This window comes from Mesorhizobium sp. WSM4815, assembly GCF_055811575.1.
The window spans coordinates 225982-338379 of the sequence record NZ_JBVVQS010000098.1 but is presented as its reverse complement, the minus strand read 5'-3'; the positions used below and the strand labels follow the sequence as shown (position 1 = coordinate 338379).

111 protein-coding genes, 1 tRNA gene and 2 pseudogenes (1 of these 114 only partly in view) are annotated in these 112398 nt (G+C 62.6%); 49 read left to right on the top strand and 65 right to left on the bottom strand.

All coding sequences use genetic code 11. The features are described from left to right. Positions 1 to 1030: the 3' portion of an alpha/beta hydrolase gene (locus AC0L2B_RS22780; RefSeq protein ID WP_473746881.1), read on the top strand. 131 nt of this gene lie to the left of the window's left edge; only the last 1030 of its 1161 coding nucleotides appear in the window; its start codon lies beyond the left edge, outside the window; the stop codon is at positions 1028 to 1030. 41 nt (positions 1031 to 1071) lie between these two features. Here AC0L2B_RS22780 and AC0L2B_RS22775 read toward each other — a convergent pair whose 3' ends face one another. From AC0L2B_RS22775 to AC0L2B_RS22755, 5 genes are read right to left on the bottom strand one after another with little or no spacing between them, the layout of a single operon-like run. Continuing rightward, positions 1072 to 2025 (bottom strand): alpha/beta hydrolase, encoded by a 954-nt coding sequence (locus AC0L2B_RS22775; protein WP_473746880.1) that lies wholly within the window; start codon positions 2023 to 2025, stop codon positions 1072 to 1074. Continuing rightward, positions 1977 to 2321 (bottom strand): hypothetical protein, encoded by a 345-nt coding sequence (locus tag AC0L2B_RS22770; protein ID WP_473746879.1) that lies wholly within the window; start codon positions 2319 to 2321, stop codon positions 1977 to 1979. Before AC0L2B_RS22770 ends, AC0L2B_RS22775 begins: the two co-directional genes overlap by 49 nt. Beyond that, positions 2305 to 5355, bottom strand: coding sequence for an efflux RND transporter permease subunit (locus tag AC0L2B_RS22765; RefSeq protein WP_473746878.1), 3051 nt, complete (start codon positions 5353 to 5355; stop codon positions 2305 to 2307). Before AC0L2B_RS22765 ends, AC0L2B_RS22770 begins: the two co-directional genes overlap by 17 nt. Next, positions 5352 to 6482 (bottom strand): efflux RND transporter periplasmic adaptor subunit, encoded by a 1131-nt coding sequence (locus tag AC0L2B_RS22760; protein ID WP_473746877.1) that lies wholly within the window; start codon positions 6480 to 6482, stop codon positions 5352 to 5354. Before AC0L2B_RS22760 ends, AC0L2B_RS22765 begins: the two co-directional genes overlap by 4 nt. A gap of 1 nt (position 6483) precedes the next feature. Next, positions 6484 to 7548 (bottom strand): efflux RND transporter periplasmic adaptor subunit, encoded by a 1065-nt coding sequence (locus AC0L2B_RS22755; protein ID WP_473746876.1) that lies wholly within the window; start codon positions 7546 to 7548, stop codon positions 6484 to 6486. Between the two features lie 107 nt (positions 7549 to 7655). Between AC0L2B_RS22755 and AC0L2B_RS22750 the strand changes: the two genes are divergently transcribed. Continuing rightward, the gene (locus AC0L2B_RS22750; protein WP_473746875.1) at positions 7656 to 8300 is read left to right on the top strand and encodes a TetR/AcrR family transcriptional regulator; all 645 of its coding nucleotides are present in this window, start codon (positions 7656 to 7658) and stop codon (positions 8298 to 8300) included. 30 nt (positions 8301 to 8330) lie between these two features. Here the strand turns inward: AC0L2B_RS22750 and ade are convergent, their stop codons facing one another. Both ade and AC0L2B_RS22740 read right to left on the bottom strand, forming a co-directional pair. Further along, a complete protein-coding gene (gene ade, locus AC0L2B_RS22745) occupies positions 8331 to 10142 on the bottom strand; it encodes an adenine deaminase (protein WP_473746874.1) in 1812 nt (603 codons plus the stop codon). Between the two features lie 521 nt (positions 10143 to 10663). Beyond that, positions 10664 to 10843 (bottom strand): hypothetical protein, encoded by a 180-nt coding sequence (locus AC0L2B_RS22740; protein ID WP_128173227.1) that lies wholly within the window; start codon positions 10841 to 10843, stop codon positions 10664 to 10666. A gap of 22 nt (positions 10844 to 10865) precedes the next feature. Between AC0L2B_RS22740 and AC0L2B_RS22735 the strand changes: the two genes are divergently transcribed. Then, positions 10866 to 11165: a hypothetical protein gene (locus tag AC0L2B_RS22735; RefSeq protein ID WP_473746873.1), complete on the top strand. Its 300-nt coding sequence runs from the start codon at positions 10866 to 10868 to the stop codon at positions 11163 to 11165. Positions 11166 to 11533: 368 nt separating this feature from the next. Then, positions 11534 to 11622: transfer RNA gene (locus AC0L2B_RS22730), tRNA-Leu, on the top strand. A gap of 112 nt (positions 11623 to 11734) precedes the next feature. On the opposite strand, the gene AC0L2B_RS22725 is transcribed toward AC0L2B_RS22730, so the two are convergent. Continuing rightward, on the bottom strand, positions 11735 to 12313 hold the full coding sequence (locus AC0L2B_RS22725; protein WP_287057529.1) for an NUDIX domain-containing protein: 579 nt from the start codon (positions 12311 to 12313) through the stop codon (positions 11735 to 11737). 198 nt (positions 12314 to 12511) lie between these two features. Between AC0L2B_RS22725 and AC0L2B_RS22720 the strand changes: the two genes are divergently transcribed. The 12 genes from AC0L2B_RS22720 (at position 12512) to AC0L2B_RS22665 (ending at position 27129) form a co-directional block, all read left to right on the top strand. Next, a complete protein-coding gene (locus AC0L2B_RS22720) occupies positions 12512 to 13615 on the top strand; it encodes an NADH:flavin oxidoreductase/NADH oxidase (protein WP_473519597.1) in 1104 nt (367 codons plus the stop codon). A gap of 101 nt (positions 13616 to 13716) precedes the next feature. After that, complete coding sequence (locus tag AC0L2B_RS22715) at positions 13717 to 14010, top strand: DUF982 domain-containing protein (RefSeq protein WP_473746954.1); 294 nt, start codon at positions 13717 to 13719, stop codon at positions 14008 to 14010. A 31-nt stretch (positions 14011 to 14041) separates the two neighbouring features. Next, entirely contained in the window at positions 14042 to 14281 is a 240-nt protein-coding gene (locus AC0L2B_RS22710) for a DUF2188 domain-containing protein (protein ID WP_023798198.1), read from the top strand. A gap of 292 nt (positions 14282 to 14573) precedes the next feature. Next, positions 14574 to 15662 (top strand): ABC transporter ATP-binding protein, encoded by a 1089-nt coding sequence (locus AC0L2B_RS22705; protein WP_473746872.1) that lies wholly within the window; start codon positions 14574 to 14576, stop codon positions 15660 to 15662. Between the two features lie 38 nt (positions 15663 to 15700). Beyond that, positions 15701 to 17026: an ABC transporter substrate-binding protein gene (locus AC0L2B_RS22700; RefSeq protein ID WP_128246597.1), complete on the top strand. Its 1326-nt coding sequence runs from the start codon at positions 15701 to 15703 to the stop codon at positions 17024 to 17026. Between the two features lie 206 nt (positions 17027 to 17232). Further along, on the top strand, positions 17233 to 18084 hold the full coding sequence (locus AC0L2B_RS22695) for a carbohydrate ABC transporter permease (RefSeq protein WP_413468443.1): 852 nt from the start codon (positions 17233 to 17235) through the stop codon (positions 18082 to 18084). Between the two features lies 1 nt (position 18085). Further along, the gene (locus AC0L2B_RS22690; RefSeq protein ID WP_091591324.1) at positions 18086 to 18979 is read left to right on the top strand and encodes a carbohydrate ABC transporter permease; all 894 of its coding nucleotides are present in this window, start codon (positions 18086 to 18088) and stop codon (positions 18977 to 18979) included. A gap of 273 nt (positions 18980 to 19252) precedes the next feature. Then, positions 19253 to 19996 carry a competence/damage-inducible protein A gene (locus tag AC0L2B_RS22685; protein ID WP_128182232.1) on the top strand — a complete coding sequence of 248 codons (744 nt, stop codon included), beginning with the start codon at positions 19253 to 19255 and terminating at the stop codon, positions 19994 to 19996. A 217-nt stretch (positions 19997 to 20213) separates the two neighbouring features. After that, the gene (locus tag AC0L2B_RS22680; RefSeq protein WP_473746871.1) at positions 20214 to 21047 is read left to right on the top strand and encodes a universal stress protein; all 834 of its coding nucleotides are present in this window, start codon (positions 20214 to 20216) and stop codon (positions 21045 to 21047) included. Positions 21048 to 21436: 389 nt separating this feature from the next. Next, complete coding sequence (gene gpt / locus AC0L2B_RS22675; protein WP_023798205.1) at positions 21437 to 21937, top strand: xanthine phosphoribosyltransferase; 501 nt, start codon at positions 21437 to 21439, stop codon at positions 21935 to 21937. A 216-nt stretch (positions 21938 to 22153) separates the two neighbouring features. After that, entirely contained in the window at positions 22154 to 22642 is a 489-nt protein-coding gene (locus AC0L2B_RS22670) for an NUDIX hydrolase (RefSeq protein ID WP_473746870.1), read from the top strand. A gap of 704 nt (positions 22643 to 23346) precedes the next feature. Next, positions 23347 to 27129, top strand: a complete 3783-nt coding sequence (locus AC0L2B_RS22665) for a vitamin B12-dependent ribonucleotide reductase (protein WP_473746869.1) — start codon at positions 23347 to 23349, stop codon at positions 27127 to 27129. A gap of 250 nt (positions 27130 to 27379) precedes the next feature. Here AC0L2B_RS22665 and AC0L2B_RS22660 read toward each other — a convergent pair whose 3' ends face one another. Further along, positions 27380 to 27703 carry an endonuclease domain-containing protein gene (locus AC0L2B_RS22660; RefSeq protein ID WP_473746952.1) on the bottom strand — a complete coding sequence of 108 codons (324 nt, stop codon included), beginning with the start codon at positions 27701 to 27703 and terminating at the stop codon, positions 27380 to 27382. Then, the gene (locus AC0L2B_RS22655) at positions 27595 to 28998 is read right to left on the bottom strand and encodes a hypothetical protein (RefSeq protein ID WP_473746957.1); all 1404 of its coding nucleotides are present in this window, start codon (positions 28996 to 28998) and stop codon (positions 27595 to 27597) included. The genes AC0L2B_RS22660 and AC0L2B_RS22655 overlap by 109 nt, the downstream gene beginning before the upstream one ends. Positions 28999 to 29054: 56 nt before the next feature. On the opposite strand from AC0L2B_RS22655, the gene AC0L2B_RS22650 reads away from it, so the two are divergent. Then, positions 29055 to 29777, top strand: coding sequence for an endonuclease/exonuclease/phosphatase family protein (locus AC0L2B_RS22650; RefSeq protein ID WP_473746868.1), 723 nt, complete (start codon positions 29055 to 29057; stop codon positions 29775 to 29777). Between the two features lie 204 nt (positions 29778 to 29981). Beyond that, positions 29982 to 30184: pseudogene (locus AC0L2B_RS22645) on the top strand (type II toxin-antitoxin system HicB family antitoxin). Between the two features lie 106 nt (positions 30185 to 30290). Here the strand turns inward: AC0L2B_RS22645 and AC0L2B_RS22640 are convergent. The 7 genes from AC0L2B_RS22640 to AC0L2B_RS22610 form a co-directional block, all read right to left on the bottom strand. After that, positions 30291 to 32489: an esterase-like activity of phytase family protein gene (locus tag AC0L2B_RS22640; protein WP_473746867.1), complete on the bottom strand. Its 2199-nt coding sequence runs from the start codon at positions 32487 to 32489 to the stop codon at positions 30291 to 30293. Positions 32490 to 32639: 150 nt separating this feature from the next. Continuing rightward, positions 32640 to 33656, bottom strand: a complete 1017-nt coding sequence (locus AC0L2B_RS22635; protein ID WP_473746866.1) for a glycoside hydrolase family 25 protein — start codon at positions 33654 to 33656, stop codon at positions 32640 to 32642. Between the two features lie 218 nt (positions 33657 to 33874). Beyond that, positions 33875 to 34123 (bottom strand): hypothetical protein, encoded by a 249-nt coding sequence (locus tag AC0L2B_RS22630; RefSeq protein ID WP_091591341.1) that lies wholly within the window; start codon positions 34121 to 34123, stop codon positions 33875 to 33877. A gap of 184 nt (positions 34124 to 34307) precedes the next feature. Next, positions 34308 to 34706 (bottom strand): GFA family protein, encoded by a 399-nt coding sequence (locus AC0L2B_RS22625; protein WP_473507533.1) that lies wholly within the window; start codon positions 34704 to 34706, stop codon positions 34308 to 34310. A 184-nt stretch (positions 34707 to 34890) separates the two neighbouring features. Next, the gene (locus AC0L2B_RS22620) at positions 34891 to 35847 is read right to left on the bottom strand and encodes an alpha/beta fold hydrolase (protein WP_473746864.1); all 957 of its coding nucleotides are present in this window, start codon (positions 35845 to 35847) and stop codon (positions 34891 to 34893) included. Positions 35848 to 35873: 26 nt separating this feature from the next. After that, positions 35874 to 36359 (bottom strand): SRPBCC family protein, encoded by a 486-nt coding sequence (locus tag AC0L2B_RS22615; protein WP_128168485.1) that lies wholly within the window; start codon positions 36357 to 36359, stop codon positions 35874 to 35876. Positions 36360 to 36841: 482 nt separating this feature from the next. Then, positions 36842 to 37090 carry a ParB N-terminal domain-containing protein gene (locus AC0L2B_RS22610; RefSeq protein ID WP_023798216.1) on the bottom strand — a complete coding sequence of 83 codons (249 nt, stop codon included), beginning with the start codon at positions 37088 to 37090 and terminating at the stop codon, positions 36842 to 36844. A gap of 156 nt (positions 37091 to 37246) precedes the next feature. On the opposite strand from AC0L2B_RS22610, the gene AC0L2B_RS22605 reads away from it, so the two are divergent. From AC0L2B_RS22605 to AC0L2B_RS22585, 5 genes are all read left to right on the top strand, one after another. After that, the gene (locus tag AC0L2B_RS22605; protein ID WP_473746863.1) at positions 37247 to 38881 is read left to right on the top strand and encodes a N,N-dimethylformamidase beta subunit family domain-containing protein; all 1635 of its coding nucleotides are present in this window, start codon (positions 37247 to 37249) and stop codon (positions 38879 to 38881) included. A 1-nt stretch (position 38882) separates the two neighbouring features. Beyond that, positions 38883 to 40262, top strand: a complete 1380-nt coding sequence (locus AC0L2B_RS22600) for an aminotransferase family protein (RefSeq protein ID WP_473746862.1) — start codon at positions 38883 to 38885, stop codon at positions 40260 to 40262. A gap of 3 nt (positions 40263 to 40265) precedes the next feature. Next, positions 40266 to 41195, top strand: a complete 930-nt coding sequence (gene kce / locus AC0L2B_RS22595) for a 3,5-dioxohexanoate:acetyl-CoA acetone transferase (protein WP_091591347.1) — start codon at positions 40266 to 40268, stop codon at positions 41193 to 41195. A gap of 211 nt (positions 41196 to 41406) precedes the next feature. Further along, positions 41407 to 41910: a GNAT family N-acetyltransferase gene (locus tag AC0L2B_RS22590; RefSeq protein ID WP_473746861.1), complete on the top strand. Its 504-nt coding sequence runs from the start codon at positions 41407 to 41409 to the stop codon at positions 41908 to 41910. Positions 41911 to 41918: 8 nt separating this feature from the next. Then, complete coding sequence (locus tag AC0L2B_RS22585; RefSeq protein WP_473746860.1) at positions 41919 to 42950, top strand: histone deacetylase family protein; 1032 nt, start codon at positions 41919 to 41921, stop codon at positions 42948 to 42950. An 18-nt stretch (positions 42951 to 42968) separates the two neighbouring features. Here the strand turns inward: AC0L2B_RS22585 and AC0L2B_RS22580 are convergent, their stop codons facing one another. Next, positions 42969 to 44234 carry a cysteine desulfurase-like protein gene (locus AC0L2B_RS22580; protein WP_473746859.1) on the bottom strand — a complete coding sequence of 422 codons (1266 nt, stop codon included), beginning with the start codon at positions 44232 to 44234 and terminating at the stop codon, positions 42969 to 42971. Positions 44235 to 44294: 60 nt separating this feature from the next. Then, positions 44295 to 45362: an aldo/keto reductase gene (locus AC0L2B_RS22575; RefSeq protein ID WP_473746858.1), complete on the bottom strand. Its 1068-nt coding sequence runs from the start codon at positions 45360 to 45362 to the stop codon at positions 44295 to 44297. 245 nt (positions 45363 to 45607) lie between these two features. Here AC0L2B_RS22575 and AC0L2B_RS22570 point away from each other — a divergent pair, with 245 nt between their 5' ends. After that, a complete protein-coding gene (locus AC0L2B_RS22570) occupies positions 45608 to 45772 on the top strand; it encodes a hypothetical protein (RefSeq protein WP_023798224.1) in 165 nt (54 codons plus the stop codon). A gap of 43 nt (positions 45773 to 45815) precedes the next feature. Here AC0L2B_RS22570 and AC0L2B_RS22565 read toward each other — a convergent pair whose 3' ends face one another. Next, on the bottom strand, positions 45816 to 46322 hold the full coding sequence (locus AC0L2B_RS22565) for a DUF1993 domain-containing protein (protein ID WP_473746857.1): 507 nt from the start codon (positions 46320 to 46322) through the stop codon (positions 45816 to 45818). Positions 46323 to 46446: 124 nt separating this feature from the next. Between AC0L2B_RS22565 and AC0L2B_RS22560 the strand changes: the two genes are divergently transcribed. Then, positions 46447 to 47496, top strand: coding sequence for a DUF1176 domain-containing protein (locus AC0L2B_RS22560; protein ID WP_473746856.1), 1050 nt, complete (start codon positions 46447 to 46449; stop codon positions 47494 to 47496). Here the strand turns inward: AC0L2B_RS22560 and AC0L2B_RS22555 are convergent. The 7 genes from AC0L2B_RS22555 to AC0L2B_RS22525 form a co-directional block, all read right to left on the bottom strand. Continuing rightward, on the bottom strand, positions 47493 to 48383 hold the full coding sequence (locus AC0L2B_RS22555) for an alpha/beta hydrolase family protein (protein ID WP_473746855.1): 891 nt from the start codon (positions 48381 to 48383) through the stop codon (positions 47493 to 47495). The genes AC0L2B_RS22560 and AC0L2B_RS22555 overlap by 4 nt on opposite strands. A 31-nt stretch (positions 48384 to 48414) precedes the next feature. Beyond that, positions 48415 to 50037 (bottom strand): NTP transferase domain-containing protein, encoded by a 1623-nt coding sequence (locus AC0L2B_RS22550; protein WP_473746854.1) that lies wholly within the window; start codon positions 50035 to 50037, stop codon positions 48415 to 48417. Next, positions 50034 to 50738, bottom strand: coding sequence for an XdhC family protein (locus AC0L2B_RS22545; RefSeq protein WP_027154202.1), 705 nt, complete (start codon positions 50736 to 50738; stop codon positions 50034 to 50036). The genes AC0L2B_RS22550 and AC0L2B_RS22545 overlap by 4 nt, the downstream gene beginning before the upstream one ends. A 125-nt stretch (positions 50739 to 50863) precedes the next feature. Next, positions 50864 to 51202, bottom strand: a complete 339-nt coding sequence (locus AC0L2B_RS22540) for an XdhC family protein (protein ID WP_027154201.1) — start codon at positions 51200 to 51202, stop codon at positions 50864 to 50866. A gap of 28 nt (positions 51203 to 51230) precedes the next feature. Beyond that, on the bottom strand, positions 51231 to 52481 hold the full coding sequence (locus AC0L2B_RS22535) for a vWA domain-containing protein (protein ID WP_287237543.1): 1251 nt from the start codon (positions 52479 to 52481) through the stop codon (positions 51231 to 51233). A 3-nt stretch (positions 52482 to 52484) separates the two neighbouring features. Continuing rightward, positions 52485 to 53414 (bottom strand): AAA family ATPase, encoded by a 930-nt coding sequence (locus AC0L2B_RS22530; RefSeq protein ID WP_287228940.1) that lies wholly within the window; start codon positions 53412 to 53414, stop codon positions 52485 to 52487. Between the two features lie 32 nt (positions 53415 to 53446). Next, positions 53447 to 53941, bottom strand: a complete 495-nt coding sequence (locus tag AC0L2B_RS22525; RefSeq protein WP_473534539.1) for a flavin reductase — start codon at positions 53939 to 53941, stop codon at positions 53447 to 53449. A gap of 191 nt (positions 53942 to 54132) precedes the next feature. Between AC0L2B_RS22525 and AC0L2B_RS22520 the strand changes: the two genes are divergently transcribed. Continuing rightward, positions 54133 to 55218 (top strand): branched-chain amino acid ABC transporter substrate-binding protein, encoded by a 1086-nt coding sequence (locus tag AC0L2B_RS22520; RefSeq protein WP_473534540.1) that lies wholly within the window; start codon positions 54133 to 54135, stop codon positions 55216 to 55218. Beyond that, positions 55218 to 56219 carry a P1 family peptidase gene (locus AC0L2B_RS22515; RefSeq protein WP_473534656.1) on the top strand — a complete coding sequence of 334 codons (1002 nt, stop codon included), beginning with the start codon at positions 55218 to 55220 and terminating at the stop codon, positions 56217 to 56219. The genes AC0L2B_RS22520 and AC0L2B_RS22515 overlap by 1 nt, the downstream gene beginning before the upstream one ends. Positions 56220 to 56242: 23 nt before the next feature. Here AC0L2B_RS22515 and AC0L2B_RS22510 read toward each other — a convergent pair whose 3' ends face one another. Continuing rightward, positions 56243 to 56497 carry a DUF2171 domain-containing protein gene (locus tag AC0L2B_RS22510; protein ID WP_023798236.1) on the bottom strand — a complete coding sequence of 85 codons (255 nt, stop codon included), beginning with the start codon at positions 56495 to 56497 and terminating at the stop codon, positions 56243 to 56245. Positions 56498 to 56740: 243 nt separating this feature from the next. Here AC0L2B_RS22510 and AC0L2B_RS22505 point away from each other — a divergent pair, with 243 nt between their 5' ends. The 3 genes from AC0L2B_RS22505 to purB are packed head-to-tail and all read left to right on the top strand — an operon-like array spanning position 56741 to position 59348. Beyond that, on the top strand, positions 56741 to 57466 hold the full coding sequence (locus AC0L2B_RS22505; protein WP_473746853.1) for a DUF2259 domain-containing protein: 726 nt from the start codon (positions 56741 to 56743) through the stop codon (positions 57464 to 57466). Then, entirely contained in the window at positions 57463 to 57981 is a 519-nt protein-coding gene (locus tag AC0L2B_RS22500) for a hypothetical protein (RefSeq protein WP_027154193.1), read from the top strand. The genes AC0L2B_RS22505 and AC0L2B_RS22500 overlap by 4 nt, the downstream gene beginning before the upstream one ends. A gap of 59 nt (positions 57982 to 58040) precedes the next feature. After that, positions 58041 to 59348, top strand: coding sequence for an adenylosuccinate lyase (gene purB, locus AC0L2B_RS22495; protein ID WP_473746852.1), 1308 nt, complete (start codon positions 58041 to 58043; stop codon positions 59346 to 59348). A 177-nt stretch (positions 59349 to 59525) separates the two neighbouring features. Here the strand turns inward: purB and AC0L2B_RS22490 are convergent, their stop codons facing one another. After that, positions 59526 to 60338 carry a VOC family protein gene (locus AC0L2B_RS22490; RefSeq protein WP_473746851.1) on the bottom strand — a complete coding sequence of 271 codons (813 nt, stop codon included), beginning with the start codon at positions 60336 to 60338 and terminating at the stop codon, positions 59526 to 59528. Positions 60339 to 60591: 253 nt separating this feature from the next. Between AC0L2B_RS22490 and AC0L2B_RS22485 the strand changes: the two genes are divergently transcribed. Next, a complete protein-coding gene (locus tag AC0L2B_RS22485) occupies positions 60592 to 61140 on the top strand; it encodes an RBBP9/YdeN family alpha/beta hydrolase (protein WP_473507733.1) in 549 nt (182 codons plus the stop codon). On the opposite strand, the gene AC0L2B_RS22480 is transcribed toward AC0L2B_RS22485, so the two are convergent. Further along, a complete protein-coding gene (locus tag AC0L2B_RS22480; RefSeq protein ID WP_473746850.1) occupies positions 61137 to 61910 on the bottom strand; it encodes an HpcH/HpaI aldolase family protein in 774 nt (257 codons plus the stop codon). The two genes, AC0L2B_RS22485 and AC0L2B_RS22480, sit on opposite strands and share 4 nt — an antisense overlap. A gap of 211 nt (positions 61911 to 62121) precedes the next feature. Continuing rightward, complete coding sequence (locus tag AC0L2B_RS22475) at positions 62122 to 62442, bottom strand: DUF1476 domain-containing protein (protein WP_027154189.1); 321 nt, start codon at positions 62440 to 62442, stop codon at positions 62122 to 62124. 277 nt (positions 62443 to 62719) lie between these two features. On the opposite strand from AC0L2B_RS22475, the gene purC reads away from it, so the two are divergent. Genes purC through AC0L2B_RS22445 form a run of 6 tightly spaced genes read left to right on the top strand, consistent with a single transcriptional unit; the run spans position 62720 to position 65413 of the window. Beyond that, a complete protein-coding gene (gene purC, locus AC0L2B_RS22470; RefSeq protein WP_023798245.1) occupies positions 62720 to 63514 on the top strand; it encodes a phosphoribosylaminoimidazolesuccinocarboxamide synthase in 795 nt (264 codons plus the stop codon). 42 nt (positions 63515 to 63556) lie between these two features. Next, entirely contained in the window at positions 63557 to 63799 is a 243-nt protein-coding gene (purS, locus tag AC0L2B_RS22465) for a phosphoribosylformylglycinamidine synthase subunit PurS (RefSeq protein WP_023798246.1), read from the top strand. An 18-nt stretch (positions 63800 to 63817) separates the two neighbouring features. Beyond that, positions 63818 to 64072 carry a hypothetical protein gene (locus AC0L2B_RS22460; RefSeq protein ID WP_473746849.1) on the top strand — a complete coding sequence of 85 codons (255 nt, stop codon included), beginning with the start codon at positions 63818 to 63820 and terminating at the stop codon, positions 64070 to 64072. Next, a complete protein-coding gene (purQ, locus tag AC0L2B_RS22455) occupies positions 64069 to 64737 on the top strand; it encodes a phosphoribosylformylglycinamidine synthase subunit PurQ (RefSeq protein WP_023798248.1) in 669 nt (222 codons plus the stop codon). The genes AC0L2B_RS22460 and purQ overlap by 4 nt, the downstream gene beginning before the upstream one ends. 45 nt (positions 64738 to 64782) lie before the next feature. Next, positions 64783 to 65199, top strand: coding sequence for a hypothetical protein (locus AC0L2B_RS22450; protein WP_027154186.1), 417 nt, complete (start codon positions 64783 to 64785; stop codon positions 65197 to 65199). Between the two features lie 4 nt (positions 65200 to 65203). Beyond that, on the top strand, positions 65204 to 65413 hold the full coding sequence (locus AC0L2B_RS22445; protein WP_287259743.1) for a hypothetical protein: 210 nt from the start codon (positions 65204 to 65206) through the stop codon (positions 65411 to 65413). On the opposite strand, the gene AC0L2B_RS22440 is transcribed toward AC0L2B_RS22445, so the two are convergent. Continuing rightward, entirely contained in the window at positions 65344 to 65562 is a 219-nt protein-coding gene (locus AC0L2B_RS22440) for a DUF1127 domain-containing protein (RefSeq protein WP_419697047.1), read from the bottom strand. The genes AC0L2B_RS22445 and AC0L2B_RS22440 overlap by 70 nt on opposite strands. A gap of 120 nt (positions 65563 to 65682) precedes the next feature. On the opposite strand from AC0L2B_RS22440, the gene AC0L2B_RS22435 reads away from it, so the two are divergent. The 5 genes from AC0L2B_RS22435 to AC0L2B_RS22415 all read left to right on the top strand — a co-directional run bounded on the left by AC0L2B_RS22435 (position 65683) and on the right by AC0L2B_RS22415 (position 71658). Continuing rightward, entirely contained in the window at positions 65683 to 67095 is a 1413-nt protein-coding gene (locus AC0L2B_RS22435; protein ID WP_473746848.1) for an aminotransferase-like domain-containing protein, read from the top strand. Between the two features lie 143 nt (positions 67096 to 67238). After that, positions 67239 to 69479, top strand: a complete 2241-nt coding sequence (purL, locus tag AC0L2B_RS22430; protein WP_473746847.1) for a phosphoribosylformylglycinamidine synthase subunit PurL — start codon at positions 67239 to 67241, stop codon at positions 69477 to 69479. 80 nt (positions 69480 to 69559) lie between these two features. Beyond that, positions 69560 to 69793 carry a BolA/IbaG family iron-sulfur metabolism protein gene (locus AC0L2B_RS22425; protein ID WP_023798252.1) on the top strand — a complete coding sequence of 78 codons (234 nt, stop codon included), beginning with the start codon at positions 69560 to 69562 and terminating at the stop codon, positions 69791 to 69793. A 174-nt stretch (positions 69794 to 69967) separates the two neighbouring features. Further along, a complete protein-coding gene (gene grxD / locus AC0L2B_RS22420; protein ID WP_023798253.1) occupies positions 69968 to 70303 on the top strand; it encodes a Grx4 family monothiol glutaredoxin in 336 nt (111 codons plus the stop codon). Between the two features lie 110 nt (positions 70304 to 70413). After that, entirely contained in the window at positions 70414 to 71658 is a 1245-nt protein-coding gene (locus tag AC0L2B_RS22415) for a multidrug effflux MFS transporter (RefSeq protein ID WP_473746846.1), read from the top strand. Positions 71659 to 71671: 13 nt separating this feature from the next. Here the strand turns inward: AC0L2B_RS22415 and AC0L2B_RS22410 are convergent, their stop codons facing one another. The 16 genes from AC0L2B_RS22410 to AC0L2B_RS22335 all read right to left on the bottom strand — a co-directional run bounded on the left by AC0L2B_RS22410 (position 71672) and on the right by AC0L2B_RS22335 (position 86999). Further along, the gene (locus AC0L2B_RS22410) at positions 71672 to 72073 is read right to left on the bottom strand and encodes a hypothetical protein (protein WP_473746845.1); all 402 of its coding nucleotides are present in this window, start codon (positions 72071 to 72073) and stop codon (positions 71672 to 71674) included. A gap of 101 nt (positions 72074 to 72174) precedes the next feature. Then, positions 72175 to 72921 carry a pyridoxal 4-dehydrogenase, SDR-type gene (pldH, locus tag AC0L2B_RS22405; RefSeq protein WP_023798256.1) on the bottom strand — a complete coding sequence of 249 codons (747 nt, stop codon included), beginning with the start codon at positions 72919 to 72921 and terminating at the stop codon, positions 72175 to 72177. A 32-nt stretch (positions 72922 to 72953) separates the two neighbouring features. Next, entirely contained in the window at positions 72954 to 74132 is a 1179-nt protein-coding gene (gene ppaT, locus AC0L2B_RS22400; RefSeq protein ID WP_473746844.1) for a pyridoxamine--pyruvate transaminase, read from the bottom strand. 26 nt (positions 74133 to 74158) lie between these two features. Next, complete coding sequence (gene pldA, locus AC0L2B_RS22395; RefSeq protein ID WP_287259658.1) at positions 74159 to 74965, bottom strand: 4-pyridoxolactonase; 807 nt, start codon at positions 74963 to 74965, stop codon at positions 74159 to 74161. Between the two features lie 48 nt (positions 74966 to 75013). Then, a complete protein-coding gene (locus tag AC0L2B_RS22390) occupies positions 75014 to 75949 on the bottom strand; it encodes a putative B6 ABC transporter permease subunit 1 (RefSeq protein ID WP_473519571.1) in 936 nt (311 codons plus the stop codon). Between the two features lie 4 nt (positions 75950 to 75953). After that, the gene (locus AC0L2B_RS22385; RefSeq protein ID WP_287259655.1) at positions 75954 to 77051 is read right to left on the bottom strand and encodes a putative B6 ABC transporter permease subunit 2; all 1098 of its coding nucleotides are present in this window, start codon (positions 77049 to 77051) and stop codon (positions 75954 to 75956) included. After that, complete coding sequence (locus tag AC0L2B_RS22380) at positions 77048 to 78487, bottom strand: putative B6 ABC transporter ATP-binding protein (protein ID WP_473746843.1); 1440 nt, start codon at positions 78485 to 78487, stop codon at positions 77048 to 77050. The genes AC0L2B_RS22385 and AC0L2B_RS22380 overlap by 4 nt, the downstream gene beginning before the upstream one ends. Continuing rightward, positions 78448 to 79407 carry a putative B6 ABC transporter substrate-binding protein gene (locus AC0L2B_RS22375; protein ID WP_473746842.1) on the bottom strand — a complete coding sequence of 320 codons (960 nt, stop codon included), beginning with the start codon at positions 79405 to 79407 and terminating at the stop codon, positions 78448 to 78450. Before AC0L2B_RS22375 ends, AC0L2B_RS22380 begins: the two co-directional genes overlap by 40 nt. A gap of 88 nt (positions 79408 to 79495) precedes the next feature. Continuing rightward, entirely contained in the window at positions 79496 to 80842 is a 1347-nt protein-coding gene (locus AC0L2B_RS22370) for an ABC transporter substrate-binding protein (protein ID WP_473746840.1), read from the bottom strand. Positions 80843 to 80875: 33 nt separating this feature from the next. After that, positions 80876 to 81691 (bottom strand): ABC transporter permease, encoded by an 816-nt coding sequence (locus tag AC0L2B_RS22365; RefSeq protein ID WP_473746839.1) that lies wholly within the window; start codon positions 81689 to 81691, stop codon positions 80876 to 80878. Next, on the bottom strand, positions 81688 to 82530 hold the full coding sequence (locus AC0L2B_RS22360; RefSeq protein WP_473746838.1) for an ABC transporter ATP-binding protein: 843 nt from the start codon (positions 82528 to 82530) through the stop codon (positions 81688 to 81690). Before AC0L2B_RS22360 ends, AC0L2B_RS22365 begins: the two co-directional genes overlap by 4 nt. 124 nt (positions 82531 to 82654) lie before the next feature. Then, the gene (gene fhmpcd1, locus AC0L2B_RS22355) at positions 82655 to 83584 is read right to left on the bottom strand and encodes a 5-formyl-3-hydroxy-2-methylpyridine 4-carboxylate 5-dehydrogenase (RefSeq protein ID WP_353682783.1); all 930 of its coding nucleotides are present in this window, start codon (positions 83582 to 83584) and stop codon (positions 82655 to 82657) included. Then, a complete protein-coding gene (locus tag AC0L2B_RS22350; protein WP_287259646.1) occupies positions 83584 to 84204 on the bottom strand; it encodes a glutathione S-transferase family protein in 621 nt (206 codons plus the stop codon). Before AC0L2B_RS22350 ends, fhmpcd1 begins: the two co-directional genes overlap by 1 nt. Positions 84205 to 84224: 20 nt before the next feature. After that, entirely contained in the window at positions 84225 to 84632 is a 408-nt protein-coding gene (locus AC0L2B_RS22345) for a RidA family protein (RefSeq protein WP_027154168.1), read from the bottom strand. 9 nt (positions 84633 to 84641) lie between these two features. Beyond that, complete coding sequence (locus AC0L2B_RS22340) at positions 84642 to 85775, bottom strand: LVIVD repeat-containing protein (RefSeq protein WP_287259645.1); 1134 nt, start codon at positions 85773 to 85775, stop codon at positions 84642 to 84644. 72 nt (positions 85776 to 85847) lie between these two features. Next, positions 85848 to 86999 (bottom strand): cupin domain-containing protein, encoded by a 1152-nt coding sequence (locus AC0L2B_RS22335; RefSeq protein ID WP_473746836.1) that lies wholly within the window; start codon positions 86997 to 86999, stop codon positions 85848 to 85850. Positions 87000 to 87025: 26 nt separating this feature from the next. Here AC0L2B_RS22335 and AC0L2B_RS22330 point away from each other — a divergent pair, with 26 nt between their 5' ends. Further along, positions 87026 to 87259: a hypothetical protein gene (locus tag AC0L2B_RS22330; RefSeq protein WP_287259644.1), complete on the top strand. Its 234-nt coding sequence runs from the start codon at positions 87026 to 87028 to the stop codon at positions 87257 to 87259. 16 nt (positions 87260 to 87275) lie between these two features. On the opposite strand, the gene AC0L2B_RS22325 is transcribed toward AC0L2B_RS22330, so the two are convergent. Further along, the gene (locus AC0L2B_RS22325; protein ID WP_473746835.1) at positions 87276 to 88904 is read right to left on the bottom strand and encodes a GMC family oxidoreductase; all 1629 of its coding nucleotides are present in this window, start codon (positions 88902 to 88904) and stop codon (positions 87276 to 87278) included. Between AC0L2B_RS22325 and AC0L2B_RS22320 the strand changes: the two genes are divergently transcribed. Together AC0L2B_RS22320 and AC0L2B_RS22315 are read left to right on the top strand one after the other, a co-directional pair. After that, positions 88886 to 89794 (top strand): FadR/GntR family transcriptional regulator, encoded by a 909-nt coding sequence (locus AC0L2B_RS22320; RefSeq protein ID WP_473746834.1) that lies wholly within the window; start codon positions 88886 to 88888, stop codon positions 89792 to 89794. The two genes, AC0L2B_RS22325 and AC0L2B_RS22320, sit on opposite strands and share 19 nt — an antisense overlap. A 46-nt stretch (positions 89795 to 89840) precedes the next feature. Beyond that, positions 89841 to 91385 carry a GMC family oxidoreductase gene (locus AC0L2B_RS22315; protein ID WP_473746951.1) on the top strand — a complete coding sequence of 515 codons (1545 nt, stop codon included), beginning with the start codon at positions 89841 to 89843 and terminating at the stop codon, positions 91383 to 91385. Between the two features lie 73 nt (positions 91386 to 91458). Here the strand turns inward: AC0L2B_RS22315 and AC0L2B_RS22310 are convergent, their stop codons facing one another. The 6 genes from AC0L2B_RS22310 to AC0L2B_RS22285 form a co-directional block, all read right to left on the bottom strand. Next, the gene (locus AC0L2B_RS22310; RefSeq protein ID WP_287138000.1) at positions 91459 to 92286 is read right to left on the bottom strand and encodes an inositol monophosphatase family protein; all 828 of its coding nucleotides are present in this window, start codon (positions 92284 to 92286) and stop codon (positions 91459 to 91461) included. After that, entirely contained in the window at positions 92276 to 93163 is an 888-nt protein-coding gene (ttcA, locus tag AC0L2B_RS22305; protein WP_287057627.1) for a tRNA 2-thiocytidine(32) synthetase TtcA, read from the bottom strand. The genes AC0L2B_RS22310 and ttcA overlap by 11 nt, the downstream gene beginning before the upstream one ends. Before the next feature lie 137 nt (positions 93164 to 93300). Next, complete coding sequence (gene rpsD / locus AC0L2B_RS22300) at positions 93301 to 93918, bottom strand: 30S ribosomal protein S4 (protein WP_023798277.1); 618 nt, start codon at positions 93916 to 93918, stop codon at positions 93301 to 93303. A 322-nt stretch (positions 93919 to 94240) separates the two neighbouring features. Beyond that, positions 94241 to 94429 (bottom strand): DUF3008 family protein, encoded by a 189-nt coding sequence (locus AC0L2B_RS22295; RefSeq protein ID WP_023717374.1) that lies wholly within the window; start codon positions 94427 to 94429, stop codon positions 94241 to 94243. A gap of 62 nt (positions 94430 to 94491) precedes the next feature. Beyond that, the gene (gene murI / locus AC0L2B_RS22290; protein ID WP_473746833.1) at positions 94492 to 95304 is read right to left on the bottom strand and encodes a glutamate racemase; all 813 of its coding nucleotides are present in this window, start codon (positions 95302 to 95304) and stop codon (positions 94492 to 94494) included. A 134-nt stretch (positions 95305 to 95438) separates the two neighbouring features. Then, on the bottom strand, positions 95439 to 96287 hold the full coding sequence (locus tag AC0L2B_RS22285; protein WP_287061876.1) for an RNA methyltransferase: 849 nt from the start codon (positions 96285 to 96287) through the stop codon (positions 95439 to 95441). A 217-nt stretch (positions 96288 to 96504) separates the two neighbouring features. Here AC0L2B_RS22285 and AC0L2B_RS22280 point away from each other — a divergent pair, with 217 nt between their 5' ends. Both AC0L2B_RS22280 and AC0L2B_RS22275 read left to right on the top strand, forming a co-directional pair. Further along, positions 96505 to 97716 (top strand): NADP-dependent isocitrate dehydrogenase, encoded by a 1212-nt coding sequence (locus AC0L2B_RS22280; protein WP_473746832.1) that lies wholly within the window; start codon positions 96505 to 96507, stop codon positions 97714 to 97716. Between the two features lie 8 nt (positions 97717 to 97724). Further along, positions 97725 to 98351 carry a glutathione S-transferase family protein gene (locus AC0L2B_RS22275; RefSeq protein WP_473746831.1) on the top strand — a complete coding sequence of 209 codons (627 nt, stop codon included), beginning with the start codon at positions 97725 to 97727 and terminating at the stop codon, positions 98349 to 98351. 194 nt (positions 98352 to 98545) lie between these two features. Here the strand turns inward: AC0L2B_RS22275 and alaS are convergent, their stop codons facing one another. Further along, positions 98546 to 101212 carry an alanine--tRNA ligase gene (gene alaS / locus AC0L2B_RS22270; protein ID WP_473746830.1) on the bottom strand — a complete coding sequence of 889 codons (2667 nt, stop codon included), beginning with the start codon at positions 101210 to 101212 and terminating at the stop codon, positions 98546 to 98548. A 286-nt stretch (positions 101213 to 101498) separates the two neighbouring features. Continuing rightward, positions 101499 to 102596, bottom strand: coding sequence for a recombinase RecA (gene recA / locus AC0L2B_RS22265; protein ID WP_023798282.1), 1098 nt, complete (start codon positions 102594 to 102596; stop codon positions 101499 to 101501). Positions 102597 to 102872: 276 nt separating this feature from the next. Between recA and AC0L2B_RS22260 the strand changes: the two are divergent. Next, a pseudogene (locus tag AC0L2B_RS22260) lies at positions 102873 to 103792 on the top strand (PfkB family carbohydrate kinase). A 171-nt stretch (positions 103793 to 103963) separates the two neighbouring features. Here the strand turns inward: AC0L2B_RS22260 and AC0L2B_RS22255 are convergent. After that, positions 103964 to 104287 (bottom strand): TfoX/Sxy family protein, encoded by a 324-nt coding sequence (locus AC0L2B_RS22255; protein ID WP_473746829.1) that lies wholly within the window; start codon positions 104285 to 104287, stop codon positions 103964 to 103966. A gap of 90 nt (positions 104288 to 104377) precedes the next feature. Here AC0L2B_RS22255 and AC0L2B_RS22250 point away from each other — a divergent pair, with 90 nt between their 5' ends. Further along, positions 104378 to 104875 (top strand): GFA family protein, encoded by a 498-nt coding sequence (locus AC0L2B_RS22250; protein WP_473746828.1) that lies wholly within the window; start codon positions 104378 to 104380, stop codon positions 104873 to 104875. Between the two features lie 195 nt (positions 104876 to 105070). Here the strand turns inward: AC0L2B_RS22250 and sufA are convergent, their stop codons facing one another. From sufA to AC0L2B_RS22215, 7 genes are all read right to left on the bottom strand, one after another. Beyond that, positions 105071 to 105451, bottom strand: a complete 381-nt coding sequence (gene sufA / locus AC0L2B_RS22245) for a Fe-S cluster assembly scaffold SufA (RefSeq protein ID WP_473746827.1) — start codon at positions 105449 to 105451, stop codon at positions 105071 to 105073. A gap of 89 nt (positions 105452 to 105540) precedes the next feature. Next, positions 105541 to 105933 carry an SUF system Fe-S cluster assembly protein gene (locus AC0L2B_RS22240; protein ID WP_473746824.1) on the bottom strand — a complete coding sequence of 131 codons (393 nt, stop codon included), beginning with the start codon at positions 105931 to 105933 and terminating at the stop codon, positions 105541 to 105543. A 5-nt stretch (positions 105934 to 105938) separates the two neighbouring features. Continuing rightward, entirely contained in the window at positions 105939 to 107180 is a 1242-nt protein-coding gene (locus AC0L2B_RS22235) for a cysteine desulfurase (RefSeq protein ID WP_473746823.1), read from the bottom strand. 189 nt (positions 107181 to 107369) lie between these two features. Then, a complete protein-coding gene (sufD, locus tag AC0L2B_RS22230) occupies positions 107370 to 108638 on the bottom strand; it encodes a Fe-S cluster assembly protein SufD (RefSeq protein ID WP_473519556.1) in 1269 nt (422 codons plus the stop codon). Positions 108639 to 108681: 43 nt separating this feature from the next. After that, on the bottom strand, positions 108682 to 109437 hold the full coding sequence (gene sufC / locus AC0L2B_RS22225) for a Fe-S cluster assembly ATPase SufC (protein ID WP_023798289.1): 756 nt from the start codon (positions 109435 to 109437) through the stop codon (positions 108682 to 108684). A 30-nt stretch (positions 109438 to 109467) separates the two neighbouring features. Further along, entirely contained in the window at positions 109468 to 110985 is a 1518-nt protein-coding gene (gene sufB / locus AC0L2B_RS22220) for a Fe-S cluster assembly protein SufB (protein ID WP_023798290.1), read from the bottom strand. 187 nt (positions 110986 to 111172) lie between these two features. Beyond that, a complete protein-coding gene (locus tag AC0L2B_RS22215; RefSeq protein WP_473746822.1) occupies positions 111173 to 112267 on the bottom strand; it encodes a cysteine desulfurase family protein in 1095 nt (364 codons plus the stop codon). Positions 112268 to 112398 lie beyond the last annotated feature (131 nt).

Here is a 112398-nt window from a genome sequence, read left to right as displayed (position 1 = left end):
GATCTTCGTCGCCACCACCCGAAAAAAGGCGACGAAGGACCCCCGCCAGGTGTTCGACGGTGACCGTTCACCGACCACCAGTTTTGCCAGTGTCGAAGTCACCGTCCCGAAAACCCATGAGGTCGGCGCCATCGAGCGGGTCAGGGGCTCCGCCAACAGCAACCCGGCGAAGAACTTCACGGCAACCGAGGTCGAATTCTACGAAGGCGCCCCGCAATTCGCCAAGGCGGTCGGCGCCGACATCGCCATGCGCGGCGACCGCGCTCTGGTTTTCGTGCACGGCTTCAACAACGGTTTCGACGACGGCATCTACCGGCTGACGCAGATTGCGCACGACACCAAATACTCCGGCACGCCGGTGCTGTTCTCGTGGGCGTCGAGTGGCAAGACCACGGGCTATATCTACGACAAGGAAAGCGCCAACGCGGCGCGCGACGATCTCGAAGAGACGTTGCGGATGCTGGCCAAGACGAAGGCCAAGAGCATCGACATCATCGCTCATTCGATGGGCACCTGGGTGACGATGGAGGCGCTGCGCCAGCTTGCCATCACCGGCGACCGTGATCTCGGCGACAAGCTCGGCTATGTCATCCTGGCCTCGCCCGACATCGATGTCGATGTATTCAAGAAGCAGATGATCCGTTACGGCAAGCCCGACAAGCCTTTCGCCATCCTGCTTTCGGGCGACGATCGCGCCCTGAGGCTGTCCTCGCTGATCTCCGGCGACAAGCCGCGCGTCGGCGACTATGGCGACGCGGCCGACCTCGCCAGCTATGGCGTGTCGGTGGTCGACCTGAGCAAGACCAAAGGCGGCGACCGCCTGAACCACGCCAAATTCGCCGACAACCCGTTCCTGGTGCAACTGCTCGGCGACCGGCTGCGCGCCCCGGCCGGCCTGGCATCAGACGAGGTCGATCCGGCGCGGCCGATCGACAATCTCGGCCAGGGCATCGGCAAGGCCGTCGGCTCCGTCGCCGAGATCGTCATCACCACGCCGTTCAAGGTGCTGACCATCGCCACCGGCGGATGAGGAGTGAACAACGGGACCCAAGCTGCGGCGGGCTTGCCGGCTCAGTAGGATATCGCGCCATCCACAATCTCTGCTTCACGGTAAGGGTCGCGTTTGAAAACCCGTTCGCCGCTCATTACCGACATTTGAGCCACAACTGCCGCTCGCGCCGCGGAACCGGCGAGACTGGCCGTCCTGGTCGCCGCCATCCTCACTTGACCTGCGAAGGTGGCCTGCCCTGCTTCCAAAGACTGGCCGGCCAAGCCGCGCCCGAGAAGACGAATCATTTCGGGGCTGTCCGCAAACGCATTATGACCGAGCGGATCGCGTGGATCGACAGCGCTCGTGTTGATCACGGTGATGCCGAGCCGCTTGAGATCGGCCGAGTGAGGAGCGAGATCGGCGTCGCCGAGAGCTCCGACGCGATTGACGCCGCCCGAGATCAATCGTGAAATCCCCAGCGCCTTGTCCTCAGTCGAGGTGAAGATCGTGAAATGCGGCAGCTTTGGCCCCATCTCGATGACCTGGCGACGAAACACGTCCACATCGATGTCCGGTGACGCCAGGATGACATTGTTGATTTTGGCTGGAATTGTCCCGTTGCGCATGCCGACGCCACGCAGCGCCTCCGCCGTAAGCCAGGCTCCCATAGAATGGGCGAGTATCGTGACTTCGCCGACGTCGGGGCTTTCGGCGGCCTGAAGGATCATGTCTTCCAAAGCCCGACGCGAATAGTTTGTGCTGTCCTTGTCGTAGAGATAGCCGGACACGCTGGCGCGCGAAGGCCAGGTGAACAGTATAGGCGCTGCATCCGTTCCGGAATCATGAACGATCTGAGCAAAGCGGAAGACCGCATCAGAATAGCTGCTGTTGAAACCGTGGACGAAGATGACGGCCTGCCGTTTGGCGTTGCGGTTCCTGCGAAACCACCGCAGGACATTCTGTTCCGATGCGACTTTGCCGACCTTCACGACCGCAAAATCCTTCTCGGATTCGCCGGCACGTGCGAGGGCCACTGGACCTCGCCGACTTTGCGATTTCGATCTGGAGGAATGGAGACAACGATGCTGTTCAATGAGATCGCCGTTCCTCTGTCGCCGGAATAGAGCCGCCCGGGATCCTCGACCGGCTTGCGGGTCGTCGCGACCAGCATGTCGACCTGAGCGGCATCGCCGCCGGGGGCGAGCGCAAGCGGCCTGAGCACGCTCTGTGGCCGCGTCGCGCAGCCAGCCAGGACGTACAGGACAAGTGCCGGCAAAAGCAATGCACGGCACCAGCAGCGAAATGCCGTTACGTCATGCCTCCTCGGCATCGGGGCGAATCCGGAACCAGACGACGTAGAGCGAAGGCAGAAAGAGCAGGGTCAGCACTGTCCCGACGATGATGCCGCCCATCATTGAATAGGCCATCGGACCCCAGAAAATCTGCCGCGATATCGGGATCAGGGCAAGCGTGGCGGCTGCGGCCGTCAGCATGATCGGCCTCATGCGGTGCTCCGTTGCCTCCACGACTGCTTTCCATGGAGACAGTCCCGATCCACGCAATTCCTCGATTTGCACGACAAGGATAACCGAATTGCGGATGAGAATGCCGATGAGGGCCAGCACACCCAAAAGGGCGACGAAGCCGAGCGGCGCGTTGCTGAGCAGCAGTGCCGCGACAACGCCGACCAGGGCAAGCGGCGCGACGGAGAAGACGAGGAACAGCCGATGGAAGCTCTGGAGCTGGATCATCAGGAGCGTTGCCATGGCAAACAGCATGACCGGCGCCACCGCCAGGATAGGACCCTGGGACTTGGCGCTTTCCTCCACAGACCCGCCGACCTCGACAGAGTAGCCGGCGGGCAATGTCGTCTTGAACGCCTCGACCTTTTCGGCAAGCGCCGCCACAATGGTTGCTGGCTGCGTCGCATCCTTGATGCCGGCCTTGATCGTGATGGTCGGGATCCGGTCGCGCCGCCAGATCGTCGGCTGTTCGAGTTCGTAGCGGAACGTCGCCACGGATGACAGCGGGATGACCTTGCCACTGCTGCTCGATAGTTGAAGATCGAGCAACGTGTCGACGGATCCGCGCTCCTCGGCTTCGGCACGGCCGATCACGTTCACGAGATAGATGTCATCCCTGACCTGCGTCGCGGTTGCTCCCTCGACGATGCTGTTCAGCGCCGTGGCGATATCCTCCGAGGAAACGCCCAATTGTCGCGCCTTGTCCTGCAAGACATCGATCTTCACCACGCGCGCCGGTTCGTTCCAGTCGAAGGCAAGATTGGTCAGCGATGATTGGGTACCGACGATCGAGCCCAGCTTGCCAGCGAGATCGCGAACCGTCTGGATATCGGGGCCCGATACCCGATATTGAACCGGCTTGCCGACCGGCGGACCGATATCGAGCAGTTTCACGAAGGCGTCGGTGCCTGGAAACGTCTGATGCAGGTAATCCTGCAGGTCCTTCCTAAGCTTGTCGCGGACGTCCAGCCCCTTGGTCACAATGATGGTCTGCCCGAAGGTGATGTCGTTCGGCTGCGGATCGAAGGAGAGGATGAAGCGCGGTGCGCCGCTTCCGACATAGGTCGACCAATGATCGATATCGGGATTGCCGGCGAGCTTCTCTTGTTCGAACCGTGCCATCTGCCGGCTGGTTTCGCTGATCGAGCTGTTGTGCGGAAGGTTCCAGTCGACGATCAGTTCCGGCCGATCGGAACTGGGGAAAAACTGTTGCTGGACCAGCGACATGCCGGCAATGGACAAGGCGAAGACAGCGACCGTCACGGCGATCGTCACCCATCGCCAGCGCAGGCAAAGATGCAGAATGCGAGCAAAGCCGGCTGCAAACCAGCCCTTGTGATCCGCATGCTTTTTCATGGTTTTCGGCAGTATCGTCACGCCGAGCAACGGTGTGAACAGAACCGCGACCACCCAGGAAACGATGAGCGACACGGCAATGACGACGAAAAGCGAGAAGACGAACTCGCCCGCGCTGCTGCTGTTGAAGCCGACCGGAATGAAGCTCGCGACAGTGACAAGCGTACCGGTCAGCATCGGGAAGGCGGTCGAGGTGTAGACGTGGGTGGCGGCCTTTTCGAGACTGTCGCCGACCTCGAGCCGGGCTACCATCATCTCCACGGCGATCATGGCGTCGTCGACGAGAAGACCAAGGGCGATGATCAGCGCCCCAAGCGAGATTCGTTGCAGCGAAATGCCTGTGTACTGCATCACCAGGAACGTAATGGCGAGAACCAGCGGAATTGAAATCGCCACCACCAGTCCAGCCCTCATCCCGAGACTGACGAAGCTGATCGCAAGCACGATGGCGATCGCTTCGAACAAGGCATGCGTGAAGCTCGATATCGCCTCATCGACGACTGCCGGCTGGTCGGACACACGCTCTACCGCCGCGCCGACCGGAAGATCCTGGGTAATTTCAGCGATCATCTTTTCCAGCGCCTTGCCGAAGTCGACGAGATTGCCGCCGGCCTTCATGCCGACAGTCAGGGCGATCGCCGGCTTGCCGTTAAAACGAAACAGGGAGGTCGGCGGATCGACGTAGCCGCGGGTTATGGTTGCGACGTCGGTCAGCGGAAAGAACCTGTCATTGACCCGCAGATTGATCGCTCGCAGGCTCTCCTCGGAGATGAAGCGGCCGCCGACACGCAGCGCGATACGTTCCGGTCCCGCCTCGATGAATCCTGATTGGGTGACGGCGTTCTGCGCCTGAAGCGTGGAAATGATCGAAGACCGGTCGATGCCGAGGGCAGCGATCTTGCGGGTCGAGAATTCGAGAAAGATCGCTTCATCCTGCGCCCCGGCGATCTCGACCTTGCCGACATCCGGAACCGTCAGTACCTTCGTGCGGGCGCCCTCGACGAGATCGCGCAACTGCCTCTGGCTCAGCCCATCACCCGTGAAGGCGAAGATGTTGCCATAGACATCGCCGAAGCGGTCGTTGAAGAAAGGTCCGACGACACCCGAGGGAAAATCCGCCTGGATATCGGCGATCATGTTGCGGACGCGCAGCCAGGTTGGCTCGACATCCCGGGCCCTCGTCGATGGCAGGAGATCGACGAAGACAATCGTCTGGCCGGCCGTGGTCAGGCTGCGGGTATGCTCGACAGATTCGAGTTCCTGCAGCTTCTTTTCGATACGGTCGCTAACCTGCTGCGTAACTTCCTGTGCCGATGCACCCGGCCATTGCGCCTGGATCACCATGGTCTTGATGGTGAAGGATGGATCTTCCTCGCGGCCGAGCCCGACATAGGCAAAGATGCCTGCCAAGGCAAAGGCAATCATGAAATACCAGACAAGGGAGCGATGCTCGAGCGCCCAGTCAGAAAGGTTGAATTTGTTCACTGGGGCAGCTCCTGTGCAGGTCTTATACTTTGGCCGTCCGCGAGTTCATTGGCGCCGGCGACGGCAACTTCTTCCCCGTTCTGCAGCCCCGACAGGACCCGGACACGAGCAGCCCCGGCGGGCCGGGCTTCGAGCCCGACCGGTCTCAGCGAGATTGTGAGTTTGGCCCGATCGATCACCCAGACATGGTCGGCGCCATCCCGCTCAAGGATTGCGGAGGCCGGCAGCACGATCGCGCTGGTCGTCGCTTCGCTTGCCGCCGTCGCCGTGACGACGGAGCCGAGACGGAAAACCTCGGGTGCCTCGTTCAAGGCGATCTTCAACCTGTGGGTGCGGGTATTGGCGTCGGCTTCCGGGCCGATCTCTCGCAGAACGCCCGCCGTCCGAACCGTGTCGTCTAGCTGAAGAGCGATGTCGAAGCGCGTCCCAGGGGGTAGTGAACCAATCTGGGCTTCGGGCACATCGACCACAACATCACGCCGATCCAGGCCGGCTAACCTCAGGACCATCTGACCGGCCGTGACCGTCTGCCCGACCTGGACCGAAGTGGCGGTCACCACGCCGTCGAATTCGGCTTTCAACCGCGAATATCCAAGCTGCTCGCGTGCCTTGTCGAGACGAGCCTGCGCCTGTCCCACATCCGCCTCGGCCGACTTGAGGCCCTGCTCCGCAACTTCGGAATCGGCAACGCTGCCGGTATTTGCAGACGCGAGATTGCGCTTGCGCTTTTCGGTGGCTGTGGCGTTCTCGAGCTGCGCCTCGGCATTGCGCAGATCAGCCTCGGCGCTCGTCACAGCAAGCTGCAGCGCCAGAGGATCGAGCTCGGCCACAACATCGCCCCTGTGCACCAGATCGCCGACCTCGACGCTGCGCGATATGACGCGGCCCAATGCCCGGAATGCCAGATCTGTTTCAACCCGCGCCTGCACGACGCCGGCGAAACCCAAAACAGCGGGCTGCTCCGGTTTCGCCGTGACGATGTTGACCGGTCGTGGCGGGGCCGCTTTCGCGGCTGGGCTTTGGTCGCAGCCCGAAAGAAGCAACAGCACCAGAACGGCCTGAAGCAAGACAAGGATCGTTATCACCTGAACAAACCGGCTTGAGATGCGTGAACGGAAGCTGGTCATGTCACTTCTCCTGCCAGGCCACAGCCTGGCCTTGCCTCAGAAATTTTCCGCCGTCGGTGACGATCAGATCTTTTGGCGCAATCCCATCGGTCACGATGAAATCGGCTGTTCGATAGCGGTCGACCGCGACCTTGCGAAGCGAGACCGATTTGCTTGCCGCGTCGATGACCCATACGGCCGGCTCACCCCCGGCGGAGGCCATGGCGCTCCACGGCAGGATCACACCTTCACGAGACGGTGAATGGAATTCACCCACCACCGACGTTCCGAGCGACCATTGCGCCTCTTGCGGCAGCGCCACCTTGACGCGGATGGTCCCGGTGCTCGTATCGATGACTGGAGAGACTTCCCGGATTTTGCCCCGTGCCGTGCGCGCCCGATCACCCACCGGAGCAACCTCGACTTCACTCGTCGGTCGGCCTGGGAGGAAGAAGGCTTCGAACACCTCGAAAGAAGCGTCCCGCGGGCCATCGCGCGCAAGCGCCAGCGCCGGCTGCGCCGCAGAGACCACCTGGCCTGCTTCGACGCTGCGCGAGGTGATGACGCCATCTGCGTCGGCTTTGAGCTCCGTATGGGAAAGCGCATCCAGCGCCGTCGCTAAACTCGCCTGGGCGACTTCCAGGGAGCCCTGCGCTGTCGTCAGCGCCTCTCGCGCCGCATCATAGGTCGACTGAGCGATCGCTCGCGATTTCAGCAATGTCTTGTAGCGTTCGAAGGCAAGCGCCTTCTGCTTGACGGTTGCTTGTGCCGACCGCAGGCCCGCCCGGGCGGAATCGACATCGGCGCGTTGCTCGGTGTCGTCGATGCGCATCAGGACGTCGCCCGCACGCACCCGTGATCCGACATCGACGCGGCGTTCTCTCACCCGGCCGCCGGTCCGGAAAGACAACTCGGATTGAACCCGAGCCTTCACTTCCCCGGTGACCGCGGCGCCCGGCTGGTATTGAGCCAGCGAGGCGGCAATTGCTTGCACCGGCTGCGGTGCCGTTTGGCTTGAGGTATGGTCTTCGCAGCCGACCAGGGCGGCACAGGCGAGACCCAGAATGAGTGCGCGAAATGTGTTCATTGCTCCAGGCACCGTTGCATCAGAGGAAACGGTGGGCTAGATATCGCTGACTGACTAGTTAGTCAATGGATGTTTTGGCCAAAATCGTGTGAGCAGTTCAACGAAGGATGTCAGCTATGGAAAAGAAACTCTCTCGAGCAGAACAGAAAGCGAGGCGCCCGCACGAGATCCTCGATGCGGCGTTCGAGGAGTTTGTCGAAAAGGGATACGCAGCCACGCGCGTCGAAGACGTCGCCGCGCGCCTGGGCGTCACAAAAGGCACGGTCTATCTGTATTTTCCGACGAAGGACGCTTTGTTCGAGGCAACGATGGGACATGTCTCGGCGCCGTTCGAAGACGTCAGAGCTTCTATCGATGCGCTGCGAGGCTCTCAATCCGACCGTTTGCGCCAATTGCTTGTCCTGGGATACGACAAGCTCGCCGGCGACAGGAAGACGAGGGAGTTGTTGCGCCTCCAACTGGCTGAGGGATCACGCTTCCCCAACATCATCGACCGGCATTATGGCGCGTTTATCGCACCCCTGCTCGACGCAGTTCGCGCGTTTATCGAGCAAGGCGTGGCTTCGGGCGAGTTTCACCAGAGCGCCGCTGCAAATACGCCGGAAGTGGTGATCAGCTCGGCTGTTCACCTCACGATCTGGAAACTGATCTTCGCCGACAGAAATCCTATCGATGAGGCCGCCTTTATCGAGGCGCATATCGATCTCGTCCTCAACGGCTTGTTGGCACGCCCCCGAATGAGGCGACGGTAAGCTGGCGCTAACGCCTGGGCCGTTCGTGGACTAAACGAACAGGTCGACTTTCTGGAACGTCGTCACATCGATCAGGCCGACATCGGAAATCCTCAGTTCCGGGATGACGACCAGCGCCAGCAGAGAGTGCTGCATATAGGCGTTGTTCAGCGAACAGCCCATCTGGCGCATTGCCTCGGTCAGCTTGTCGGCCTTGGCGGCGACGATTTCGGCGCGCTCGTCCGACATCAGGCCGGCGATCGGCATTTCGACCAGCGCCAGTTCCTTGCCCCTGGAGAACAGCACGACGCCGCCGCCGACCTCGCCCAGCCGGTTGACCGCCAATGCCATGTCCTGCTTGGAGGTGCCGACGACGATGATGTGGTGCGCATCATGCGCCACGCTGGAGGCCATGGCGCAGTCGCTCATATAGCCGAAGCCGGAGACAAAGGCATTGGTGACGCCGCCCGTGCCGCGGTGGCGCTCGACCAGCGCGATCTGGCAGACGTCGTTGCGACGGTCCATGGCGACCAGCCCGTCCTCCACCGGAAGGTCGGCCTCGAGCGCCCGCGTCGGCGCCTGGTTCTCGATCACGCCGATGACCCGCACCCGAATTTCGTTGGCGCCGACAGGCGCCACGATGTCGAAATCCCCCGATTTGAGCTTCTTGCCGAGCTTGACGGTGTTCTTTGCCGTCTTCGGATAGTCATAGGCCGGAATGTCGATGTCGAGCTTGCCGCCCTTGGCCAGCCTGACGCCGCGGCCATAGACCTCGTCGATGGTCATTGCGGCCAGATCGGAGACGATCAGCAGATCGGCGAGCCGACCCGGCGCGATCGACCCCAGCTCGCGCTCCAGCCTGAAATGCTGGGCGGTGTTGAGCGTCGCCATCTGGATCGCGGTCACCGGCTTCACCCCCTGGCCGATGGCGTGGCGGACCACCCGGTCCATATGGCCTTCATGGACGAGCGTCCCGGAATGGCTGTCGTCGGTGCACAGGATGAAGTTGCGCGGATCGAGCCCGCTCTCCGTCACCGCCTTGATCTGCGAGGCGACGTCGTACCATGCCGAGCCCAGCCTCAGCATTGCCTTCATGCCCTGGCGGACGCGAGCGATAGCGTCCTCGGCGCGCGTGCCTTCGTGGTCGTCCTCGGGGCCGCCGGCGACATAGCCGTGGAACGGCAGGCCGAGATCGCGCGAGGCATAATGGCCGCCGACGGTCTTGCCCGCCCTCACCGTCGCGGCGATCTCGCCGGCCATCACCGGATCGTTGGCAGCGACACCGGGAAAGTTCATCACCTCGCCAAGTCCGATGATGTTTTCCCAGCCCATCGCCTCGGTCACATCGGCAACCGTCAGCTCGGCGCCGGCATGCTCCAGCCCAGGTGCGGAAGGCACGCAGGACGGCATCTGCACAAGCACGTTGATCGGCATGGCGACGGCCTCGTCATGCATCAGCCGCACACCCGGCAGGCCGAGCACATTGGCGATCTCGTGCGGGTCGATGAACATCGAGGTGGTGCCATGCGGGATGACCGCGCGGCAAAACTCCGTCACCGTCACCATGCCGCTCTCGACATGCATGTGCGCGTCGCAAAGGCCCGGCACCAGATAGCGCCCGCCGGCGTCGACCACCTTGGTGCCCTGGCCGATGGCGTGACCGGCATTCGGCCCGCAATAGGCGAAACGGCCGCCGGCAATGGCAATGTCGGTGCCGGCGATGATCTCGCCGGAATGCACGTTGATCCAGCGCCCGTTGCGGATGACGAGATCGGCCGGCCTCCTGCCCATCGCGACGTCGACCAGATGCGTCGCCGCCTCGGCCCAGGGTTTTGGTTTCGTCGCACGCGCGGTCTTCGCCATGAGGAGACTCCTGTTTTCCCGACTGTGCCAAGCCGCGCGGATTTTGACCAGCGGGGAACTTGTGGGTCGTGTGCGGCTACGCCTGAAATAAAACCCGCCTCGAATGCGGGTCGTTTGGGCCGCGCCTTATCGTTCCTGCGCTGGTGATTGGCGAAATCCGAAGCGACATCCGATCTCCCCCCTTGCGGGGGAGATGTCCGGCAGGACAGAGGGGGGTGGGGGGATCGTGGCCTATACCAGCTTGGGTTCCTCTCCCCACGAAGCGGTGGGCGAGGCAGCTTAGGCTTAGGTCTTGAGAAGTCGGAGGGACAGCACCCCCCTCTGCCTTGCCAGGCATCTCCCCCGCAAGGGGGGAGATCGACAGCTTCGCCGACGGCGCCTACTCCGGGGCAACGAGAGGTGAAGACCGAGCAGCAGCACACGATGCCATCCACAACAAAATGCCTCAACGGAAGGCGATTCCGTTAGCGGATCTTTCTTTGAATTGACGTTCGGGAGTTTCGATCAGACAAGTCGGGCGCTCAAGTATCGCCCCGCTGTTCCCTGTCGCGGCAGTTGAGAAGCTCGACCAGATCGTCGGCCTCTTCGATCGGCATGTCGATCAACGGGACGCCGACCTCGACAACCGGCAGTCCCGTGAACACATCGATGATGTCCCATGTGCCTTCAGGTGTCTTCTCAGTGTCGTAGCGTTGAGTCATGGGGTGCAGGAGAGATTAGCGGGTGCAGGAGAAGATCAGCGCGTTTTCTCGGTTATCGCTCGTTTGGGCTCCGGGAATGCGAAAACGGTTCCCGCCCGGCCTGATCAAGCGCCTCAAGCAATGGGACAAAGGTGCTGGGCAGTCGTGGGTCGACGGCAAGATTCAGCACGCCGTGCAAGTGCCGGCGATAGTCTTCGGAACGCAGCAATTGCCGTACCGCGTTGGCAACAGACTTCCCTTGTCCTGTGTCAAACTCTGCCATGTCAGGGGTTCCAGTAGCTTTAGCCCGAAACTCAGCCGCTCCGAAATGGTTCCGGGATGATTTTGATCAAGTTTGAATCAGTGGATGGCCCGTCGCTGCTGACCGGCCTGCAGCCGCCAATTCTCCAACGTCTGCGATTGGCCGAAAGCCGCCGCGCCTTCGTCATTCTAGCGACGCGGCGCAGACCCTGGGATCCATTCCGAGACATCCGCCGAAGAATGCAACGGCTCAGAATAAACGCGCTCCGTAGCGATCCTTCGCGCCCCCCTCTGTCCTGCCGGACATCCGGCAGGACAGAGGGGGGCGCCTCGCTCCGCCATCAAAAGGTTCTGCACCGCAGCAGCGCACCAAGTTTGCCCGTGCCAATCCTGCTGAGAAACCTTCGTGACACAGTGCCACGGCTGTGCCAAACAGGGCCAACTGTGCCAGCGAGCGTGGAGAAACTGGTAAACTCAGCAGACTTAAAATCTGCCGCCACTACAATGGCTTACGGGTTCGATCCCCGTCGCTCGCACCACCTCATCTCGGACTTAAAATCCCTCGATCTCTGATCGTACGGGTTCGATTCCCGTCGTCCGCACCAGCAACGCCGGCGCCACTGCGCTGGCGCATCCAGGTTCCGGCTTGGATCACACCCGGATCGGGTTCAGCTTCAGATGCTGGATCAGGATGATAGTCTTGGCGTCGATGATGCTGCCGTCGTGGATGCCGGCCAGCGCCTCGTCGAGCGGCATTTCCAAAACCTCGATGTCTTCGCCTTCGTCCGGCGCGCCGCCGCCGTCGGAGATGCGGTCGGTCGGCGAATAGCGGGCGACGAAAAACCAGAGCCGCTCGGTCACGCTGCCGGGGCTCATGAAGGGCGAAAACAGCCGTTCGACGTCCTTCAGCCTATAGCCGAGTTCCTCTTCCGCCTCCTTGCGGATGCAGGTTTCGGGATCGTGTTCATCGAGCAGGCCGGCGCAGGCCTCGATCAGCGGCTCGCGGTGGCCTGTGGCGTAGGCCGCGTAGCGGAACTGCCGCACCAGCAGAACCGTCGAGCGCTCCGGGTCGTAAGGCAGGATCACCGCACCGTCGCCGCGATCGTAAGTCTGGCGGATCTGCGTCTCCCACTGCCCGTCGCGCCGGCGATAATCGAGGACGGTCTTTTTCAGGACGGCCCAGTCGTCGGAAAGGACTTCCTCCGAACGGATGCGAATGCGGTCTTCCATGGTGAACTCCGTGTTGCCGGCGAGGCGTAGCGGTGATCGGGCCTTCGCGCAATCCCGACAGCAGCTTGGCCGACGGTGCCTGCTGCGGAACGTTTGAGGTGCCCGGCAGGGGCAGACGGGCAGCGCTTCACCGCCTCGTGTATGGCGCAGGCGCAAACCATTGCCTAAATAGCGACAGCCCCTCCCCGGAGTTTCCTGATGACCCCTTCCCTTTTCCAGCCGATCACGCTTGACGGCCTCACCTTTCCCAACCGGATCGCGGTGGCGCCGATGTGCCAGTATTCCGCCGAAGACGGCTCGGCCAGCGACTGGCACCTGTACCACTGGATGAACCTGGCGATGTCCGGCGCCGGCATGGTCACCGTCGAGATGACCGACGTCGAGCGGCGCGGCCGCATCTCGCATGGTTGCCTCGGCCTTTATTCCGACGACAACGAGGCGGCCGCCCGGCGCGCGCTCGATGCGGCCAGGCGCGTCGCCGCTCCCGGCACCAGGTTCGGCACGCAGCTTGCCCATGCCGGCCGCAAGGCCTCCAACCAGAAACCTTGGGAAGGCGGCGGGCCGCTGAACGCCGATCAGGACCCGTGGCCGATCGTGTCGGCCTCGGCCATCGCCTACGACACGGGCTGGCAGGTGCCGCGGGCGCTGGAGGATGAGGAGATCCTGCAGATCATCGAACGCTTCGCCGAGGCGGCAAGGCGGGCCGAACGTGCCGGCTTCGATTTCATCGAATTGCACGCGGCGCACGGCTATCTGATCTTCCAGTTCCTGTCGCCGCTTTCCAACCAGCGCACCGACCGCTGGGGCGGCTCGCTGGAAAACCGCATGCGTTTTGTCGTCGAGATCGCCAAGGCGGTGAGAAAGGCAGTGCCCGGGCTGATGCTCGGGGCGCGTCTGTCGGTCAAGGAATGGGTCGATGGCGGCTTCGACGTCGCCGACGCAATCGAAGTGGCCAAGGCGCTGAAATCAGCTGATGTCGCCTATCTCTGCTGCTCGAGCGGCGGCAATTCGCCCCTGCAGAAGCTGCCGGCAGGTCGCGGCTACCAGGTGCACCTGGCGGAAGCCGTTCGCAACGGCGCCGGCATCCCGACACGGGCCGTCGGCCTGATCGACGATCCGAAGCAGGCCGAGGCGATCGTCGCCGAGGGCCGTGCCGACATGGTGGCCTTGGCCCGCGCCTTCCTCGCCGATCCGCGCTGGGCGTGGCGCGCCGCGGCCACCTTCGGCGAAAAAATCCAGCCGGCGCCGCAGCTTGCCCGCTCGGTGACGACGATGCAGCACTGGATGAAGGCGGCCGGCTGACCGGCCCGATTGCAGGGCCGCCGCCGCAACGACCGTCACCCCGAGACATTTGCGCACGCCAAGGGGCGTGCAACCAAATCAGCGGCTCCGCGTTGGCGGCGATGATGGACAGCAAGCCTTTTGAAAAGCCGGTCGTGCTCGAACTTGGCCGTGTCGGCAAATACCGTGAGATCCGCAGCACCCAGGAAGCTGCGGAGTGCCTGATGACCGTCTGGCCGCTCAATCGTGGCCCTCGGCATCGCGATGCTCTCGACACTTGCCTAAAAGTGCTGGAAGGTTATCGTTCGACAGCGGATGCGCGCCGGGCATTGGTAGAGGCCGCCATGGAATCGGATGTGCTGGTTCCCGAAGAGAGATTGCCCGAAGGCAAACTGCCCGACCGCAAACTGCATTGAGCAACCTGAGCTTTTTCCACTGGAGGATTTCATGGCCAAGCTGACCTACAAGATCGTCGAGCATGACGGGGGCTGGGCCTATAAGGTCGGCGAGACATTTTCGGAGACGTTCCCTACGCACGAGGACGCGTTGCGCGCCGCCGAGATCGCTTCGGCCGAACAGCAGGTCGCCGGCACCACCGACGGCATCCAGTACGAGGACGCCGAAGGCAAATGGCACGACGAGCTCGCCGACGGTCGGGACCGGCCGCAAACCGAAGTTTCCGATTAAGGCTGGTGTCGTTGCTGATGGCTTCTCGCACCTCCGGTTTTAAGAGCTGGGGCTGGGCAAATCATGCTCCTGCTACGACCCTGGATATGGCGAACTCCAATCCCATTGGGGACAAGTACGATCAGGCGCGGCGAAGAAGCGTGCTTGCCACGCAGCCGCTTTACAGGGCAGTCTGGTAGCGCTACCGTTTCATCATCGCGCGTGACCAGGGAGGAGCTTTGGGAACTGCCGCGGCCAGTCAGGAAAGCGGTTTCCTTCGAAGACGTCGCAGGAAGCATTCGGGAGGAAATCGATGGCGTCTGTCGCGATTGGCGATGTCTACAAATCATTCGGAACCGTCGAGATTCTCCACGGTGTCAGCGTCGATATAGAGGATGGCGAGTTCGTCACGCTGGTCGGGCCGTCGGGCTGCGGAAAATCGACCCTTCTCAGGATGATCGCCGGCCTGGAAAAGATTTCGCGCGGCCAGATCGCGATTGGCGAGCGCGTCGTCAACAACGTTGCGCCAAAAGAACGCGACGTCGCCATGGTGTTCCAGAACTACGCGCTCTACCCGCACATGACCGTCGCCGAGAACATGGCGTTCTCGTTGATGCTCAAGGGTGTTGCGAAAGCCGAAAGCGCTGCCAGCGTCAAGCGCGCCGCCGAAATCCTGGGGCTGGTGCCATTGCTGGAGCGCTATCCCAGGCAGCTTTCCGGCGGCCAGCGCCAGCGCGTCGCCATGGGCCGGGCTATCGTGCGCGATCCGGCGGTCTTCCTGTTCGACGAGCCGCTTTCCAATCTCGACGCCAAGCTCAGGGTGCAGATGCGCGCCGAGATCAAGGAACTGCACCAGCGCCTGAAGACCACGACGGTCTATGTCACCCACGACCAGGTCGAGGCCATGACCATGGCCGACAAGATCGTCGTCATGCATGACGGCATCGTCGAGCAGATCGGGCCGCCATTGGAACTCTACGACCGGCCCAACAATCTTTTCGTCGCCAGCTTTATCGGCTCGCCCGCCATGAACATGCTGAGGGGCGAAATCGCGACGGACGGCGGCTCACCGTCTTTTCGCGGCTCCGGCGGGATTTCCCTGCCGCTGGCCGCAGTGCCGTCGACCGGCAGTGGCGAGCAGGTGGTGCTGGGGATACGCCCCGAGCATCTGCGGCTATCCCAGGACGACGGCATTCCAGTCACCGTCGTGGTGGTCGAGCCGACCGGGTCGGAAGTGCAGCTTATCGGCCGGACGGCCGGCGGTGACGAGATCGTCGCCAATTTCCGCGAGCGCCATTCCTTCACGCCGGGCGAGACCGTACGGCTCACGGCCGAGCCGGGCCTCATCCATCTCTTTCATGGCGAAACCGGGCAGCGCTTCGAACTGCGCGCCCGGCAGTAGGAACCATAAGGCAAGACAATAAACAGGAGGAAACGAGCATGAAATTCACCAGACGTGACGTGATCCGCACGACTGCCGGCGTGGCGGCGGGAGCCTTGGGAAGCCGCTTCGTCGGCTCTTCCGCCTTTGCCCAGGAGGGGTTGACTTACAAGCCCGAAGACGGCGCAAAGCTGCGCATGCTGCGCTGGTCGCCGTTCGTTCAGGGCGATGAAGACCAATGGCTGGCCAACACCAAGCGGTTCACCGAGGCGACCGGCGTCGAGGTCCGCGTCGACAAGGAAAGCTGGGAGGACATTCGCCCCAAGGCGGCGGTTGCCGCCAATGTCGGCTCCGGTCCAGATCTGATGCTGGTCTGGTTCGACGACCCGCACCAGTACCCCGACAAGCTGCACGACGTGTCGGAACTGGGTGAGTATCTCGGCACGAAATATGGCGGCTGGCACGACGGACCAAAGCAGTATGCGACGCGGGAGGGAAAATTCCTCGGCCTGCCCCTGGCCACCATCGGCAATGCCATCGTCTATCGGGAAAGCTGGGTGAAGGAGGCCGGCTTCTCGGAGTTTCCGAAGGACACGGCGGGCTTCCTCGAGCTTTGCAAGGCCTTGCAGGCGAAGGGGCATCCGGCCGGCTTCACGCACGGCCATGGCGTCGGCGACGGCAACAACTATGCTCACTGGCTGCTGTGGAGCCATGGCGGCCAGATGGTCGACGAGAGCGGAAAGGTGACGATCAACAGCCCCGAGACGCTCAAGGCGATCGAATACGCGCAGGAACTCTACAAGACCTTCATTCCCGGCACCGAAAGCTGGCTCGACGTGAACAACAACCGCGCCTTCCTGGCCGGCGAACTGGGCGTCATCGCCAACGGCATTTCCGTGTACAACACGGCAAAAACCAACAAGGACAATGATCCGAAACTGGCTGAAATCGCCAAGGACATGCGCACGACCAGCCTGCCGATCGGTCCCGTCGGGAAATCCGTCGAGCTGTTCCAGGTGACCACGGCCGTGATCTTCGACTACACGCCCTACCCCAACGCGGCAAAAGCCTATCTGCAGTTCATGTTCGAGGAACAGCAAATGGCAGAGTGGATCACCTCCTCCGCCGGCTATTGCTGCCAGACACTCAAAGCCTTCGAGAACAATCCTGTGTGGACGGCCGACCCGAACAACGCAGCTTACGCCAAAGCCTCGGCGACGCTGCGACCCAACGGTTATGCCGGGCCGCTCGGCTACGCCTCGGCGGCGACCATGGCCGACTATGTCCTGGTCGACATGTTCGCCAAGGCGGTGACCGGCCAGGCGACGCCGCAGGAGGCGATGGAAGAGGCGGAGAAACGCGCCAACCGCTACTATCGCGTTTGATCACTGCCGATCCGGGCAGCCGCGACCGCGCTGCCCGGTCTGTTTCCCAGAATCGTGTGGCGGCCACTCAGGCCACCATGCCAGCAGAGCTTATGAGGAGCCGTCCCATGGCCGTGTCGTCCGCTGCCGTTCAGCCGCGTCCGTCGATCCTGTCGCGGAGCCTGTCGCTCCTGGCCGACAGCAGGAACGCGCTTGGCTTCGGCTTCATGCTGCCGGCGGCAGCGCTGCTGCTGGTCTTCCTGACCTATCCGCTCGGGCTCGGCATCTGGCTCGGCTTCACAGATGCCCGCATCGGCCGCCCCGGTATCTTCATAGGCATCGAAAACTACCAATATCTGTCGGATGACGCCGTCTTCTGGCTCTCCGTCTTCAACACCTTGCTCTACACGATTAGCGCGTCGATCCTGAAATTCGCGCTCGGCCTCTGGCTTGCGCTTATCCTCAATCAGAACCTTCCCTTCAAATCGTTCTTCCGCGCGATCGTGCTGCTGCCGTGGGTGGTGCCGACGGTGCTGTCGGCAATCGCCTTCTGGTGGATCTATGATTCGCAGTTCTCGATCCTGTCCTGGGCACTTATGGAAATGGGCCTGATCGACCATCGCATCAATTTCCTCGGCGATCCTGTGAACGCGCGCGCTTCGGTCATCGCCGCCAATGTCTGGCGCGGCATTCCGTTCGTGGCGATCACGCTGCTGGCCGGCTTGCAGACGATTCCGCAGTCGCTCTACGAGGCCGCCACGCTCGACGGCGCCAGTCGCTGGCAATTGTTCCGTTTTGTGACGCTGCCGCTGCTGACGCCGATCATCGCCATCACCATGACGTTCTCGGTGCTGTTCACCTTCACCGATTTCCAGCTGATCTATGTGCTGACCCGCGGCGGACCGGTCAATGCCACCCATCTGATGGCGACATTGTCGTTCCAGCGCGGCATTTCGGGAGGCCAGCTTGGCGAGGGCGCCGCCATCGCGGTCGCCATGATACCGTTCCTGCTTGCGGCGATCCTGTTCAGCTATTTCGGCCTGCAACGCCGCAAATGGCAGCAAGGCGGCGGAGACTGACATGGCCACGATCAAAAAAACGAAACGTCCGGAACTCGACGAAGGCGGCATGGGCTACCTTCAGAGCCTGCCGCGGCGCGTGGTGACGGTCTATCTGCCGTTGCTGGTGTTCGTCATCGTGCTGTTGTTCCCGTTCTACTGGATGACGATCACGGCGATCAAACCCAACCTCGAGATGACCGACTACGCCAATTTCAATCCATTATGGGTCGTGCATCCGACCTTCGAGCACATCCGCTATCTCTTGTTCGATACGTCCTATCCGGGCTGGCTGCTCAACACGATCATCATCTCCACCGCCGCCACGTTCCTGTCGCTGCTGGCTGCGGTGTTCGCGGCCTATGCGATCGAACGGCTGCGGTTTTCCGGGGCGCGGCAGGTCGGGCTGGCGATCTTCCTCGCCTATCTCGTGCCGCCGTCGATCCTGTTCATCCCGCTGTCGGTGATGGTGTTCAACCTTGGGCTTTACGACACCCCGTTCGCGCTCATCCTCACCTACCCGACCTTCCTGGTGCCTTTCTGCACCTGGCTGCTGATGGGTTACTTCCGTTCGATCCCGTTCGAACTGGAGGAATGCGCGCTCATCGACGGGGCGAGCCGCTGGCAGATCCTCATGAAGATCGTGCTGCCGCTGTCGGTGCCCGGCCTGATTTCGGCCGGCATCTTCGCATTCACCCTGTCATGGAACGAATTCATCTATGCGCTGACGTTCATCCAGTCGTCCGAAAACAAGACTGTGCCGGTCGGGGTGCTGACGGAGCTTGTCCGCTCCGACGTCTATGAATGGGGAGCGCTGATGGCCGGAGCCCTGATCGGCTCGCTGCCGGTGGTGGTGCTCTATTCGTTCTTCGTCGAGCACTACGTTTCCTCGATGACCGGAGCGGTGAAGGAATAGCGCCCTGCGGGGCGCCTTCTTCCTTCTCCCCCTTGTGGGAGAAGGTGGCCTCGCGAAGCGAGGTCGGATGAGGGGTGTTCCAGCTTGGCACCAACAGCACTTCGTCCAACACCCCTCAACCGTCTTGGCGCTGCGCGCCAATCCACCTTCTCCCACAAGGGGAGAAGGAAGAAGAGGCCCATTGCCGCCAACCATCCACCGCGTTATCTCAGGCGACCCTGTCTGCCTCGGGCGACCTGCCTGCCTAACGCGACCTTCTGCCGGAGCCTCCCTATGCCCGAAATCGTCACCGCTGCCATGCTCGTCATCGGCGACGAGATTCTGTCCGGTCGCACCAAGGACAAGAATATCGGCCACCTCGCCGATATCATGACGGCGATCGGCATCGACCTGAAGGAGGTGCGCATCGTGGCCGACGAGGAAGACGAGATCGTCGCCGCAGTGAACGCCCTGCGTGCTCGCTATACCTATGTCTTCACCACCGGCGGCATCGGCCCGACGCATGACGACATCACCGCGGATGCCATTGCCAAGGCCTTCGGCGTGCCCTGCGACTACGACGCCAAAGCCTATGCCATGCTGGAAGCGAGCTACGCGGCGCGCGGCATCGAATACACCGAGGCGCGCAAGCGCATGGCGCGGATGCCGCGCGGTGCCGACCATATCGACAATCCGGTGTCGATCGCGCCGGGCTTTCGCATCGGCAACGTCCATGTCATGGCCGGCGTGCCGGCGATATTTCAGGCGATGCTCGACAATGTCGTGCCGACGCTAAAGGCCGGCACCAAAATGCTGTCGGCCACGGTGCACTGTCCGTTCGGCGAAGGCCTGGTCGGCGGACCGCTGGGCGACATCCAGAAGGCGCACCCGGACACGATCATCGGCTCCTATCCAAAATATGGCGACGGCAAGTTCTGGACCGAGCTGGTCGTCCGTGCCCGCAGCCAGCAAGCGCTGGACGCCGCCCGCGCCGATGTCGAAGCGATGGTCGCAGGCCTCACCAGCGCAGCCAGCTGATCTAAAGCGCGTCGCGTCTGAGACGATCCATGCGACGCGCTTTAGGTTTCTTGTCTTTATGCACGGCGCGATCCCAAATCCGCTGCGCACCCTCGTGCCCAAAAGTATGCTTTTGGGCGACATGCATTAGCCCGTATCCGGGTTAGCAGGAACCAAGCATAGTGCTGTAACGTTTCATGCGGGCGAGTTTCGCTCGCCCGCAAATTGAGGGGTTACCATGCAATTCAAGACCATCGTCGCCATACTGCAGAACGAACAGGACGCGGAGCGCGTGCTCGAATGCGCCATTCCGCTTGCCGACAAGTTCGAGAGCCATCTCATCGGCATTCATGCCGAAGCGCTTCCCGTCCCCTACACCTCGGCCACAGGCTTTCCCGACACCGAGTTCCTGCAGGTTTCGGCCGACATGAACAAGGAGCGCGCTGAGAAATTGCGGGCGGTTTTCCTCCGGCATGTCGAGGAGTCCGGCCTGTCCTTCGAGTGGCGCAGCCTTGAGAGCTTTTCCGGAGACAGCGCGCTGACCGGCATCCCAACCGTTCGCACCGCGGACCTGATCATCGCCGCGCAGCGCGAGACGGGCGGCGATCCGAGTGCCGACGTCGACACGCTGGTCTATGACGCCGGCCGGCCGGTGCTGGTCGTGCCGCATTCGGGACCGCTCGTCACCAGCTTCAAGCATGTGCTGCTCGCCTGGAACGGCAGCAAGGAAGCGGCGCGCGCCGCCTTCGACGCCCTGCCCTTCATCATCGAGGCCGAAAAAACCGATATTGTCGTCATCGACCCGCCGGATACGCTCGACGAGGCCCCGGAGGCGGCCGGCGCCGAAATCGCCGCCGCCCTGTCCAGGCATGGCGCCACGGTCAGCGTCTCGGTGCTGCAATCGGCCGGCCACTCGGTCGACGACGTGATCCAGACCAGGGTTGCCGAAACCGGAGCCGACCTGCTCGTGCTCGGCGCCTACAGCCATTCCTGGCTGCGCCAGCTTCTGTTCGGCGGCGTCACGCGCACGGTGCTGCGCACCCTGCCGGTGGCAGCTTTCCTGTCGCGGTAGGTCCGCAAGGATCGCTTGCAGGGCAATCCTTCAGTGTTGCGCCGCCCCTCATTGCAATGCCCGAGCATTTCTCCCCGTATAGTGACGGGGAGAAAGACGCCTTCCAAGGGATTTCGCCAATCTCCAGCGTTGCAGAATGGGTGCCAAGGTTGCGGCCAGCTTCTTTCTCCCCGTGAACGGGGAGAAATGCCCGGCAGGGCAATGAGGGGCGGCGTCAACATCCAGGACTGGTCACACCGACATGAGCCGAAGGCCCTCTTTTGTCTGAAGCCCTGCCGCCGCCCCGTTCTTGCATCGCCCCTTGCCAAAGCCAAGGCTTTCCAGTTATCCCCGCGCGCATTCCTTCAGGTGTTTGCGCGCATTTTCGCGCGCAGCGGAGTGCGCGAAAAATGTCCCTTCCCGAAAAGGCCTTTCCCGTCTCCTGGGATCAGTTCCACCGCGACGCGCGTGCGCTCGCCTGGCGGCTTGCCGGCGCCAACAAAGGCCAATGGAAGGCGATCGTCTGCATCACCCGCGGCGGCCTGGTACCGGCCGCCATCATCTCGCGTGAACTCGGCATCCGGGTCATCGAGACGGTTTGCGTCGCCTCCTATCACGACTATGCCAGCCAGGGGCAGTTGCAGGTGCTGAAGGAGGTCACGCCGGCACTGCTCGCCGATGACGGCGCCGGCGTATTGATTATCGACGACCTCACCGACACCGGCAAGACCGCGGGCATCGTCCGCGCCATGATGCCCAAGGCGCATTTCGCCACCGTCTACGCCAAGCCGAAAGGCAGGCCGCTGGTCGACACCTTCGTCACCGAGGTCAGCCAGGACACCTGGATCTATTTTCCGTGGGACATGGGCTTCACCTACCAGAAGCCGATCGCCGACGACCACGCCGGCTGATTCGCGGCAGCTGCTCTTTCCCCTCCCGGAACATACCGGCGCGGCCTTCTTGCCGGCGCACTTCTTGAAAGAGTGCAGCGGCGCACGATATTCCTGAATCGACGTCTCGTGTGTGGTTAATTCGTGCGTATGAGGTTTTTTACATTTATTGCTTATGATTAGCCGTAAGATTCACGAGACGGCAAGTGATTCTGGAGGCTGGGGCAAGCTTCTCCGATGTTGACGAGGCCAGTAACGCACAACCATTTGGCCGAAAGGGTCCAGCGGCTCTTCGGCGCAGCGCCGTGCCGTCTGCAGGTTGCAGCGTTGCCCTGGCGCGATACCGGCCATGGCGTCGAGATCATGCTGATCACCAGCCGCGATACCGGTCGCTGGGTGCTTCCCAAGGGCTGGCCCGAGGCCAAGGAACTGCTTTGCGAAGCGGCGGCGCGCGAGGCCGGCGAGGAAGCCGGGCTGCGCGGCACGGTCTCCCACCACGAAGCCGGCCGCTACTTCTATGCCAAGGCTTTGGCTTCCGGCGAGGAAGTGCCTTGTGAAGTCCTGGTGTTTCCGCTGCGGGTCGACAAGATCGCCGACCGGTGGAAGGAAAAGCGCTCGCGCACCCGCAAATGGGTCAGCCCAGCCGAGGCCGCGCGCATGGTCAACGAGCCGGACCTTGGCCAGATCATCGCCTATTTCTGTGCCGACCCGCACCAGTTCTCCTGAGCAAGCATAGCGGCCAAAGCCGCGCACCTGCCGCGCATCACCGGCGATGTTCTTGGCAAAGTGAATCGATTTGGCCACTCCAGCTTTGGGCATGCGCTGTCGGGCTGGCGGCCTGCACGTGGTAAGAATCGAAAATCCTGCGGCCACTTCTATCCCCGTTATCCACATATGTGACACACAAGATGTTGGGGTCACAAAAGCTACGCAAACGAATCCTTGACGGCGCAAAACGAGTCGCCTTTTATAGGCCATGCGCTCCTGTTGAGAGCGCGACCGGAAAGTTTTGAGCCCGGTCTTTTTTCCCGGATTATGTGCGTTTGGCCGCATTTCCGCCCTGGCTACGGGGTCGGCGGAAGCGTCGGGATTTTGGGGTTTTTTGGGGACGAAAGGGAAAAATGTCGGACTGGAATAAATTGTCTGTTAATACTATATTTAGTGTTTGCAGGTAGGTTCGACGCTAGATAATGTGAAGTTCCCTCGATTGAGGGAGTTGCAAAAAAGTTTCAGTCTTGAGGGACCCGCAGGGTCCGTCGGCGCGTTGGACGGCTACTTCGCAAGGAGTTCGACCAGCAGGGCGGGCGGAGCCTCGTGAAAAGGAGCCGGCCGTTTTCGAACGCCGGCAGACGGCGGACATGCGCGTTTCGCGATGGGGGCAGAAATCCCCTGGGAAAGGCGCTATATCTAGACACAAAGGGATAGGACCAATGCGCATCGAGCGTCGTTTCACCAAGCAAGGGCTAGCAGGTCAAGAACGGGCGGCTTATGCGGAGATCGAATTCCGCAAGGCGCTTTCGGAGATCAAGAATCCGGATGGCTCGGTGGTGTTCCGCTTGGACAATATCGATGTGCCGGCGCAGTTCAGCCAGGTTGCCGCCGACATCCTGGCGCAGAAGTATTTCCGCAAGGCCGGCGTGCCGGCACGGCTGAAGAAGGTCGAGGAGAACGACGTTCCCTCCTTCCTGTGGCGCTCCGTCGCCGACGAGGTCGAGTTGGCAAAGCTGCCGGAGGCCGAGCGCTACGGCTCCGAGATCGACGCCCGCCAGGTCTTCGACCGCCTCGCCGGCACCTGGACCTATTGGGGCTGGAAGGGCGGCTACTTCAAGTCGGAGGACGACGCGCGCGCCTTCCGCGACGAGCTCGCCTATATGCTGGCCACCCAGCGCGTTGCGCCGAACTCGCCGCAATGGTTCAACACCGGCCTGCACTGGGCCTACGGCATCGACGGCCCGAGCCAGGGCCATTTCTATGTCGACCCGTTCACCGGCAAGCTGACCAAGTCGAAATCTTCCTACGAACATCCGCAGCCGCATGCGTGCTTCATCCAGGGCGTGCAGGACGATCTCGTCAACGAAGGCGGCATCATGGATTTGTGGGTGCGTGAAGCGCGGCTGTTCAAATACGGCTCCGGCACCGGCTCCAACTTCTCGTTCCTGCGCGGCGAAGGCGAAAAACTGTCCGGCGGCGGCCGCTCGTCCGGCCTGATGAGCTTCCTCAAGATCGGCGACCGCGCGGCGGGCGCCATCAAGTCGGGCGGCACGACGCGCCGCGCTGCAAAGATGGTCATCGTCGACGCCGACCATCCCGATATCGAGGAATTCATCGACTGGAAGGTCAATGAGGAGCAGAAGGTCGCCTCGCTGGTCACCGGCTCGAAGATCGTCAAGAAGCACCTCGAAGCGATCATGAAGGCCTGCATCAACTGCGAAGGCCAGGACGACGATTGCTTCGACCCGGCGATCAACACCGCGCTGAAGCGTGAGATCAAGCTGGCCAAGAAGGACGGGGTGCCGGAGAACTACATCTACCGCGTCATCCAGTTCGCCAGGCAGGGCTACACCTCGATGTCGTTCAAGACCTACGACACCGACTGGGATTCGGACGCCTACCTCACCGTTTCGGGCCAGAACTCCAACAATTCGGTCTCGCTGAAGGACGATTTCCTGCGCGCCGTGGAGCAGGACGGCGACTGGCACCTCACCGCCCGCAAGGACGGCAAGGTGCTGAAGACGCTGAAGGCCAGGGATCTGTGGGAAAAAATCGGCTATGCCGCCTGGGCGTCGGCCGATCCGGGCCTGCACTTCAACACGACGATGAACGACTGGCACACCTGCGCCGCGGCCGGTGCGATCCGGGCGTCCAACCCGTGCTCGGAATACATGTTCCTCGACGACACCGCCTGCAACCTGGCCTCGATCAACCTGCTGCCCTATCGCAACGCCGACGGCACCATCGACATCGCTGCCTACGAGCACACGGTTCGGCTGTGGACCATGGTGCTGGAAATTTCCGTGATGATGGCGCAGTTCCCGTCGAAGGAGATCGCCAAGCTCTCCTACGAATACCGCACGCTCGGCCTCGGCTACGCCAATATTGGCGGCCTGCTGATGACCTCGGGCATTCCCTATGATTCCGACGAAGGCCGCGCCATCTGCGCAGCGCTCACCGCAATCATGACCGGCACGGCCTATGCCACCTCGGCCGAAATGGCCGCCGAGCTCGGCGCCTTCCCCGATTACGACCGCAACGCCCAGAACATGCTGCGTGTCATGCGCAACCATCGCCGTGCCGCCTATGGCGACAAGGACGGCTACGAGAAACTGGCCGTCAACCCGGTGCCGCTGGTCGCCTCCGACCTGAAGCAGCCGGAGCTTGCCGCCCATGCCAAGGCTGCCTGGGACCGCGCCATCGAGCTCGGCGAGGAGCATGGCTACCGCAATGCGCAGGCGACCGTGATCGCGCCGACCGGCACGATCGGCCTGGTCATGGATTGCGACACCACCGGCATCGAGCCCGATTTCGCACTCGTGAAATTCAAGAAGCTGGCCGGCGGCGGCTATTTCAAGATCATCAACCGCGCCGTCCCTGAAGCGCTGCGCACGCTCGGCTATTCGGAAAGCCAGATCGCCGAGATCGAGGCCTATGCGGTCGGCCACGGCAACCTCAACCAGGCGCCTGCCATCAACCCCGGCTCGCTTAGGGCAAAGGGTTTTACCGACGACAAGATCGCAGCACTTAACGCCGCGTTGAAGTCGGCCTTCGACATCAAGTTCGTCTTCAACCAGTGGACGCTGGGTGCCGACTGGGTGAAGGAGACGTTTGGCTTCACCGACGAGCAGCTCAACGATTTCTCGTTCGAGATGCTGCCGGCGCTCGGCTTCTCGAAGAAGGACATCGAGGCCGCCAACATCCATGTCTGCGGTGCGATGACCCTCGAGGGAGCACCATTTCTGAAAGACCAGCATCTGCCGGTGTTCGACTGCGCCAGCCCGTGCGGCAAGATCGGCAAGCGTTCACTGTCGATCAACAGCCACATCCAGATGATGGCGGCAGCCCAGCCCTTCATCTCCGGCGCCATTTCCAAGACCATCAACATGCCGAACGACGCGACGGTGGAAGACGCCAAGGGCGCCTACATGCTGTCATGGAAGCTGGCGCTGAAGGCCAACGCGCTCTATCGCGACGGCTCGAAACTCTCGCAGCCGCTCAACGCCTCGCTGCTTGCCGACGTCGAAGACGACGAGGACGATGCCGTCGAGCAGCTGATCGCCGCACCTGCTTCACAGCGCGCCGTGCAGGTGACCGAAAAGATCGTCGAACGCGTCGTCGAACGCCTCTATCGCGACCGCGAAAAGCTGCCGAACCGCCGCAAGGGCTATACCCAGAAAGCGGTCGTCGGCGGCCACAAGGTCTATCTGCGCACCGGCGAATTCGACGACGGTCGTCTTGGCGAGATCTTCATCGACATGCACAAGGAAGGTGCGGCCTTCCGGGCGATGATGAACAATTTTGCCATCGCCATCTCGCTCGGCCTGCAATATGGCGTGCCGCTCGAGGAATATGTCGAAGCCTTCACCTTCACCAAGTTCGAGCCGGCCGGCATGGTGCAGGGCAACGACGCGATCAAGAACGCCACGTCGATCCTCGACTACGTGTTCCGCGAGCTTGCCGTGTCCTATCTTGCCCGCCACGACCTCGCCCATGTCGACCAGTCGGATTTCGACAAGACCGCACTCGGCCGCGGCATCAACGAGGGCAAGGCGACACCGTTCTCGAAGGGCCTGACCCGCGGCGTCTCGCCGGTCAAGCTGGTATCGGGCATGGGTGCCGACCCCAAGGGGTTCGGCGGTTCAAGTCCCTCTCCCGCCCCCACTCGCTCGGCGCCGACCGCGTTCTCAGGCTCCAACGTGCTGGCGCTGAAGCCGGCCAGCGACGAAGCGATCGCCTATAAGCGAGACTACGAGGAGCGGGCGAAGGAACTGGTCGAGGATATCGTCTACGAGGAGGCAACCGACCCGACTGGGCTGTTCACCGACGATGCCGCAAAAGAAGCGGCCGAGGCCAAGGCGCTTGCCGCCACAAGGCGTCAGCAATCCCTGATGCAGGGCTACACTGGCAACGAATGCTCCGAATGCCACAATTTCACGATGGTGCGGAACGGCACGTGCGAGAAGTGCGACACCTGTGGCTCGACGAGCGGGTGCAGTTGAGGAAAATCTGCATCGCTAAAACGCAACATGGTCGGCCCGGTCGCAAGATCGGGCCGAAATGCTTCAAGCGCCGTGATCAGGCGCAGCTCTACCTTCTCCCCTTGTGGGAGAAGGTGGCCTCGCGAAGCGAGGTCGGATGAGGGGTGCTCCAGCTTGGCACGGACGGCATTTCGTCCAACACCCCTCAACCGTCTTGGCGCTGCGCGCCAATCCACCTTCTCCCACAAGGGGAGAAGGCAAGACCGCGCCATTACCGCCACGGCTGCAAACTCTCATCGCGGGCATAAGCGATGATGGTGTCGCAGACGGCGTTCAAATCCCGCAGCACGTCGTCGTTCCAGAAGCGCAGCACACGAAAGCCCCTAGCCTTCAATTCGGCGTCTCGCTCCCGATCATAGTTTGAATCCGCATGCTGGCTGCCGTCGATCTCGACGATCAGCCTGGCCTCGGCGCAAACGAAATCGGCTATGAATTTGCCGACAGGAACCTGACGCCGGAATTTGATGCGGTCGAGCCTGCGTCCGCGCAGCTCGTGCCACAGACGGTCTTCCGCCTCCGTTGACTCGCGGCGCATCGAGCGGGCGAAACGACGTTTGGTCGGGGCGACGGGCTGATGCGGCATCGGGCGAGATTACCCGGCGTTGGCGCTCCGTCCAGCATCATCGTCACGCAAATCGCTGACGTTCGAGATTGGCTCCCCCTTCTCGCCTTACAAGGGGAGAAGGCAAGACCGGCCACGGTGAGGCTGACCTGCCCCTTGTTCGATCCACTCGGATCTTGCTCGAACGTCAGTGGAAGACCGCTTTCCTGCCTGAGAGCGTCGGCCTGGCCTTCGAGCCATTCATAAAACGCAAAGCCCTCATCATCTGACAGTGCGAGAAACAGTCCCAGCTTGTCCCGGCTTCGGTAAGCCGTCATCCATTTCACGGGTTCCGGCAACGGAACTCGAACCCAGTTGTTGCCGCCGTGCCGCGGAACTGGCTGGTCGGGGTGGTCGAACTTCACGGTGTCAATGAACGATTGCCAGAATATCCGGTTAGATGTCCGCTGCTTGGCCTGCTCGGGATCGACCACCTGTTCGCTCGCCTCAGCTACGTGGTCGCCAGTTCGGCCCGTCTCGGTCATCAGCACGCGCTGCTGAATGACATCCGTCCTGACGGGAACGGACGGAACGATCAGCGTGCGGTCTTGGTCGTCTTTCCAGAGCTGGATTTCCAGCAAGGAGAATCGCGCCGCAGCCAGGCCGGAGGCGTTCAAATGATCGGAAATCGCGTGAAGGTCGGAGCGGATGCCGTCGCCTGCTACGATCAGATGGAAATCGCCGAGGTCAAGCGAGCGAGAGACCGCATCGACGAAAACGCTCTCATCCAAGTCCGGCCACTTCTGCCTCGCAAGTTCAAATATGGGATTGGCAGAAGAGCGCCGTGCCGTGCTCTGGCGCACTTTTGCAGTGAGATCACCGTAAGACAATCCGCGGGCGAGCGCGGCATATTCAAGTATCTGGGCAATTACCTCGCGGCGTGCTTGGGGATTGCGCCAAAGCTTGCACTCGACCAAGACCAGACGTCCGGATCGGCTGATCCCGAGAATGTCCAGAAAAACGACACCGCCTTCGCGGGCCAGCGGCAACTCCCGAACAATGGGAACGAAAGCCCCCGCGTCCGCTTCCATTCGGTCGAGAATGACCAGATCAGGACGGGCAAACAGCAGCGTCTGCAGCCACTTCTCATCCTGTGCGCCTTCGCCAGCGCGAAGGCGCGTACGTCTGAAGGACGACGAGCGTTGCCCGTCGCTTTCGACCACATTGCAACCAATTTGAACCCCCGCAACCGATATCGAAGCGACATCATGCGTATCCGTTATTGTCAATGAGCGTCCGCTGGTTCAGAGGTCGGAAGAGTGTGAATTGGGCAAGGGCGCGTCTAATGGCGAACGAGAGCGTGCGGCTGGTAGCGTGGAATTGTGCTGGAGGGTTTCATCGAAAATCAAAAGTCATGGACGCTCATGCCCCTGATATCGTCGTTCTCTCCGAAGCATCGAAAGACTGCGTATCCCTCATCGGCGGAGAAGCTTCCGGTGCCTGGATCGGCTCACACCCTGGATACGGCTTGGCCGTACTGGGGATGAACGGATGGAAAATCGAGACCATAGAAATTGCGGTCGAGGAGTCGCTCTTTCTCCCCGTCAGGGCCGTTCGAGGTTCGGAGCAGCTATATCTGGTGGGGCTTTGTGCCAAGAAGGACGGCGACTACGTTGCACCGACGCTTCGGGCGCTGACCAGGCTGTCTGCCTTCATCTCCGAAAAAGGCGCGATCCTAGCGGGCGATTTCAATCAATCAGTCAAATTCGATGCAAAGAGAGGTCCTGCCGGACATTTCGGTCGGGTGCTGGATGTCCTTGAAAGCCTCGGCGTTATCAGCGCGTGGCATCATACTCGCGACGAGAAATTCGGTTCGGAGACATCGTCCAGCTACTTCCATCGCTGGCAACAAGGACATGGCTCCCACATCGATTACGCGTTTGTGCCGCGAGGATTCGCGATTTCGTCAGCAAAGCTGGGTACTTACGATGACTTTGTCGCAGCCGGATTGAGCGATCACGTGCCCCTCACGGTAGACCTGAAGCTGTCAAACGGTCTGCCATGCTAGAGCTTGAATCCCGCAAAGCGCGCCACGCCTTCAATCGATCCTGCCGCCGGGGCCTAATGCGTCGACAATTGCGGTTGCTCGAACCAAGTCGGAGCACGGCCGCGATCTCAAATGCCGGCTCCGGTGGCCGGCAAACCGCCTGAAGAGGCGCACCGGGAACACTGAACAGCATCCTCAAGCAGTCCGGTTTAAAGGAGTGATGACATGCGTTACGCGGTGGTGATCGAAAAAAGCCGGCAGTAATTTTTCCGCTTACGTGCCGGATCTACCCGGCTGCATCGCGACCGGTGCGACCGTGCCTGAGGTGGAACGCAATACGCTTTCATATCGAAGGCTTGTGGAGGCATAAAAGCCGCGCGCTCCCTTCTCCCCTTGTGGGAGAAGGTGGCCGCGAAGCGGTCGGATGAGGGGTGTTCCAGCTTGGCACCAACAGCACTCCGGCCAACACCCCTCTTCCGTCTCGGCGCTACGCGCCGATCCACCTTCTCCCGCAAGGGGAGAAGGCAAGAAAGCTCAGTTCACGGCGCTGATGTTGCCCAGGCGTAAAAACAGCGTTTCGCCGGAAGAATCGTCGACGCCGTCATTGTCGGTGGCAACGAAGATGTCGCCGTTCTTGTCGATGGTGAAACCTTCGACCTTGTCGGCGACATAGCCGTTGCTGGCTGATTTCAGGTCGCCGACGATGTCGCGCACCAGCGTCTTTTCGACCAACGGCAGGTCGCCACCGAGCTTGGCCGGTTTGAAGGCGTCGAGCGCCACCGAATAGATGCGCTTCACCTTGGCCAGGTCGCCGATCTGGTTGTCGCGTTCGAGGATGTAGAGCTTGCCGTCATGCGTGGTGATCTCCGACAGCCCCATCCAGCCAGCTTCGGTCGCTTCGAGAGGGTAGCGCACCGCCGACCATTCCTTGGCCTTGGGCTTGTAGGCCAAGAGCTTGACCTGGCCCTTGGGGTCGTCGGCCCATTCGCGCTGCACGGCCATCACCAGCGTCAGGTCGTCGCCTTCGCCGACCGCGGTGATGCCTTCGAGACCGAAGCGGCTCTGGTGGGCGAGCAGTTCCATCGGGAAGCCGATTTCCTGCTTGATCTCGCCCTTGTCGTCGACGCGCAGGATGGCGTGCGGGACGAGCTTTGCCGGATCGCCTTCATTGGCCAGCCAGAAGCCGCCTTCACCGTCGGCGACAAGACCCTCGATGTCGATCTTCTGTGCAGGATGGCCATCACGCGTGACGATGGTCTTGCCGGTGATCAGCGCCGGCGTCTGGGTGGCATCGATCTCGAAGATCGAGGGCGCGTTGGCGTAGAAAGAGTCCGAGGCAGCGAACAGCTTGCCGGCAGTGTCGCCGGCCGCGAGCGCCGAAAGCGCGCCCCAGCCGAGCGGCGTGCCGTCTGCCGTGGGCTTTGCCGTGATCATCGGGTAAGTGGCGGGACCCTCGGAGCGCTCGTAGATCATCACGTGCGAGCGGGCGAGCCCGTCCTCGACCAGGTCGGCCTCGTTGGCGGTGACCAGGAGATTGCGCGACGGGATCGCGACCAGGCCCTCCGGACCGATGCCGGACGGCAGGATCTGGACAAACCCTGGCTCCGCACCGGTGTCCTTGTAGACGCCGACAACGGAGCCACGCTCCGAAGCGACGAACAGCAGCCTGTCCTCGCCGAACGTGCCGGTCTCGAGACCTTCCGGCTCGACGCCCTTCTTGTTGCGGTCGTCGGGATAATGGCCGGCATTGGCGACCTGGTACTCGAAGGACGAACCGGATTCGTAGAGCACCTCGCCCTTCTTGCTGAAGATCGTGAAACCGCGCGAGCCGCCCTTGTAGTCGCCTTCGTTGGCGACGGCGAGGCGGTCATTGTCGAGCCATTTCACGGCGTCGGGCTCGCGCGCGACATTTTCGATCTTGCCATCGAAGGACAAGGCGCCGTTCTTCCTGGTGTCGATCTTGTCCAGCGTGGCGGAGCCTGCGGAGAAGTGGGTGACGATCGCAGCGGTTTCGGCGTTGACGATGGCGATGTGGTTGTTTTCCTGCAGCGTGACCGCGATCTCGCCGGCCTCGTTGAAGGCAACGAATTCCGGCTCGGGATCTTCCCCAGCGACTTCGGCAATGCCCGCCAGATTGACGGTCTTCATCGTCGCGCAATCAGGCTGGCCTTCGGCAAGCGTGAAAATCCTAAGGTCGCCCGCCGGCATCTGCGGAATTTCTCCGTCGTTCAGATCCTCGTCGCGCTCGTTCTCGATGGCGATGGCCAAAAACTTGCCGTCCTTGCTGAACGCCAGCGAGTCCGGTTGGCCGCCGAGGTCGCAAGTGCTTTCGATCGCCTTGGAGGCAAGATCGATAACGCTGAGGTTGCCCGAAGGCCTGGCTTTGCTTTCCGACGTGTTGACACCGGCCAGAACCTTGCCGCCGATGACCACAACCGAGGTCGGCTCGCCTGCTATCTTGACGATGCCGCCGGCCTTGGCCGCCTTGGGATCGGCGATGTCGATGAAGCCGACCGCACCGAGCGGGCTATCGGAATAAACCAGCGTCATGCCATCTTCGCTCGCCGTGATGATCTCGGACGAAGTCGGCGTGGTCCTCTCGACATCCGCAGGCAGGTTACCGGCGACTGCGAAGCTCGCGACCCGGTTGAACATCATGTCGGCATGGGCCGGCAGCGAAACCGAGGCAGCAAGCGCTGCCGTCAGGACGAAAAGCGCGGAATGGCGGGGCACGGGTGGCGTCTCCTGTTCGAATGGAAGCCACCTGATTGCGGGAACGACATTTCAATGCGATGACGGATCGATGACACTTCCGCGACAGGCGGCCAGGTCCGTCAATATTCACCTCATGCTGGCCTGCGAATGGGCGCTTTCCTCGGCCGCCTACTCCGCCTCGGCCACCATCTGCCGCCCGCCAGCCCAGTTCCGCCAGGCTCTCTCGTCGCCGTGGAAGACGTTGAGGTCGATGCGGCCCCTCACCCCATGCGACAGGCCGGAGCCGGAATACTGCCAGAACACCCATTTGCGGCCGGGATAGACCTTTGACGGGTGCTGTGCCACCGCGCGCAGCCAGAATGGATAGTCCAGAAATGCGCCTCTGAGATTGTCGCGGTAGAAATCAGGCGCGGTGTAGATGATGGCCCGCTGGCCGTAGTGGCGCTCGAGCTTGTCCATGAACACCTGCATCTTCTCCAGCACCTTTTGCCGCGACGGCCGCCGCTTGCAGCTGGATTCGCCGTTCCACTCGACATCGATCACCGGCGGCAAGGCGCCCTCGACCCTCGGCACGTTGCGGATGAACCAGTCAGCCTGCTCACCAGCGGTGCGGCACCAGTAGAAGAAGTGATAGGCGCCGCGTTTGAGGCCGGCGGCGTCGGCATTGCGCCAGTTCTTCCTGAACATCGGGTCGAGATGATCGCCGCCGTCGGTCGCCTTGATGTAGGCGAAGTTCGCGCCCTGCGCGCGCAGCTTGCCCCAGTTCACGTTGCCTTGCCAGCGCGAGACGTCGACGCCGTGAACGGCGAGGTGTCTGGGCGATACCCTGCCGAAATTGATCGGCTTGGCGTCACGGAACCGATAGCGCTGGACCGGCACGGCGAGCATCGGTGCTGCCCGTGCCAGCCGCTTCGGCGCCACCAAGGCAATCGGCTCGACGGGTGGCTCGATGCTTTCGGCAGGCTCCGGAGTGGCCATCGCCACAGTCTGCTCCGTCGCCTCCTCCGGCGCGAAGTCGGGTTCGACATCGGCAGCGCCGACCGACGCCACCGGCGCGGGCGGCCGCACAACCGAACTGGTCGTCTCGCTGGACGGCACTTGCAGCGCGTCGACGCCGGACGTGGACGTGCAGCCGGCAAGGCAAAGTGACGCGATCGAGAAGATGACGACGCCTGATAACCGCATCTGGACCTGTACGCAGAACACAACAGACCGAGGGCAAGACAACGCCGCCGGACAAACCAGTCCGGATTACTAACAAGAAATTACCAACAAAGTTTGAATCAAATTGTTAGGGCAGAGGGGCTGGGCAAGGCGCTCGCTCTATCACCGTAGCGGTGAGAGCCTGGAAACGCTGCAGGACCGAGAGGGCGCGAAGGATCGCGACGCCAGCAGGTCGCTGCCTAGCCGCACAACCATAGATTGTGACAGCTCTCGGCTACCATATGAGCGGGCGGGACGGAGCGGTCGGTGCCAAGGCGATCAGAGTTGGGGCGATCGGTGACGGGATTGACCGGCGCATCATCATCCCGGCGAACCTTTTCTTCGAGCAGCGAGCGAAGCTCGGCCGGCTGCACGCGGTCACGCTCCATCACCAGCTTGACCATCGGATCGCTCAAAAGCTCATCCAGGGTGTTAATTCTGTCGTTCATCCGTCGCCTCCTTCGACTGCCGACCCGCAGGCAATAGATAGGCGGCAATGATGGCTCGCCAATGACGCTTTGCCGACTATCTCGTGTCCCGGACGAAAAAATTTGGGCACGCCTTGTGCTTGATTTCGCCTGCGCTTCGGTTCGCCTGTGCTTCAGTTCGCATGTACTTCAATTCGCCTGTGCTTCAATTCGGCGGTGGGGCGCCTTCATATTGCGGCAGTCCGTCGTCGAGCTGTACCCAGGGCTGCTTCGAGGCGGTCCAGATATGCATTTGTGGCTTGAACACTGAAGGATCGTCGAGCGAGCCGGAGGTGACGCCGATGATGCCGGCGGAATCGCGCCGGGAAAACAGCGTCGTGCCGCAGCGCGAGCAAAAGCCACGCTTGAGATCGGGCGAGGAATTCACCGTCGCCACCGGCCCGTCGATGGTCACGTCGTCGATGCGGAACAGCACGCGGGCGTTGAAGGCCGCGCCCAGCGCCTTCTGGCAAAGCCGGCAATGGCAGACGCGCTCGTTGATCGGCGCGGCCTCAGTGCGGTAGCGCACCGCCCCGCACAGGCAGCCACCCTGATATTTCGCCATTGCCTGAGCCCTCTTTCTGAAGATTGGCAGAAGCTAGCTGCCGGGATAGGAGCGTCAATTGAAAAGCTTTGATGGCGCCATCTTTCGGCGTGATGCGGCAGGCGGGACTTGCGATCAGGCGCGATGCGCAACGAGCGGCGCCGGCCATCTCGCGGGAGACGGCCGGCAGGCACTTGTCAGGCGATCAGTTCGTTTCGCTGATGACCTCGTCCCAGGTCTTGACCTTGGTCTCGCCATTGAGGAAGGGCAGCGTGACTGCCGTCAGTTCCGGCGCGAAAAACACGTCGTAGTGGGTGCGGTTCGGCAGGATGGCCAGGCGGTTCTGCGACAGGTTCTCGCGCATCCAGCCGGCGTCCTTCAACCCGCCGCCGAGCATCTGGTAGAACTTGATCTCATGCTCGGGCCGGTACATGTCGCTGTCGCCGAACACCAGCATGACCGGCATCTTCAGCTTCGCCACGTCGGCGGAGTAGTCGTAGTCCTTGCGCATGTGGGCACCGAGCTGGTCGAGCAGTTTTGGAAAATCCTGCGGGCGCGGCGCGACCGCCACGTAGGATTTGTACATCGGCGTGTCCTTCATCATGTCGGCCATCGCGGCGCCGACCTGCGCCTGCTGAGTACGCATGTCGGCATAGAAGCCGTCCGAGGCATAGCCGGTCGAGACCAGCACCAGCCGGCGCACTGTCTCGGGATGCTGGACGGCCATGCGGAAGGCAACGCCGCCGCCCAGCGAATAACCCATGACGTCGACTTTGTCGTAGCCGAGCGCCTTGACGATCGCCGCCATGTCGTCGCCCATCGCCTCAAGGCTCAACGGCCGATCGCCGAGCGCGGTGCGGCCGTGACCATGCAGGTCGACGCCGATGACGGTGCGGCTTTCGGCAAGCTTCGGCAGGATCGGCGCGAACATGTCTGTGGTGCCGAGACCACCATGCAGCAGAAGCAGCGGCTCGCCCCGGCCATAGACGGCGTAATAATAATTCAGGCCGTTGATCGGCAGCAGGCCGGATTTCGCCGGCTTGGGCATGGCTTTCGTTTCGCTGGTCATGGACGGCTTTACGTCCTCGGCATTGCTGGCGCCCGGCGCGGCGAAGAGCGCCGCGGCCGAGGCGAAAATGGCGAAAAACATCGATCTGGACATGTCGGTCTCCTTGCGTCCCGCCGATATCAAAGCCGCCTGGCGACTTCTTCGAGCTGGTCGGCGCACTGGCCCCAGCCCTCGTGAAAGCCCATCTTCTCGTGCTCTTCGCGGTCAGTGACCGACCAATGCGCAACCCGGGCGATGTAGCGGGTCTTGCCCTCGCCCTCATCCTCGAAGGTCAGCACGACCGTCATGAACGGCTTTTCGGAAGGCTCCCAGGCCTTTGTATAGGCGTCGGTGAGAACGATCTTTTTGCCCGGCACGACTTCGAGAAAGACCCCGGGGTTCGGGAATTCGTTGCCGTCGGGTCCGGCCATGACGACCAGGCTGGAGCCGCCGGTGCGCACGTCCATTTCGGCGCGCGGCGTCGTCCACGGCTTTGGCGCGAACCATTGCGTCACGAGCTTCGGCTCGGTCCAGCAGCGATAGACGTTCTCGCGCGGCGCATCGATGATGCGGGCGAGAACCAGTTCACGGTCGGAGCTGGGGGCGATGTCGAGCTTGGTCGTCATGATGGTCTCCTCACTGTTGATTGGCTTCGTGCCAAGGACGAGCCACGAGAGCGCGGCCCGACACCGCCAACGAAAAAATGTCGACAACATCCGTACTTTACGTCGATCTGCCAGTGGCGCTGCAGGGATCTGACGGGTCGGAAGTATTCCTTCGTTCACTTCGGTGGGCCATCATAAACATTCTGGATTGGCCAAGCCTCCAACTTCGTCATCCCTGGGCGAAGCAGGAGCGAAGCTCCGTCGCGGAGACCCTGGGATCCATTCCGTGACCACGGCCGAAGAATGCAGCGGTGCGCAAATGAGCACCGTAGCAGCGCTCCGAAGTCGCGGCATGGATCCTGGGGTCTGGGCCGCGTCGCTTCGCTCCTTGCTCCGCCCCAGGATGACGAAAAGACGGACGCTTCAGCTAATCGCCGAGGCGCGCGTCACATCAGCACGCGACCAAAGCCTTCCACGGCGAGGACCATATCGCTCCGTGACCGTCAGTGGCGCTTGGCTTGCACCAGATAGGCTTCGATCTCGGTCTCGCCGAGCCACTTTGCCGCTTCCAGCCGGTGCAGGCCTTCAACCAGGATATGGCGCTTGCCGTCGTGGCGCACCTGGATCGGCGTCTTCATGCCGTTTTCCAGAATGTCCTCGGCCAGATGCCGAACGGTCTCGGGATGCAGCGTCTTCCTGCGCGCGGTCGGCACGTAGATGTCGTCCACCCTGACCTTTTGCACTCTCAGCATGTCGGCTCCCGCGGCGGAAAAGGCCGCCTTTTGAGAGATAGTCGGTTTGACAGGCAAGGCCAAGGCCGGCTGTCAGCTATCGCTGGCCCGATCGTTTCCGATTGACGCTTGCCGAGCAGATGGCCGAAATGGCGATCTTCGATCATGCCGGTAGCCATGACTGACTTGCCGACCGAATTCCCCGATTTCGGACTGACGCTCCACCAGCGCCGGCAAGCGGTGCGCGGCCTCTACTGGGAGTGGCCGGGCATGGACGGCGAACATGGCGAGATCTGGTGCTACAGCGACCGTTTCTCATACCGTCGGGGCGAGACGGTGACGCTGCATGTCAGCTCGACGGCCTCCAGCTTCAGCATGGCGATCGTCCGCGACGGCGGCATCGAGACGAAAATGTCCGAGAAGGCCGGGATCGCGGCACGCTGGCAGGATACACCCGACCAATGTTCGGTCCTAGGCTGCGGCTGGGACGCGTCGTTTGAATTTCGCGTCGGCGACGACTGGCCGTCCGGGGCCTATCGCGTCACGCTGACGGCGGATGGCCGCGATGGCAAGCCGGTCCGCTGCCACCATCTTTTCATCGTTACCCCGCAGCCCGGCAAGAAACGGGGTCGTGTGCTGCAGGTCGCCGCCACCAGCACCTGGCTTGCCTACAGCACTTGGGGCGGCTCCAATCATTACGAAGGCATCACCGGCCCGAACCGCGACCAGTATGCCCCAATGGTGTCGACGCAGCGGCCATGGTGCCGCGGCTTTGTTGTCCTGCCGAAGGAGGCGCCGCGCGTGCCGCTCGAGGTCGCCGTGGCGCCCAAAACCGTGCCGCGCTATCCGCATATGGAATGGGCCTTCGCCACCGGCCATTCGAAGAAATACGCCTCGTCGGGCTGGGCAAGCTATGACAGCCACTTCTTTCGTTTTGCAGAGCGTGCCGCCTATGCGGTCGACCTTGCCAGCCAGCACGAATTGCATTTCTCGCCCGAAATCCTCGACGGCTATGACTGCGTCGTCTTCGTCGGCCATGACGAATACTGGACCTGGGAGATGCGCGACGCTGTCGACGCCTATGTCGAGCGCGGCGGCCATGCGGCGCGCTTCGCCGGCAATTTCATGTGGCAGACCAGACTGGAGGACGAGGGCCGCCGTCAGGTCTGCTACAAATACCGCGCCCGCGCCGAGGATCCGGTCTATCGCGGCGACGTGACCCGCGCCACCAACTCCTGGGAAGCACCGGAAATCGGCCGGCCGGGGACGACCTTCGGGCTCAATGCGACCAGGGGCATCTACGCCGGCTGGGGCGGTTGCGCACCGCGCGGCGTGCGCGGCTTTCCGGTCTACCGGCCTGAGCATTGGGCGTTCGCCGGCACAGGCATCTATTACGGCGACCTGCTCGGCGCCGACAGCCATGTCTATGGCTATGAGGTCGACGGGCTCGACCACGAGATCCACGGCGGCCTGCCCTACCCGACGCCCGACAGCGGCGCGCCGGATGGGCTGGAAATCCTTGCGGTCGGCATGGCTGCGCAAGTCGAGGAGAGCGCCGATATCCCGTTCGAACACCAGTTTCTCGGCGACGAGGATGGACGCTTCACCGCCGAAACGCTGTTCGGCGAGGCGAGCGACGCCAATCTCGACAAGGTCAAGCGCGGCAACGGCATGATCGTCAATTTCCGGCGCGGCAAGGGCGAGGTGTTCCACGCCGGAAGCTGCGAATGGGTCGCCGGCCTGCTAAGGCAGGACGCGATGGTCGAGCGCGTCACCAGGAATGTACTCGACCGCTATCTCGGAAAATCCTGACATGCTGAAGTCCCAGACCCCTGCCCCGGATACCGAGACGCGCCTGCCGTCGCATCTGTTCTATCTGTCCAGCCTGCGCCGGCCGCTGGTCGACCGCGCCGAAGGCATCTACATCTGGACGCAGGACGGCCGCCGCTTCATCGACGGGTCGAGCGGACCGATGGTCGCCAATATCGGTCATTCCAACCGCAACGTGCTCGATGCGATGAAGCGACAGATGGATCGCGCCACCTTCGCGTACCGGCTGCATTTCGAGAACGAGCCGGCCGAGGACCTGGCACGGGAGTTGGCCGGAAAGCTGCCCGAAGGCCTGGACCGGATCTTCTTTGTCTCGGGCGGTTCGGAAGCGACGGAATCCTGCGTCAAGCTGGCGCGGCAATGGGCTGTCGCCACCGGACAGGCCAGCCGCTGGAAGGTGATCACGCGCTTTCCATCCTATCATGGCGGCACGCTCGGGGCGCTCGCCGTCACCGGCGACGAGGCGCTGGCCGAAACCTTTGAGCCGATGATGCAGGTCATGCCGACCGTGCCGGCGCCGGCCGCCTGGCGCGACCGCGACAATCTCTCGATGGAACAGCGCGGCGTCCGCTACGCCGACATGCTGGAGGAGAAGATCCTCGCCGAGGGGCCGCAAAGCGTGCTCGCCTTCATCATGGAGCCGGTCGGCGGCGCTGCCACCGCGGCGCTGGTGGCGCCGGACAGCTATTATCCGCGCATCCGCGAAATCTGCGACCGCTACGGCATCCTGCTCATCCATGACGAAGTGATGAGCGGTGCCGGCCGCACCGGCAAATTCCTCGGCGGCGACCATTTTGACTGCAAGCCCGACATCGTCGCGCTGTCGAAGGGGCTGGGCTCGGGCTATGCGCCGCTCGGCGCGCTGGCGGCATCCATGCGGCTGGTGCAGCCGCTGCTCGCCTCCGGCGGCTTCCAGCATGGCCATACCTATGCCGGCAATCCGCTCGCCTGCGCCGCCGGGCTCGCCGTGCTTGGCGAAATGGATCGTCTCGACCTGATCGCCAATGCGGCGGGCATGGGCGATCTTTTGATGGCTGAGTTGACGGGCCTGGCCAAGCGGTTTCCGTTCGTCGCCGATGTGCGCGGCAAGGGCCTGCTGCTAGGTGCCGAGATGGTCGCCGACCCCGATACGCTGCGGCCGATCGCACCGGCGAAGAAGGCCACCCAGCGCCTGCTCGACCTCGCCTATGAGCGCGGCCTGATCATCTATGGGCGAAAGGTCAAGGGTGGCGTCGACGGCGACAATTTCATGGTGGCGCCGCCGATGATCGTCACGGCCGAGCAGATCGGCGAGATCGTCGCCATCATCGGTGACTCGCTGCAGGTGCTGGCCGGCGAACTCGACCTGCCGGTCGAAGGCTGAGCCATGGCGCCGCGAAAAGTCATCATCACCTGCGCCGTCACCGGGTCGGTGCACACGCCGTCGATGTCGCCGCATCTGCCGGTGACGCCGGACCAGATCGCCGCAGAGGCGATCGCGGCTGCCCAAGCCGGCGCCTCGATCCTGCATCTTCACGCCCGTGATCCCGGGGATGGGCGGCCGACCGCCGATCCTGATGTGTTCATGCAGTTCCTGCCGCGCATCAAGCAGGCGACATCAGCGGTGATCAACATCACCACCGGCGGCTCCTCGCTGATGACGCTCGACCAGCGGCTGGCCGCACCACTCAGGGCCGAGCCCGAAATGTGCTCGCTCAACATGGGCTCGATGAATTTCGCGCTGTTCCCGATGCTCGACCGGTCAAGGGAGTGGCAGCACGAGTGGGAGCCGAAACTGCTGGAAGCGACCCGCGACACGATCTTCAAAAACACCTTTGCCGATATGGAGACCGTGCTCGAAAGACTTGGAAAGGGCTGCGGCACACGCTTCGAATTTGAATGCTACGATGTCGGCCACCTCTATTCACTGGCGCATTTTCGCGATCGCGGTCTGGTGGCGGGACCTCTGTTCATCCAGTTTGTGTTCGGCATTCTCGGCGGTATCGGCGCCGATCCCGACAATCTGGTCCATATGAAGCGCATCGCCGACAAACTGTTCGGCGACAGCTACCAGTTTTCGGTGCTGGCCGCCGGGCGCCACCAGATGCCGATGATTGCGATTGCGGCGGCGATGGGCGGCAATGTCCGCGTCGGGCTGGAGGACAGCCTTTACGACGGCCGCCAGCTGGCAAAGTCCAATGCCGACCAGGTGCGCCGCATCCGCAGCGTGCTCGACGGGCTGTCGCTGGACGTCGCCACGCCCACCGAGGCGCGCGAGATGCTGGCGCTCAAGGGCGGTGACCGGGTGGCTTTTTGAGATGGTTACGGCCTGAGATGCTTGCGTTCCGTCCCACCCCCCTCTGGCCTGCCGGCCATCTCCCCCGCAAGGGGGGAGATCGGATGTCCCAGTCGTCTCCGCCAATCGTCAACGTTGCAGGACAGACGCTAAGAGCAAAGCTGCCAATCTCCCCCCTTGCGGGGGAGATGTCCGGCAGGACAGAGGGGGGTGCCTGGGCGCCGAACCTCCAGTGACTGCCGATTTACCCAAAATCATCATCCGGCCCGGCCGCATCGAGGACGTCGAAACCATCCATGCCGCGATCCTGCGGCTTGGCGCGCATACCGGCGCACACCAGGAAATCACTTCTACGCCCGAAGACCTGCGCAGCTATGGCTTTGGCGAAAAACCTGCCTTCTCGACTCTGATCGCCGAAGTCGACGGCGAGTTTGCCGGCCTGTGCCTGCATTTCCCGATCTTCTCGACCTGGATGGGGCGGCCCGGCGTCTATGTGCAGGATCTCTATGTCGAAGATCGGTTTCGCGGCCGCAGGATCGGCGAACGCCTGCTGCGGCGTGTCGCCCGAGAATGCCGGAAGGACGGCGGCGCCTATCTCAGACTGTCCGTCAACAGCGACAATGAAACCGCCAAGGCCTTTTACGAAAGGCTGGGCATTGCCTGGTCAAGCTACGAGCAGGTGCAGAAGATCGTCGGCGACGCGTTCTTTGCCTTCGCCGATGCACCAGAGAAATGAGGGAAATCATGAAAGCCTTTTATGCCGAAGAGCAGAAGCTCCACGATCCCAAGGCGTTCCTCTCCAGCGGCGCCCAAAAGCCCAATCCGGAAAAGCCGGAGCGCGTCGAACGGCTGCTCGCCGGCGCCAAGGCCGCCGGCTGCACGATTGAACGGCCGAGAGATCACGGGCTTGGTCCGGTTGCCGCGGTGCATACGCCCGAATACCTCGATTTTCTCGAGCACATCTTTGCGCGCTGGCAGCGCATCGAAGGCGCTTCGGCCGAAGTCATCCCCAACATTCATCCGATCGCGCGGGGCGGCTCCTATCCGGCCTCGGCGGTCGGCCAGGCCGGCTACCACATGGCCGACACCGCTTGCCCGATCTCCGCCGAGACTTGGGCGAGCGCGCTGTGGAGCGCCTGGAGCGCGGTCGAGGCCGCCGAGGTGGTGATGGCGGGCGCGCCGGCTGCCTATGCGCTGTGCCGTCCGCCCGGCCATCACGCCTTTGCCGACGTCGCCGGCGGCTTCTGCTTCATCAACAATTCGGCGGTCGCGGCACAGGTGCTGCGCAGGCAAACTGCGCGGGTGGCGATCCTCGACGTCGACCTGCATCACGGCAACGGCACGCAAGGCATTTTCTATGCCCGGCCGGACGTGCTCACCGTCTCGCTGCATGCCGATCCGGTGCGCTTCTATCCGTTCTTCTGGGGTCATGCCGACGAACGCGGCGAAGGGCCTGGTCTCGGCTACAATCTTAACCTGCCGCTGGCGCGCAAATCCGGCGATGCCGCGTTCCTGGAAGCACTCGACATGGCGTTCCAGCGCATCCGCGCCTTTGCGCCGGAAGCGCTTGTCGTGGCGCTCGGGCTCGACGCCTTCGAGGGCGATCCGTTCGGCGGACTGACGGTAACGACGCCAGGCTTCTCGCGCATCGGCGAAGCCATCGCCGGTTGTGGCCTGCCGACGGTCATCGTCCAGGAAGGCGGCTATCTCTGCGACGAACTCGGCGACAATCTTACTGCCTTCCTCACCGGGTTCAGCGGCGGCAAGAAACGCTAATATCAGCCGGATGCCGTGTCAGGATCGCTCCTGTCGCAACATCGCGATAACGCGGTGCACGCTCTCCAGCGTCTCATCGATCTCGGCCGCCGTATTGTAATGGGCAATGCCGATGCGCACGACACCATGCTCGGCCGGAATGCCAAGCTGGTGCACGATCTCCCAGGCATAGTTGTGGCCGGACCACAGGAAGATGTTTTCCGCATTCATCTGCCGCACGATCGTCTCCGGCACGATGCCGTCGACAGTGAACGAGACCGTCGGCACGCGCTCGCCGACACGCGCCGGATCGGTGATGCCGTGGATGGTCAGGCCTGAAATGGCCGACAGGCCGTCGATCAATCTTTGCGTCAGCCTGTTCTCGTAAGCAATTGAAATTTCAAACGCCTTGCCTACCCTGGCACGTCGCGAACCATCCTCACCGGCGGCGGCGCCCAGCTCCGCAAAATAATCGACCGCGGCGCTCAGGCCGGCCATCAGCTCGATCTGCGGCGTGCCGAGTTCGAACCGCTCCGGCAGAGCATTGGACGAACAGCGGCACTTGTACGGTGTCAGCGCGTCGATGACATCCAGCCTGCCCCACACTATGCCCATGTGCGGCCCGAAGAATTTATAGGCCGAGCAGGCCAGGAAATCGCAGCCGAGGTCCCTGACGTCGATCAGGCCGTGCGGTGCGAACTGCACGGCGTCGACATAGACCAGCGCGCCAGCCTGCCTGGCGATGCCGGTCAGCGCCTTCACCCGGTTGATCGAGCCGGTCAGATTGCTGGCGTAGTTCAGGGCGACAAGCCGCGTCCTGTCGGTCAGCAGCGCAGCAAGCGCCGCCTCCTCGATCTGCCAGCTCTGCTCATCGAAAGCCAGCCAGCGCACGACAAGGCCAAGATCTTCGGCGAGCTGCAGCCACGGCGAAACGTTGCCCTCGTGGTCCATACGGGTGAGGATGATCTCGTCGCCGGGTTTCATCGTGCGGCCGAGGGTGCGCGACATGTGATAAGTCAGCGTCGTCATATTGGCGCCGATGATGATTTCCTGCGGGCTTGCAGCACCGAGGAAATCGGCCATCGCCGCATGGGCGTCATCGACGATCTGTTGCGCCGCGATCGTGGTTTCGAAGAAGCCGCCGAGATTGGCGTTTGTTGTCAGCAGGCAGCGTGACACCGCGTCTGCGACCGCCTGCGGCACCTGCGTGCCGGCAGGGTTGTCGAGATAGATGCGGCGACGGCCCTTATCGGTCAGCGACACTGCCGGAAATTTCTCGCGCACGACCTCAATCGGAAAATTCACTTTTTCCCCCTCTCTACTGAAATCGTTTGGCAATCACACCTAACAGAGCCGGAAAGCAGCTCACGGACACGGGTTGCCGACACGCTGGTGGATTGCATCGACCGCCTTCTGCATATCCTCGGTCCAGACGACATCGGCGGAAGACAGCGCCATTTCGAGCTGCGGAAGGGTCGTCGCGCCGATGATGCTCGAAGTGACGAAGGGCCGGCTCGTGACATAAGCGTTGGCAAACAATGCCGGCTCCATGCCGAAAGAGCGCGCCAGTTCGTTGTACTCGAGCTGTGCCTCCGCGGCATTGGGCGTCTCGTAGCGCTGGCCGCGGTTGAAAAGCTGAGAACGCGAGCCTTGCGGCCGCGCCCCATGGTCGTATTTGCCGGTCAGGTAGCCTTGCGCCAGCGGCGAATAGGCGAGCAGGGAAACCTGTTCGCGCTCGCAGACCTCCGCAAGGTTCACCTCGAAGCCGCGGTTGACGAAATTATAGGCGTTCTGCAGCGACGCCAGGCGCGGGCCGACGCCTTTGTCGGCTTCGCCGACGAACCGCATGACGCCCCACGAACTCTCGTTCGACAGGCCGAAATGGCGGATTTTTCCGGCCTTGACCAATTCGTCGAAGACGGCGAGCGTTTCGTTGATCGGCGTCTCGCCGCCCGGTGCACCGGCGGAATCGGCCCGCAGCGGCACGGCGCCGACGCGGTTCGGATTGGCGCCCCATGGCACGTCCCGTTCCGGCCAATGGATCTGATAAAGGTCGAGATAATCGGTGTTGAGCCTGGTCAGCGACTTTTCGACGGCATCGAAGATGTCGGCGCGCACCAGCTTCGACGGGCGATCGCCGCGAAACCATGTGTTGGCGGTGCGGCCAACCACTTTTGAGGCGAGGATCACCTGGTCGCGGTTGCCCTTTGCCCTCATCCAGCTGCCGATGATCTTCTCGGTCCAGCCTTGCGTCTCCGCCTTGGGCGGGATCGGGTAGAGCTCGGCAGTATCGATGAAGTTGACGCCGCGCGAAAATGCCAAATCCATCTGGGCGTGGCCATCCGCTTGGGTGTTCTGCTGGCCCCAGGTCATCGATCCCAGGCAAATCTGGGAAACAAGAAGATCGGTCCGACCAAGGCGGCGTTTTTGCATGGTAATTTCTCCGGCGGGAACTCTTTTGCGCGGCTGCGCAGGAAGGAAGCCGCAGCATACAGGAATGCACCGGCTGTCTCCAACCCTCCGGCCAGTGGCCAGCGACTTTTTCGAGAGGCCGAAGCAGGGGCGCTCGGCGACGTCAAAAAATCAGTGCGGCATGGCTGCCATGCTAATGCTGCACTGCACAATTGTCATTGTTTGCCTATATTGGGACTTGGGAGGACCAACCAGGGGCTTGAATCATGGGTTTCCTCACTGAAATGTTCGCCCGTCCGCGTCCGCAGGAACATCTGCGCTACCGCGCGGCTCTGGCGCTGCTTCATTCGATGAGCAATGCCGACCGTGCCGACATCGGCATCAAACCGGCCGATTTTCCGCGCGTCGCCCGCGAAATGTCCTCACGTTAGTCACGGATATCCCGGCTCGACCGGGATATCTCCTCGCCATTCTTCAACGCGATCCCATGAAAATCGCCTTGCTCAGCGGCACGCCATTGTGGCGCAGGATGTCGTAGGCCGTGGTCACGTGGAAATAGAAATTGGGCATGGCGAGATGCAGCAGATACTGCATGCCGGCCATCGAGAATTCGCGCTCGCCAAGCTTCAGCTCGATCATTCTGTCATCCGAGCCGTCCATATCGGCAGCCGCGAATGTCGCCAGAAGGTCGACGGTCTTGGCGATGCGCGCCTGGAGATCGGCAAAGCTCGCCTCGTTGTCTTCATATTTCGGCACCTCGCGACCGGCAAGCCGCGACGGCGCGCCCTTGGCGTGGTCGGTCGCGATCTGCACCTGCCTGGTCAACGCATACATGTCCGGCGCCAGCCTCGACGTCAAAAACACCTGCGGATCGATCTTGCGGTCGAGCGCATTCTGCTCGGCGATGTTCAGCACGTTGGATAGCGCCTTCAACCTGGCCGAAAACACCGGCACGGACGCTTCGTACATCGATATGGTCACGTGAATCTCCTATCCCGGCGGGAACGCCGACGGCGGCACCTAGCGCCTGCGCAGGCGATTCTTCAAGCGTCACCACGTCGCCGCAATCGCTATGATAGGATTTCCCATCCGGTGGAGATTCCCGATGAGAAGCGCCCTTTTTGCAGCGACCGCTTTTTTCTCCCTTGCCGTGACAGGCCAACCGGTGCTCGCCGCCGAAGCGCCTTATGTCGACGACAGGTCGGACGCCGAAGCGGTCATCCGCTCGTTCTACAGCGCCATCAACCGGCAAGAATTCGCGCGCGCCTGGGACTATTTCGGCGACACTAGGCCGGCCAAGGATTTCGACGCCTTCGTCAAGGGCTATGACGGCACCGAAAGGGTCGAAGTCAAAACCGGTGGCGTGTCCGAAGACGGTGCGGCCGGCAGCATCTATTACAATGTTCCGGTCGCCATCAGGGCGACAGCCAAGGACGGCAGCGAAAATGTCTTTGCCGGCTGCTACACGCTGCGCCAGGTCAACGCCTCGATCCAGGAACCGCCATTCCGCCCGATCTTCATCGACAAGGGCGCACTGAAACCGTCCAAGGCCGAATTCGAGGACGCCGTGCCGGCAAGCTGCGGCGACGCACCGCCGCCGCCGAAGAAGGATGCCGCGCTGGAGCAGGCCAAGAAGGCGTTTGCGGCCACTTATGGCGACCAGTGCGACAAGGAAATGCCTGGCGGCGAGCCCTTGGCAGAGCCGGACGCCTACTCCCTGCGCTACAAGGATGCCGGCGCCGAGGCCGATCAGCCCGAACGCGAGACGCGGCTGTTTCGCTTCTTCTGCTCGATGGCTGCCTACAATGAGAGTGCCGTCTACTATGTCTACGACGATGTGTCAGGCGTCCGGCAGCTGCAGTTCGCCTCGCCGGAACTCGATATCCACTATGAGAACAACGATAGCGAAGGCAAGGTCGAGGCGATCAACGTCACCGGCTTCCAGACCGACGACCAGCTGGTCAATTCCGAGTATGACGACGCCACCAAGACGATCTCGTCGCTCAACAAGTGGCGCGGCCTCGGCGATGCCGCATCGGCCGGGACCTATCTGTTTCGCAACGGCAATTTCTCGCTGGTGCAGTACGATGTCGACGCCTCCTACGACGGTGAGATCAACCCGCAGACGGTCGTGGACTACAACACACCGCCTTAAGGGGCCTCCGACAGCATCCAGTTGAGCGCGCCGCGCCAGTCGGTCATGCGGATCGGCGTGCCGTGCGTGCCGGTCTCGAAGCGGACAAAGCGGGCCGGATAGGTCTTCGATTTGGCCAGGATCGAACGGAAGAAGGCTTCCTGTTTCTCGACTGGAAACACAGGGTCCTTGCTGCCCTGGCCAAAGAAGACCGGAACACGGCGCTTGAAGGCCGGGCTCGAGAAGAAACTTTCATCCCATAGCGAACCGAGCAGCAGCAGCCCGCCGATGCGGCCGCCAGTATCCTTGCGGGCGGCCAGCTTCCAGCACAATGCGCCGCCCATCGAGCCGCAGGCGACGAAGATCTTCGCGCCCGGCGACCGTTCCGCATAGTGGCCGATCAGCGCAGCGATCTGGGCAGCACCGGTGTCGCCGAAATCGGAAAAGTCCGGTGACAGATAGAGGCCACCATTGCCGGCCATCAGGTTCTTGATGCGGTTGAAATTGCCGCCGAAGGTGAAATCGTCAACGCCCTGCTTACGGCTGCCGCCCTGCCCGTGGAGATAGAGCACGATGATGCCGGCGCCTTGCGTGCGACCGACGGCGACGTGGCGGATATTGCCGGCGTCGGTCTTCAGCAGCAGATCCTGCTGCACCTTGCGCACACCGGTGTCGACATACTGCGCCTGCGCGCGGCGCTCCGGCACTTGGTCGCGGGCGTTGATATCGCGCAGCTCGCGATAGTCGACGACTGTATAGGCGCCCTCGGACGAGAGGATGGCCGGATAGGCGAACAGATCGTCTTTGAAGGGCTTTAGCGTGAGGACGTCGGCGTAAGCGGCGCAAGAAAACAAGAAAAATATTGAAGTCAGAAGGGCGCAGGGGGATAGGACGGTACGAACAGCCATCCCACAGGCATCGTTTTTCGGCCTCGGTTTGTCAATCCTGCAGCACGCCGCCGGCGCCTGCCAGCGCCTCGGGGGTGTCGACATCGATGGACGCTGCCTTGCCGATCTCGACATCGATGACATCGAGCCCTTCGGCCTCGACCAAATGGCGCGCGCCGGTATCGCCTTCCAGATGAGCGATCGCCGCAAACAGCGAACGCGGCAGCAACACAGGATTGCCTCGCTTTCCCTCATGCGAGGCCCGCACCACCGATCGGCCCTCGGATTTGCGGAATGCATCGATCAGCCTGTCGAGGTCGGCTGACGCGATGCCAGGCATGTCGCCAAGCACGATCATGGCGCCGGCAGCATCGGCTCTGACCCGCGCGATGCCGGCCTTCAGCGATGAAGACAGGCCCTCGGCGAAATCCGGATTATCGGCGAAAGTCACATCCAGTCCCGACAACGCGGCGCGCACACGCTCACGCTGATGGCCGGTGACGATGACGGTGCCCGAAGCTTTGGAGCCGAGCGCGCGCTCGGCGCTGCGGCGCACCAGCGGCTGGCCGTCGAACAGCGCCAGCAGCTTGTTCGGGCCGCCCATGCGGCTGGAGCGGCCGGCGGCCAGCAGCACGATATCGACCTTCAACTCGGCACTCTCAGACTTTGGCGCCGGCAGCGGCTCGCGCGGCTGTGGCCGGGTCGGGATTTCCATCAACAGACCGCCGACACCCATGCCGGCAATATCCTTGGCCGTCACGTCGAGACCGGCGATCAACCTGTCGAGAACCCAGTCGAAGCCGTTCTCCTTGGGGCTGCGGGCGCAGCCCGGCGCGCCGATGACGCGCTTGCCGGCAAGCGCGCCGAGCACCAGGAGATTTCCGGGATCGACCGGCATGCCGGCGCGGATGACGGTGCCGCCGGCCTTCTCGATCGCTGCCGGGACGACGTCGCCAAAATCGCTCATCGCCGAGGCGCCGAAGATCACCACAATATCGTTGTCACGCGCCAGCGAGCCCGCAGCCTCCGCAACGGCGCCAATTTCGTGCGGCGTGCGGCGCTCGGCCGTCAGCCGGCCACCTGAGCGCGCAAGACGGGCTTCGGTGACCCGCAATGTCTTGTCGAGCACACTCGGCTTGATGCCGGGCAGAACCGTCTGAATGACGCCGACACGCACCGGCTGATAGGCATTGACGGCAAAGATCTCGCCGCTGGCGCAGATCCTTGCCACCGCATCGACCAGGGCGGAAGCAACGGCGAAGGGAATGATCTTCACGGTTGCGACCATCTGGCCATTTTCGACCGGTGCGTGCTGCGCCAGCGTGGCGATGGTGATGGTCGGATCGACGGCGTTGATGGCGTTGATCATCGCGGCATCGACCGTGAAGATACCGGCCGCCCGGGAGTGCAGATTAACCCGGCCGGTCGCGGCGGGCTTCGCCTCGACATTGCGATGGATCATGCTTTCGGCGATCTTTTCGGCGGCAGCGTCCTCGCTCAAATCATCGGGAGCAAGAACGGCCGCGACGACCTGCGAAATCCCTGCTGACTTGAGCAAAGTCACATCCTCGGCGCTCAGCCTGCGTGCCTTGCGCAAGCGCCGTTCTCCGGCCGTGGTGGCATGCGCCAGCACTGCGCCTTCGGCCGTATCTACGGGGATTGGCCCAAACTTCACGCCACCGCGTCCTTGGATTCGTGGCCGCGCGAACGAAACGCCTGGATCGCTTGCGCCAACACCGCCACAGCTATTTCGGCCGGGCTCGCCGCACCGATGTCGAGACCGATCGGCGCGTGGATGCGGGCGATCTGGTCGGCGGTCGCGCCCAATGCCAGCAGGCGCTCAACCCGCTTCGCATGGGTCTTGCGGCTGCCGAGCGCACCGACATAGAAGCAGTTGGCGTCGAGCGCCGCCTTCAGCGCGAAATCGTCGATCTTCGGATCATGGGTGACGGCGGCCAGCGCCGTATAGCTGTCGAGCGGCTGGCGCTTCAGGATATCCTCCGGCCATTCGGCATGCAGCGCGACATCGGGAAAGCGGTCTGCGGTGGCAAAGGCCGTGCGCGGATCGACGATCTCCACGGGGTAGCCGGCGATCCTGGCCATCGGCGCCAGTGCCTGGCTGATATGGACTGCGCCGATCACCACCAGGCGCGGCTGCGGCAGGTAGGCGTTGAGGAAGAAGGTTTGCCCTTCCGCCTCGACCGACCCGGAATTGCCTGATCGAAACGCCTTGGCGATCGCAGCGCCCAATTCGCCGGCGACCTGATCGCCCTCCCTCACGATGCGATCGCGGCCATCGCCGAGATCGGTGACCAGGATCACCGCGCGGCGGGCGCGGCGTTCGGCGTTCAGCGTTTTCAGCGCGTAGGGATCCATCGAAATATCTCTTGTTTAAGCATGATTCTTGTCGGCAAACCGGTTCCCACTTTGCGGGATCATGCTCTCTTGTTTAAGCATGATTCTTGTCCGCAAACCGGTTCCCACTTTGCGGGATCATGCTTCTAACCCAACCGCTCGACATAGACCTTGATGCGGCCACCGCAGGACAGGCCGACCTGCCAGGCGGTCTCGTCGGCGACGCCGAACTCCAGCATCTTGGCCTTGCCGCTGTCGATGACGTCGACCGCCTCGGTGACCACCGCGCCTTCGACGCAGCCACCAGAGACGGAGCCGTGGAAATTGCCGTCCGCGTCGATGACAAGGTGGCTGCCGACCGGGCGCGGCGCCGAGCCCCAGGTCTCGACCACGGTGGCAATGGCGACATCCTTGCCGTCTTTCATCCAGCCTTCCGCGATGATCAGCGGATCGCGGGCCTCATCGAGATAAATGCTGTTTTCCATCACCGTTTCTCCCGGAGAAAACATATGACTATGCGGCGTCTCTCGCGCCACCCTCAATCCATCTGCGTGGGTCGACGGAGCGCGCCGAAGTCTTGTCCAGCGACGCGCACAGGTCGGCGAGCGCATCGAGATTGTGCACCGAGCGGAATTCGTCGACATGCGGCAGCATCGCCTTGACGCCGCGGGCGCGCGCCTCGAAGCCGTCGAAGCGCAGCAGCGGGTTCAGCCAGATCAGCCGCCGGCAGGATTTGCGCAGGCGCTCCATTTCCTCCGACAGGCCGGCAACGTCGTCGCGCTCCAGCCCGTCGGTGATCAGGAGAACCACCGCACCCTGCCCCAGCACACGCCGCGACCACAACCGGTTGAATTCGGCCAGCGTATCGCCGATGCGGGTGCCGCCCGACCAGTCCATCACCGCCGCCGAACAATCGGCGAGTGCCGCGTCAGGATCGCGATGGCGCATCTGCCGCGTCAGATTTGTCAGCCTGGTGCCGAAGACGAAGGCGTGCACGCGCCGGCGCTTTTCCGTCAGCGCATGCAGGAAATGCAGGAAAATGCGCGTGTACTGGCTCATCGAACCGGAAATATCGGCAAGCACGACCAGCGGCGGGTGAACCTCGCGCGGCGACCGGAATTTCGGCAGGATCAGTTCGCCGCCTGTCCGCGCGGCCGAACGCATCATGGCGCGCGGATCGATACGTCGGCCATGCGCGTTGGATTTGAAACGCCGTGTCCTGACCATGTCGAAGGGCAGCCGCAACTCGGCGATCGCCTTCTTGGCGTCAGTCATCTCGGCGGCGTTCATCTGGGCAAAATCCTTGCCCCTCAGCACCTCGTTGCCGGAAAACGTGAAGCGAGCGTCGACCTCGATCTCGGGGATTTCCTGCACCGGCTGGTTCTTCTGGTGGCCCTCGAACATTGCCTGGCTGACGCGGTTTTCCGCAGCCCGCGGCTTTTGCTTCTCTCTGATATCAGGCGCCACCGGCGAAAACATCGCCAGCATCTTTTCGATCAGCTCGTGCGATTTCCAGAACAGCCGGAAAGTCTCGTCGAAGGTAGGGTGATCTTCGTGCCGCGACACCAGTACGGCGTGCAGCGTCCAGTAGAAATCGTCGCGAGAGCCGATACCGGCGGCAAGCACCGCCTCGATCGCATCTTTTACCGAGGCCGGGCCGACCCGCATGCCGGCCTTGCGTAGGGTGCGGGCGAAATAGACGATGTTATCGGCGATCCTCCCATCGGGCGTGGCCTCTTTCGGTTCGGGATGCGGCGTTGCCATCGCCTACTCCGCCGCCGAAAGCTCGGCCTTCACCTCGTTGAGGATGCGCCGGCCTTCGCCCTGTTCTATACGGGCAATGTCGTCTTGGTATTTCAGCAGCACGCCGATCGTGTCGGAAACGGTTTCCGGATCGAGCGCCACCTTGTCGAGTTCGGTCAGCGCGCTGGCCCAGTCGATGGTCTCGGCAACCCCCGGCACCTTGAACAGCTCGATCTGGCGCAGCTTCTGTATGAACGAAACCACCTCTGCCGACAGCCGGCTGTTGGCCTGCGGTACTTTTCTGCGCACGATCTCCAGCTCGCGCTCGGCATTCGGGTAGTCTACCCAGTGATAGAGGCAGCGGCGCTTCAGCGCGTCATGGATCTCGCGGGTGCGGTTGGTGGTGATGATGACGATCGGCGGCTCCTCCGCCTTGATCGTGCCGAGCTCGGGCACCGTGACCTGGAAGTCGGAGAGAATTTCGAGCAGGAATGCCTCGAAGGCCTCGTCGGTGCGGTCGAGCTCGTCGATCAGAAAGACCGGGGCGGCGCCCGCCTTGCCGGTCAGTGCGTCGAGCACCGGGCGGCGGATCAGGTATTTTTCGGAAAAGACGTTGCGCTCCATGTCGGAGCGATCGACCTTGCCGGCCGCCTCTTCCATGCGGATCTCGATCATCTGCGCGGCGTAGTTCCACTCGTAGACGGCGGACGAGACGTCGAGGCCTTCATAGCATTGCAGGCGGATCAGCCGGCGGCCGAGCGCTTGCGCCAGCACCTTGGCGATCTCGGTCTTGCCGACGCCGGCCTCGCCCTCAAGGAACAGCGGCCGCTTCATGCGCAGCGATAGAAACAGCACGGTCGCCAGCGACCGGTCTGCCACATAGTCCGCACCGGTCAGTAGATCGAGCGTCTCATCGATCGTCCGCGGTGCGGGACGCGGTTTCAACTCGGTCATTCTTTCTCCGTGGGTGCAGCCATCCAGGGCCTCTACAGAGCGTGATAGCCGCGGTCGTGATAGATCAGCGGCCGCAAATTATCGCCGGTGCGCAGGCCTGTCACCTTGCCAAAAAGCACACGGTGGGTGGCCAGATCCTTGGTGTCGATCAGTTCGCAGTCGAACACGGCGAGCGCGCCCTTCAGCGTCGGCGCGCCGGTCGAGATCATATCCCACTCGCCGAGCGCGAAGCGTTCCTCGACGGGCAGGCCGGTGAGGCCGGAAAAGCCGACCGACAGCGCCTCCTGGTCCGAAGCCAGCGCGTTCAAGGCGAACCTGCCATTCTTCACGAACGGCTCGTTCTTGGGATTTTCGCGATTGAGGCAGACCAGGATGGTCGGCGGCGTGTCCGACACCGAACAGGCTGCAATGACAGTCGCACCCCGCCTGCCGGCGGAACCATCGGTGGTGACCACATGGACGTGGCCGGCAAAATGGGCCATCGCGTCGCGATAGGCCTGCGGCCCTATGTCGTTCTTCTTCAGCACCGGCGATTTCCATTGGTTTGAAGCGAGATGAACCCAACCGTTATATATGGCGGGATATTGCATGCCACAAGCGAAGTGGTTGACATGCATCCTGAATTTCGCGTGTTGCGTGAAAGCTGACCAGCCTTTAGGTCTTGGCAGGAAGTGGCGCCGGCAAACACGCGACCGGCGCGGAGGAAATCTTCGCTCGCATGCGACCCCGGACAATAGGCACGACAACGACAATAGCGGTGCTGGCTTGGCTGTCTCTCGCCGGTGATGCGAACGCTGAGATGCTGCTGGTCGGCGTCGCAGCACCACTGTCCGGGCCGTCGGCGACCCTCGGCAAGCAGATCGAGGCGGGCGCCGGCCTGGCGGCAGCGGCGAACGGTGCTCAACTCAAGGTTGTCGACGACGCCTGCACGGCCGATGGCGGGGCTGCCGCGGCGAGGAAATTCGTTGCGTCGAAAGTCGGCGTGGTCGTCGGCTTCCTCTGCACCGAGGCGATCGAGGCGGCACTGCCGATCCTGAAGGACGCCGACATACCGGTCATCACCGTCGGCGTGCGCACCGAAAGCCTGACCGACCGGCGCGCCAAGACCGGCTGGCCGATCTTTCGGCTCGGGCCGCGCGGCGATGACGAGCGCAACGCCGTCGCCTTCAATCTCACCCGCCAATGGCAGAACGAGCTGTTCGCCATCATCGACGACGGCACGATTTACGGCCGCGAAATCGCCGAGACGCTTCGGGCGGCAGCCGAGCAGGCGGCGCTGAAACCGGTGTTCGTCGACACATTCAGGCCGCAGCTCGACAACCAGATCGGACTGATCGGGCGGCTGAGGAAGGCCGGTGCAACGCATGTCTTCGCCGGCGGCGACGGCGAAGACATCGCCATCATGGGCCGCGACGCCGGCCAACTCGATGCCGGCATCATTTTTGCCGGCGGCGAAGCGCTGCGCACACCGCCCGGCGACGTGCCTTATGCCACGGGCACGCTGATGATTGCGCCGCCCGAATGGGCCGATGTCGCCGACTCCAGGGTGCTCGAAAGCTTTGCCGCACAAAACATCGTGCCGGACGGCTACACGCTGCCGGCCTTTGCGGCGGTCGAGATCGCCGAAGCGGCGACGGCGCTGGCGGAAACCTCCGGCAAGCCATTGGCCGATGCGCTTACCGCGCATGACTTCAGCTCCGCGATCGGGCCCATCCGCTTTGACGGCAAGGGCGACTTGACCGAGAACCTCTATCGGGTCTTCCGTTTCAACGGCGCACATTTCGTGCCGGCGGAGGCCAAATGATGTTTCGGACAGGGCCGCGCAATCTCATCACCGATGTCGCCGGCCTGCGCGTCGGCAACGCTTCCGATGTTAGGCTGAAGTCCGGGGTGACCACCATCGTCTGCGACGAACCGGCGGTGGCCGGTGTCCAGATCCTGGGCGGTGCGCCAGGCACCCGCGAGACCGACCTGCTCGATCCGCACAATTCGATCGAGGCGATCCATGCCGTGGTGCTTTCGGGTGGCTCGGCTTACGGCCTCGATGCCGCATCCGGCGTACAGGCGGCACTGCGCGAAAACGGCATCGGCGTAGAGGTCGGCGGCTTTCGCGTGCCGATCGTGCCGGCGGCGATCCTGTTCGACCTGCGCAACGGCGGCGACAAGGACTGGGGCCGCTATCCGCCCTACCGCGATCTCGGCTATGAGGCGGCACAGGCAGTCGGCATCGATTTTGCGCTCGGCACGGTCGGCGCGGGCACCGGTGCCCTGAGTTCCGGCCTCAAGGGCGGCCTCGGATCGGCCTCGACGGTGCTCGACAGCGGCGTCACCATCGGCGCACTCGCCGCTGTCAATCCGACCGGCTCGGTGACGATCGCCCGTAGCAGGCACTTCTGGGCAGCGCCCTTCGAGATCGGCGACGAGTTCGGCGGGCTCGGTTATCCCACGCCGATGCCGAAGGACGCGAAAAGGATCCTGCTGAAATTTCGCGACAAGCACGTCGGAGGCAACACGACCATCGCCGTCATCGCCACGGACGCCCTTCTCACCAAGGCCGCCGCAAAACGCCTGGCGATATCAGCGCATGACGGCTTCGTGCGCGCCATTTGGCCGACACATACGCCGGCCGACGGAGATCTGGTTTTCGCGCTGGCGACCGGCAAGAGCGGCATCGAGCTCGCGCCCAACGACGCCATCGAGCTTTACGCCGCGGCCGGCGCCACCATGGCGCGCGCCATCAGCCGCGGCGTCTTTGCCGCGACGCCCGCCGATGGCGACCTGTTTCCGGTCTGGTCGTCGCGCTGAATGCGGGCTGCCGTGGCCCGTCATCAGGTGGGGTCGGATTTTTCTTCCTCGAACGTGACCGCGACATCCGAATTTGCCGACAGCCGGACTTTCTGGCCCTCGACTTCGGCTACGAGGCTGAGCGGAATGAAGTGGTGATGCCCCCTGTGGGCGCCCTCGCCGCTGTCGCGCTTGGTCAGCTTGATTCGTTGTCCCTCAACTTTGTCGACAGTGCCGACATGGACGCCGTCGGCGCCGATCACTTCCATATGTTCGCGAATGCTGGCTGCATCGGTCATTGTGGGTTCTCCATTAGAGCGCCGCGCGTCCTTTTGGACGCGCAAAGGACGCTCTAACACTTTAAATCAACGCATCGTACTTTCCGAAAATCGATTCCGATTTTCGGGTCGATGCGGTGAAGCTGCCAACATAAACAAGTGACGGCACGATTGGATGCATCGAGTTGCGTCTCAGAGGGCACGACGTTTTGACGATGTCGTGATAGTGATCGAAACAACGCTGGCTGCTCAAACGGAAATCCGATGCGAATTCTCGTCCTGTTTGCTGTGTCCCTCCTTGCCCAGTTTGCAACTTCGCTCGCCGCGCATGCCGGCGATGTTGCCGAGCTTGAAATCCTCGGCTTCACCGGGGGTGGCGGCGCCTTCGCCTTCGAGGAGTACGGTGTCCAGGACGGGTCGGGGTTTCCCTATGCCAATCGCTATTACATCAACACCGCCGACGACAGTTTTCTCAAGGGCACACCGATCAGGGTGCGGCTTGACGACGAGAACGCAACGCTCGACGCGGCGCGTCTTGCAGCCCGGCAGAAAGGTGAAGCTATCATCAAACAAGCGGAATTGACGGCGAATCGCGGCATCACCGCCGGCTCCAACCCGGTGACCGAGCTTTCGGCCGATCCGTTCCGCATGGTGGTCAACCCGCGGCCGATCTTTTCGCCGGTCGATGATCCGCTCGAGTTCCGACTCGACGAGATCGGCATGAACGATACCGAAACCTGCCAAAACCTTGGCGAGATCAACGGCTTTCGCCTTTTGCGCATCGAGGCGAAAGGCGGCGGCAAGACTGAACTCCTGCACGAGGACAAGTCGATCCCCAAAAGCAGAGGCTGCCCGAACGGCTATCGAATCGGCGCGGTGCAGACATTTTCCATGCAGGGCCTCAGCGCCTATGCCGTGCTGATCGCGGTGCGCCAGTACGGCTTCGAAGGGCCTGACTATCGCTGGATCGCGGTGACCGGCCGGCTGTGACGTCGCTCCCCGCCATACGCAACGGCGTCCTGGATCGCATCGGCAAGGCCTTGCCGTCGCCGTCCGCCGCAGTTTGCGGCGCCCTGCTGTGGGCCGCCGCGATGGGCGCCAGCGCACTTGTCAATCTGCTGCTGGACGACTGGGTGACCCCGGCAAATATCCGCTTCGTCTCGTTGCTCTATGCGGCGGGCGGTGCGCTCGCCTTTCCGGTTGGCCTGTTCCTGGCACGGCTCGTCTCGCTCGGGCGGCATTGGCAAGTAGCCTTGGCGGCCGCGTTTGTCTGCCTTCTTGCCACCACGATCGGCTTCACCGGTGGGCTCTTTGCGCTGCAATACCGTTCCTACTATGCCCAGTGGCATGAACCTGCACTGACCATTGGCTGGTCCATCCAGTTCGTGCACACCATGGCAACGGCGTTCTATCAATTCATCGTGCTGGGTATCCGGCTTTATTTTCCGCTCGGTTTCATCGCGCTTGCTCTCGCCAGCATCTGGTTTGCGCGGCAGCAGCGTTGAGCATTTTGTCTGCCTCTGTTACGACGCGGGCGAACGCCCTCGCAAGTCAGGACTGACCGATGATCCCTCGCTACTCCCGGCCGGAAATGGTGGCCATCTGGTCGCCCGAAACCCGGTTCCGCATCTGGTTCGAGATCGAGGCCTACGCTTGCGACGCGCTGGCCGAGCTCGGCGTGATCCCGAAGGAGGCCGCCAAAACCATCTGGGAAAAAGGCGGAGCCGCCAAGTTCGACGTCGAGGCGATCGACGAGATCGAGCGCGTCACCAAGCACGACGTCATCGCCTTCCTCACCCACCTCGGCGAATTCGTCGGTCCGGACGCCCGCTTCATTCATCAGGGCATGACCTCCTCGGACGTTCTCGACACCTGCTTTGCCGTGCAGCTCACCCGCGCCAGCGACATCCTTCTGGCCGACATCGACGGCCTGCTTGCGGCGCTCAAGCGCCGCGCCTTCGAACACAAGGACACCGTCACCATCGGTCGCAGTCACGGCATCCATGCCGAGCCGACCACCTTCGGCGTGAAGCTGGCGCAGGCTTATGCCGAATTCTCGCGCTGCCGCGAGCGGCTTGTGCACGCGCGCGAGGATATTGGGACATGCGCCATATCAGGTGCAGTCGGCACCTTCGCCAATATCGATCCCTATGTCGAAGAACATGTGGCGAAGCAACTCGGATTGAAGCCGGAGCCGGTGTCGACGCAGGTGATCCCGCGCGACCGCCATGCGATGTTCTTTGCGACGCTCGCTGTCATCGCCTCGTCGATCGAACGGCTGGCGACGGGAATCCGCCATCTGCAGCGCACCGAGGTGCTGGAGGCCGAAGAGTATTTTTCGCCCGGGCAAAAGGGCTCGTCAGCGATGCCGCACAAGCGTAACCCGGTGCTGACCGAAAACCTCACCGGGCTTGCGCGCATGGTGCGTTCGTTCGCGCTGCCGGCGATGGAGAACGTGGCGCTCTGGCATGAGCGCGACATTTCGCATTCGTCGGTCGAGCGCATGATTGGCCCGGATGCGACTGTGACGCTCGATTTCGCGCTATCGCGGCTGACCAGTGTCATCGACAGATTGCTCGTCTATCCCGACAACATGCTGAAGAACATGAACAAGTTCCGCGGCCTCGTGCATTCGCAGCGTGTGCTGCTGGCTCTGACCCAGGCCGGCGTCAGCCGTGAGGACGCCTACGGGCTGGTGCAGCGAAACGCCATGAAGGTATGGGAGCAAGGCGCTGATTTCCTTGATGAACTTTTGGCCGACAAGGAGGTCACCGCAGCCTTGCCCGAGGCCGAAATTCGTGAAAAATTCGACCTTGGCTATCATACCAAGCATGTCGACACGATCTTCAAACGGGTGTTCGGAGAAGCGTGAGGCCACGCGGTTTTGACCGGTCCCAGCCGGCGGTTCCAAGCTGGAGCACCCCTCATCGGACCGCGGAGCCTGTCCTCGGGCTTTCCGAAGGCAAGACCCGTGGCGGCCACCTTCTCCCACAAACAAGGGGAGAAGGTAAGACGGCATCGACCTCGCCGCACCGTCAGGTTCGAATAATCAAGCCTTGCCGGGAACGGTCCTGATCACCGTTCCCCACGGGTCCTCGCGCGTCGCTGCATCAGTCACATTGTCGGACCGCATTTCGACCCAGGCGAGGCCGGACCGGGAAGGATCGCGACGGCCGGCGCCGGCGCTCTGCCACGAATTGGCGCCGATGTGGTGGTGGTAGCCGCCTGATGACAGGAACACCGCCGCGCCACCATATTTCGCCATGGTATCGAAGCCGAATTCCTGGTGCCACCAGGCCTCGGCGTCTTCCGGCCGTCCGACGCGCAGATGGACATGGCCGATGATGCTGTTGTCCGGCATGCCCTGCCAGGCGGCATCGCCGGCCGGCACGTCGGCGACGACCGACGAAATGTTGAGCCGTTCGGTCGCCATCGCTATCTTGTCACCATTCCACTTCCAGTCCTCATGGCGGCGGTCGGAATAGATCTCGATGCCGTTGCCTTCGGGATCGGTCAGGTAGAGCGCCTCGCTGACCAGATGGTCGGAAGCGCCGTCGATGCCGATGTTGTTGGCGATGGCGTGGTTGATCCAGCGCCCGAGGTCGGCCCGGCTGGGCAGCAGGAAGGCAGTGTGGAAGAGGCCGGCGCTGCGCGGATCGTCGGGCTTCGCCGCTGCATCCGCCTCGATGTCGAGCAAGGGACGATTGGCGGCGCCCAGCGTGATCGTGCCACCGGTGCGGCTCAGTTCCTGCAGCCCAATGACATCGCGATAGTAAGCGGCCAAGCTTTCGGCATCTCGCGCCCGCAGCCCGACGCGGGCAACGCTGACCGGGGTCGTGGCGGCAAAGGGCAGTTCGCTCATGAAAGTCTCCGTTTGGGCGGCCTTCGACGAAATCCCCAAAACCAGGAGCCCGGCGCTACCTACCATTGTTCGTCGTGTCAGTTCCAAATCCTGGGTCTCATGTACACGGCAGTTTCCTTTCCCGATGACAGATCGTCGATCGCGATCGTTCACACAAGACGGCAAGAAGCGAACATGGTGTTCACTATTTGTGAGTATCGCACCGATCATCATCACGGTTGCACGAAACCGTGTCCCTCGCTACATGCGCGCCATGAAAGTCAGGGATGCAGACATTCTCATCGTGCCGGGCTACACCAATTCCGGTCCCGACCATTGGCAGAGCCGCTGGCAATCGAAATTGTCGACGGCGCGGCGCGTCGAGCAGGCGGAATGGTCGAAGCCAGTGCGCGAAGACTGGACGGCGAGCGTGGCGAAGGCGGTCAACGAGGCCGAGCGACCGGTCGTTGTCGTCGCGCATTCGCTCGGCGTCGCCGCCGTGATCCAGGCAATGCCGCAGTTCCAGCGTCGGGTCGCCGGAGCCTTCTTCGTGGCGCCGCCCGACGTCGCCAATCCAGAGATAAAACCCAGGCACCTGATGACCTTCGGCCCTTATCCGCGTGAACCGCTGGCATTTCCCTCGGTGGTGATCGCCAGCCGCAACGACCCGTTCTGCACCTTCGAGGTGGCCGAGGACATTGCCGGCGCCTGGGGCTCGCTGTTCATCGACGCCGGCGAGGCCGGACATCTCAACGCCGATGCCGGCTTCGGCCCGTGGCCGGAAGGCTCGATGACTTTTGCGAAATTCCTGACCGACCTTTAGGGGCCTATCGAGTCCCTCACGCTCTTCAGCAGGGTTTTTGCGCCCAGCCCGATCAACGCGTGCTCGGAGCCCATCGCCAGCAGCCGGTAGCCCATCGACACCACGCGGCCGGCGATGGCCGGCTCGATGACGTAGATCGCGGCATGCTTGCCGGCCTTGCGCGTCCGCTCGGCGATCGAGGCGACTGTTTCCATCATGCTTTCGAGCGTCGAGTTGACGGCGGCGCCGTTCGACCAGGCAATCGAAAAATCCGATGGGCCTAGGAAGATGCCGTCGATACCCGGCGTGTCGAGGATGCCGTCGAGTGCATCGAGCGCGGCGCGCGTCTCGACCATGGCGAAGGCCATGGTGCGCGCGTTGCTGTCGCGCAGCCAGTCGGCATAGTCGCCCTTGCCATGACGCGGAAAGGCGTAAGTCGGGCCCCAGGAACGCTCGCCGAGCGGCGGATACTTCATGGCGGCAGCGAACAGCCTGGCGTCCGCCACCGAATTCACCATCGGCGCAATCACCGCCTCGGCGCCGAAATCGAGCGCGCGGCTGGCCATGTCGAAGCGGCCGACCGGAATGCGCACCAGCGCCGGTTTGTTGGCGGCCAGCACCGGCGCAAGGCCGCGCAGCACGCTGTCCTCATGATGTCCGCCATGCTGCATGTCGAGGGTGACGGCATCGAACCCCTGTCTGGCAAGAATCTCGACCGTCAGGGCATCAGGCACGCCGGACCATGCGGTGCACAAGGTTTCATCGGCCGCAAGGCGTGACTTGAGGGACATGGGCGCCTTCCTTATTCGACCTCGCATCGGCCCAAAATCGCCGACAAAGTCGGCCCGACGCGAGGAGTCAAAGTTTTAGAGCGTACTTTCCGAATGGATGCACGTCGCTCTAATGCAGTTCAGCCGGAAACAGCTGCAAAGGCAAAGAAAAACCGCCCGGAGGGGCGAGGCGGTCGATTGGTCCAGCGTGTCGATTGGCTCAGAGCAAGGGTCAGGTGTTCTTGATCTGCTCGATTGCCTGCGCCATCAGATCGTCCATGGTGCGGCGAATCTGATGATCCGACTGGGCGACCCCGGCTTCGTCGAAATCCTTGCGGATCTTGCGGAAAACGTCGTGGTCGCCGGCTTCCTCGATATCGGCGAGGACGACCTGGCTGGCATAGGCTTCGGCGTCGGCCCCGGCCTTGCCGAGCTTTTCGGCGGCCCACAGGCCCAGCGCCTTGTTGCGGCGCGCCGCAGCCTTGAACCGGAGTTCCTCGTCGATTACGAACTTGCGCTCGAAGCCCTCCTCGCGATCTTTCATGCTGCTCATGGCATCCCTCCGGTCAAATCCGATTTGGTTGGCAGTCGAAATATGTGTCTTGCCCAGCACAAACCAAAAGGCCGCGGGCCGGTCAATATGCTACATCACTTGCTGCGCTGCGGCATTTCATTCCGGAAAGCGGTGATTGAAAGGATTTGCCGATTGAGCAAACACTGCGATTGGGATAGACACCGGCATTGAACCCCTACCGTTGCCGCACTAATTTAGGCGTACGGACAGGAACTGGTCGCTTGCCGCCTGCCCGGAAATCCAGAGAAAAGATCAGATGAAAAATCGCCGCCGCATTTATGAAGGCAAGGCCAAGATCCTCTATGAGGGCCCTGAGCCGGGAACACTGATCCAATTCTTCAAGGACGACGCGACCGCTTTCAACAAGAAGAAGCACGAAATCGTCGATGGCAAGGGCGTGCTCAACAACCGCATTTCCGAGCACATCTTCAACCATCTCAACCGGATGGGCATTCCGACCCATTTCATCCGCCGGCTCAACATGCGCGAGCAGCTGATCAAGGAAGTCGAGATCATCCCGCTCGAGGTGGTCGTGCGCAATGTCGCCGCCGGCTCGCTGGCCAAGCGTCTCGGCATCGAGGAAGGCACCGTGCTGCCGCGCTCGATCATCGAATTCTATTACAAGGCCGATGCGCTCGACGACCCAATGGTGTCTGAAGAGCACATCACGGCTTTCGGCTGGGCAAGCCCGCAGGAGATCGACGACGTCATGGCGCTGGCCATCCGCGTCAACGACTTCCTCTCCGGCTTGTTCATGGGAGTCGGCATCCAGCTTGTCGACTTCAAGATCGAATGTGGCCGGCTGTTCGAAGGCGACATGATGCGCATCGTCGTTGCCGACGAGATCTCGCCGGACTCGTGCCGTCTGTGGGACGTGGCGACCCAGGACAAGCTCGACAAGGATCGATTCCGCCGCGACATGGGCGGTCTGGTCGAAGCCTATCAGGAAGTCGCCCGCCGCCTCGGCATCATGAACGAGAACGAGCCGCCGCGTCCCGCCGGACCAGTGCTCGTCGCCTCGACCGATGGCCTCAAAGGCAAGCCGCACTGAGATTTCTTGCCGCTCAACACGTCGAACAGGAGCATGTCCAGCGTGATCAAGGCCCGCATTACCGTCACTCTCAAGAACGGCGTGCTCGACCCGCAAGGCAAGGCGATCGAACACGCATTGTCCGGGATGGGCTTTGACGGCGTCGGCCAGGTTCGGCAGGGCAAGGTTTTCGACGTCGAGCTTGCTGAGAGCGACAAGGCCAAGGCCGAAGCCGATCTCAAAGCCATGTGCGACAAGCTTCTGGCGAATACGGTGATTGAGAACTATAGTGTGGCCATTACCTGAGGTTGTGCCGGAGGGCAGATGGCCGAGATTGATGGAAGCTTGATATTTGAAGTCCTCAAGTCCATTCAGTCGCGTCTGGACAGGATGGATTTGACGCTCGGGGAGGTAAAGTCCGAGCTTGGCTCTATCCGCGGCCATCTCATCGCCACCGAGGGCGACGTGAAGAACATTTATGGCGTGCTGGCTCGCCAGGACGAGCGCCTGGAACATATTGAACGCCGCTTAGACCTGCGCGAGCTTGCCGAAGCCCAGAGGCCTTACGAAACGAAATGAAATCAGCCGTCGTCCTCCTGCCAGGCCTCAACCGTGACCGCGACATGATCGCGGCGCTGACCAAAATTTCGGGAACGCCGCCGGTCACCGTCTGGCAGACCGACACCGAAATTCCCGACGTCGACCTGATCGCCATTCCTGGCGGCTTCTCCTTCGGCGACTATCTGCGCTGCGGCGCCATTGCCGCGCGCATGCCGGTGATGCGGGCGGTCGCCGAAAAGGCGGCCAAGGGCGTGATGGTCATCGGCGTCTGCAACGGCTTCCAGATCCTGGTCGAGGCCGGCCTTTTGCCAGGCGCCTTGATGCGCAACACGTCGCTGAAATTCGTCTGCCGACAGGTCAAGCTGCAGATCGCCAACGCCAACACAATGTTCACCCGCCGCTACCAGCCGGGCCAGATCATCCGCTCGCCGGTGGCACATCATGACGGCAATTACTTTGCCGACGCCGAGACGCTGCGCAGGCTCGAAGGCGAAGGCCAGGTCGTGTTCCGCTATGCCGAAGGCACCAATCCCAACGGCTCGATCAACGACATTGCCGGCATCATCAACGGCCAGGGCAATGTGCTCGGCCTGATGCCGCATCCCGAGAACCTGATCGAAGCGGCGCATGGCGGCAGCGACGGCCGGGCGCTGTTCGAAAGTGCGCTTGGCATCGCCGCTTGATATCTTCAGCGTTCATCTTTTTTCCGAATTCGAAATAGGCGCCGCATGAGCCCGAGACAGACGATCGCCCGCCTCGCTCTTGTCGCCGCCGCCGGCCTTGTGCTCGCCTCCTGCCAGTCGAAGCCGAAGAACGCGCCGGCGCCTTCGGGCAAGAGTGCGGCGCTGCTTGCCATGGAACAGGTGGCGATCGCCGCCCACAAATGCTGGATCGCCAGCAAGGATCCCGCTTTCAAGCCCTATCAGATGGCCAACGAGCTGAATTCGTTCACCGGCACGCCGCGCTTTCTGCTGGTTCCGGTCAAGCATTATGGCGGAAAGCCGTTGCTGGTCGTGCAGGCACAGGGCAATTCACGCCGGGTTGACGTGTACGGTCCGCTGATGGCCGAACCGCTCGGCGCACGCATCGGCTCGGACATTGCCCGCTGGCAGGCTGGCAATCAGGCCTGCGGTGCGGCTGCATAGGGCTGTGCGCCGCTTCGCGCAGGTCGCCGGTCTGGGCATCGGCCTGGCCGCCCTTGTCCTGCAAATCTGCATCACCGTTCAGGCGTCGATGGCAGCCGGCCGCAGTTTTGTCGGCTCGCTGGTCTTCTATTTCAGCGCGTATTCTCAGTCCCAGAACGGCCTCAGACCCTCACGATGGGCGTCGGCACGCGAGATGCCGATATCCCTAAGCTGATCGTCGGTCATTTCCAGCAAGACCAGCCGACTGCGCCGGCGATCCAGCAAGCGGCCGATCCGGTTTGCAAGTGAGCTGACCCTTCGCACCAAGCGACGGACATAGCCTTGACGGCCTGACGGGCGGGCTCCGGGCAATCCAGCTCTCATGTAACGGATTGTATCGATTGCAGCCATTTTCTTGCTACCAAAATTCGAGATTGTACCTATTTGTTGCGCGGTCACATATGTATTGACTCTCAAAACGGTGCAATATAGAAAATTGTCACCATGACAAATTGGCTTCCCGACCTTTCCGCCGGCTCCGGGCCGCTCTATCAGCGGCTTGCAGATTCCATCGAAACGGACATCGACCGTGGCTTGATCGCCGCCGGGGCAAAATTGCCGCCGCAGCGCGATCTGGCATACGACATCGGCACGACCGTCGGCACGGTCGGCAGGGCCTACCAATTGTTGCGCGAGCGGGGCCTGGTGAGCGGCGAAGTCGGACGCGGAACCTATGTGCTTGGCCGGCATGATGCCAAGACCGATCTGCTGGCGCCCGACCCGCAGGTGGAAGGCACGCGCTATATCGATGCGCCTCGCGGCAAACTGCGCTTCGACAGCACGGCTGCGCCTGATACCGGCCAGGGCGCCATTGTCGCCGATGTGCTTTCGCGCACGGCGCAGGAGCATCCGTACGAGATTTCAAGCTATACGCGGGATTTTCCCAACCGCTGGGTCGAGGCCGGCTGCAACTGGCTGTCGCGAAATTCGTTTCGCCCAAGCCCCGATGGCATCGTTCCGACGCTCGGCACCCATGCCGCGGTTATGGCGGCGATTGCCGCGCTGACCACGCCCGGCGACTATATCGTCTTCGAGCACCTCACCTACTCGCAGATTTCTCGCAGCGCCGGCCTGATCGGCCGCCGCACCGCGCTGGTGACATCGGACGCGGAAGGGCTCGATCCAGAGGATTTCGAGCGCGTCTGCGCGCAAAAACACCCGAAAATGATGTTCCTGATGCCGACGGCACAGAACCCCACACTGGTGACGCTGTCGGCGACGCGCCGCGAGGCCATCGCGCGCGTCGCGCGCGAATACAATGTCATCCTGATCGAGGACGATCTCTATGGCGATCTGACCGACGACCCGACGCCGCTCCTGGCCGAATATGCCCCCGAACGGACCATCGTTGCCGCCGGCCTGTCGAAATCGGTTGCGGCCGGCGTTCGCGGCGGCTGGCTCGCCTGTCCGCCGGCCTATCGCCACCGGATCCGGGTCGCTCACAAGATGCTGACGGGTGGCCTCCCCTTCCTGCTGGCGGAAGTGTGTAGCCGACTGGTTCTGTCCGGCCAGGCCAGCGAGATGCGCAAGCGCAGCATCGTCGAGATCAACGCGCGCGTGGCGATCGTGCGCGAGACACTAGCCGGGTTCGACTTCAACGCACTAGACAATGTGCCCTTCGTCTGGCTCACCCTGCCTGATCCATGGCTTTCCGGCACCTTCAAGAACGCCTGTCTCGAACATGGCGTGCTCATCGACGATGAGGACGAGTTCAAGGCCGGGCGTTCCGAGCAGGTTTTTCACGGCGTGCGGTTTGGCGTTTCACAGCCGGAGCGACGAGAGGACATCGCGGGCGGCGTTGGCGTGATCCGGCGGCTGCTGGACGAGGGCCGCGCCGGCTACGACAGTTTCTCCTGAACCGGCTTGAAACCGGCAGGCCGAATGGCGATCTTTCGCTACTTGCTGCACCCTTTCCATCGTTTTTCGTCGCTTGATGGGTGTATCGGCTGCAAAGCTTGCGATAAGACCGGACTCGATCCCAAGGACATAAATTGCCGCCCATGACCATTTCCAATTCCGTGCCGATCACTCCGGAACTCATTGCCTCGCACGGGCTGAAGCCCGACGAATATCAGCGCATCCTCGATCTGGTCGGGCGCGAGCCGAGCTTTACCGAGCTCGGCATCTTTTCGGCGATGTGGAACGAGCACTGCTCGTATAAATCCTCAAAAAAGTGGCTGCGCACGCTGCCGACCACCGGGCCGCAGGTCATCCAGGGCCCGGGCGAGAATGCCGGCGTGGTCGATATCGGCGACGGCGACTGCGTCGTCTTCAAGATGGAGAGCCACAACCACCCCTCCTTCATCGAGCCCTATCAGGGTGCGGCGACCGGCGTCGGCGGCATCCTGCGCGATGTCTTCACCATGGGCGCCCGGCCGATCGCGGCAATGAACGCGCTGCGCTTCGGCGCGCCGAACCATCCCAAGACCAGGCACCTGGTTGCCGGCGTCGTTGCCGGCGTCGGCGGCTACGGCAATTCCTTCGGCGTGCCGACGGTCGGCGGCGAAGTCAATTTCGACGCGCGCTACAATGGCAACATCCTGGTCAACGCCTTTGCGGCGGGGCTGGCCAAGACCGACGCGATTTTCCTGTCGGAAGCCAAGGGCGTCGGCCTGCCGGTCGTCTATCTCGGCGCCAAGACCGGCCGCGACGGTGTCGGCGGCGCCACCATGGCCTCGGCCGAATTCGACGACAGGATCGACGAGAAGCGGCCCACCGTTCAGGTCGGCGACCCGTTCACCGAAAAATGCCTGCTCGAAGCCTGCCTCGAACTGATGGCGTCCGGCGCCGTCATCGCCATCCAGGACATGGGTGCTGCCGGCCTCACCTGCTCGGCGGTCGAGATGGGCGCCAAGGGCGACCTCGGCATCGAGCTCGACCTCGACAAGGTGCCGGTGCGCGAGGAGCGCATGAGCGCCTATGAGATGATGCTGTCGGAGAGCCAGGAGCGCATGCTGATGGTGCTGCGCCCCGAAAAGGAAAAGCAAGCCGAGGCGATCTTCCACAAATGGGGCCTCGACTTCGCCATCGTCGGCAAGACAACCGACGATCTGCGCTTTCGCGTGCTGCACCAGGGCGACGAAGTCGCCAATCTGCCGATCAAGGACCTTGGCGACCAGGCGCCGGAATACGACCGTCCCTGGACCGAGCCGAACAACCCGGCGCCGCTGGCGGCCGGCAATGCACCTCAAGCGGATGTCGCCGAGGCGCTGCTGAAACTGCTTGGCGGGCCCGACCTGTCCTCGCGCCGCTGGGTATGGGAACAATACGACACGCTGATCCAGGGCAATTCGCTGCAGCTTCCCGGCGGCGATGCCGGCGTGGTGCGCGTCGAGGGCCATCCGACCAAGGCGCTCGCCTTCTCCTCCGACGTGACGCCGCGTTATTGCGAGGCCGACCCTTACGAGGGCGGCAAGCAGGCGGTGGCCGAATGCTGGCGCAACCTTACCGCCACCGGCGCGCTGCCGCTCGCGGCCACCGACAACCTCAATTTCGGCAACCCGGAACGACCCGAGATCATGGGCCAGTTGGTCGGCGCCGTGAAAGGCATCGGCGATGCCTGTCGCGCGCTCGGCTTTCCGATCGTCTCCGGCAATGTCTCGCTCTACAACGAAACCAACGGGCAAGGCATCTTGCCGACGCCGACCATCGGCGGCGTCGGACTGATCGCCGACTGGTCCCAGATGGCGCGGATCGGCTTTGCCGCCGAGGGCCAGATGATCCTGCTGGTCGGCGCGCCGTCGATGTGGGGAACGCATCTCGCCCAGTCGGCCTATATGCGCGACATCCATGGCCGCACCGATGGCCCGCCGCCGCCGGTCGACCTCGACCACGAAAAGCGCGTCGGCGACCATGTACGCACTCTGATCGCCTCCGGCGTCGTCACATCAGCGCATGACGTTTCCGATGGCGGCATTGCCGTCGCGCTGGCCGAGATGGCGATGGCGTCCGGTATCGGCGCAACCGTCCCCGGCCTGGTCGGGACCGACCCGATCCCGGTCTGGTTCGGCGAGGATCAGGGCCGCTACCTCTTGACGCTGTCGATCGATCCGCAAAGCGAGGAATGGGACGCCATTCGCGAACAGCAGAGCAAGCTCGGCATCTTCGCGCCGTGGATCGGCTCGACCGGCGGCAGCGACCTGAAACTCGGCGAGGCGCGGGCGATCCCTGTCGGCGAATTGACCGCTGCCCACGAATCCTGGTTTCCTCGCTTCATGGCAAATGAGGTCGTGGACCCCTGATTTGATCGAGCGGGGTCGTTGCGGTGTGGTTCATCCGCCGTTTCGATCATATCTATGAGATCTGAACAAGGAATCCTCGCATGGCAATGGACGCGCACGACATCGAACGGTTGATCAAGGAAGGCATTCCGGACGCCAAGGTGACGATTCGCGACCTGGCCGGCGACGGCGACCATTATGCGGCCGAAGTGGTGGCCGAAAGCTTTCGCGGCAAAAGCCGCGTCCAGCAGCATCAGATGGTCTATGACGCGCTGAAGGGCAATATGGGCGGCGTGCTGCACGCGCTCGCACTGCAGACCAGCGTGCCGGAATAAGCTTTTTTAGGGCTTGCTGGCTTGGGAAGATAGCCGTCCGATGCTCTTGGCCCAGGCCATCCTTTGCGCCATTTGCGTGACGAGGGCGGCAAACGTCTTGTTTCAGGCAACCTATGGGTTTATTTGAAAGGGAATGTTTCGAGCCCGACTCCCGCGGGCATGAAAGGATTTTCTATGAGCGGTATCAACGACTACATCGACAGCGAAGTGAAGGCCAACGACGTCGTTCTCTTCATGAAGGGCACTCCCGGTTTTCCGCAATGCGGATTTTCCGGTCAGGTCGTGCAGATCCTCGACTATATCGGGGCCGACTACAAGGGCGTCGACGTGCTGACCTCGGCCGAGCTGCGGCAAGGTATCAAGGAATACTCCAACTGGCCGACAATCCCTCAGCTCTACGTCAAAGGTGAGTTCGTCGGCGGTTGCGACATCGTCCGCGAGATGTTCCAGGCTGGCGAACTGCAGACGTTCCTCGTCGAAAAGGGCGTCAGCGTCAAAGGCGCCGCCTGACGAACATTTAGGGCACTTCGCCAAGCTGATTATCTCCCCGGTATCGGGGCACAAGACGAATGAATGCGCCGGTGCGCCGGCGCTTTTTCGTTTGAAGATCGGACTTTGCCGTGGATCAGCATGCAGAAGCGCAGCAACAGGCAAGCACCTTGCCTATTCCGCGCTGGGAATTCATCGCGCTGTGCGCGGCGTTGATGGCGCTCAACTCGCTGGCCATCGACATCATGCTGCCGGCGCTGCAGCAGATCGGCGCCTCGCTGGGCGTGGAAAATGAAAACCATCGCCAATATGTGATTGCCGCCTATATTCTGGGCTTTGGCGGCGGACAGCTCTTCTTCGGGCCGATCTCGGACCGCTTCGGACGCCGCGCTCCGCTCGTCGTCGGACTGGTCATCTATGTCGCCGCGGCGAGTGCGGCGGCGATCGCCCCGACATTCGCCACGCTTATCCTGTGCCGGGTGGTGCAAGGCATCGGCGCCGCGGCCACACGCGTCATCGCCGTCTCGATCGTGCGCGACACGTTCGACGGGCGGCGCATGGCCGAAGTCATGTCGCTGATCTTCATGGTGTTCATGGCGATTCCGGTGGTGGCGCCAGGCATCGGCCAGTTCATCATGCTGTTTGCGACCTGGCACGTGATCTTCATCACCATGGCGGCCGGGGCCCTGATCGTGTCGGCGTGGGCGCTGCTGCGGCTGCCGGAAACGCTGCGTCCCGAATATCGCCGGCCGCTGACGGCCGAATCCATCATCGGCGGTTTCCGCATCGTGCTGACCAATCGCATCGCGCTCTGCTATGCCTTCGCCAGCACTTTTGCTTTCGGTGCGATGTTCGGCTTCATCAACTCGGCGCAGCAGATCTATGTCGACGTCTTCGGCGTCGGCGAGATGTTCCCGGTGATTTTCGCAGGTATCGCCGGCGTGCTCTCCTTTTCAAGCTATCTGAATTCGCGCCTTGTCGGCCGCATCGGTATGCGCCGCCTGTCGCAAAGCGCGCTGCTCTTGTTTCTGGCCATCAGCCTCGCCTGGCTGGTCGTTTCCATCCAGATGAAGATGCCGCTCTGGCTTTTCATCACCTTCTTTGCCGGCACGATGGTCCCGTTCGGCGCACTCGGCGCGAATTTCAACGCACTCGCCATGGAGCCGCTCGGCCAGTTGGCCGGGACGGCGTCGTCCATTCTGGGCTTCATGCAGACCTTCCTCGGCGGCGTGCTCGGCACGCTGATCGGCCAAGCCTTCAACGGCACGGTGACGCCCTTGGCCGCCGGATTCTGCAGCGTTTCGCTTGGCGCATTGGTGATGGTGCTGATCGCCGAGCGCGGCAAATTCTTCCAGCCGCAGAACCCGCCGGTTTAAGGCCGAACGCGTTTCAGGATTCATCCCCGCTCGCTGCGGTGAAGCGAGGGAACAGCAAACGCCCTGCGATCGCCCCACCCATGCTGTCCGAAACCGGCAGTGGCAGAGCCTTGTCGAGGGCCTCGAGGACGGAGGCGACGAAAGCCCGGTTGAGGCTGCCATCATCCCCCAGACGGGAGTAGGTGGCGCGAGGCTTGCCGATAAGTGTGCCGTTTCGGCGAATTGAGAACTGCAGCGTCAGGGTCATGCCCGCGGTTCCGGGCGGCGGCTCCCAACAGGCGACGATCGCGGAGAACATCTCGTTTATGGTGTTGATGGGATCGGGATTGCGACAGCCGCGCTCCTGCGATGTTGCCGCGTTAGGCCCGGCAACCAGGGCAAGGGTAAGGGCGACAATTGCGGACCGAGGTTTCATCTCGGGTCTCCGGTTTCGCGCGATAAATGTAATCCAATTTATCGACGAAAGCTTCCATCGAGTATCAGCGCTGCGGATGGATCCTTTCAGACGTCGGCGCTTTAGTGGCGCACCATGCCGGCGTCGACATTCAGCGTCTGGCCGGTGATCCAGCGTGCGTCATCCGAGGCCAGGAACGACACCACATCGGCGATATGTTCCGGCTGCCCTTTGCCTTTCATAGCCTGCAGCATCTCGACGAAGCCGAACGCCTCGTTGTGCGGGCTCGCCTTGACCCCATCGCTCTCGATCAGGCCCGGCGTCACCGCGTTGGCGGTGATGTTGTATTTGCCGAGTTCTGTGGCGAGCGCCCTGGTGAAGCCGATGACGCCGCCCTTGGCCGCGACATAGGCCGCCATGTTCGGCGTGCCGGCAAAGAAGCTGTTGGAGGCGATGCTGATCACCCGGCCGGCCTTGCCGGCGGCGCGCATCTGGTCCGTTGCCGCGCGGCTGACGATGAAGGTTCCGGTCAGATTGACGTCGATGATCTTGCGCCAATGGTCGAGGTCGACATCGTCCCAGGCGACGAAGGGCACGATGCTGGCGTTATTGACCAGGATATCGATGCCACCGGTCAGTGCCTGGATCTCGGCGAACAGCGCCTTGACGGATGCCGGATCGGAAATGTCGGCGGCGATCGCCTTCGCTTTTGCGCCGATCGCCGCCGCCGCCGCTTCGGCGCCTTCCGCATTGATGTCGCTGACGATGACGGTCGCGCCATCGGCGGCCAAGCGCGCGGCGATCGCCTTGCCGATGCCTTGTGCGGCCCCGGTAACCAGGGCGGTCTTTCCCGCAAGCCGTTCAGTCATTTTCCGTGCTCCATGTGATCTGTGACTTCATCTCAGGCGTCGGCGTCGATAACGGCGAGCGCCGCGTCGATGCCTTTGCCGACCGCGAGCTTTTCGCCCAAAGCATTCATCGCGCCGCCAAGTGCCGTCAGCGCCGCGATCGCATAGATCGGCTGGGCGGTCGGGCCCATATGGCCGATGCGCGTCAACTTGCCCAATGTCTCGCCCCGGCCCGACGAGAACACCACGCCGTAACGGGCGCGCGCAGCCTGGCGAAGCGCCTCCTCGTCGATGCCTTCGGGCGTCCGGACGGCAGTCGTGGTCGGCGATGCGATGATGTCGCTGGCCGCCCAGATCGACAGACCCATCGCGGCGACGCCCGCGCGCATGGCCTTGGCGGTGAGCGCGTGGCGCGCCCACACCGCCGCCGGTCCCTCATTGAGGTAGAGGTCGAGCGCGACGTCGAGCCCGTTCACTTCCGCGACAGACGGCGTGAACGGAAACGGCTTGTCCTTCGACCACGCATGCTCCCAATCGACGATGCTGAGCATCGACGCGCGCGGCGCCAGTGGATTGGCCTTCATTTTCGCCCAGGCCCGCTCGCTGACGCCCATCATCGTCAGCCCGGGAGGCGCGCCGAGGCATTTGTTCGGGCCGGTGACATAAATGTCGGCCTTGCAGTCCTCCGGATGCGTTTTCATGCCGCCGAAGGACGAAACGGCGTCGACGATCAGATAGGCGCCATGCCCCGAAACCAGCGCGCCGATGGCATCGATCGGGTTGATGGTGCCCGACGGCGTGTCGTGATGGCAGACGGAAACGATGCTGATTTCCGGATGCGCTTCCAGCATTGCCGCAACCGCCTGCGGGTCGATCGCCTCGTTATAGGGCACCTCGATTTCGAGCAGATGCGGCGAATAGCGCTTCGCCCAATAGCCAAAACCCTTGCCGTAGACTCCCGAGGCAAGGTTGAGCACGACGTCGTCTGGCGTGATCAGGGAGGCTGCCGCGGCCTCCAGGCCAAGGACCGGCTCGCCATGCAGAATGACCGGCTTGTTGGACAGCCGCATCGCCTTCTGCACCTTGTCGACCACACGCTCGTAAAAGAGCTGGAACGCCGGGTCGTAATCGTAGAGCACGGTGCGGCCGAGGCCGCGCAGCACATCGGGATAGGCGTTCACCGGCCCGGCGGTGAGCGTGATGACTGGTTCGGCGTGTTCGAGATAGCGCATGGTCTTTGTCTCTTCGTTGGCGGCGGTCAGCCGTAGAATTGCGTGCCGGTCCGATAGGTCTTGAAGTTTTCCATGTCGTGCGAATACATCAGCTCGGCCCCATAATCCTCGGCGAGCTTCTTCACCTTGCGCATCGAGTTGACACCCGCCACCGGGTCGATGTGGAAGGCCGCCTGGCACAGCGTTTCAAGGCTCTTCTGCGTGTAGGCAGCATCGATAGTGAACATGATCGGCTTGCGCTTGGGAAATTCGACCAGCAAGCTGTAATGGCCGATAGAATGGCCGGGCGTCGAGATCAATTTGACCCCCCTGGCAAGCTCGACATCGCCGTCGATGCCCTCGAAGGTCGAGTTGGCCCGCGTCGTGCCCTCCAGCAATTGCGCGGTCGCGCCACGCGCTTCGGCAGCCTCCGCCGAAAAGCTCAGATCCGAATAGCCAAGGTGCTCGAAAGGCTGAGGATTGCAGGCCTGCGGCACCTCGGTGCGATGACAGACCTTCTTGGCATGCGGAAAATACTTGTTGCCGCCGCAATGGTCGAAGTGGAAATGCGAGTTGACGACGACGTCGATATCCTTCGGCTCGAGGCCGAGCAGCGCCAGGGCGCCGGGAATGGTCTGGTGCTTTTCCTGGATCGGCTTTTCGAAAGGCAGCACCTTCATGACGTGGTCGTAGTCGTAGCCGGTGTCGATGAGAAACCGGCCCTCGGCATGCTCGATCAAGATCGAATAGACGGGAAAGCGCACTTCGCCGCCGGGGCCACGATTCCAGAACACGTGATAGCCGTCGAGAACGAGCGAGCCACCATCGAGCAGGTAGACCTTGGTATCCGACATTTTGTTCTCTCCTCTGTTGGCGCGGGTCCCGTCCGCGCCTGAACCTGATCAGCGCACGCCGCGCTCGTATGGAATGCCGAGCGCTGCCGGCAGGCTGGCCCGCCGGCCGAACAGAACCAGCATGATCATCACCGCCAGGAACGGCAGCATCTGGATGACGTCGGTTGGTATGTTGATGCCGGCCACCTGCATGGCTGTCGTCAGCGACAGGCACACGCCGAACAACAAGGCACCGAACAGCACCCAGACCGGGCGACCACGCGCCAGCATGGCAAGCACGATTCCGAGAAAGCCCGCGCCATTGGTGATGAAGGGAATGAACAGGCCGGCGCCGACATTGGCGAGAAAGGCGCCGCCAAGCCCTGCCAGCGCTCCAGTCGTCAGCACGGCGATGGTGCGGGTTCGTGCGACGTCGATGCCGGCGACGTCAAGCGCGGCCGGCTTGTCGCCCGCCGCCTGCAGGTTCAGGCCGAGCTGCGTGCGCCGATAGATGTAGCCCATGGCGAAAACCAGTGCTACCGCCAGGTAGACGATCAGATGCTGCCTGAACAACGCCGGCCCGATCACCGGAATGCCCGACAGCAACGGAATGACGGTCACATCAACCGCTGGCAGGCGGGGATAGCTGCGCGAAAACTGGAAATGGTGGAGCAGCGCCGTCAGGCCTTCAAGTCCCAATGTCAGCGCTATGCCGATGACGATCTGGTTCAAGCCGATGCGCACGCAAAGCAGCGCCATGACCAGCGCCACGGCGATACCGCCGCCGGCGCCGGTGAGAAAGCCCAGCCACAGCGATCCGGAATAGAAGGCGCCGACGAAGCCGAGATAGGCGCCGGCCAGCATCATGCCTTCGATGCCGATGTTGAGCACGCCGGCCTTTTCGGACATCTGTTCGCCGAGGCCGGCCAGCAGCAGCGGGATCGCCGCGGTGACGGCGCCAAACAAAAGCGCGCTGAGAAAGACTTCGCTGAACAGCCCGGTCATAACTTCAGGCCCTCCGCGACTGATTGTAGCGGTGATCGATGTATTCGGCGAGCGCGAGCACGATCAGCACGATGGAGACCAGCACCAGCGTGAAATGATTGGGCACGCCGAGGCGGCGGGCCGCGCTCTCGCCGCCGATCGACAGCACCGAAAGCAGGAACACGAAACCGATGGCGGCAAAGCCGTTCATGCGGGCGAGGAACACGACGGGAATGACCGCCAGCCCATAAGCGGGGTTCCAGTCGGCGCGGACGTTACCCTGGACGCCGAGGATATCGACAGCGCCGGCAAGTCCGGCCAGCCCGGCCGAGATGGCGAAGACGGCAATGGTGAGCTTCGGCACGCCGAGCCCCGCATGGATGGCCGCGCGTGGGTTGGCCCCGACGATCCTCAGCTTCAGGCCGAAGGCCGTGCGCGTCATCACCAGATGTACGGTGATGATCGCTGCCAGTCCCAGAAGCAGACCGCTGGTGATGGTCGTGTCGAGCAGACGCGGCAGCCGGTCCTCGACCAGCAAGGTGCGGGTCTGCGGCACAGTCGTGCCCGAATCGCGAAACACCAGCTTGACCAGCACATTGGCGAGCGAGGTGCCCAGGAACGTCATCATCAGCGTAGTGATGATCTCGTTGACGCCCTGATAGGCCCGCAAAAGGGCCGGCACCAGCGACCAGAGCATCGCAACCGCCATGGCGATGACAAACGAGCAGATCAGCGCCAGCCAGGCAGGCATGACTTCCACGAAGAGCGGGGCGCTGGCGGCGGCCGTTACCGCGCCGAGCAGGAACTGGCCATCGCCGCCGAGATTCCACATGCCGGCGCGAAAGGCCACGATCAGGCCAGCGGCAAGAAACAGCAGCGGCGCCATGCGCGTCAGCGTCTGCTGGATGCCGAGCGGCGACAAAAGCCCTCTCTCGAGCACAAAGCGATAATAGGCAAGCGGGTCGACGCCGACGGCAAGCAGGATGCAGCCGGCGATGATAAGCGCGGCCAGTATAGGGCCGATGGTCATCAGCAGCCGATGCTGGATATCGCGGCGCGTGACCACAGCAGCCGTGGCATCGAGTGCGGTTGCACCGGCGGCTGGGACGGTGTCGATGCTCATGCGGCAAGTCCGATCATCAAGCGACCGATCTTGGAGCGGGCATCGCCGACATTCTCGACCGTGCCGACCAGCGAGCCGTTCGAGATGACGGCGATGCGGTCGCACATGCTGAGCAACTCCTCCAGGTCGGTGGAGATGAGCAGCACGGCAAGGCCGCGTGCCGCCGTATCGCGGATTCGCTGGCGCGAAGCCAATGTATTGGCGAGATCGAGGCCATAGGTCGGCTTGTTGAAGATCACCACTTTTGCGCCTTCGGCGAGTTCGCGCGCCAGCAGCACCTTCTGGATATTGCCGCCGGAGAGCCGGGCGACCGGCGTTTTCAGGCTGGGCGTGCGCACGTCGTATTCGCGGATCAGCTGAGCGGCGCGCTTGTCGATTTCACCGCGCTGCTCGACGCCGTTGCGCCAGAAGGGAGCGGCGCCGACCTGCTTGAGGAAGAAATTGATCGAGACCGGAAAAGTCCCGACCGTGCCCTCGCCGAGCCGATCGTCGGTCAGGTAGCGAAGGCCTCGCTCACGGCGTTCGCCGACGCTCAGCGCCTCGATGGGCGTGCCCTGCAGCCGCACCGAACCGCTCACCGTCGCCCGCTGGCCAGCCAGCGCCTCCGCCAGTTGCTTCTGGCCATTGCCGTCGATACCAGCGATGCCCAGCAGCTCGCCTGGACGGATGTCGAACGAAATCGATAACAAGCCCCGCGCGTCGTCTGTCGGTGCGACCGCGAGTTCATGGACCTGAAGCAGCGGAGCCGCTCCGGCGTGAATGGTGCGAACCGGACGCTCGGACGCTTCCGGGTCGTCCTTCTGCTTGCCGAACATCAATTCGACGATCTCCGAAACGATCGCCTGCTCGCCTAGCGCGCGAAACCGCTCGGGAGGAATTTCGCCGACCTTGCGGCCGAGTTTCAGCACCGAGATTCGATCGCCGAAGGCCGCCGCCTCCTTGAGCTTGTGGGTGATGAAGACGATCGCCAGCCCCTGTTCGACAAGGCGGCGCATCAGCGCGCCCAGCTCATCGATGCCCTTCGGCGTCAGCATCGAGGTCGACTCGTCGAGGATCAGAATCCGGCTGTTGCGCACCATCGCGCGCAGGATCTCGACCTGCTGCTGTTCGCCGAGCGAGAGTTCCGACACCTTGGCATGCAGCTTGACCGTGATACCGAGCGCCCTGGTGATATCGGCGACGCGCGCTTCCAGTTCCTCGGTCTTGGGCCGCTGCCACCACGGGCCGCCGAGCAACAGGTTTTGCGCGACCGTCAGCGTCGGCACCAGCATCATGTGCTGGAATACGGTTCCGATGCCGAGCGCCAGCGCATGGCGCGGCGAGGTGATCGCGATAGGCTCGCCGTCGACCAGTATGCGGCCCTCGTCCGGCTGCTGCAGGCCGGACAGCATGCCGATCAAGGTGGATTTTCCGGCGCCGTTTTCACCGAGCAGCACATGCACTTCACCCGGACGGATAGCCAGATCGACGCTGTCGTTGGCGCGTCCTTGAGGCCGATCGAGTAGCTCTTGGTGCCGAACGTGTCGGCTTTGAGGTCGGCGATCATCGCCGCATAGACCGGCTCGATGTTCCAAACCACCGACGACAGCAGGAAGCCTTTGTCGATCGGCGTCTTGTCGCCGATGACGTCGATGAAATAGACCTTGCCGCCATCGCCGGCCTTGGTCGTTTCGACCGCCTGCAGCATACCGAAGCTCGAGCCGTTGCCCTGGCCGAAGATGATGTCGGCGCCCGATGCGATCACGCTTTCGGTAACGCGCTTGCCGCCGGCCGCATCGCTGTAGGCGGCGGGTCCGATCACCGCATAGGTGACCTTGACGTCCGGGTTCTCGGCCTTCACACCTTGCGCGAACGCCGCCGACTGCGAGTTCCACGACGGAGGCTCGCCGGACACGACGATGCCGACCGACTTGGAACGCGACATCTTGGCGGCGAGACGGCCGGCAAGGTACGCACCTTCGTGACCGCTCAGCGTGTAGTCTGCGACGAGCCCAGCCTCCAGGCCGGTCGGCGTGTCGACGATCGCCACTGGCACCTTGGTTTCCTTGGCGATTTCGGGAGCCGCGGTGTTGTACCCGCTGGCATGGGCAATCAACAGGCTGGCGCCGTCGGCCGCCAGTTCGCGCAATGTCGGGCGCACGTCGCCATAGCCGAGCCCCTGCGCCGTCACTATCTCGACACCGGCAGCTTTCGCCGCTGCCTTGGCAGCGTCGATGCCTTGCTGGTTCCAGCCATAATCGGTGCCTTCTTCCGGCGTCAGGATGGCAATGGACTTGACTTCGGCGGCAAGTGCATTACCCAGCAAGAGGCCGCTTAATATAACAGCGCTTACGCTGCCCTTCAGGAACTTAGACATGTTACCCTCTCTGTTCGGTTGACCCAAGATATTCTTATTGTTATTGCGCAAAAGCGAGGTAGACTGCCTGAACAATTCCACACGGAGTTCAGGCAAGGTGGTTGTGCGATACATTCTTCCGATAATTCTGGCGTTCACGTCGTTCGCCAACGCGGTTGAATTGCGGCACATCACTGTGCGAACCGGCACCGAAGGGCTCGATCCGGTGCCGCTGACGATCTCGAATGCGGGGCGTGAGGCGCTTTCCTGCAATGCAGACTTCGCCCACTGGTATTCGGCCACGATCGCCACCGCGGCGCCTGGCAAGAGCGCCCGTGTCGAGCTGTGGTTCGATCCAGAAACCGGGATGTTTGCGATCCTCAACGACAAGCGCGAAAACCTGCCCGTCGAGCGGCTGTGGTGCGGCCTCGCCAGACAGGCATACGCACTCTGCCGCCAGGAATTTGTCGGTGAAGACGTCGTCGGCCGACAGTGCCGTTTTGAGCACGCCCTGATCCGTCAGCGTCTTCAAGGTCTCTTCCCATTGGGTCTTCGTCATCCAGCCGAGGCCGTGTTCCTTCGTCGCCGGGCTGTTGAACGTCGAAGCGATGTCGGCCTTGAGCTGGGCCAGCAGCACATCCTTCTTCTCCGCATAGCCAGGAACGGCCTTGGCGGTGATCTCGGCGGCTTCTTCCGGATGGGCCGCGACATAGTCGAAAGCCTCCCTGTAGGCCTTCACGAAGCGGCGCACGACATCGGCATTGTCCTTGATCATCGCTTCAGAGGTGAACAGCCCCGAGCCATAGGCCTTCCAGCCGTGATCCGCGCCGAGCATGATGCTCAGCGACCCTGGGCCGCCAGCCTTGGCTTCAAGTTCTGGCACTTCTGCGTCGAGATAGCCGACGACCGTCTGGACCCGTCCGAGCAGCAGGTAGCTTTCGTAAGGCGGCGAGACGCTGTTGAGCGTCATGTCCTTCTCGCTCATGCCGTTGGCAGCCAGGAAGCCCCTGAAGAAAATGTAGGTGGAGCCCGCCGGGTGAATGCCGATGGTCAGGCCCTTGAGGTCTGAAGGCTTGGTCAGCTTGAGCGTCTTGGCGAGCGAAATAATGCCCAGCGGCGACTGCTGGTTGACCGCCGCCAGCGCCACGACGGGAACATTCTGCGACCTTGCCACGGCAAGCGTGGGAAGATCGCCGAAGCCGAATTCAGCGTTGCCATTGCCCACCAGCCGCATGGCGTCCGGCGAGCCGGACCCTTTGCGGACCTCGCTCACATCGATCTCGTTCTTGGCGAAGAAGCCTTTTTCCTTGCCGACAAAGAACATGGCGTGATTGCCGCGCACCACCCAGTCGAGCTGGACGTTGACCGTGTCCGCCGCCAGCGCCGCGTTCGAGAAGCCAAGCGCGCCGACAAACGCCGCAAAAGTGGCTGCCTTGATAAGAGAGCGTCTCAGCATTGTCTGTTCCCTTGTTTGGTTGTTCGAAAGATCCTAGGCCTGGCTGAATTTCGGCGCCCACGGCACCACGACACGCTCAAGAATTTCGGCTGCGTAGTAGAAGGCGATGCCGAGCACTGAAACCAGCAGCAGCGCCGCGAAGACAAGGCCCGTGTCGAGTTGGGTCGACGCGAATTGGATGACGTAGCCGAGCCCGTCCGAGGCTCCGGCAAATTCGCCGACGATGGCGCCGATCACGCTCAGGGTCGCGGCTATCTTGGTCCCGGCCATCAGGCTCGGAAGCGAGTGGGGGACACGGATCCTGAACAGGATCTGGGTCGGGCTGGCGCCGACCGAATTCATCAGCGACAGAAGCGAACGGTCGACCGATTGCATGCCGGCCAGCATCGACAGCGTCACCGGGAAGAAGGCGATGACCAGAATCAGACCGATTTTGGGAGCGAGCCCATAACCGAACCAGAGGATGAAGATCGGCGCCAGCGCGACCTTCGGCACATTCTGGAACAGCACGACGAGCGGGTAGAGCGCGCGGCCCAGCCAATCGAAGCGCACGATGACGAGAGCAAGCGCAATGCCGACTATAACCGAGACAAGAAAGCCAAACAGGATTTCGCCTGCCGTGACCACCGTCGCCTGCATGAGAGTGCCCCACTGCGCGACCAGCGATTTCGCAATCTCGGATGGGGCAGGAACGATAAAGGAAGATATCGAGAATATCCGCACCGCCGCTTCCCACAACACGATCGTCACCAGCAGAAGGATAGCCGCCGGAAGCCAGCTGCTTGTTGCCGCGGCCCAGCCGGAAACCGGTTGCGGCGATGAGAGATTCATGAGGGGTTGCCTGCTCACGTCGCGCCTCCCGGCTGATGACTGGAGCGCAGCATCGTTCGAAGTTGAAGCACCAGCCTGACGAATTCGGGGACTTCGGTCACGGAAGCGTCGCGCGGATAAGGCAGCGGAATGTCCAGGCTCTGGGTAATGCGTCCCGGTTTGATTCCCAGCACATGGACCTGGCGCGACAACTGAATGGCTTCGTCGATCGAATGCGTCACGAAGACGATCGTCTTGCCGGTCCGCTGCCAGATCTCCAGCAGCGACTGGCCCATTGAGTCGCGGGTGATCGCGTCAAGGGCGCCAAACGGCTCGTCCATCAGCAAGACCGCCGGATCGAGCGCCAAAGCCCGGGCGATGGCAACCCGCTGCCGCATGCCGCCAGACAGTTCGTTTGGGCGCTTGTGGGCGGCATCGCCAAGGCCCACCAGTTCCAGCATTTCCCGTCCACGTGCCCGCAGCGCCGAGCGCGACATCGATTTGTCGGCGATGCCGAGCAGCATCGAGGCATTGTCGACGGCGTTTTTCCACGGCAGCAGATTGGCATCCTGAAAGACCAGACCGATCATCCGCTTGCGCGCCGCTTCGCCTGGCGAAACGCCGGCAACCGAGACGCTGCCGCTGCTCGGATTTACCAACCCAGCCAGCACTTTGAGCAGCGTACTCTTGCCGCAACCCGAAGGGCCGATCAGGGAAACGAACGAGCCTTGCGGAACTGCAAGGTCTATATCCCTGAGGATCAGCTGCCGGTTCCGATCCGTGCCCATGACCACCGTAACGCCTTTGGCGGAAATGAGATCGCCGTGGCGGATGTGGGTCGGTCGGCCGCCGGCGGGTCGAATGGTTTCAACCTGCATGGTCGGTCACCCCATGCATCGTGATTGGCCGCAGCTGCGCTGTCTTGATGGCACAGTCCGCATGAACGGCCAACCGGGTGAAGTCTCCGGCATGGCCAGCCTCATGCCTCACTCGTGCCATCGGCTACTCCCGGCCCTCGAGGATGCGGCGCACCGCGACCAGCTTGCGCGCCCGTTCGCCTTGCAGCGCCCTTATCTGTTCGGGCGTGTAGGAGAACATGCCCTCGCCCGACTTGATGCCGAACTTTGATGCACCGGTCTTCTCCAGCACCATCGGCGCCACATCATCCCGATTGGAGAGATCGGCGTTCAGGAACGAAGAGACGGATTTGTAGATATCGAGGCCGGCCATATCGAGCAGCGCCATTGGCCCGATGACGGCGATCTTGTAGCCGATGCCCCAGGATACGCAGGTGTCGAGATCCTCCGGTTCGATGACGCCGCGCTCGACCAGATCCACCGCTTCACGCAGCAGTGCGTAAAGAACGCGATTTTCGACGAAGCCGGGAACGTCTTTCTTCACGACCACCGGCAACAGGCCAATCGAGCGGATCAGGTCGCGTATCGTCGCCACCGTTTCGGGCGCGGTCTTCTCGCCGCCGATCACCTCGATCATCGGAATGATGTGCGGCGGGTTCGACCAGTGCATGCCGACCATTCTCTCGGGGTGCGAGATATGGGCCTGCAGCTTGGTGATCGGAATACCCGACGTATCCGAGGAGACGATCACCGAAGGACCGATCAGCGGGTCGATGGCGCGATAGGTTTCGGCCTTGATGTCGATATTCTCAGGCACATTCTCGATGACCAGTTCCGCACCATCAACGGCCTCGGCGATGGTGCGGGCGAAGCGCACCGTGCCGGCGCCCGTTGCCGGCACCTTGATGTCGAGACGGTCCAGAACCCCGCCGGCGATGTCGAGCATGCCGCGGGCGCGTTCGACCGCGACATCGGAAACATCGTACGCCGCCACGTCGAGCCCGCCGCGCGAAAGCCGCGCGGCGATGCCCGGACCCATCGTTCCCAGTCCGATGAGAGCGGCGCGCTTGATCATCATGCGGCCTTTGCGGGAGCCGCAGCGGTTGCCGCCTTGAAGGCTGGACGAGCGGCGACTGCGGCGACCCAGCGCTCGAGATTGGGCAGCGACGGCCGGTCGATCTTGAAGTCGATGCAGCGTTTCAGGATCGGTGCGCAGGCGATGTCGGCAATGGTCAGCTTTCCCAGCGCCAGGAATTCCTTGCCGGCCAGATGCCCGTCGATGATCTTGAGCTGCGCCACCAGGTCCTTGACCTGTTCCTTGTATTCGGCGGTCTGTTCCTCTGGCGTCAGCTTGGCGCCCTTGAAGGCAGCCATATAGCCGGGATTGACCGCCGCCAGCAGAAAATCCATCCAGCGCTCGACCTCGGTCTTTTCCGCAGGGGTGGCGCCGTTCAGCCGCTCGCCGCCGGATGCCGCGAGATAGCGCAGGATGGTGTTGGACTCCCAGATCACGGTGTCGCCGTCGACCAGCGTCGGGACTTTCGACGTCGGATTAAGCGCCTTGTATTCGGCCGTCTGGGTGTTTTCGAACTGGCGGCCGTAATCCTCGCGTTTGTATGGCGCGCCAAGCTCTTCGAGCATGAAGAGCACCTTTTGAACGTTGCCCGATGTCTGGCGGCCTAAGAGCTTGTACATATCATCTCCTCGATTGTGGCCTACTTGCCGGCCGGCAGCGGCTTGTAGACGATAGCGTCCATTTCGATCTTGGTGTTGATGACGGCCTTTGCCTCCACCGTCGTGCGCGCCAGCACCGCGTCGCCGATCCCTTCGAGAAACGCCTTGTTGTAGCGGCCGAAGTCGCGCGTATCCTCGAGATAGGTGGTGATCCGCACGACATCGGAGAGCGTTGCGCCCTCATCGGCAATGACGCGCGCGATGGTCCTCAGCGTCGCCAGTGTCTCTTCCTCGATCGTGCCGCTGATCATGTTGTTGTTCTCGTCCTTCGGCACCTGGCCGGAGACGAAAATGAAATCGCCGGCACGCACCGCCGGATGAAACGGCAGGTTCGGATTCTTCTTGCCGATGGCGTAGTGGCTGGCGGATTTTCGCGTGCTGTCGCTCAACCTATCCCCCTAGAGAACGCTGGTTTCGATGATATCGACGCCACGGACGCGGTCGATGAGGTAGACGATGCCGCGATCGTCGATGGTGACGTCGTTGGAAGACGATCGCTCGGCGCCCTCAGGCGCATCGGGCACGAAATGGCCGACCTCCTTGGGTGCGAACGGGTCGGCGATGTCGACCAGCCGCAGCCCCTGGGCGAACCATGCAAACGGAATGATGGTGCCCTTGAACCGCTCGGAAGGCTGATGGCAGCCGGTCATTGGCGGTTGTGGTTCGCCATCCGGGTCGAGGCCAGGCACCTGGAAGGTCGAGATCGGCAGCGGGTTCGTTTCGTCGGTGATGTCGTAGATCCAGGTGAAGGCCGGCGGCGAAGCTCGGAGCTTGGCGACATCCTCGTCCGCCACCACCATGATGTTGCGGCCCTTGAGCGGCTGCGGGATCGGCAGGCATGTGTGCGTGGGATGCGGGAAGCTCGGGCTCGAATTGACATGCGAGACAAGCTTCGGCTTCGAAATGTCGGAAATGTCGAGGATGAAAAGGCCGTGATGCCAGTAGCTGACATAGAGCCGGTCGCCCATGCGTAACGGATGGTGGCAGCGCGGCGTGACGTAATCATGCCACGGATACTCTTCGCCGCCGCCGGTCCATTGCCCCGGTATCCACCAGCGGCCGATTTCGACCGGATTTACCGGATCGATCAGGTCGAGGATCATCACGATGTTGCCGACATAGCCGTCGGCAGTCGGCGAGATATAGGCATAGCGGCCGTCATAGTCGTAGCGATGCACGCCATGGCCGCCGGTTATCCACTTCGAGATCAGCCTCGGCTCCGCCGGTCGGGTCGTGTCGTAGAGCGCCAGGCCACCGCCGAAATCGGCCGGGCCCGCATTGCCGAAGCGCTCGTGGTTGATGATCATCAGACCGTCCTGGGCGCGCACCTTGTGCGAGTGCCAGCCGGGCGGAACGTCGATCGTCGCGACCTTCCTGGGATTGCGCGGATCGGAAATGTCGACAAGCGTCGTGCCGCTCGGCGGACGCATGTGGCCGATATAGAGAATGTTGCCGTCGACCCAGACCTGACCACCGCCCGGACAGTCGACATGGCCGATCTGCTTTGTGTTGAACGCCGAAACCAAATGCATCCGCCCTTGCTGCTGAACCGTCTCGTTCGATGTCCGCGCCACTATGGCGGCGCGGACGGTTTCCGCTGCAAACTAGACGATGCGGAGCAGATCGCCGGCCTGGTTGCGGCCCCAGCGCTTGTAGAGCAGCAGCGCCTTCTGTGTCGGCGCATCGGTCGCGCCGAAGAAGATGACCGGCTCGGTCGAGGAGCCATTGACATGCTCGACCCAGCAACCGCCCGGTATGGCGATCGTATCGAACTGGTTCCAGTCGTAGCGCTTGCCATCGATCATCGAATGGCCATTGCCGCGGAACGGCGCCAACAGCAGGCTGGCGGTCTCGCGTTGCGGCAGCGTCTTTTCGCCCGGCCGCAACATCTGCACGTAGAAGTTGATCGTGCGGAAGACCGGGCCGCCGGTGGTGGGGTCGACATAGTCGATGACGATGCCTTCATGCGGATCGCCGTCCCAATCCTTGTGCGCGTCGAGGATCGCTTCCATCTTTTCCCAGCGATAGACATACATCGGCGACGACAGGCCGCCGCCGCGCTTGTGGTCGACGAAGCGCGGCATCAGGCCGCCCTCGCCATAGATTCGCTGCGAATAATCGCTCGGAAAACGCGCGGTCTGCACCTTCTTCTCGACTTCCTTGCCGTCGACCATCTCGGTGTATTTGTGAGCGAAATGCACGGCGTGCAGCGTCTCGACCAGCGGCAGGTCGAGGACAGAAAGGTTGACCGCCTGTTCGCCGCCGACCGTGCCGTGATTGTGCCAGGCGTCGTTCGGCGTCAGCACCATGTCGCCGGGGCCGAAAACCACGTCCTCGCCCTCGACGCCGGTAAAATTACCCTTGCCGGTCAGGCCAAAACGTATGGCGCTCGGCGAATGCTTGTGCGGCGGCATGATCTCGTCCGGATCATTCAGGCGGTAGGCGGTGTACATGGTGCTGACCGAGGCGCGCTTGGGCGCGAGCCCCGGATTGACCAGGATCAGCGACCGGCGCTCGCTGTCGTCCATGGTCACCAGTTCGGCGGCGCGCTGCAGCAGCGGCTCGATATCGGCATAGGACCAGACGAAGGGGATCGCCTTCGAGGTCGCCATGAGCTGCTTGATCTCGTCGTGATCGACGCCTTCCGACGTCGCCCAGAACGGGAACATATTCTTTTCGTAGAGGGCGTCATAAAGGCCCTTCAGCGCTGCCTTCTTGTTGGTGACGGTAAGGTCTGCCGGTTGCGCCAAGGACATCTCTGACACCTCTCTTCACGAAGAAAATGCGTTTAACCAACTCAACCGTATTCGGATTGGTTTTTCTGGACAATCCCAAAACTGAGAATTTTAAAAATTTTTGGTTGAGTGCTTCTATGGAGGCCGAATGGCCCCAAAAGGGGCAAGAAAGTCGAAAAGATGCGAGAAAATGGCCGGCGGATCGTACCATTGCGGCCGTGGCAATCGCTCGGCAGCCCAACCAACTCGAATTTTGTTTTCAACCAAAGGAACTTGGTTGAACCCGGGCGACAGCAATCAGGCGGCCATGCTTTGTTCAGCACGGCCGCGGATCAGGTCCGAGGCCTTTTCGGCGATCATGATGACCGCCGCATTGATGTTGCCGCAAACGAGATCCGGCATCACGGAAGCATCCACCGCGCGAAGGCCGGCAACGCCGCGCACCCGTAGTTGCGGGTCGACCACCGAGCCCGCGTCGACACCCATGCGGCAGGTGCCGGCCGGATGATGCACAGTGATCGAGGTGTTGCGAATATGCTCATCGATCTCATCGTCGCTCTGGCATTGTGAGCCCGGAAGGAACTCCGAGGCGATGAACGGCGTCATCGACGGTTGTGCAGCGAGGTTGCGCGCGACGCGGAAGCCGGCGCGAAGCGACTGCCAGTCGTGCGGCGATGACAGGAAATTCTGGTGGATCAGCGGCGCAGCCAACGGGTCGTTCGACGCCAGTTCCACGCTCCCCCTGCTCTTCGGCTGGACGGCGACGATGCGGGTCGCAAAGCCATCGGCGAAGGGCGCCTTGAATGGCGGCATGTAAGGCCATGCGGCAAGCGGCGCAGCCGTGAAAAGCAGCTGAACATCCGGCAACGGCCGGCTTGCATCGCTTTTCAGAAACGCCACGACCCCGCCGGGCACATCTCCCGAAAAGCCCTTTCCGGTAAAATAGGTCTTGACGAAATCCAGCCCGATACGATCGGCCCGCATCATCTTGTGGAACGGCCCCGGCTGCTTGCGCCGATACATCAGAATGACCGAGACATGGTCCTGCAGGTTCTTGCCGACCTGCGGACGGTCTACTTTCGTCTCGATACCATGCGCGGCGAGCTCGCCGCTATCGCCGATCCCCGACAGCATCAGCAACTGCGGCGTGTTGATGACGCCGCCGGCAAGCACGACCTCATGCCGCGCCAGCACCTGGTGGGTCGCGCCGCCCCTGGTATAGGCGATGCCGGTCGCTCGCCCATCCTTCAGCACGATCCGCGTCGCCATCGCGCCGGTCAGCACCTTGACATTGCTGCGGCGCATGACGGGACGCAGATAGGCCGACGCGGTCGAGCAGCGGCGACCGTTTGCGATCGTCATCTGCAGGCGGCCAAAGCCTTCCTGCACCGGGCCATTGTAATCGTCGGTCTGGGGGTATCCGGCATCCCGGCTCGCCGTAGCGAAGGCATCGATCAGTTCGTCCTTGTAGCGGCAGAACTGCGTGTTCAACGGCCCGCTGCCGCCGCGATAGTCGCTCTCGCCCTTTTCCCAGCGCTCCTGCTTCTTGAAATAGGGCAGCACCTTGTCGAATGACCAATCGGTGAGACCGCTGGCCGCCCAGCGATCGTAATCGCCGCGATTGCCGCGCACATAGGCCATGGCGTTGGTGGAGGAGGAGCCGCCGATGACCTTGCCGCGCGCACATTCGACCTTGCGTCCGCCGACATTGGCCTCGGGCTCGCAGAAATACATCCAGTCGTGACGGCGTTCGGTCAGGATCTTACCCCAGCCGAGCGGGATGTGGATCATCGGATCGCGATCCCAGTCGCCAGCTTCCAGGAGCAGCACGGAAACATCAGGATCTTCGCTCAGGCGGTTTGCAAGCACGCAGCCGGCCGACCCGGCTCCGACAATGACATAGTCGAATGTTTCCCCAAACGGCATGCACTGTCCTCAGGAGAAGACGGCCCCGCCGAGATATGAGCCGTCAAAGAAATAACTGCGGTACTCAACCATCGCGCAACTGGTGTTGTCAACCACCGGGCGCAGATGTAGATTGGTTGAGTTGGTTGAGTGCCGTTCTCATCGATTCCGTGTCACAACTTGATATCGGGACGTCGAGTCGACCGCTGCCGATCAGACAGGAGATTTTGGTTTTGAGCGCATTCGAGCCGCAGATCGTATCATCGGATCTCGACGACATCATCGCAGCGGTCCGCCGCTTGCAGCAGGGCGGCGGCAAGCTTCCTTCCGAGCGTGACCTTGCCGAACATCTCAACGTGAAACGCCATCAGCTTCGCAAGGCGCTCGAGATGCTGCGCCAATCAGGTGATTTGAAACCGGCGCGCGCCAGGCGTGCGCCGACTGCCCTGCCCCGATATGGCGAAGAACTTGTCAGGGTAACCAACCCCATCGAGGTTCTGGAGTTGCGCCTGCTCATGGAACCGGGCCTCGCCCGGCTGGCATCGCTGCGCGCCTCCTCGTTCGAGACGGCCCGGATCATCGATGCGGCAACCACGCCGGAGAATGCCTCGTCGGGCGCGGTCGATTTCGCTTTTCATTCCGCCATCGTCGCTGCCGCCCGCAACCATCTTGCCGCCGAATTCTACAAGATGCTGCGCCAGGTCGGGGTCGATGCGCGGGTCAAGGTCGCACGGGCCGCAGCACCCACCTGCCCTAAGCGGATCGCCGAGCGCGACGGCGAACATCGTCTGATCGCCGAAGCGATCTCGAAACGCGACCCCGAAGCAGCCGAAGCGGCCATGCGCGCGCATTTGCTATCCGTGCAAAGACGAATCACGGAACGGTCGAATGCCGGCGCTTTTGCGGCATGAGCGTCTCGCTTTCCAGCCAGACAGCCTGCTCGCGGGAACTTTCAAATTGATGCGTCATTTCGACGTGCTGGTCGTCGGCGCCGGATCTGCCGGCTCGGTGGTGGCTAGCCGGCTAAGCGAGGACAGCGCGTGCCAGGTCGGCCTGATCGAAGCCGGGGTCATGCCGTCCGATCCCGATATCGCCGACCCGTTGAAATGGACGATGCTGCAGGGCCGCGCCTATGACTGGGCTTATCGGACGGTGCCGCAACCCTTTACCGCAAACCGCGTCCACGAATGGCCGCGCGGAAAGATCGTCGGCGGTTCTAGCTGCCTGCATGCCATGGCCTATGTGCGTGGCCATCCCGATGATTTCCAGCCCTGGGCAGCAGCAGGCGGCGAGCGCTGGTCCTTTTCTGGCTTGTTGCCGGGCTTCGTCCGCAGCGAAGCTTTCACCGCGTTCGATGCGCCGTCGCGCGGCCGCTGCGGACCGTTGGACGTCTATCTGCCGGATGCGGAGGTCAGCCCCGTCGTCCGCGCCTATATCGCCGCTGGACAGGCCATGGGGATCCCCGCCCTGACCGACCACAATAGCGGCGAGCTCGCCGGCACGAGCCCTAATTCGCTGAACATCCGCGCCGGCAAGCGCCTGAGCGTCGCCGACGCCTACCTGCCGCCGGAGGTCATGGTGCGACCGAACCTCGCTCTGCTCCCCGCTCACGAGGTCGATCACCTCGTGCTGGAAGGCCAGCGGGCCACGGATGTGGCTGTCGTGTGCGATGGGGGGAGCATGACGATCTCCGCCGACAGGATCGTTCTTTGTGCAGGCGCGGTGTCGTCGCCGCTCATCCTCATGCGATCGGGCATCGGCGATCCGGATACGCTGAAGCGGGCGGGGATTCGCTGTCGTGCCGACCGGCGCGATGTCGGCCGCAATCTGCAGGACCATCTGCTGGCCCTTGGGAACGTCTACATCACGAAAAAGCCGCTGCCCCCGTCGCGCCTGCAGCACTCGGAATCGCTGATGTATCTGCACGGCAGCGACCCGACCCGTTCGACGGGAAGCCCCGATATCGTACTCGCCTGCGTCGTTGCTCCATCGGCCGCAGTGGGCTTGAATGCACCACCCTACGGCTCGGCTTTCACGATACTATGCGGCGTCACCCAGCCGACCAGTCGTGGGCGCATCGCACCGGGCGGGCCGGGCCGAAACGATGCACCGATCATCGATCCGCATTATCTCGAAACCGAACATGACCGGGCCGTTTTCCGGATAGCGCTGAAGACGGCGCGCGCGATTGGCCATCATCGAGCGCTCGACGAGTGGCGCGATGTGGAAGTCCTGCCGGGATCACAGGTGCAGTCGGACGACGAGCTTGATGCTTTCATCGCCAGCGCTGCCTCCACACATCATCATCCTGCCGGCACGTGCAGGATGGGCGGTGATGCCGACGCAGTCGTCGACCCGGATTTGCGGCTGAACGGCTTCGACAACGTCTTCATCGTCGACGCGTCGGTGATGCCGACGATCCCGAGCGGACCCATCAATGCCGCGGTAGTCGCCACAGCGGAAACCTGGGCGTCAGCTCCGCCTAAAGCGCGTCGCGTTTGACCGCCGCATTAGCGCATGATCCCAAAAATCGGATCGGCCGGGCATGGCCCGAATCGGATCGATCCCAAACGGCCTATTCCGCCCAGAGTTCCCGGCGCAGTTCGCGCCAGCTTGCTTCGTCCGGTGCGACAAGAAGGCCACCGCCGACATGCGACGGCCGGTAGGTGCTGCCGTCGAAACGCGCGGCGTAACCACCGGCCTCGGCATGGATCAGCACACCGGCCAGATGATCCCACGGCATCAGCTTGTTGTAGACGACGAAGTGGGCGTGGCCGCTCGCCAGCAGGCGGTATTCGTGGGCCGCGCAGCGATAGCCGAATTGCGACAAGCATTTCGTCTGGTTGCGCGCCAGCCGTGACCGTTCCGGCTCGGGCATGTATTGCCAGGAAACCGCGCCGGTCATTTGCGAGATCGGCGCAGGCTCGGCGACATGCACCTTCTCCAAAGTGCCATGCGCATGCCGTATGTGGCTGCCAGCACCGCTGGCGCCGATCAGCCAGTCCTTGCCGATGGGATCGTGAATGATGCCGGCGACGGTCTCGCCCTTCACGACGACGCCGAGCATGACGCCGAACAGCGGCACGCCTGAGGCGAAATTGAAAGTGCCGTCGACGGGATCGATGACGAAGGCGAGATCGGCTTCGCCGAGGCCCTGGAGCAGCGCCGGGTCGTCGGAGCAGGCTTCCTCGCCGACGATCATCGCCTGCGGGTAGCGCTCACGCAGCCTGACGGTGATGAGCCGCTCGGCACTCACATCGGCCTCCGTCACCAGATCGGCTGCCGAGGTCTTCTGGCGGACGTCGCCCTCATCCAGCCGGCGAAAGCGCGGCATGATCTCGGCAATGGCAGCGTCGGACAGAAGCGTGGCGAGCCAGTCGATCGCGGTATCGTCAAATGTCATCGGGAATGTCTTGCCTTGCGGTCAGGGTTTCGTTGAGTGCGGCGAAATCGAACAGCTTTCTGTCGAGCAGATGCGAGGGCCGCACATTGGTCATGGCGTGGATCATCGTGTCCTTGCGGCCGGGCATGCGCTTTTCCAGGTCGTCGAGCATCGCCTTCATCGCATTGCGCTGCAAGCCGTCCTGGCTGCCGCACAAATCGCACGGGATGATCGGGAACTTCATGGCGCCGGCGAATTTTTCGAGATCGGCCTCGGCGCAATAGGCAAGCGGCCGCAGCACCATGACGTCGCCGTCGTCGTTGAGCAGTTTTGGCGGCATGGCGGCGAGGCGCCCGCCATGCAACAGGTTCATGAAAAAGGTTTCGAGAATGTCTTCGCGGTGGTGGCCGAGCACCAAAGCCGAGCAGCCCTCCTCGCGCGCGATGCGGTAGAGATGGCCGCGCCTGAGCCGCGAGCACAGCGAACAATAGGTGCTGCCCTGGGGAAGCTTGTCGGTCACCACCGAATAGGTGTCCTGATATTCGATGCGGTGCGCAATGGCGTATGTGTTGAGATAATCGGGCAGAATGTGCTTTGGAAAGTTCGGCTGGCCCTGGTCGAGATTGCAGGCCAGCAGGTCGACCGGCAGCAGCCCGCGCCATTTGAGGTCGAGCAGCAACGCAAGCAGGCCGTAGGAATCCTTGCCGCCGGACAAGGCGACCAGCCAGCGATCGCCGGGCCTGACCATCGAAAAATCGTCGATCGCCTGACGGGCGAGACGCAGCAGCCGCTTGCGCAGCTTGTTGAATTCGACGGAGGACGGCACATCGGCAAACAGCGGATGAAAGCCGCCTGCGGCGTCAGTGATCGGTTCGATTGTTTCTGGCAGCATGTTCATGGCGCGGCGGCCCCAAAAATCCTTGTTGCTGCCCGGAGTAGCGCATCGGCCCGAAAATCGAAATCGATTTTCGGAGCCCCAAAGAAAAGGCCGCCTCGAGGGCGGCCTTCGATGATGTCGCAGATGAAAAAAATCGATCAGCGCGAATAGAATTCGACGACCAGGTTCGGTTCCATCTGCACGGCGAAGGGAACATCCGACAGCCCGGGGATGCGCCCGAAGGACGCCGTCATCTTGTTATGATCGACCTCGATGTAATCAGGCACGTCGCGCTCAGCCAGGCCTACCGATTCCAGGACGATCACCAGCTGCTTCGACTTTTCGCGCACTTCGATGACATCGCCCGGCTTGCAGCGGTACGAGCCGATGTTGACGCGCTTGCCGTTGACATTGATGTGGCCGTGATTGACGAACTGGCGAGCGGCAAAAATGGTCGGCACGAACTTGGCGCGGTAGACGACCGCGTCGAGACGAGACTCGAGCAGGCCGATCAGATTCTCCGAGGTGTCGCCCTTGCGGCGGTTCGCCTCTTCATAGACCTTGCGGAACTGCTTTTCCGACACGTCGCCGTAGTGACCCTTCAGCTTCTGCTTGGCACGCAGCTGCAGGCCGAAATCGGAAAGCTTGCCCTTGCGGCGCTGGCCGTGCTGGCCAGGACCGTATTCGCGCTTGTTGACCGGGGACTTCGGGCGGCCCCAGATGTTTTCGCCGAGACGGCGGTCGATCTTGTATTTCGCGGATTCGCGCTTGCTCATCGCATTCCCTTTCAAAAAGACACACCCGGCACCTCATGGTCCGGGTGAAGGAAACGCGCCCTCCTCTGGCCCCCGTTTTCGAGACCTGACAGGGTTCTCCCACGCAACGCGGCGGAAAACCCACGGGACACGTCATTGCACATAAAGAAACCACCGGACGTTGCGGCCCGGCGTTGGGGGCTGATTAGACGGAGATTTGACTGGTGTCAAGGTCGCGGTAGGCGTCGATGATGGCAGCCGATACGCCGCGGTATCCCCGCGCGCTGTGTGCGGGACCGCGGCTATCCAATCATGGGACCTGTCCTGCGGGTGGGACAAGCGGCTAGTGTTTCGATTTCTTCTCGGGCAGGCCCTTGCGCTTGGTCTCGGCGAACTCCTCGAGCTGCTTTTCGCTCATCGACTTGTACATTCCCTTCGAAGCGCCTTTCAGCTCGCTCTTCTTGGTTTCGCCACGCTTGGCGGACAATGCCGCGCCGGCGGCTTTCTGCTGGGCTTTTGAAGTGGCTGGCATGATCGTTTCTCCCGTCTTGCGATGAGGGAAAAACGCAGCGGTCGTGGTGATGTTCCCAGATATCAGGAAATCGCCAGCCCAAACCCCTGCATCAGGCGGCGAGTCGGGAAATCGACCCGATTCGAGGTGAAGACAGCAAGGTCGGCGCCTTCCGGCAACGCCTCGCCGCGGTGGCTGGCCTCGGCATGCGCGAGCAGCGAGAGCGCCCGCCGTGCGATCGCCTCGGCGGGATCGAGCCAATCGACCGGCCAGGGTGCCGTCTTGCGCATGCGATTGGCCAGAAAGGGATAGTGGGTGCAGGCAAGCACGACGATGTCGGTCCGCAATTCGTCATGTTCGACGAAGCACGGCGCGATCTCGGCACGCACCGCCTCTTCATCGACAAAGCCATCGCGCATATAGACTTCGGCCAGTCCCGCCAGACTATCGCTGCCAACCAGGCGGACATGGCATTTCTGCGCCCATTTGCCGATCAGGTCGCGGGTATACTGGCGCTTGACGGTGCCGGGCGTCGCCAGCACCGAAACCAGCCCGGAGCGCGTGCGTTCCGCTGCCGGCTTGATCGCCGGCACCGTGCCGACGAAAGGATGACCGGGAAATCTTTCGCGCAGCGCATCGATGACCAGAGTCGAGGCGGTGTTGCAGGCGATGACCGAAATGGCCGGCGAAAAACGATCAAGCAGCTTGCCGAACAGCTCCAGCACATGTGCCCTCAGTGCCGCTTCCTCCCAAGCCCCGTAAGGGAAAGCCGCGTCGTCGGCGACATAGACGAAGCGGCGGTCGGGCATCAGCACCCGCGCTTCGCGCAGCACCGTCAGGCCGCCGATGCCGGAATCGAACATCAGGATCGGGCGGACGCTTGAAGGATCGGTCATTGTCATAGTCTACAGGAGAAGGCGGAGAAGGCTGCGGGCCCGCGGCGGGAAGATGGTCACAAATCCCTGATCCATCATTTTGGGATGATGGACCACAGCAAATAACATTCGGTTACGGCTAAAGCCCCTGTCTCTCAGGCCTGGTCCTTGTCTGTCGCCTTGGCGGCGCGGGCCGCTGCCGGAAGCCGCCTTGGATCATCGCCCGGCGATCCGTCGCCGCGCGGCATGGCCGGCGAAAACCTGTCCAGCGATGATATTATGCCGCGCAGCACCTTGAGCTCCGGCTCGGCGAAGCCGGCGCGCGTCAGCACCGCGCGCAGGTTGTCGACCATTTTCGGCTTCTTCGCCGCCGGGCGGAAATAGCCGCGCGCTTCGAGCGCGCCTTCCAGATAGGCGAACAGGCCGTGCAACTGTTCCTTGGTCGCCGGCATCATGTCGGGACTGGAAAAGTTGGTTTTGGTCTCATCTTCCAGGCCCGACTTCATCCACTCATAGGACATCAGCAAGGCGGCCTGGGCGATGTTGAGCGAGGAGAAGGCGGGATCGACCGGGAAGGTGACGATCTCGTCGGCGAGGCCGACCTCGTCATTGTAGAGCCCGAACCGCTCGCGGCCGAACAGAATGCCGGTGCGCTGTCCGGATCGCTGCCGCGCTCTCAGCGCCCTGCCCGCCTCGACCGGTCCGCGCACCGGTTTGAAATTATCGCGCGCGCGCGCCGTGGTGGCGAAGACGAAGTTCAGGTCGGCGACCGCCGAGGCCAGATCGTCATATACTCCAGCGGCATCGATGACGTGGTCGGCGCGGCTCGCGGCAGCGCGCGCCTTTTCGCTCGGCCAGCCGTCGCGCGGATTAACGAGGCGCAGTTCGGACAGACCGAAATTCGCCATGGCGCGCGCGACCATGCCGATATTCTCGCCGAGCTGCGGCTCGACCAGGATGATCGCCGGGCCGGTGGCAGGAAGGATGTCGTTGCTGGCTTGCATTGTCTCAATGAACTGCTGTTTGCGGCATTTCAGCGTCCCCTGCCATATCCGGCCGCGAAAATGAAGCTTTGGCAGGCAACGCCCGATGCCAGGGGCAAGCCCGCTGGCGCGGATCGCCGTTTGCGCGGCCAAAAATGCTTTGATATACGGGCCGCATCCCCGGCCAAAGCCATGCGGGCAAGGCCGTTCCGATCCCCAACAATGAGGCATTCTTTCCATGGCGAAGATCAAGGTGGCGAACCCGGTCGTCGAACTCGACGGCGACGAGATGACCCGCATCATCTGGCAGTTCATCAAGGACAAGCTGATCCACCCCTATCTCGACCTCAAGCTTGAATATTACGACCTCAGCGTTGAGCACCGCGACGCCACCAACGACCAGGTGACCATCGATTCGGCCAATGCCATCAAGAAGCATGGCGTCGGCGTGAAATGCGCGACGATCACCCCCGACGAGCAGCGTGTCGAGGAATTCGGGCTGAAGAAGATGTGGAAGTCGCCGAACGGCACCATCCGCAACATCCTCGGCGGCACCATCTTTCGCGAGCCGATCATCATGAAGAACGTGCCGCGGCTGGTGCCCGGCTGGACCAAACCGATCATCGTCGGCCGTCATGCCTTCGGCGACCAGTACCGCGCCACCGACTTCCGCTTTCCCGGCAAGGGCAAGCTGACGATCAAGTTCGTCGGCGAAGACGGCCAGGTGATCGAGCATGACGTGTTCGAGGCACCGGCCGCCGGCGTCGCCATGGCCATGTACAATCTCGACGACTCGATCCGCGAATTCGCCCGCGCCTCGCTCAATTACGGCCTGCTGCGCAACTACCCGGTCTACCTCTCGACCAAGAACACCATCCTCAAGGCCTATGACGGCCGCTTCAAGGACATTTTCCAGGAAGTCTACGAGGCAGAGTTCGAAACCGAGTTCAAAGCCAAGAAGCTCTGGTACGAGCACCGGCTGATCGACGACATGGTTGCCTCCAGCCTGAAATGGTCGGGCGGCTATATCTGGGCCTGCAAGAACTATGATGGCGACGTGCAGTCGGACACCGTGGCGCAAGGTTTTGGGTCGCTCGGCCTGATGACCTCGGTGCTGATGACGCCGGACGGCAAGACGGTGGAGGCCGAGGCCGCGCACGGCACCGTCACCCGTCACTATCGGCAGCACCAGAAGGGCGAGGAAACCTCGACCAATTCGATCGCCTCGATCTTCGCCTGGACGCGCGGCCTGGCGCACCGCGCCAAACTCGACGACAATGCCGAGCTGATGCGTTTTGCCGAGACGCTGGAAAAAGTCTGCATCCAGACCGTCGAAGCCGGCTTCATGACCAAGGATCTGTCGCTGCTGATCGGTCCCGACCAGCCATGGCTTTCGACCACCGGCTTCCTCGACAAGATCGACGAGAATCTGCAGAAGGCGATGGCCTGACCAGCGTTGTGAGCAGGCCCGTCGTCTACGGGGCGGACTACAGCGTCTATGTGCGCATCGTCCGCCTCGCACTTGAGGAAAAAGGCATCGGCTACGAACTTGTGCCGGTCGACATCTTCGCGGCGGACGGCATTCCGGGCTGGTATTTCGACCATCAGCCGTTCGGCCGCATCCCGGCCTTCGAGCATGACGAGTTCCGCCTCCACGAGACCGGCGCGATCGCCCGCTATGTCGACGAAGCGTTCGACGGCCCGGCATTGCAACCGATCGAAACCCGGCCTCGCGCACGTATGAACCAGATCATCGCCATGCTGGATGCCTATGCCTATCGGGCCATGGTCTGGGATGTCGCCGTCGAGCGGCTGGAGAAAACGGCGCCTGACGAGGCTTTGATCGCCAATGGGCTTCTGCAGGCGAGAACGACACTTAAGGCGCTCTCATCGCTGAAAGCCGATGGGCCGTGGCTGCTGGGAGCGCAACTGACGCTGGCCGACCTGCATGCAGCACCCATCATCGGCTATTTCGTCAAGGTCACTGAGGGGCAAAACCTGCTGGCGGAGTTTGCCGATCTTCGGGATTGGTGGATGCGCATCGCTGGGCGGGAGAGTTTTGCGAAGACCGAAAAGGCTGGCTGACAGCAGGGGCCCGTGCCTGCCCGCTGGTGCGGCGCTCCCCTTCTCCCCCTTGTGGGAGAAGGTGGCCTCGCGAAGCGAGGTCGGATGAGGGGTGTTCCAGCTTGGCACCAAAGCGCTCCGGCCAGCACCCCTCATCCGTCTTGGCGCTGCGCGCCAATCCACCTTCTCCCACAAGGGGAGAAGGCAAGACCCGATCAGGCCGCCTCCAGAGCCGCCTTCACCGCAGCGATCGCGTCTTCGGCCCTCGAGGCGTCCGGGCCGCCGGCCTGGGCCATGTCAGGCCGACCGCCGCCGCCCTGCCCGCCCAATGCCGCGGACGCCACACGCACCAGATCGACAGCGCTGAAGCGGCCGGTCAGGTCGTCGGTGACGCCGACCACGACGCTGGCCTTGTTGTCCTCGCCGGCGCCGACGAAGACGACGACGCCGGAGCCGAGCGACTTCTTGCCGGCATCGGCCAACGGCTTCAAATCCTTCGGCGCGACGCCAGATACCGCCTTGCCGAGGAAGCCGACACCGGCAATGGTCTCGTTCTCGGCAGGCACGCCGGCTGGCGAGCGGTCGCCCAGCGCCAGTTTCTTGCGCGCTTCGGTCAGTTCTTTCTCGAGCTTCTTGCGCTCGTCCAACAGCGCTTCGACGCGCGCCGGCACGTCGGCCGGCGAGATCTTCAACGCCGCCGCAGTGGCCTTCAGCCGTTTGTCCTGCTCGTCGAGATGCTTTCTGGCCGCCTCTCCGGTCAGCGCCTCGATGCGGCGCACGCCGGCAGCGACTGCACTGTCCGACACGATGCGCACCAGACCGATGTCGCCGGTCGCCCTGACATGCGTGCCGCCGCATAGCTCGACCGAATAAGGCCGGTTGGCCCTGGCGCCATGCAAGCCCGTGCCCATCGAAACGACGCGCACCTCGTCGCCATACTTTTCGCCGAACAGCGCCATGGCGCCTTCGGCGATGGCATCGTCAACCGACATCAGCCGCGTGGTGACCGGACTGTTCTGGACGACGATCTCGTTCGCCATCCGCTCGACCTCTTCGATCTCGTCAGGCGAGATCGGCTTGTTGTGCGAAATGTCGAAGCGCAGACGCTCGGGCGCGACCAGTGAGCCCTTCTGCGCGACATGGGTGCCTAGCACCTCGCGCAGCGCTTCGTGGATCAGATGCGTCGCGGAATGGTTCGCGCGCAGCCTGGAGCGGCGCGCATGGTCGACCTTCAGTTCGACGGTCGCGCCCGTGTCGACCGTGCCGTCGGCCACCTTGCCGAGATGCACGAAAAGCCCGTCGGCCTTCTTCTGCGTATCGGAGATCTCGATTGAGAACCCTTCGCCTGAAATGACGCCGGTATCGCCCACCTGGCCGCCGGATTCGCCATAGAACGGCGTCTGGTTGACGACTACGGCAACTGCCTCGCCGTTGGCGGCGCTGTCGACGATCTTGCCGTCCCTGACCAGCGCCTGGATAAGGCCTTCCGCCTGCTCGGTCTCGTAGCCGAGGAACTCGGTGGCGCCATGCTTCTCGCGCACCGGGAACCACACTGTTTCGGTCGCCGCCTCGCCGGAACCAGCCCAGCTCTTGCGCGCCTCGGCCTTCTGCTGCTCCATCGCATTGGTGAAGCCGGCAAGATCGACCGAGATGTTGCGCTGACGCAGCGCGTCCTGCGTCAGATCGAGCGGAAAGCCATAGGTGTCGTAGAGCCTGAAGGCGGTCTCGCCATCCAGCATGTCGCCGGCACCCAGCTTTTCCGTCGCTTCCGAAAGCAGGCCCAAGCCGCGCACCAGCGTCTTGCGGAAACGGGTTTCTTCAAGCTTCAGCGTCTCGGTGATCATCTGTTCGCCGCGCACCAGTTCCGGATAGGCCTGGCCCATCTCGCGCACCAGCGCCGGCACCAGCCGCCACATCAGCGGATCACGGGCGCCCAAAAGCTGCGCATGGCGCATGGCGCGGCGCATGATGCGACGCAGCACGTAGCCGCGGCCCTCATTGGACGGCAGCACGCCGTCGGCCACCAGAAAGCAGGACGAACGCAAATGGTCGGCGATGACGCGGAACGATCCGACGGTGTCGGCATCCGGACCGCGGCCGAGCGCGGATGACGCGGCCTCGATCAGGTGACGGAACAGGTCGGTCTCGAAGACGCTCTCGACCCCTTGCAGAATGGAGGCCATGCGCTCCAGGCCCATGCCGGTGTCGATCGACGGGCGCGGCAGGTCGATGCGCTCATCCTTCGTCACCTGTTCATACTGCATGAACACCAGGTTCCAGAATTCGAGGAAACGGTCGCCATCCTCCTCGGGGCTGCCGGGAGGGCCGCCCCAGATGTGCTCGCCACGGTCGATGAAAATCTCCGAGCACGGACCGCAAGGTCCGGTGTCGCCCATCGCCCAGAAATTGTCCGAGGTCGGAATGCGGATGATGCGATCGTCGGAAAAGCCGGCGATCTTCTTCCAGTAGCCGGCAGCCTCGTCGTCGGTATGATAGACCGTGACCAGCAGCTTGTCCTTCTTCAGCCCGAACTCCCTGGTGATCAGGTTCCAGGCAAGCTCGATGGCGCGCTCCTTGAAATAGTCGCCGAACGAGAAATTACCGAGCATCTCGAAGAAGGTCAGGTGGCGCGCGGTGTAGCCGACATTGTCGAGGTCGTTGTGCTTGCCGCCGGCGCGAACACTCTTCTGAGCCGTCGTGGCACGCGAATAGGGTCGCTTTTCCAGGCCGGTGAAAACGTTCTTGAACTGCACCATGCCGGCATTGGTGAACATCAGTGTCGGGTCGTTGCGCGGCACCAGCGGGCTCGACGCGACGACCTCGTGACCCTCCTTGCGGAAATAGTCGAGGAATGTCGACCGGATCTCGTTCACGCCACTCATGAATACTGCCTTTTAGCTTTTAGAGAGAGCCGCCGGCGCGGCCGACGGCAAATGGACATGGCCTTTTAGCCGCCGCGTTGCACCCTGTCCAGAAACACGGAATTGGGCCAATTTGCGGGGCTTGCCGGTCATCTCGTTGCCGGCCTGCCGGTCATCTTGGCGCCACCGCTGAAACGCAAACCGCCGGCGCTAGGCCGGCGGTTCGAACGCAACAATACAGGACTCGATTACACAGGCTGGAGCTGATGCGCGGGAATCATGGCCAAACTCCGGCCACTGCCGAAGCCTACATGGCGCCGGCTTCGTCCTCGAAACCATCGTCTCCGCCTTCGGAACCACCATTCTCGAGGAACTTTTCCGCAATCAGCCCGGCATTCTGCCGTAGTGCCAATTCAATTTCGCGCGCCGTATCGGGATTGTCGCGCAGGAACAGTTTTGCATTCTCGCGGCCCTGGCCGAGACGCTGCGAATTGTAGGAGAACCAGGCGCCCGACTTTTCGACCACGCCAGCCTTGACGCCGAGGTCAACCAGCTCGCCGGTCTTGGACACGCCCTCGCCATACATGATATCGAACTCGACCACCTTGAAGGGCGGCGCCAGCTTGTTCTTGACCACCTTGACGCGGGTCTGGTTGCCGACGACCTCGTCGCGGTCCTTGACCGAGCCGATGCGGCGAATGTCGAGGCGCACCGAAGCGTAGAATTTCAGCGCGTTGCCGCCGGTCGTGGTCTCGGGCGAACCGAACATGACGCCGATCTTCATGCGGATCTGGTTGATGAAGATGACCATGGTGTTGGAGCGCGAGATCGAGGCGGTCAGCTTGCGCAGCGCCTGGCTCATCAGGCGGGCCTGCAGGCCGGGCAGCGAATCGCCCATCTCGCCTTCGATTTCGGCGCGCGGCGTCAGCGCCGCGACCGAATCGACCACCAGCACGTCGATGGCGCCGGAACGCACCAGCGTGTCGCAAATCTCCAGCGCCTGCTCGCCGGTATCGGGCTGCGAGATCAAGAGGTTTTCGAGGTCGACGCCGAGCTTGCGGGCATAGACCGGGTCGAGCGCGTGCTCGGCATCGACGAAGGCGCAGATGCCGCCCTTCTTCTGGGCCTCCGCCACAGTGTGCAGCGCCAGCGTCGTCTTGCCCGAGCTTTCCGGCCCGTAGATCTCGATGATACGGCCGCGCGGCAGGCCGCCGACGCCGAGCGCAATGTCGAGGCCAAGCGAACCGGTCGGCACCGTTTCGATCTCGACGACCTGCTCGTTTGCGCCGAGCCGCATGATCGAGCCCTTGCCGAAGGCACGCTCGATTTGCGACAGCGCCGCATCCAGAGCCTTTGATTTGTCCACCGTTTTGTCCTCTACAAGCCGCAAAGAATTCTGAGCCATGATACATCACCCCTTGGTCGTCAATGAAGGCCGGACAATCCGTAATCCCTATCAATTTGTACCTTTTTTGTTCTCGATTGGCAAGGAGATACAACCGATTGAAAAACCAACAATATCCGGATTTGTTCGTTTTTTGTTTCGTGTTTTCACCCAGGATGCATCCCGGCTTCACCCGCAGGATTCTGCAAGGCATCTTCCGAATCGCGCCTCCGGTTGCCGGGTTCCGCCGGACAACCTAGTCTCCTCCCGGCAGCAGCAAAGGTCATCTCACTGGGCATGATGAAGTCGCCGACGATCCTGGCCGTAGGCGGCGCCTATATCGAGCGGCGCGGCCAGGTTTCGGGCGCCTTCGTGCCGGCGGCGTCGAACCCCGGCACGATGCGCGAGGAAGTCGGCGGCGCCGTCTTCAATGCGCTGCGCTGCGCCGTGCGCCGCGGCGTCTCCGGCTCGCTGTTTTCGGTACGGGGCGGCGATGTTCTGGCCGATACGCTTTCACGCGCCATTGCTGCAGCCGGCATTGCCGATCTTTCCGTGGTGTTCCTCGATCGCACGACGCTGAGCAACACAGTGCTGATCGACGGCGACGGCGCGCTGATCGCCGGCCTCGCCGACATGGCGCTCTACGACCTGGCGCTTGCCAAGCAGATCCGCCGTGCCAAGATGCGCGAGGCAATCAGCACCGCTGATGCAGTCCTTTGCGACGCAAACCTGCCGTCGGCGGCGCTGGAGCGGCTGGTGACGCTTGCAGCCGGCAAGCTGGTCTTCGGCCTCGCCGTCTCGCCCGACAAGGCGGCGCGGCTCGCACCGGTTCTGGGCAGTCTGGCGCTGGCCTTCATGGACCGGCGCGAGGCCGGCGTGCTTACGGGCGCCGACGTCGATGCCGACAAGCGTGGCATTGTCGACGGCCTAAGGCGCGCCGGCCTGAAAAGCGGCGTGGTCACCGCTGGCGACGGTCCGGTGCTCGGTTTCGACGAAGCCGACGCCTTCTTGATCCTGCCGCCTAAAAAAGTCGCGGACGGCGCCGCCGATGCGCTGGCGGGCGCAACGGTCGCCGCCCTGTGCGCGGCCTGACGCTGGGCGCAGCGTTGCGCGAAGGCGTTGCCGCAGCGATGCTCGCCGTCGAGAGCGCCGCCTTCACAAGCGCTATCTTTGCCGAGGCGCTGGCATTCGTGCCCGAGGCGCGCGACCTGGCATGAAATCCTGGATGTTGGCGCCGCCCCTCAACCCCCTGCCGGGACCTTCTCCCCGTGAAGGACGGGGAGAAGGGGCTTGGCCGCGACGCCGGCGACCCCTCTCCCCGTCCTTCACGGGGAGGGGCGGCGCCAACCTGGAGCGATTGTCTTTAGCTGAGTGGCTAGCGGGCACACCTATTTGCCGGCACGCAGCCCCGCCTCATGGGCCAGGCGTGCCCAGACCGCCATCTCATCCGGATCGTCGAAGGCGCTGTCGGGAACGCTCCAATACGGCATCGACACCAGCTTGCCGTGCCGCGACCCCGTATAGGTCCATTGCCGGCAGCCGGCCGCCTCGAATTCGGGCGCGCTTTCCGCATCGGCTTTCAGCATCAATTCGTCACGAATGACGATGGCGACGATCACGCCGTCGAAATAGATGCCCTTGCCGCCGAACATCTTGCGAATGCTGACCGGTCCGAGGCCTTCGAAAAGTTCGGCAATGCGTTCATTGTCCATGCCGTGATCATGTCACCCGGATTTCCCCTTGTCATCGCCGCAGCCGGCACCATCCTGACAAGTTGAAAGCCAATTTCGTCGGAGTTTTTCATGCCGCTTCTGCTCAAAGGGTCCTGCCGGTGCAATGCCGTCCGCTTCGAGGTGGAAAGCCACACGCCGGTGCCGTTCATGCTGTGCTACTGCTCGATCTGCCGCAAGCAGCAGGGCGGCGGAGGCTTTGCCATCAATCTCGGTGCCGATTTCGAGACGCTGAAAATCAAGGGCAAGCGCCATCTTGGCGTCTACCAGGCCGAGATCGAGGACGACGAGCATCCGCAATGCGAGATCTCGTCAGGCGAGCGGAATTTCTGCAAAAAATGTGGTTCGGCACTGTGGCTCTATGACCGGACCTGGCCGGAACTGGTCCACCCCTTCGCCTCGGCGATCGACACAGACCTGCCGAAACCGCCTGAAAAGGTGCACCTCATGCTGAAATACAAGGCGAACTGGGTCGAGCCCGAAATCGGCAAGGACGACAAGGTCTTCGACGTCTATCCCGAGGAATCGATCGCAGACTGGCACAAACGAACGGGAGTGTGGGTGGAATAGTATTTCTTCGCCCCGTTTACATAGGCTAAGCCCCCTCACCCGGATTGCCAACCGAATTGCGAAGGGCAATTCGGGGCAATCCGACCTCTCCCCGAGGGGAGAGGAGGTCGCCAGCGTTGATGCAAGCCTCTTCTCCCCAGCGGGGAGAAGGTGGCCCGAAGGGCCGGATGAGGGGGACAACGGGGAGAAGGGAAATCAGGCCGATGCGCGCGCCTCGGCCAGGACCTTCAGATCGGCCGGCTTGAGCTCCACCGACTCGCCGCAGCCGCAGGCCGAGCTCTGGTTCGGGTTGCGGAAGGTGAAGCCGGTGCGCAGCGTCGTCTGCTCGAAATCCATCTCGGTGCCGAACAGGAAAAGCGCTGCCTCAGGCGCGACATAGACATGGGCACCGTCGCGCTCGATATGATCGTCCTTGGTGTTGGGCTCGGTCACCAGATCGACTGTATATTCCATGCCGGCGCAGCCGCCCTTCTTGATGCCAAGGCGAATGCCATGCGCATTCTCACGGGTCGCGACGATCTCGCGAACCCGATCGGCAGCCTTTTCGGTCATCGTGATGACGGCGAAGCGTCCCATTCTTTTTCTCCGCGTTCACGCAGGTTCAAGGCCTGCGGAATGAGTCTTCACCTAAAATGGTGAAGTTTTCTGCCTGGCGCAAGTGCGCCTCAATACCAGCCCACCGCGACCTGCGCCTCTTCCGACATGCGGTCGGGCGACCAGGGCGGATCGAAGGTCATGTTGACCTCGACGCCGGAAACGCCTTCGACGGCGCCGACGGCATTTTCCACCCAGCCCGGCATTTCGCCGGCCACCGGGCAGCCCGGCGCGGTCAGGGTCATGTCGATCTTGACCGAGCGGTTGTCCTCGATGTCGATCTTGTAGATCAGGCCGAGCTCATAGATATCGGCCGGGATTTCCGGGTCGTAGACCGTCTTCAGCGCCGAAACGATGTCGTCGGTCAGCCGCGCCAGTTCGTCGGCGGGAATGGCCGAGGCGGAAACCAACTCATTGGTTACCGTTTCCGACGTGGTCTCAGCGGTGTGGCCTGCATCATCCATGATCGTCATCCGAAGAACTTTCGCGCTTTTTCGAGCGCATCGGCCAAAGCGTCGACTTCGGCCCTGGTGTTATACATGCCGAACGATGCCCTGCATGTGGAGGTTACGCCAAAACGTTTCAACAGCGGCTGGGCGCAATGGGTGCCGGCACGGACGGCGACGCCTTGCCTGTCGATCACCATCGACACGTCGTGGGCATGAATGCCTTGCAGCTCGAAGGAGATGATGGCGCCCTTGTCAGGCGCATCGCCGAAGATGCGCAGCGAATTGATGGCGCGCAGCCGCTGATGGGCATAATCCCTGAGATCGGCCTCGTGGGCGGCGATGCGCTCGCGGCCGACCTTTTCCATATATTCGAGCGCTGCACCCAGCCCGATCGCCTGGACGATCGGCGGCGTGCCGGCCTCGAAGCGGTGCGGCGGATCGTTGTAGGTGACGATGTCTTGCGTCACCTCCTCGATCATCTCGCCGCCGCCCATGAACGGGCGCATGCGCTCCAGCATGTCCTTCTTGCCATAGAGTACGCCGATGCCAGAGGGCCCATAAACCTTGTGGCCGGTGAAGACGAAGAAATCGCAATCGAGGTCCTGGACGTCGATCGGCATATGCACGGCGCTCTGGCTGCCGTCGACCAGCACCGGAATGCCGCGCGCATGCGCGATGCGGACGATCTCCTTGATCGGCGTCACCGTGCCCAGCGCATTCGACATGTGCGTGATGGCGACCAGTTTTGTGCGGTCGCTCAGCCGCTTCTCGAACTCCTCGATGTGGAAGACGCCGAGATCGTCGACCGGCACCCAGACCAGTTTCGCGCCCTGGCGCTCACGGATGAAATGCCACGGCACGATGTTCGAATGGTGCTCCATGATCGACAGGACTATTTCATCGCCCTCGCCGATATTGGGCATGCCATAACCATAAGCGACGGTGTTGATCGCCGCGGTCGTGTTCGAGGTGAAGACGATGTTGTCGGTGCTTGGCGCGTTGAGAAATCTCTGCACTATCTTGCGCGCGTTCTCAAAGGCATCTGTCGAGGCGTTCGACAGGAAATGCAGCCCGCGATGGACGTTGGCGTATTCCTGGGCGTAGGCGTGCTGGATGGCGTCGAGCACGGCCTGCGGCTTCTGCGCCGAGGCGCCATTGTCGAGATAGACCAGCGGTTTGCCGTAGACTTCCCGCGACAGGATCGGAAAGTCGCGGCGGATCGCCTCGACGTCGTAGGGGATGTTTTCGACTTTCTGGTCCATTTCGAAGTCCTTGCTACGCCGCGTTCCTTCCAGCACCCCTCATCCGTCTTGGCGCTACGCGCCAATCCACCTTCTCCCACCAGGGGAGAAGGAGAGGCGCTCTTCCTTCTCCCCTTGTGGGAGAAGGTGGCCGAGCGGAGCTCGGTCGGATGAGGGGTGTTGGTCGAATCGCCAAACCCTCACCCACTGTCACCCGTGCGCCGCGAACCAGCCGTCGAGCCTCGTTTCCAGCGCCTCGACGATCGCCTCGTCGTCGAGTTCCTCGATGACCTCGGCGACGAACGCCTTGACCAGCAGGCCACGGGCCGACTTCTCGTCGATGCCGCGCGCCATCAGGTAGAATAAATGGCTATGGTCGATCTCGGTGACGGTGGCGCCGTGGCCGCAAACGACGTCGTCGGCGAAGATTTCGAGCTCAGGCTTGGTCGAGAACTCGCCGTCATCCGACAGAAGCAGCGTGTTGCAGGCCATCTTGGCGTTGGTCTTCTGCGCGTATTGGTGGACGTTGATGCGCCCCTGGAAAACGCCGCGCGCTCTTCCCGTCACCACGTTGCGGATCACTTCCGTCGAAGCCGTATGCGGCACCGCATGGTCGAGCACCATGGTCACGTCGGTATGGGTGTCACCGGCCAGCAGGTTGATGCCGCGCAGCGTGAAATCGGCACCTTCGCCGGTCGTCCTGACCACGATCTCCTGGCGCACCAGCTTGCCGCCGGCATTCATCACGAACAGCGTCAGCTTCGCATTCTTGCCGAGATGCGCCTTGAACTGGGCAAGATGCGTCGCCGTATCCGGCTGCTCCTGCACGATCAGCCAGGTCACCTCGGCGCCCTCGTCAAGCAGAAGCTGGCTGACCGAACTGACGAGTGCGGCGCCCTCGCCCGCCTGGCGCTCGACGATCACGGCCTTGGCGCCGGCGCCGACGCGGACGCTGAGGCGCACATGCGTCTGGCCGCCGGCCTGCAGGTTCTGCAATTCGATCGGCTTGTCCAGTTCGGTACCGTCGGCGATGTCGACAAAATAGCCGTCGGCCACGAAAGCCATATTGAGCGCGCCGATGGCGTCGTCGGCGCCATAGGGATCAAGGCCCGGCGCGATGCTGCCGTCGGTCAGCTTCTCCGACAGGCGCTGCACGGCGATGCCCTCGATTTCAGGCAGTTTCGCGCTCGACACGCCGTTGAGCACCGGCAGAACAGCGGACCCTTCGACAACAGGCGCAATGGCTTTTGGGGCGGCTGCGGGATCGAAATCCGGAACCGAAGTCAATAGGCGGCGCAGGTCGGTGTAGTGCCAGGATTCGATGCGCCGCGTCGGCAGGCCGCTCTTGATCGCCTCGATGGCGTCGTCGCGCTTCAGCATCACCGTGCCGTCGCCGGGCAGCAACGACAGCCGGTCGCTGAAGGCGTCGATCAGCGCCGTTTCGGCCGGCGTTCGCTGGGGTGTCGTATGTATATTCATCGGTCTCGCCTTGTTTGGCTTGCCTTCTTGGCCTTCTGGCATCTCACGCAGCTTGGCCGATCACGCCGGCATAGCCGTTGGCCTCGAGGTCGAGCGCCAGCGACTTGTCGCCCGACTTGACCACCTGGCCTCTGTACAGCACGTGCACACTATCCGGCACGATGTACTGAAGCAGGCGCTGGTAGTGGGTGATGATGACGATGGCGCGGTCCGGCGCGCGCAACGCGTTGACGCCTTCCGAAACGATCTTCAGCGCATCGATGTCGAGTCCGGAATCGGTCTCGTCGAGCACACAGAGTTTTGGCTCCAGAAGCTTCATCTGCAGGATCTCGGCGCGCTTCTTCTCGCCGCCGGAAAAGCCGACATTGAGCGGCCGCTTCAGCATCGCCATGTCCATGTCGAGCAAGGCAGCGGCGTCCTTCACGCGCTTCAGGAATTCCGGGATCTTCAGCGGCTCCTCGCCGCGCGCCTTGCGCTGCTCGTTCATCGCCACCTTCAGGAATTCCATCGTCGCCACACCCGGTATCTCCATCGGATACTGGAAGGCGAGAAAAATGCCTGATGTGGCGCGCTCGGCAGGATCCATTTCGAGGATCGACTGGCCGTTGTAGAGGATGTCGCCTTCGGTCACCTCATAATCCTCGCGCCCGGCGAGGATGTAGGACAGCGTCGATTTTCCCGAGCCGTTCGGCCCCATGATGGCGGCGACCTCGCCGGCCTTCACCGTCAGGTTCAGGCCGCGGATGATCTCGGTGCCGTCATCGACGATGCGAGCATGCAAATTTCTGATTTCAAGCATTTTTTCTTTTCCTGAAAATTTTCGGTCCGGTCAGCCGACCGAGCCCTCGAGGCTGATCCCAATCAGCTTCTGCGCCTCGACCGCGAATTCCATCGGCAGTTGCTGGATGACGTCCTTGACGAAGCCGTTGACGATCAGCGCGATCGCCTCTTCTTCGGGAATGCCGCGCTGCATGACGTAGAATTTCTGGTCCTCGGAAATCTTCGACGTCGTCGCCTCATGCTCGAACTGCGCCGTTGCGTTCTTGGCTTCCATGTAGGGCACGGTGTGCGCGCCGCACTGGTCGCCGATCAGCAGCGAGTCGCAGTTGGTGAAGTTGCGGGCGTTGGTCGCCTTGCGGTGCGCCGAGACCTGGCCGCGATAGGTGTTCTGCGAGAAGCCGGCGGCGATGCCCTTGGAGATGATGCGGCTCGACGTGTTCTTGCCGAGATGGATCATCTTGGTGCCGCTGTCGACCTGCTGGTAGCCGTTCGACACGGCGATCGAATAGAACTCGCCGCTGGAATCGTCACCGCGCAGGATGCAGCTCGGATATTTCCAGGTGATCGCCGAGCCGGTCTCGACCTGCGTCCATGAAATCTTCGAACGGTGGCCGCGGCAGTCGCCGCGCTTGGTGACGAAATTGTAGATGCCGCCCTTGCCTTCGGCGTCGCCGGGGTACCAGTTCTGCACCGTCGAGTATTTGATCTCGGCATCGTCGAGCGCGATCAGTTCGACAACCGCAGCGTGAAGCTGGTTCTCGTCGCGCTGCGGCGCCGTGCAGCCTTCGAGATAGGAGACGTAGGCCCCTTCCTCGGCGATGATCAGCGTGCGCTCGAACTGGCCGGTGTTCTTCTCGTTCATGCGGAAATAGGTCGACAGTTCCATCGGGCAGCGCACGCCCTTGGGCACGAAGACGAAAGAACCGTCGGTGAACACCGCCGAATTCAGCGTGGCGTAGAAATTGTCCGAGGTCGGCACGACCGAGCCGAGATACTTCTTCACCAGATCCGGGTGCTCGCGGATGGCTTCCGAGATCGAGCAGAAGATGACGCCGGCCTGCGCCAGCTCCTTCTTGAAGGTGGTGACGACGGACACGGAATCGAACACGGCGTCGACGGCGACGCGGCCCGACTTGTAGACATTGTCGCTGGCTTCCTCGAGTTCCGACGCGTCGGTCTTCTGCACACCGGCGAGGATCTCCTGTTCCCTCAGCGGGATACCGAGCTTTTCATAGACCCTCAACAGTTCGGGGTCGACGTCGCTCAGCGATGTCGGTCCTGGCGTGCTCTTGGGCGCCGCATAATAGTAGAGGTCCTGGAAATCGATCTTTGGATAGTGGACGCGCGCCCATTTCGGCTCGTCCAGCGTCACCCAGCGCCGATACGCTTCCAGACGCCATTCCAGCATCCAGGACGGCTCGTCCTTCTTCGCCGAAATGAAGCGGATAATGTCTTCACTCAGGCCCTTTGGGGCCTTGTCCATCGCGATTTCGGTCTGGAATCCGTATTTGTATTGGTCGACGTCGATCTTTCGAACCCGATCGATCGTGTCCTGCACAGCAGGCATCAGCGTTCTCCATCCACGCCGGGGTCAAGGCCCGGCAGTTTTCAAACTATGGCACCGCGAAACCAGTACCCGCGAGGCACCCGAGGCGGCGTAAGTTCCATATAGTGCGTCCCTGCCGGGAATTCACCCGGCCACCATGAAACGCACGGCTCTACCAGGCCAAAAAGCCTGCGTTTGTTTGCCGCGCTCAGGCGGCCTCTTCCCTGCCTGCGCGGCGTGAGGCAATGCCTGCCAGCGCAGTGCGGAACAGTTCGATGTCCTGCGCGCTCGTTGCGTGGCCGATGGACACGCGCAAAGCGCCAAGGCTGTCATTGTACCCCATGGCTTTCAGCACATGGCTCGGGCCGACCTTGCCCGACGAACAGGCGGAACCGGCCGACAGCGCCACGCCCGCCAGGTCGAAGGCGATCTGCGCCGTCTCGGCCTTGATGCCCGCAATAGCGAAGAATGTCGTGTTGGCAAGCCTCGGCGCGCCGGTTCCGAAGATCTCCGCATCCGGCACCAGCGTTTTCACGATGGCCTCGATCTCATCGCGGCGGCTGCCGACCGCTTCGATGCGCTTCAATCCGATCAGGGCTTCACGCGCCGCTGCGCCAAAACCGGCGATCGCGGCCAGGTTTTCAGTGCCGCCGCGATGACCCTTTTCCTGGCCACCGCCTGATATCAAGGGCCTGGGCATCATCAGATCCGCGGCGGCGACGATGGCGCCAACGCCCATGGGGCCGCCGATCTTGTGCGAAGACAGAATCAAGTAATCGGCATAACCCGCTGACATATCGAGCGGAATGCGACCGGCTGCCTGCACGGCGTCGACGACCAGGATGCCGCCTGCCGCCTTGACAATTTCGGCGATGCGCCCGACCGGCTGGATGACACCGGTCTCGTTGTTGGCGGCATGGATTGCCACCAGCGGCAGGCCGTCTGCCTTGTCATGACGGCCAAGTGCCGCCGCCAGCGCGTCCAGCCTGACAATGCCGTCGGCGTCGACGCCGATGCGTGTTACCCGGGCTGCCGGAAAGCGCCCGCCGTTCAGCACACAAGGATGATCGGCTTCGCAGACATAGAGCCGGCTCATGCGGACAGTGCCGCGCCCCATCTGCCAATCCGGCGTCAGCAGCGTCGAGGCGGCTTCCGTCGCACCGGAGGTGAACACGACATGCTCGGCGCCGGCGTTGACCAGCAGCGCCACATCGCGCCTTGCATTCTCGATCAGCCGCCGTGCGGCGCGGCCCTCGGCATGGACCGATGACGGGTTGCCGGCAGTATCGAGCGCGGCATTCATTGCCGCGGGGGGCGCGGGCCCCCGCGCCCCGCCGGGGGGGTGTGAGGTGATTTAGGGGGCGGGGGGGCGGGTTGGGTGGGTGGGGGGGGGGAAAAAGAAAAACAACCGGCAGGAGAGGGTTTTTTAGTGGT

Coding starts and splice junctions, on each gene's coding strand:
- gpt (WP_023798205.1), top strand. CDS start 21,437: ATGTCCCTTCCCGAAAAGGCCTTTCCCGTCTCCTGGGATCAGTTCCAC.
- purQ (WP_023798248.1), top strand. CDS start 64,069: ATGAAATCAGCCGTCGTCCTCCTGCCAGGCCTCAACCGTGACCGCGAC.
- AC0L2B_RS22600 (WP_473746862.1), top strand. CDS start 38,883: ATGCTGAAGTCCCAGACCCCTGCCCCGGATACCGAGACGCGCCTGCCG.
- rpsD (WP_023798277.1), bottom strand. CDS start 93,918: ATGAGCAAGCGCGAATCCGCGAAATACAAGATCGACCGCCGTCTCGGC.
- AC0L2B_RS22360 (WP_473746838.1), bottom strand. CDS start 82,530: ATGCAGGTTGAAACCATTCGACCCGCCGGCGGCCGACCGACCCACATC.
- AC0L2B_RS22755 (WP_473746876.1), bottom strand. CDS start 7,548: ATGAACACATTTCGCGCACTCATTCTGGGTCTCGCCTGTGCCGCCCTG.
- alaS (WP_473746830.1), bottom strand. CDS start 101,212: ATGAGTGGCGTGAACGAGATCCGGTCGACATTCCTCGACTATTTCCGC.
- AC0L2B_RS22520 (WP_473534540.1), top strand. CDS start 54,133: ATGCGACCCCGGACAATAGGCACGACAACGACAATAGCGGTGCTGGCT.
- AC0L2B_RS22720 (WP_473519597.1), top strand. CDS start 12,512: ATGACCCCTTCCCTTTTCCAGCCGATCACGCTTGACGGCCTCACCTTT.
- AC0L2B_RS22250 (WP_473746828.1), top strand. CDS start 104,378: ATGCCGCTTCTGCTCAAAGGGTCCTGCCGGTGCAATGCCGTCCGCTTC.
- AC0L2B_RS22435 (WP_473746848.1), top strand. CDS start 65,683: ATGACAAATTGGCTTCCCGACCTTTCCGCCGGCTCCGGGCCGCTCTAT.
- AC0L2B_RS22620 (WP_473746864.1), bottom strand. CDS start 35,847: ATGTCCAGATCGATGTTTTTCGCCATTTTCGCCTCGGCCGCGGCGCTC.
- AC0L2B_RS22255 (WP_473746829.1), bottom strand. CDS start 104,287: ATGGACAATGAACGCATTGCCGAACTTTTCGAAGGCCTCGGACCGGTC.
- recA (WP_023798282.1), bottom strand. CDS start 102,596: ATGGCTCAGAATTCTTTGCGGCTTGTAGAGGACAAAACGGTGGACAAA.
- AC0L2B_RS22715 (WP_473746954.1), top strand. CDS start 13,717: ATGATGGACAGCAAGCCTTTTGAAAAGCCGGTCGTGCTCGAACTTGGC.
- AC0L2B_RS22760 (WP_473746877.1), bottom strand. CDS start 6,482: ATGACCAGCTTCCGTTCACGCATCTCAAGCCGGTTTGTTCAGGTGATA.
- pldA (WP_287259658.1), bottom strand. CDS start 74,965: ATGTCGGATACCAAGGTCTACCTGCTCGATGGTGGCTCGCTCGTTCTC.
- AC0L2B_RS22705 (WP_473746872.1), top strand. CDS start 14,574: ATGGCGTCTGTCGCGATTGGCGATGTCTACAAATCATTCGGAACCGTC.
- AC0L2B_RS22710 (WP_023798198.1), top strand. CDS start 14,042: ATGGCCAAGCTGACCTACAAGATCGTCGAGCATGACGGGGGCTGGGCC.
- AC0L2B_RS22700 (WP_128246597.1), top strand. CDS start 15,701: ATGAAATTCACCAGACGTGACGTGATCCGCACGACTGCCGGCGTGGCG.
- AC0L2B_RS22325 (WP_473746835.1), bottom strand. CDS start 88,904: ATGCCGTTTGGGGAAACATTCGACTATGTCATTGTCGGAGCCGGGTCG.
- AC0L2B_RS22235 (WP_473746823.1), bottom strand. CDS start 107,180: ATGGACCAGAAAGTCGAAAACATCCCCTACGACGTCGAGGCGATCCGC.
- AC0L2B_RS22770 (WP_473746879.1), bottom strand. CDS start 2,321: ATGCCGAGGAGGCATGACGTAACGGCATTTCGCTGCTGGTGCCGTGCA.
- AC0L2B_RS22335 (WP_473746836.1), bottom strand. CDS start 86,999: ATGTCCTTGGCGCAACCGGCAGACCTTACCGTCACCAACAAGAAGGCA.
- AC0L2B_RS22450 (WP_027154186.1), top strand. CDS start 64,783: ATGAGCCCGAGACAGACGATCGCCCGCCTCGCTCTTGTCGCCGCCGCC.
- AC0L2B_RS22560 (WP_473746856.1), top strand. CDS start 46,447: ATGAGAAGCGCCCTTTTTGCAGCGACCGCTTTTTTCTCCCTTGCCGTG.
- AC0L2B_RS22485 (WP_473507733.1), top strand. CDS start 60,592: ATGAAAGTCAGGGATGCAGACATTCTCATCGTGCCGGGCTACACCAAT.
- AC0L2B_RS22545 (WP_027154202.1), bottom strand. CDS start 50,738: ATGGATCCCTACGCGCTGAAAACGCTGAACGCCGAACGCCGCGCCCGC.
- AC0L2B_RS22650 (WP_473746868.1), top strand. CDS start 29,055: ATGGCGAACGAGAGCGTGCGGCTGGTAGCGTGGAATTGTGCTGGAGGG.
- murI (WP_473746833.1), bottom strand. CDS start 95,304: ATGACCGATCCTTCAAGCGTCCGCCCGATCCTGATGTTCGATTCCGGC.
- AC0L2B_RS22385 (WP_287259655.1), bottom strand. CDS start 77,051: ATGAGCATCGACACCGTCCCAGCCGCCGGTGCAACCGCACTCGATGCC.
- AC0L2B_RS22660 (WP_473746952.1), bottom strand. CDS start 27,703: ATGCGCCGCGAGTCAACGGAGGCGGAAGACCGTCTGTGGCACGAGCTG.
- AC0L2B_RS22695 (WP_413468443.1), top strand. CDS start 17,233: ATGCTGCCGGCGGCAGCGCTGCTGCTGGTCTTCCTGACCTATCCGCTC.
- AC0L2B_RS22585 (WP_473746860.1), top strand. CDS start 41,919: ATGAAAGCCTTTTATGCCGAAGAGCAGAAGCTCCACGATCCCAAGGCG.
- AC0L2B_RS22530 (WP_287228940.1), bottom strand. CDS start 53,414: ATGACCGAGTTGAAACCGCGTCCCGCACCGCGGACGATCGATGAGACG.
- AC0L2B_RS22630 (WP_091591341.1), bottom strand. CDS start 34,123: ATGAACGACAGAATTAACACCCTGGATGAGCTTTTGAGCGATCCGATG.
- AC0L2B_RS22215 (WP_473746822.1), bottom strand. CDS start 112,267: ATGAATGCCGCGCTCGATACTGCCGGCAACCCGTCATCGGTCCATGCC.
- AC0L2B_RS22575 (WP_473746858.1), bottom strand. CDS start 45,362: ATGCAAAAACGCCGCCTTGGTCGGACCGATCTTCTTGTTTCCCAGATT.
- AC0L2B_RS22425 (WP_023798252.1), top strand. CDS start 69,560: ATGGCAATGGACGCGCACGACATCGAACGGTTGATCAAGGAAGGCATT.
- AC0L2B_RS22570 (WP_023798224.1), top strand. CDS start 45,608: ATGGGTTTCCTCACTGAAATGTTCGCCCGTCCGCGTCCGCAGGAACAT.
- pldH (WP_023798256.1), bottom strand. CDS start 72,921: ATGACTGAACGGCTTGCGGGAAAGACCGCCCTGGTTACCGGGGCCGCA.
- AC0L2B_RS22605 (WP_473746863.1), top strand. CDS start 37,247: ATGACTGACTTGCCGACCGAATTCCCCGATTTCGGACTGACGCTCCAC.
- AC0L2B_RS22370 (WP_473746840.1), bottom strand. CDS start 80,842: ATGCTGAGACGCTCTCTTATCAAGGCAGCCACTTTTGCGGCGTTTGTC.
- kce (WP_091591347.1), top strand. CDS start 40,266: ATGGCGCCGCGAAAAGTCATCATCACCTGCGCCGTCACCGGGTCGGTG.
- AC0L2B_RS22350 (WP_287259646.1), bottom strand. CDS start 84,204: ATGTACAAGCTCTTAGGCCGCCAGACATCGGGCAACGTTCAAAAGGTG.
- AC0L2B_RS22505 (WP_473746853.1), top strand. CDS start 56,741: ATGCGAATTCTCGTCCTGTTTGCTGTGTCCCTCCTTGCCCAGTTTGCA.
- purC (WP_023798245.1), top strand. CDS start 62,720: ATGAAAAATCGCCGCCGCATTTATGAAGGCAAGGCCAAGATCCTCTAT.
- purB (WP_473746852.1), top strand. CDS start 58,041: ATGATCCCTCGCTACTCCCGGCCGGAAATGGTGGCCATCTGGTCGCCC.
- AC0L2B_RS22295 (WP_023717374.1), bottom strand. CDS start 94,429: ATGCCAGCCACTTCAAAAGCCCAGCAGAAAGCCGCCGGCGCGGCATTG.
- AC0L2B_RS22510 (WP_023798236.1), bottom strand. CDS start 56,497: ATGACCGATGCAGCCAGCATTCGCGAACATATGGAAGTGATCGGCGCC.
- ade (WP_473746874.1), bottom strand. CDS start 10,142: ATGGCGAAGACCGCGCGTGCGACGAAACCAAAACCCTGGGCCGAGGCG.
- AC0L2B_RS22610 (WP_023798216.1), bottom strand. CDS start 37,090: ATGCTGAGAGTGCAAAAGGTCAGGGTGGACGACATCTACGTGCCGACC.
- AC0L2B_RS22490 (WP_473746851.1), bottom strand. CDS start 60,338: ATGAGCGAACTGCCCTTTGCCGCCACGACCCCGGTCAGCGTTGCCCGC.
- AC0L2B_RS22515 (WP_473534656.1), top strand. CDS start 55,218: ATGTTTCGGACAGGGCCGCGCAATCTCATCACCGATGTCGCCGGCCTG.
- AC0L2B_RS22685 (WP_128182232.1), top strand. CDS start 19,253: ATGCCCGAAATCGTCACCGCTGCCATGCTCGTCATCGGCGACGAGATT.
- sufD (WP_473519556.1), bottom strand. CDS start 108,638: ATGAATATACATACGACACCCCAGCGAACGCCGGCCGAAACGGCGCTG.
- AC0L2B_RS22340 (WP_287259645.1), bottom strand. CDS start 85,775: ATGCATTTGGTTTCGGCGTTCAACACAAAGCAGATCGGCCATGTCGAC.
- fhmpcd1 (WP_353682783.1), bottom strand. CDS start 83,584: ATGATCAAGCGCGCCGCTCTCATCGGACTGGGAACGATGGGTCCGGGC.
- purL (WP_473746847.1), top strand. CDS start 67,239: ATGACCATTTCCAATTCCGTGCCGATCACTCCGGAACTCATTGCCTCG.
- AC0L2B_RS22665 (WP_473746869.1), top strand. CDS start 23,347: ATGCGCATCGAGCGTCGTTTCACCAAGCAAGGGCTAGCAGGTCAAGAA.
- grxD (WP_023798253.1), top strand. CDS start 69,968: ATGAGCGGTATCAACGACTACATCGACAGCGAAGTGAAGGCCAACGAC.
- AC0L2B_RS22535 (WP_287237543.1), bottom strand. CDS start 52,481: ATGGCAACGCCGCATCCCGAACCGAAAGAGGCCACGCCCGATGGGAGG.
- AC0L2B_RS22285 (WP_287061876.1), bottom strand. CDS start 96,287: ATGCAAGCCAGCAACGACATCCTTCCTGCCACCGGCCCGGCGATCATC.
- AC0L2B_RS22375 (WP_473746842.1), bottom strand. CDS start 79,407: ATGTCTAAGTTCCTGAAGGGCAGCGTAAGCGCTGTTATATTAAGCGGC.
- AC0L2B_RS22440 (WP_419697047.1), bottom strand. CDS start 65,562: ATGAGAGCTGGATTGCCCGGAGCCCGCCCGTCAGGCCGTCAAGGCTAT.
- AC0L2B_RS22725 (WP_287057529.1), bottom strand. CDS start 12,313: ATGGAAGACCGCATTCGCATCCGTTCGGAGGAAGTCCTTTCCGACGAC.
- AC0L2B_RS22330 (WP_287259644.1), top strand. CDS start 87,026: ATGCGTTTAACCAACTCAACCGTATTCGGATTGGTTTTTCTGGACAAT.
- AC0L2B_RS22625 (WP_473507533.1), bottom strand. CDS start 34,706: ATGGCGAAATATCAGGGTGGCTGCCTGTGCGGGGCGGTGCGCTACCGC.
- sufA (WP_473746827.1), bottom strand. CDS start 105,451: ATGGGACGCTTCGCCGTCATCACGATGACCGAAAAGGCTGCCGATCGG.
- AC0L2B_RS22390 (WP_473519571.1), bottom strand. CDS start 75,949: ATGACCGGGCTGTTCAGCGAAGTCTTTCTCAGCGCGCTTTTGTTTGGC.
- AC0L2B_RS22240 (WP_473746824.1), bottom strand. CDS start 105,933: ATGGATGATGCAGGCCACACCGCTGAGACCACGTCGGAAACGGTAACC.
- AC0L2B_RS22615 (WP_128168485.1), bottom strand. CDS start 36,359: ATGACGACCAAGCTCGACATCGCCCCCAGCTCCGACCGTGAACTGGTT.
- AC0L2B_RS22635 (WP_473746866.1), bottom strand. CDS start 33,656: ATGCGGTTATCAGGCGTCGTCATCTTCTCGATCGCGTCACTTTGCCTT.
- AC0L2B_RS22280 (WP_473746832.1), top strand. CDS start 96,505: ATGGCGAAGATCAAGGTGGCGAACCCGGTCGTCGAACTCGACGGCGAC.
- sufB (WP_023798290.1), bottom strand. CDS start 110,985: ATGCCTGCTGTGCAGGACACGATCGATCGGGTTCGAAAGATCGACGTC.
- AC0L2B_RS22460 (WP_473746849.1), top strand. CDS start 63,818: ATGGCCGAGATTGATGGAAGCTTGATATTTGAAGTCCTCAAGTCCATT.
- sufC (WP_023798289.1), bottom strand. CDS start 109,437: ATGCTTGAAATCAGAAATTTGCATGCTCGCATCGTCGATGACGGCACC.
- AC0L2B_RS22690 (WP_091591324.1), top strand. CDS start 18,086: ATGGCCACGATCAAAAAAACGAAACGTCCGGAACTCGACGAAGGCGGC.
- AC0L2B_RS22310 (WP_287138000.1), bottom strand. CDS start 92,286: ATGACATTTGACGATACCGCGATCGACTGGCTCGCCACGCTTCTGTCC.
- AC0L2B_RS22480 (WP_473746850.1), bottom strand. CDS start 61,910: ATGTCCCTCAAGTCACGCCTTGCGGCCGATGAAACCTTGTGCACCGCA.
- AC0L2B_RS22750 (WP_473746875.1), top strand. CDS start 7,656: ATGTCAGCTATGGAAAAGAAACTCTCTCGAGCAGAACAGAAAGCGAGG.
- AC0L2B_RS22475 (WP_027154189.1), bottom strand. CDS start 62,442: ATGAGCAGCATGAAAGATCGCGAGGAGGGCTTCGAGCGCAAGTTCGTA.
- AC0L2B_RS22540 (WP_027154201.1), bottom strand. CDS start 51,202: ATGGAAAACAGCATTTATCTCGATGAGGCCCGCGATCCGCTGATCATC.
- AC0L2B_RS22680 (WP_473746871.1), top strand. CDS start 20,214: ATGCAATTCAAGACCATCGTCGCCATACTGCAGAACGAACAGGACGCG.
- AC0L2B_RS22740 (WP_128173227.1), bottom strand. CDS start 10,843: ATGACTCAACGCTACGACACTGAGAAGACACCTGAAGGCACATGGGAC.
- ttcA (WP_287057627.1), bottom strand. CDS start 93,163: ATGAACATGCTGCCAGAAACAATCGAACCGATCACTGACGCCGCAGGC.
- AC0L2B_RS22670 (WP_473746870.1), top strand. CDS start 22,154: ATGTTGACGAGGCCAGTAACGCACAACCATTTGGCCGAAAGGGTCCAG.
- AC0L2B_RS22320 (WP_473746834.1), top strand. CDS start 88,886: ATGTTTCCCCAAACGGCATGCACTGTCCTCAGGAGAAGACGGCCCCGC.
- AC0L2B_RS22555 (WP_473746855.1), bottom strand. CDS start 48,383: ATGGCTGTTCGTACCGTCCTATCCCCCTGCGCCCTTCTGACTTCAATA.
- AC0L2B_RS22410 (WP_473746845.1), bottom strand. CDS start 72,073: ATGAAACCTCGGTCCGCAATTGTCGCCCTTACCCTTGCCCTGGTTGCC.
- ppaT (WP_473746844.1), bottom strand. CDS start 74,132: ATGCGCTATCTCGAACACGCCGAACCAGTCATCACGCTCACCGCCGGG.